The organism is Rhizobium sp. AN68 (assembly GCF_030758035.1).
GTDB classification, from domain to species: domain Bacteria; phylum Pseudomonadota; class Alphaproteobacteria; order Rhizobiales; family Rhizobiaceae; genus Agrobacterium; species Agrobacterium tumefaciens.
The window spans coordinates 1,023,954-1,139,296 of record NZ_JARWMI010000002.1; the positions used below are offsets into that span (position 1 = coordinate 1,023,954).

Annotated in this window: 91 protein-coding genes, 3 tRNA genes and 4 pseudogenes (1 of these 98 only partly in view); 33 read left to right on the forward strand and 65 right to left on the reverse strand. The window is 57.6% G+C overall.

Annotated elements, in window-relative coordinates; genetic code table 11:
- The 5 genes from RBH71_RS08150 to RBH71_RS08170 form a co-directional block, all read right to left on the reverse strand.
- Nucleotides 1-533 carry the 5' portion of a GXGXG domain-containing protein gene (locus RBH71_RS08150; protein WP_003511508.1) on the reverse strand. It extends 154 nt beyond the left edge of the window, so the window shows 533 of its 687 coding nt (coding positions 1-533); its start codon is at nucleotides 531-533; the stop codon falls past the left edge of the window.
- 35 nt (nucleotides 534-568) lie between these two features.
- Nucleotides 569-1,474: a class II glutamine amidotransferase gene (locus RBH71_RS08155; RefSeq protein WP_003511509.1), complete on the reverse strand. Its 906-nt coding sequence runs from the start codon at nucleotides 1,472-1,474 to the stop codon at nucleotides 569-571.
- Between the two features lie 96 nt (nucleotides 1,475-1,570).
- A complete protein-coding gene (locus tag RBH71_RS08160) occupies nucleotides 1,571-2,248 on the reverse strand; it encodes a helix-turn-helix domain-containing protein (RefSeq protein WP_003511510.1) in 678 nt (225 codons plus the stop codon).
- Nucleotides 2,249-2,543: 295 nt separating this feature from the next.
- Nucleotides 2,544-2,906 (reverse strand): hypothetical protein, encoded by a 363-nt coding sequence (locus RBH71_RS08165; protein WP_003511512.1) that lies wholly within the window; start codon nucleotides 2,904-2,906, stop codon nucleotides 2,544-2,546.
- A gap of 318 nt (nucleotides 2,907-3,224) precedes the next feature.
- Nucleotides 3,225-3,314 (reverse strand) — tRNA-Ser (locus RBH71_RS08170).
- A gap of 345 nt (nucleotides 3,315-3,659) precedes the next feature.
- On the opposite strand from RBH71_RS08170, the gene RBH71_RS08175 reads away from it, so the two are divergent.
- Nucleotides 3,660-4,832 carry a DNA methyltransferase gene (locus RBH71_RS08175; RefSeq protein ID WP_269834914.1) on the forward strand — a complete coding sequence of 391 codons (1,173 nt, stop codon included), beginning with the start codon at nucleotides 3,660-3,662 and terminating at the stop codon, nucleotides 4,830-4,832.
- Nucleotides 4,829-6,310, forward strand: a complete 1,482-nt coding sequence (locus RBH71_RS08180; protein ID WP_269834913.1) for a TRM11 family SAM-dependent methyltransferase — start codon at nucleotides 4,829-4,831, stop codon at nucleotides 6,308-6,310. Before RBH71_RS08175 ends, RBH71_RS08180 begins: the two co-directional genes overlap by 4 nt.
- Here the strand turns inward: RBH71_RS08180 and RBH71_RS08185 are convergent.
- Nucleotides 6,296-7,630 (reverse strand): phospholipase D family protein, encoded by a 1,335-nt coding sequence (locus RBH71_RS08185; RefSeq protein WP_323687241.1) that lies wholly within the window; start codon nucleotides 7,628-7,630, stop codon nucleotides 6,296-6,298. The genes RBH71_RS08180 and RBH71_RS08185 overlap by 15 nt on opposite strands.
- 358 nt (nucleotides 7,631-7,988) lie before the next feature.
- Between RBH71_RS08185 and RBH71_RS08190 the strand changes: the two genes are divergently transcribed.
- Entirely contained in the window at nucleotides 7,989-8,477 is a 489-nt protein-coding gene (locus RBH71_RS08190) for a hypothetical protein (protein WP_323687242.1), read from the forward strand.
- A gap of 19 nt (nucleotides 8,478-8,496) precedes the next feature.
- Here RBH71_RS08190 and RBH71_RS08195 read toward each other — a convergent pair whose 3' ends face one another.
- Nucleotides 8,497-8,901, reverse strand: coding sequence for a hypothetical protein (locus tag RBH71_RS08195; protein WP_323687243.1), 405 nt, complete (start codon nucleotides 8,899-8,901; stop codon nucleotides 8,497-8,499).
- 223 nt (nucleotides 8,902-9,124) lie between these two features.
- Between RBH71_RS08195 and RBH71_RS08200 the strand changes: the two genes are divergently transcribed.
- On the forward strand, nucleotides 9,125-9,706 hold the full coding sequence (locus RBH71_RS08200; protein WP_323687244.1) for a recombinase family protein: 582 nt from the start codon (nucleotides 9,125-9,127) through the stop codon (nucleotides 9,704-9,706).
- Between the two features lie 298 nt (nucleotides 9,707-10,004).
- Here the strand turns inward: RBH71_RS08200 and RBH71_RS08205 are convergent, their stop codons facing one another.
- Nucleotides 10,005-11,030, reverse strand: coding sequence for a hypothetical protein (locus RBH71_RS08205; RefSeq protein ID WP_323687245.1), 1,026 nt, complete (start codon nucleotides 11,028-11,030; stop codon nucleotides 10,005-10,007).
- Nucleotides 11,031-11,569: 539 nt separating this feature from the next.
- Complete coding sequence (locus RBH71_RS08210) at nucleotides 11,570-12,562, reverse strand: site-specific integrase (protein WP_323687246.1); 993 nt, start codon at nucleotides 12,560-12,562, stop codon at nucleotides 11,570-11,572.
- A gap of 182 nt (nucleotides 12,563-12,744) precedes the next feature.
- Here RBH71_RS08210 and RBH71_RS08215 point away from each other — a divergent pair, with 182 nt between their 5' ends.
- The 3 genes from RBH71_RS08215 to RBH71_RS08225 all read left to right on the forward strand — a co-directional run bounded on the left by RBH71_RS08215 (nucleotide 12,745) and on the right by RBH71_RS08225 (nucleotide 15,847).
- The gene (locus tag RBH71_RS08215) at nucleotides 12,745-14,016 is read left to right on the forward strand and encodes a PAN domain-containing protein (protein WP_323687247.1); all 1,272 of its coding nucleotides are present in this window, start codon (nucleotides 12,745-12,747) and stop codon (nucleotides 14,014-14,016) included.
- 15 nt (nucleotides 14,017-14,031) lie between these two features.
- Nucleotides 14,032-14,730, forward strand: a complete 699-nt coding sequence (locus tag RBH71_RS08220; RefSeq protein WP_323687248.1) for a DUF6998 domain-containing protein — start codon at nucleotides 14,032-14,034, stop codon at nucleotides 14,728-14,730.
- A 205-nt stretch (nucleotides 14,731-14,935) separates the two neighbouring features.
- Nucleotides 14,936-15,847, forward strand: a complete 912-nt coding sequence (locus RBH71_RS08225; RefSeq protein WP_323687249.1) for an XRE family transcriptional regulator — start codon at nucleotides 14,936-14,938, stop codon at nucleotides 15,845-15,847.
- A 904-nt stretch (nucleotides 15,848-16,751) separates the two neighbouring features.
- Here the strand turns inward: RBH71_RS08225 and RBH71_RS08230 are convergent.
- The 7 genes from RBH71_RS08230 to RBH71_RS08260 all read right to left on the reverse strand — a co-directional run bounded on the left by RBH71_RS08230 (nucleotide 16,752) and on the right by RBH71_RS08260 (nucleotide 23,918).
- Nucleotides 16,752-17,474, reverse strand: coding sequence for a DUF2971 domain-containing protein (locus RBH71_RS08230; RefSeq protein WP_323687250.1), 723 nt, complete (start codon nucleotides 17,472-17,474; stop codon nucleotides 16,752-16,754).
- Nucleotides 17,475-17,686: 212 nt separating this feature from the next.
- Nucleotides 17,687-17,776 (reverse strand) — tRNA-Ser (locus RBH71_RS08235).
- Between the two features lie 196 nt (nucleotides 17,777-17,972).
- Nucleotides 17,973-18,854 (reverse strand): dihydrodipicolinate synthase family protein, encoded by an 882-nt coding sequence (locus tag RBH71_RS08240; protein ID WP_003511514.1) that lies wholly within the window; start codon nucleotides 18,852-18,854, stop codon nucleotides 17,973-17,975.
- Nucleotides 18,851-20,491, reverse strand: a complete 1,641-nt coding sequence (locus RBH71_RS08245) for an ABC transporter ATP-binding protein (RefSeq protein WP_111803060.1) — start codon at nucleotides 20,489-20,491, stop codon at nucleotides 18,851-18,853. The genes RBH71_RS08240 and RBH71_RS08245 overlap by 4 nt, the downstream gene beginning before the upstream one ends.
- On the reverse strand, nucleotides 20,484-21,407 hold the full coding sequence (locus RBH71_RS08250) for an ABC transporter permease (RefSeq protein ID WP_003511516.1): 924 nt from the start codon (nucleotides 21,405-21,407) through the stop codon (nucleotides 20,484-20,486). Before RBH71_RS08250 ends, RBH71_RS08245 begins: the two co-directional genes overlap by 8 nt.
- 14 nt (nucleotides 21,408-21,421) lie before the next feature.
- Nucleotides 21,422-22,336, reverse strand: coding sequence for an ABC transporter permease (locus RBH71_RS08255; protein ID WP_003511517.1), 915 nt, complete (start codon nucleotides 22,334-22,336; stop codon nucleotides 21,422-21,424).
- Nucleotides 22,337-22,409: 73 nt separating this feature from the next.
- Complete coding sequence (locus RBH71_RS08260; RefSeq protein WP_035251527.1) at nucleotides 22,410-23,918, reverse strand: ABC transporter substrate-binding protein; 1,509 nt, start codon at nucleotides 23,916-23,918, stop codon at nucleotides 22,410-22,412.
- A gap of 320 nt (nucleotides 23,919-24,238) precedes the next feature.
- Between RBH71_RS08260 and RBH71_RS08265 the strand changes: the two genes are divergently transcribed.
- Genes RBH71_RS08265 through RBH71_RS08275 form a run of 3 tightly spaced genes read left to right on the forward strand, consistent with a single transcriptional unit; the run spans nucleotide 24,239 to nucleotide 27,512 of the window.
- A complete protein-coding gene (locus RBH71_RS08265) occupies nucleotides 24,239-25,435 on the forward strand; it encodes a sialidase family protein (protein WP_003511519.1) in 1,197 nt (398 codons plus the stop codon).
- Nucleotides 25,432-26,388, forward strand: a complete 957-nt coding sequence (gene pdxA, locus RBH71_RS08270; protein WP_003511520.1) for a 4-hydroxythreonine-4-phosphate dehydrogenase PdxA — start codon at nucleotides 25,432-25,434, stop codon at nucleotides 26,386-26,388. Before RBH71_RS08265 ends, pdxA begins: the two co-directional genes overlap by 4 nt.
- A complete protein-coding gene (locus RBH71_RS08275) occupies nucleotides 26,385-27,512 on the forward strand; it encodes an iron-containing alcohol dehydrogenase (protein WP_003511521.1) in 1,128 nt (375 codons plus the stop codon). The genes pdxA and RBH71_RS08275 overlap by 4 nt, the downstream gene beginning before the upstream one ends.
- Before the next feature lie 48 nt (nucleotides 27,513-27,560).
- Here RBH71_RS08275 and RBH71_RS08280 read toward each other — a convergent pair whose 3' ends face one another.
- The 5 genes from RBH71_RS08280 to RBH71_RS08300 all read right to left on the reverse strand — a co-directional run bounded on the left by RBH71_RS08280 (nucleotide 27,561) and on the right by RBH71_RS08300 (nucleotide 32,272).
- Nucleotides 27,561-28,268, reverse strand: a complete 708-nt coding sequence (locus RBH71_RS08280) for a FadR/GntR family transcriptional regulator (RefSeq protein WP_003511522.1) — start codon at nucleotides 28,266-28,268, stop codon at nucleotides 27,561-27,563.
- A 4-nt stretch (nucleotides 28,269-28,272) separates the two neighbouring features.
- Complete coding sequence (locus RBH71_RS08285) at nucleotides 28,273-29,313, reverse strand: four-carbon acid sugar kinase family protein (protein ID WP_003511523.1); 1,041 nt, start codon at nucleotides 29,311-29,313, stop codon at nucleotides 28,273-28,275.
- A 160-nt stretch (nucleotides 29,314-29,473) separates the two neighbouring features.
- A complete protein-coding gene (locus RBH71_RS08290; protein ID WP_003511524.1) occupies nucleotides 29,474-30,523 on the reverse strand; it encodes a polysaccharide deacetylase family protein in 1,050 nt (349 codons plus the stop codon).
- Nucleotides 30,524-30,529: 6 nt separating this feature from the next.
- On the reverse strand, nucleotides 30,530-31,717 hold the full coding sequence (locus RBH71_RS08295; protein WP_003511525.1) for an ATP-grasp domain-containing protein: 1,188 nt from the start codon (nucleotides 31,715-31,717) through the stop codon (nucleotides 30,530-30,532).
- A gap of 165 nt (nucleotides 31,718-31,882) precedes the next feature.
- Entirely contained in the window at nucleotides 31,883-32,272 is a 390-nt protein-coding gene (locus RBH71_RS08300) for an acyl-CoA thioesterase (RefSeq protein WP_003511527.1), read from the reverse strand.
- A gap of 172 nt (nucleotides 32,273-32,444) precedes the next feature.
- Here RBH71_RS08300 and RBH71_RS08305 point away from each other — a divergent pair, with 172 nt between their 5' ends.
- Nucleotides 32,445-32,639, forward strand: a complete 195-nt coding sequence (locus RBH71_RS08305; protein WP_003511529.1) for a hypothetical protein — start codon at nucleotides 32,445-32,447, stop codon at nucleotides 32,637-32,639.
- A gap of 38 nt (nucleotides 32,640-32,677) precedes the next feature.
- Here RBH71_RS08305 and RBH71_RS08310 read toward each other — a convergent pair whose 3' ends face one another.
- Both RBH71_RS08310 and RBH71_RS08315 read right to left on the reverse strand, forming a co-directional pair.
- Nucleotides 32,678-34,486: an ABC transporter ATP-binding protein/permease gene (locus RBH71_RS08310; RefSeq protein ID WP_003511530.1), complete on the reverse strand. Its 1,809-nt coding sequence runs from the start codon at nucleotides 34,484-34,486 to the stop codon at nucleotides 32,678-32,680.
- Complete coding sequence (locus RBH71_RS08315) at nucleotides 34,471-34,707, reverse strand: hypothetical protein (RefSeq protein WP_003511532.1); 237 nt, start codon at nucleotides 34,705-34,707, stop codon at nucleotides 34,471-34,473. The genes RBH71_RS08310 and RBH71_RS08315 overlap by 16 nt, the downstream gene beginning before the upstream one ends.
- Before the next feature lie 71 nt (nucleotides 34,708-34,778).
- Here RBH71_RS08315 and RBH71_RS08320 point away from each other — a divergent pair.
- From RBH71_RS08320 to RBH71_RS08350, 7 genes and pseudogenes are all read left to right on the forward strand, one after another.
- Nucleotides 34,779-38,109, forward strand: a pseudogene (locus RBH71_RS08320) (DUF2126 domain-containing protein).
- Between the two features lies 1 nt (nucleotide 38,110).
- Nucleotides 38,111-40,516, forward strand: a complete 2,406-nt coding sequence (locus tag RBH71_RS08325) for a circularly permuted type 2 ATP-grasp protein (RefSeq protein ID WP_003511535.1) — start codon at nucleotides 38,111-38,113, stop codon at nucleotides 40,514-40,516.
- A 4-nt stretch (nucleotides 40,517-40,520) separates the two neighbouring features.
- Nucleotides 40,521-41,398, forward strand: a pseudogene (locus tag RBH71_RS08330) (transglutaminase family protein).
- 157 nt (nucleotides 41,399-41,555) lie between these two features.
- Nucleotides 41,556-42,794 carry a vWA domain-containing protein gene (locus RBH71_RS08335; protein WP_003511537.1) on the forward strand — a complete coding sequence of 413 codons (1,239 nt, stop codon included), beginning with the start codon at nucleotides 41,556-41,558 and terminating at the stop codon, nucleotides 42,792-42,794.
- A 162-nt stretch (nucleotides 42,795-42,956) separates the two neighbouring features.
- A complete protein-coding gene (locus RBH71_RS08340; RefSeq protein WP_003511539.1) occupies nucleotides 42,957-44,579 on the forward strand; it encodes an ABC-F family ATP-binding cassette domain-containing protein in 1,623 nt (540 codons plus the stop codon).
- Between the two features lie 86 nt (nucleotides 44,580-44,665).
- Entirely contained in the window at nucleotides 44,666-45,814 is a 1,149-nt protein-coding gene (locus RBH71_RS08345; RefSeq protein ID WP_003511540.1) for an alpha-hydroxy acid oxidase, read from the forward strand.
- Between the two features lie 202 nt (nucleotides 45,815-46,016).
- The gene (locus tag RBH71_RS08350) at nucleotides 46,017-46,985 is read left to right on the forward strand and encodes a MarR family winged helix-turn-helix transcriptional regulator (protein WP_003511541.1); all 969 of its coding nucleotides are present in this window, start codon (nucleotides 46,017-46,019) and stop codon (nucleotides 46,983-46,985) included.
- A gap of 16 nt (nucleotides 46,986-47,001) precedes the next feature.
- Here the strand turns inward: RBH71_RS08350 and RBH71_RS08355 are convergent, their stop codons facing one another.
- The 11 genes from RBH71_RS08355 to cpdR all read right to left on the reverse strand — a co-directional run bounded on the left by RBH71_RS08355 (nucleotide 47,002) and on the right by cpdR (nucleotide 60,376).
- On the reverse strand, nucleotides 47,002-49,206 hold the full coding sequence (locus RBH71_RS08355) for a methyl-accepting chemotaxis protein (protein ID WP_003511542.1): 2,205 nt from the start codon (nucleotides 49,204-49,206) through the stop codon (nucleotides 47,002-47,004).
- A 297-nt stretch (nucleotides 49,207-49,503) separates the two neighbouring features.
- Nucleotides 49,504-51,003: an FGGY-family carbohydrate kinase gene (locus RBH71_RS08360; protein ID WP_003511543.1), complete on the reverse strand. Its 1,500-nt coding sequence runs from the start codon at nucleotides 51,001-51,003 to the stop codon at nucleotides 49,504-49,506.
- Nucleotides 50,996-51,838: a class I fructose-bisphosphate aldolase gene (locus RBH71_RS08365; RefSeq protein ID WP_003511545.1), complete on the reverse strand. Its 843-nt coding sequence runs from the start codon at nucleotides 51,836-51,838 to the stop codon at nucleotides 50,996-50,998. Before RBH71_RS08365 ends, RBH71_RS08360 begins: the two co-directional genes overlap by 8 nt.
- A gap of 2 nt (nucleotides 51,839-51,840) precedes the next feature.
- Nucleotides 51,841-53,565: a glycerol-3-phosphate dehydrogenase/oxidase gene (locus tag RBH71_RS08370; protein WP_003511552.1), complete on the reverse strand. Its 1,725-nt coding sequence runs from the start codon at nucleotides 53,563-53,565 to the stop codon at nucleotides 51,841-51,843.
- A gap of 122 nt (nucleotides 53,566-53,687) precedes the next feature.
- Nucleotides 53,688-54,686, reverse strand: a complete 999-nt coding sequence (locus RBH71_RS08375; protein WP_003511559.1) for an aldo/keto reductase — start codon at nucleotides 54,684-54,686, stop codon at nucleotides 53,688-53,690.
- Nucleotides 54,683-55,657 (reverse strand): sugar-binding transcriptional regulator, encoded by a 975-nt coding sequence (locus RBH71_RS08380; RefSeq protein ID WP_035251584.1) that lies wholly within the window; start codon nucleotides 55,655-55,657, stop codon nucleotides 54,683-54,685. The genes RBH71_RS08375 and RBH71_RS08380 overlap by 4 nt, the downstream gene beginning before the upstream one ends.
- A gap of 29 nt (nucleotides 55,658-55,686) precedes the next feature.
- Nucleotides 55,687-56,688: an ABC transporter permease gene (locus RBH71_RS08385; RefSeq protein WP_003511562.1), complete on the reverse strand. Its 1,002-nt coding sequence runs from the start codon at nucleotides 56,686-56,688 to the stop codon at nucleotides 55,687-55,689.
- 12 nt (nucleotides 56,689-56,700) lie between these two features.
- Entirely contained in the window at nucleotides 56,701-58,221 is a 1,521-nt protein-coding gene (locus RBH71_RS08390) for a sugar ABC transporter ATP-binding protein (RefSeq protein ID WP_003511563.1), read from the reverse strand.
- A 69-nt stretch (nucleotides 58,222-58,290) separates the two neighbouring features.
- Complete coding sequence (locus RBH71_RS08395; protein ID WP_003511565.1) at nucleotides 58,291-59,304, reverse strand: substrate-binding domain-containing protein; 1,014 nt, start codon at nucleotides 59,302-59,304, stop codon at nucleotides 58,291-58,293.
- A 553-nt stretch (nucleotides 59,305-59,857) separates the two neighbouring features.
- Nucleotides 59,858-59,932, reverse strand: a tRNA-Val gene (locus RBH71_RS08400).
- 81 nt (nucleotides 59,933-60,013) lie between these two features.
- A complete protein-coding gene (gene cpdR / locus RBH71_RS08405) occupies nucleotides 60,014-60,376 on the reverse strand; it encodes a cell cycle two-component system response regulator CpdR (RefSeq protein ID WP_003497910.1) in 363 nt (120 codons plus the stop codon).
- A 181-nt stretch (nucleotides 60,377-60,557) separates the two neighbouring features.
- On the opposite strand from cpdR, the pseudogene RBH71_RS08410 reads away from it, so the two are divergent.
- Together RBH71_RS08410 and hisN are read left to right on the forward strand one after the other, a co-directional pair.
- Nucleotides 60,558-61,443: pseudogene (locus tag RBH71_RS08410) on the forward strand (N-formylglutamate amidohydrolase).
- Between the two features lie 320 nt (nucleotides 61,444-61,763).
- Complete coding sequence (hisN, locus tag RBH71_RS08415) at nucleotides 61,764-62,540, forward strand: histidinol-phosphatase (RefSeq protein ID WP_003511569.1); 777 nt, start codon at nucleotides 61,764-61,766, stop codon at nucleotides 62,538-62,540.
- Between the two features lie 53 nt (nucleotides 62,541-62,593).
- Here the strand turns inward: hisN and RBH71_RS08420 are convergent, their stop codons facing one another.
- Complete coding sequence (locus RBH71_RS08420; protein ID WP_003511570.1) at nucleotides 62,594-63,535, reverse strand: alpha/beta fold hydrolase; 942 nt, start codon at nucleotides 63,533-63,535, stop codon at nucleotides 62,594-62,596.
- Between the two features lie 385 nt (nucleotides 63,536-63,920).
- Here RBH71_RS08420 and hspL point away from each other — a divergent pair, with 385 nt between their 5' ends.
- Entirely contained in the window at nucleotides 63,921-64,403 is a 483-nt protein-coding gene (hspL, locus tag RBH71_RS08425) for a heat shock protein HspL (protein WP_003511572.1), read from the forward strand.
- A gap of 66 nt (nucleotides 64,404-64,469) precedes the next feature.
- Here hspL and RBH71_RS08430 read toward each other — a convergent pair whose 3' ends face one another.
- Complete coding sequence (locus RBH71_RS08430; RefSeq protein ID WP_003511574.1) at nucleotides 64,470-65,489, reverse strand: bile acid:sodium symporter family protein; 1,020 nt, start codon at nucleotides 65,487-65,489, stop codon at nucleotides 64,470-64,472.
- Between the two features lie 99 nt (nucleotides 65,490-65,588).
- On the opposite strand from RBH71_RS08430, the gene RBH71_RS08435 reads away from it, so the two are divergent.
- On the forward strand, nucleotides 65,589-66,449 hold the full coding sequence (locus RBH71_RS08435; RefSeq protein WP_003511576.1) for a LysR substrate-binding domain-containing protein: 861 nt from the start codon (nucleotides 65,589-65,591) through the stop codon (nucleotides 66,447-66,449).
- Nucleotides 66,450-66,467: 18 nt separating this feature from the next.
- On the opposite strand, the gene glpK is transcribed toward RBH71_RS08435, so the two are convergent.
- From glpK to RBH71_RS08530, 19 genes and pseudogenes are all read right to left on the reverse strand, one after another.
- A complete protein-coding gene (glpK, locus tag RBH71_RS08440; RefSeq protein ID WP_003511578.1) occupies nucleotides 66,468-67,967 on the reverse strand; it encodes a glycerol kinase GlpK in 1,500 nt (499 codons plus the stop codon).
- 69 nt (nucleotides 67,968-68,036) lie between these two features.
- On the reverse strand, nucleotides 68,037-69,758 hold the full coding sequence (locus RBH71_RS08445; RefSeq protein ID WP_003511579.1) for an extracellular solute-binding protein: 1,722 nt from the start codon (nucleotides 69,756-69,758) through the stop codon (nucleotides 68,037-68,039).
- Between the two features lie 76 nt (nucleotides 69,759-69,834).
- Nucleotides 69,835-70,128 carry a DUF2160 domain-containing protein gene (locus RBH71_RS08450; protein ID WP_003511580.1) on the reverse strand — a complete coding sequence of 98 codons (294 nt, stop codon included), beginning with the start codon at nucleotides 70,126-70,128 and terminating at the stop codon, nucleotides 69,835-69,837.
- Nucleotide 70,129: 1 nt separating this feature from the next.
- Nucleotides 70,130-71,053 carry a carbohydrate ABC transporter permease gene (locus RBH71_RS08455; protein ID WP_003511581.1) on the reverse strand — a complete coding sequence of 308 codons (924 nt, stop codon included), beginning with the start codon at nucleotides 71,051-71,053 and terminating at the stop codon, nucleotides 70,130-70,132.
- A 3-nt stretch (nucleotides 71,054-71,056) separates the two neighbouring features.
- Nucleotides 71,057-71,923: a carbohydrate ABC transporter permease gene (locus RBH71_RS08460; protein WP_003511582.1), complete on the reverse strand. Its 867-nt coding sequence runs from the start codon at nucleotides 71,921-71,923 to the stop codon at nucleotides 71,057-71,059.
- 2 nt (nucleotides 71,924-71,925) lie between these two features.
- Entirely contained in the window at nucleotides 71,926-72,996 is a 1,071-nt protein-coding gene (locus RBH71_RS08465; protein WP_013761936.1) for an ABC transporter ATP-binding protein, read from the reverse strand.
- 13 nt (nucleotides 72,997-73,009) lie between these two features.
- Entirely contained in the window at nucleotides 73,010-74,080 is a 1,071-nt protein-coding gene (locus RBH71_RS08470) for an ABC transporter ATP-binding protein (protein ID WP_003511585.1), read from the reverse strand.
- A 37-nt stretch (nucleotides 74,081-74,117) separates the two neighbouring features.
- The gene (locus RBH71_RS08475) at nucleotides 74,118-75,641 is read right to left on the reverse strand and encodes a glycerol-3-phosphate dehydrogenase (protein WP_003511586.1); all 1,524 of its coding nucleotides are present in this window, start codon (nucleotides 75,639-75,641) and stop codon (nucleotides 74,118-74,120) included.
- 108 nt (nucleotides 75,642-75,749) lie between these two features.
- A pseudogene (locus RBH71_RS08480) lies at nucleotides 75,750-76,524 on the reverse strand (DeoR/GlpR family DNA-binding transcription regulator).
- 141 nt (nucleotides 76,525-76,665) lie between these two features.
- Nucleotides 76,666-78,144: a siroheme synthase CysG gene (cysG, locus tag RBH71_RS08485; RefSeq protein WP_003511589.1), complete on the reverse strand. Its 1,479-nt coding sequence runs from the start codon at nucleotides 78,142-78,144 to the stop codon at nucleotides 76,666-76,668.
- Nucleotides 78,116-80,764 carry a nitrate reductase gene (locus RBH71_RS08490; RefSeq protein WP_003511590.1) on the reverse strand — a complete coding sequence of 883 codons (2,649 nt, stop codon included), beginning with the start codon at nucleotides 80,762-80,764 and terminating at the stop codon, nucleotides 78,116-78,118. The genes cysG and RBH71_RS08490 overlap by 29 nt, the downstream gene beginning before the upstream one ends.
- A gap of 214 nt (nucleotides 80,765-80,978) precedes the next feature.
- A complete protein-coding gene (nirD, locus tag RBH71_RS08495; protein WP_003511593.1) occupies nucleotides 80,979-81,314 on the reverse strand; it encodes a nitrite reductase small subunit NirD in 336 nt (111 codons plus the stop codon).
- A 5-nt stretch (nucleotides 81,315-81,319) separates the two neighbouring features.
- Complete coding sequence (gene nirB / locus RBH71_RS08500) at nucleotides 81,320-83,767, reverse strand: nitrite reductase large subunit NirB (RefSeq protein WP_003511594.1); 2,448 nt, start codon at nucleotides 83,765-83,767, stop codon at nucleotides 81,320-81,322.
- Nucleotides 83,768-83,772: 5 nt separating this feature from the next.
- Nucleotides 83,773-84,570 carry an ABC transporter ATP-binding protein gene (locus RBH71_RS08505; RefSeq protein WP_003511595.1) on the reverse strand — a complete coding sequence of 266 codons (798 nt, stop codon included), beginning with the start codon at nucleotides 84,568-84,570 and terminating at the stop codon, nucleotides 83,773-83,775.
- A gap of 13 nt (nucleotides 84,571-84,583) precedes the next feature.
- On the reverse strand, nucleotides 84,584-85,477 hold the full coding sequence (gene ntrB / locus RBH71_RS08510) for a nitrate ABC transporter permease (protein ID WP_003511597.1): 894 nt from the start codon (nucleotides 85,475-85,477) through the stop codon (nucleotides 84,584-84,586).
- Nucleotides 85,478-85,589: 112 nt separating this feature from the next.
- Nucleotides 85,590-86,882, reverse strand: coding sequence for a CmpA/NrtA family ABC transporter substrate-binding protein (locus RBH71_RS08515; protein WP_111801017.1), 1,293 nt, complete (start codon nucleotides 86,880-86,882; stop codon nucleotides 85,590-85,592).
- A 377-nt stretch (nucleotides 86,883-87,259) separates the two neighbouring features.
- Nucleotides 87,260-88,537, reverse strand: coding sequence for a CmpA/NrtA family ABC transporter substrate-binding protein (locus RBH71_RS08520; protein ID WP_003511608.1), 1,278 nt, complete (start codon nucleotides 88,535-88,537; stop codon nucleotides 87,260-87,262).
- A 36-nt stretch (nucleotides 88,538-88,573) separates the two neighbouring features.
- Nucleotides 88,574-89,161 carry an ANTAR domain-containing response regulator gene (locus RBH71_RS08525; protein WP_003511609.1) on the reverse strand — a complete coding sequence of 196 codons (588 nt, stop codon included), beginning with the start codon at nucleotides 89,159-89,161 and terminating at the stop codon, nucleotides 88,574-88,576.
- Between the two features lie 102 nt (nucleotides 89,162-89,263).
- Entirely contained in the window at nucleotides 89,264-89,917 is a 654-nt protein-coding gene (locus RBH71_RS08530; protein ID WP_003511611.1) for a GntR family transcriptional regulator, read from the reverse strand.
- A 263-nt stretch (nucleotides 89,918-90,180) separates the two neighbouring features.
- Here RBH71_RS08530 and RBH71_RS08535 point away from each other — a divergent pair, with 263 nt between their 5' ends.
- The 6 genes from RBH71_RS08535 to amyA all read left to right on the forward strand — a co-directional run bounded on the left by RBH71_RS08535 (nucleotide 90,181) and on the right by amyA (nucleotide 98,102).
- Entirely contained in the window at nucleotides 90,181-91,422 is a 1,242-nt protein-coding gene (locus RBH71_RS08535) for an NRAMP family divalent metal transporter (RefSeq protein WP_003511614.1), read from the forward strand.
- 123 nt (nucleotides 91,423-91,545) lie between these two features.
- On the forward strand, nucleotides 91,546-92,313 hold the full coding sequence (locus RBH71_RS08540; RefSeq protein WP_003511617.1) for a LamB/YcsF family protein: 768 nt from the start codon (nucleotides 91,546-91,548) through the stop codon (nucleotides 92,311-92,313).
- Between the two features lie 11 nt (nucleotides 92,314-92,324).
- Nucleotides 92,325-93,134, forward strand: coding sequence for a putative hydro-lyase (locus RBH71_RS08545; RefSeq protein WP_003511619.1), 810 nt, complete (start codon nucleotides 92,325-92,327; stop codon nucleotides 93,132-93,134).
- A gap of 7 nt (nucleotides 93,135-93,141) precedes the next feature.
- Nucleotides 93,142-94,740 (forward strand): 5-oxoprolinase/urea amidolyase family protein, encoded by a 1,599-nt coding sequence (locus RBH71_RS08550; RefSeq protein WP_003511620.1) that lies wholly within the window; start codon nucleotides 93,142-93,144, stop codon nucleotides 94,738-94,740.
- A gap of 11 nt (nucleotides 94,741-94,751) precedes the next feature.
- Nucleotides 94,752-96,482, forward strand: coding sequence for an acetyl/propionyl/methylcrotonyl-CoA carboxylase subunit alpha (locus tag RBH71_RS08555; protein WP_003511621.1), 1,731 nt, complete (start codon nucleotides 94,752-94,754; stop codon nucleotides 96,480-96,482).
- 132 nt (nucleotides 96,483-96,614) lie between these two features.
- Nucleotides 96,615-98,102 carry an alpha-amylase gene (amyA, locus tag RBH71_RS08560; RefSeq protein WP_003511622.1) on the forward strand — a complete coding sequence of 496 codons (1,488 nt, stop codon included), beginning with the start codon at nucleotides 96,615-96,617 and terminating at the stop codon, nucleotides 98,100-98,102.
- Nucleotides 98,103-98,140: 38 nt separating this feature from the next.
- Here amyA and soxR read toward each other — a convergent pair whose 3' ends face one another.
- Nucleotides 98,141-98,596 carry a redox-sensitive transcriptional activator SoxR gene (gene soxR / locus RBH71_RS08565; RefSeq protein WP_003511623.1) on the reverse strand — a complete coding sequence of 152 codons (456 nt, stop codon included), beginning with the start codon at nucleotides 98,594-98,596 and terminating at the stop codon, nucleotides 98,141-98,143.
- Between the two features lie 154 nt (nucleotides 98,597-98,750).
- Nucleotides 98,751-100,856, reverse strand: a complete 2,106-nt coding sequence (locus RBH71_RS08570) for a TonB-dependent receptor plug domain-containing protein (protein ID WP_003511624.1) — start codon at nucleotides 100,854-100,856, stop codon at nucleotides 98,751-98,753.
- A 147-nt stretch (nucleotides 100,857-101,003) separates the two neighbouring features.
- Here RBH71_RS08570 and RBH71_RS08575 point away from each other — a divergent pair, with 147 nt between their 5' ends.
- Nucleotides 101,004-102,473 carry a glycosyl transferase family protein gene (locus tag RBH71_RS08575; protein WP_003511625.1) on the forward strand — a complete coding sequence of 490 codons (1,470 nt, stop codon included), beginning with the start codon at nucleotides 101,004-101,006 and terminating at the stop codon, nucleotides 102,471-102,473.
- Here the strand turns inward: RBH71_RS08575 and RBH71_RS08580 are convergent.
- From RBH71_RS08580 to repA, 6 genes are all read right to left on the reverse strand, one after another.
- On the reverse strand, nucleotides 102,470-103,669 hold the full coding sequence (locus RBH71_RS08580; protein WP_003511626.1) for a low temperature requirement protein A: 1,200 nt from the start codon (nucleotides 103,667-103,669) through the stop codon (nucleotides 102,470-102,472). The two genes, RBH71_RS08575 and RBH71_RS08580, sit on opposite strands and share 4 nt — an antisense overlap.
- 38 nt (nucleotides 103,670-103,707) lie before the next feature.
- Nucleotides 103,708-103,980 (reverse strand): hypothetical protein, encoded by a 273-nt coding sequence (locus RBH71_RS08585; RefSeq protein WP_003511627.1) that lies wholly within the window; start codon nucleotides 103,978-103,980, stop codon nucleotides 103,708-103,710.
- Nucleotides 103,981-104,046: 66 nt separating this feature from the next.
- Nucleotides 104,047-104,259, reverse strand: a complete 213-nt coding sequence (locus RBH71_RS08590; RefSeq protein ID WP_003511629.1) for a hypothetical protein — start codon at nucleotides 104,257-104,259, stop codon at nucleotides 104,047-104,049.
- A 399-nt stretch (nucleotides 104,260-104,658) separates the two neighbouring features.
- Complete coding sequence (gene repC, locus RBH71_RS08595) at nucleotides 104,659-105,936, reverse strand: plasmid replication protein RepC (RefSeq protein WP_323687251.1); 1,278 nt, start codon at nucleotides 105,934-105,936, stop codon at nucleotides 104,659-104,661.
- A gap of 185 nt (nucleotides 105,937-106,121) precedes the next feature.
- Nucleotides 106,122-107,132 (reverse strand): plasmid partitioning protein RepB, encoded by a 1,011-nt coding sequence (repB, locus tag RBH71_RS08600; RefSeq protein ID WP_003511631.1) that lies wholly within the window; start codon nucleotides 107,130-107,132, stop codon nucleotides 106,122-106,124.
- Entirely contained in the window at nucleotides 107,129-108,343 is a 1,215-nt protein-coding gene (gene repA / locus RBH71_RS08605) for a plasmid partitioning protein RepA (protein ID WP_026330729.1), read from the reverse strand. Before repA ends, repB begins: the two co-directional genes overlap by 4 nt.
- A 439-nt stretch (nucleotides 108,344-108,782) precedes the next feature.
- Between repA and RBH71_RS08610 the strand changes: the two genes are divergently transcribed.
- From RBH71_RS08610 to RBH71_RS08625, 4 genes are all read left to right on the forward strand, one after another.
- Nucleotides 108,783-110,168 carry an FAD/NAD(P)-binding protein gene (locus tag RBH71_RS08610; RefSeq protein WP_003511634.1) on the forward strand — a complete coding sequence of 462 codons (1,386 nt, stop codon included), beginning with the start codon at nucleotides 108,783-108,785 and terminating at the stop codon, nucleotides 110,166-110,168.
- Nucleotides 110,169-110,584: 416 nt separating this feature from the next.
- On the forward strand, nucleotides 110,585-110,980 hold the full coding sequence (locus RBH71_RS08615; protein WP_003511636.1) for a RidA family protein: 396 nt from the start codon (nucleotides 110,585-110,587) through the stop codon (nucleotides 110,978-110,980).
- Nucleotides 110,981-111,012: 32 nt separating this feature from the next.
- Nucleotides 111,013-112,101 (forward strand): D-TA family PLP-dependent enzyme, encoded by a 1,089-nt coding sequence (locus tag RBH71_RS08620; RefSeq protein WP_003511637.1) that lies wholly within the window; start codon nucleotides 111,013-111,015, stop codon nucleotides 112,099-112,101.
- Between the two features lie 70 nt (nucleotides 112,102-112,171).
- Nucleotides 112,172-113,650 carry a M81 family metallopeptidase gene (locus RBH71_RS08625; RefSeq protein ID WP_003511638.1) on the forward strand — a complete coding sequence of 493 codons (1,479 nt, stop codon included), beginning with the start codon at nucleotides 112,172-112,174 and terminating at the stop codon, nucleotides 113,648-113,650.
- 12 nt (nucleotides 113,651-113,662) lie between these two features.
- On the opposite strand, the gene RBH71_RS08630 is transcribed toward RBH71_RS08625, so the two are convergent.
- Together RBH71_RS08630 and RBH71_RS08635 are read right to left on the reverse strand one after the other, a co-directional pair.
- Entirely contained in the window at nucleotides 113,663-114,232 is a 570-nt protein-coding gene (locus RBH71_RS08630; RefSeq protein ID WP_025595293.1) for a HutD family protein, read from the reverse strand.
- A 43-nt stretch (nucleotides 114,233-114,275) separates the two neighbouring features.
- The gene (locus tag RBH71_RS08635; protein WP_003511641.1) at nucleotides 114,276-115,283 is read right to left on the reverse strand and encodes an alpha/beta fold hydrolase; all 1,008 of its coding nucleotides are present in this window, start codon (nucleotides 115,281-115,283) and stop codon (nucleotides 114,276-114,278) included.
- Nucleotides 115,284-115,343: the final 60 nt, after the last annotated feature.

Genomic DNA, 115,343 nt, shown 5'->3' on the forward strand with positions numbered 1-115,343 from the left:
CAATCGGCACCCAGGCTCTTGACCGAGCCGCGCACGAAAAGCTTCGCTTCATAAAGGGAGTCACCCAACGCATCGCCCGCATCGCCGCAGACAACGAGGTGGCCGGACTGGCCCATGAAGGCGGACATGTGGCCGATATTGCCCTTCACGACGATATCGATGCCCTTCATGGAAATGCCGCAGCGGGAGGCGGCATTGCCCTTGATGACCAGAAGCCCGCCGCGACCGGTGGCACCTGCGTATTGCGAAGCGTCGCCCTCGATGACGACGGTGCCCGACATCATGTTTTCGGCAACGCCCGGCCCGGCCGAGCCGTAAACGGTGACGGTGCCGCCATCATTCATGCCGGCGCAATAATAACCGACCGAGCCGCGAACATCGACGATGACGGGGCTGTCTATGCCAACAGCGACGGCATGGTGGCCGCGCGGATTGACAACTTCGAATTCGGTGTCGTTTGCGCCCGAGGAAAGCCCATGGAGCGCGCTGTTGAGTTCACGCAAAGGCGTGTGGGAGAGATCGAAAACTGGCATGGATATGACTTTCGCAATATGCGCCGATGACGGTTTCACGCGGCCTTTTCATGGTCCCAGAAATAGACGGTCGCCGGCTCCGGCTCCCAGACGCGGGCATTTTCGATGCCGGGCAGATTGACCAGCGCGCGGTATTCAGAGCCGAAAGCGACATATTGATCGGTCTCGGCCATCACCGCTGGCTTGCAGGCGATGGGATCGCGCACCACGCCGAAACCGGATTTGGTGCCGACGACGAAGGTAAAGAACCCGTCGAGATCATCGAGCGCGCCGGTCAGCGCTTCGCCCAGATCCTTGCCCTTGGCCATTTCAGCCGTGAGATAGGCGGCGGCCACTTCCGAGTCGTTCTGGGTTTCGAAGGTCATGCCCTCGCGTACCAGTTCCCGACGCAGATTATTGTGGTTGGAGAGCGAACCGTTATGCACCAGGCACTGGTCGGCACCGGTGGAGAAGGGGTGTGCGCCAAGCGTCGTCACAGCTGATTCCGTTGCCATGCGGGTGTGGCCGATGCCATGGCTGCCCGCCATGGAGCGCACGCCAAAACGGGCGACAACATCTTTCGGCAGGCCGGTTTCCTTGTAGATTTCCACGCTGTCGCCGGAGCCCATCACCCGCACATTCGGGCGGATGGCGGCCAGGACCGAGCGAATTTCCGTGAGCTTTGCCGATGGAATATCCAGGACCGCGTGGGTGCTTTTCACCGCAATCGAAGCTTCAACGCCATTTTCCTTCAGCGCTTCGGCAAGGCCCGAAAAATCGGTGACGGGATCGGCCGACTGGATGGTTACTTTTGCCCGGCCATCGGCAGCGCTTCCATAGATCGCGATGCCGGCGGAATCCGGTCCACGATCCGTCATGGTCACGAGCATGTCCGAAAGCAGCTCACCCAGCTGCGGTTCAAGGCTTTTGTCTTTCAGGAATAGTCCAACAATGCCGCACATCGACAGGCACCTCCATTCGTTTCTGAATGAAGAGCTAGCATATGGAATTCCATCTCGTCAACTATCAGGAATATTTTTTTCTTCTAAGGCAACTTTTCAATCATTTGTCAGCCGCCTTTGCGGATAGGAAATGATCGACAGATAGCGAGCGGGAAGCTTCACCAGCTCCTCCGGTCCGTGCGGCGCATCAGCATCAAAAAACAGGCTGTCACCCGCCTGCATGGTGAAAAGCTGCTCGCCGTGGCGATAAACCACCTCTCCCTCCAGCATGTAGAGGAACTCCATGCCCTCATGCTGGAAGGTCGGAAATACATCCGAGTCCGTCGTCAGCGTGATGAGATAGGGCTCGACGGTGACGCCGCTGGTATTGTTGTCGATATGGCCAAGCAGGCTGTACTGATGGCCGGCGCGGGTGCCTCTACGCTCGATGTTCACCCCTTGGCCCGCCTTGACGAAGGTGGCGCTGCGCGGCTCCTCGAAGCCACGGAAGAACGCCGTGATCGGCACGCCGAGCGCCTTTGAAAGCGTCTGCAGCGTGGTGAGGGACGGCGAAATATTACCGTTTTCGATCTTTGAGAGCATTCCCACCGATACACCGGTGGCCGATGCGAGATCGGTGACCGTGATGCCCAGCTTCTTGCGATAGGCACGCACCTCATGGCCGATCGCCATTTCGAGATTATTGACCCTCGGCTCGCGAACCGCATGCGGGTTCTGCGACAAAAGCGCAGGCTCGGTCTTTGTGCTGTCCTTTGCCATGTGATCCTCCGGCATAACGTGTTTTCCTTCTTTAAAGGAAAACTATTTTAATTCGGAGGAAATTTTTACATCGCAGCAGCGGTAAAGCCTGCGAAAGGTCAGTACGTCACCCTGCCATCGGAGAGGTCAAAGACGGCACCAGTATAGAGGCATTTCAGTGGACTACGGACACGCGCTGTCCATCGTAGTCTTACGCAGATATTGAAGCTCACCTCTAACACGCCGCCAAGCGGTGCCAAGAATTACCCGGCACCGCTGGATTTCGAAAGGCCCTTCGACCAGTCAATGGCAAGAACCGTTCCTGCGGAGTTCAGGCTTCGACCAGCTCGCGAACATCATCAACGAGAAAATGCACGATCACATAGCGCGTCGTGTATTTCTGACCGCTATCGGACACGCTCTCGACGCTGCCGCCGTCGGAGGGATGCCATTTCTGATAGTGAGGATTGTTGGCGATCAGCGTAATCGCCTTGCCCGAAAACCTGCCGGTCAGCCGATAGCGAGCCTCTGCAAGATGCCAAATCTTTTCAAAATCCTGCTGGCTGATGCGGGCTTTCAAAGCCTTCTTGGATATCGTTTCTTCGGGCGAACTGTCGTCGTGTGCCCCCGATGGAATATGCAGGTCAACCTCTTCCGCGCCGTCCAGCAGAAAGGCAAATTCGTCTGGCCACATCCGTCTCACCTATCGCTCCTCCCAAAGCTTATCGTCCTACAACACAATTATGATAGCGCCTCTGCCGTAAGAGGCAATGGCGGATATCAACGAGCACTTGCCGGCATCCCAATTTTTCGGGAGCGTGGCCATGTGGGCCTCCAACAGGTGCTGAAGATCGCGGGTGGGACGCAACGAAATGGAAGCCAACGGCTATCTCAACCAGTCTGCCTCCGCTGGCGCAAAGCGGCACCGGCTTCGCTAGCGGACTGCAGCATCAAAGCGACCAACGAATGAATCAGGCTATCTCGGAAAAATCTTACGGCTCAGCGTAAATTATGGCGGAGAGGGTGGGATTCGAACCCACGATACCCTTGCAGGTATGCCGCATTTCGAGTGCGGTGCATTCGACCACTCTGCCACCTCTCCGCATGCGCGAACGCTTGCGTTGCGCGCTCCTCATAAACATCAATGGCAGAGCTGGGTAGCGGTAAGTCGAAAGTCGGCAGCTGGACGTAAGATAACTGTGGCCGCGATGTGCCGGATACGGACGTAAACCTCAAAAGGTTGACGGCATCACCGTCGAGCTATTCCTAGCTAACAGGCAAAGCGGCGGATTAGCATCAGTGTTTATTCAAAATGGTATTTTCCCCAACATATACTGGATTGGTTGGCGACTTTTGATAAACGCACCTCTAGAATCGTGAATCTTTCGACGGCATCGCGGGCCTTCCCGGAGGTGTATCCGCAATCGAAATGGCATATGGAGACAAGATGCTGGAAACTGCATTGGAAAGCGGTCGCGAATCTCGCGAGCATTTTGAGCAAGAAAACGCGGGTGTCGCCAAATTCCTCACGAAAGTTGATTGGGACTTCAAGGTCCGTGTCGTGACTAACGAGATTGAAGGTGTCCATCCCTATCCTGCAAAGTTCATTTCCGATCTTCCTGCAGCCATTCTTGATGCTTTGCCACTTCGCAAAGGAAGCATCGTCTTAGACCCGTTCTGCGGCAGCGGAACGACGGTGGCGGAAGCTCAACGCAGAGGCCTCGAAAGCGTTGGAGTGGATCTTAATCCAATTGCGTGCCTAATGGCCCGGGTGAAGACGAGTCCAATTCCGGACGGGATAGAGGTGTCCGTTGCACATTTAGTTGGTGCAGTTGATAGCGGCTTCGCGCCTGTGCCAGCTATTCCGAATTTGAGCCATTGGTTTAAGTCGCCTATCCAGGCAGCGCTTGCACGTCTCACAGCTGCGGTTGAAACGATTCCAGAGATCCACCAAGACTTCGTGCGCCTTGCGATATCGAGTATTATTGTGCGTGTATCAAACCAAGAAAGCGACACGCGCTATGCTGCGGTTGAAAAGCCATTGAAGCCTGATGATGTAAAAATCGCGTTTCAACGATCGTGTGACAGGCTACTCAGCGCCTTGAGGAGCCGGAACTATGACTTGGTTTCAGCGACAATAATTAATAGCGACCTGCTGCAAGTTGACACGGTAGCCTTGCGTGGAAAGATCGGCGCCATAATCACCTCTCCTCCGTATCCAAATGCATATGAATACTGGCTTTATCATAAATATCGGATGTGGTGGCTCGGATACGACCCATTGAAGGTTAAAGAGAAAGAGATCGGCGCGCGGGCGCACTTTTTCAAGAAAAATCGGCACACGTCGCAAACGTTCGTAGATCAGATGACTTCGGCGTTTAGAAAATTTTCGGAGATGTTAACGCTCGACGGCTGGGTCTGCTTTGTCGTTGGAAGGTCGATTATCCATGGAGAGACAATAGATAACGCTGCTATAATTCGGAAGGTTGGGGAAGACAGCGGTTTCGAACTTGTTTACGAGGGAACTCGAAACGTGTTGAGCACCCGGAAGTCCTTCAATTTGGCGCACGCCAATATCAAGCAAGAAAATATTGTAGTTATGCGAAGGTCATTCCTATGAAGCTGGAATGGAGCTCCTATAAGCACTTCCCCTACGAGAGGGAACTGGCATTCCGCGAGGCCCGTTCGCTAGTCGGCAGCAACCTAACGCTGGCTGACGATGGCAGCGTTATTGCAAATGGTGGAAGCGTCTCAAGTGCTCAGCTTCTTACTTACTTTTCTTGCGTCTCCGATGGCTCTGAGAGCTATGACACGGTGCAGAAGAGATTGGAGAAATCAGCTTCATTCAAGGAGCGGAGGCAATCAACTCGGTATTCGGTTCACGGATTACACGAGTATCGGGGCAAGTTTAACCCCCAAGTTTGCCGAGCCCTTATGAACATTTTGGGGGTTAGTCCGGGCAGCCTGCTTCTCGATCCGTTCTGCGGCAGCGGGACAACACTGGTTGAGGCAGCCCATCGCGGCGTTCGCGCGGTAGGAACCGATCTGAATCCACTCGCTGTCTACATCGCTAACGCCAAGCTGGCGGCTCTGACAACTCCCGCCAAACGTCTGTTGGAGGGCCTCGAACGCATTGTCACGCGTAGTCATCAAGTAAGTCCGGCACATGACGCCAGTGGCCGTATGGAATATCTGCGATCGTGGTTTGAGCCAGAACACCTTGCAGAAATTGAAAAAACGAAGATATCAATTGAGGACGAGGCCGAAAATAAAAGCTTCTACTTAGTTATCGCCAGCAATCTTATTAGAGAGTTCTCTCTACAAGATCCTGCAGACCTCAGAATTCGAAGAAGACCAAGTGCCAATACAGCTGAAAAGTTCATAACGATCTTCCAAAAGTCAGCTATCGAAGCAATTCGTAAGCTAGAAGCTGCGCAGGGCGTAGTTGGAACCGACTTGTCCGTGGGACAAGCTCTTTACAAAGACAATCGCAATCTTAGTGAGGCAGAAATAGGCGGTGCCGCCGACATAGCTATCACGAGCCCACCTTACGCCACCGCTTTACCCTACATCGACACGCAGCGCCTGTCGTTGGTTTGGCTAGGTTTACTCGATCCGAAACAGATTGGAGTCGTAGAGTCGGACCTGACTGGAAGTCGGGAGATGCGGTCCCAAGAAAAAAAGTGCGCCATTGAAGCTCTTGAAAACAACAGCGACAGCCTTCCGGGCAACGAATGGGAATTTTGTTTATCGTTAAAAAACGCGCTGACGAGCAAGGATGGATTTCGCCGACAAGCTGTTCCTTCGCTGCTCTATCGATATTTCCTTCAAATGAGGAAAATGTTCGAATCGACTTCGAAATGTCTTAAGGCTGGGGCCCCTTTTGCCCTGATTGTGGGCCACAATCACACAGTGCTGGGCGGAAAGCGATTTGATATAGACACCCCCGCTCATCTTGTCTCCTTAGCAAACAGCGTCGGCTGGACTACGTCCGAGGTAACTCCTCTTCAGGCCTACCAGCGTTTCGGCTTACATGCATCGAACGCGGTTCAAGCTGAAACGCTCATTGTGGTTCGAAATGGCTTACCACTTAGGTGAGAAGTCTGAAGGTAACCAGCATGCGCCACGGCTTGCCAATTGCTCGTTAGCAGCAGCCTGATTCCATATCTGTCGCGTTGCCTGTCCCAAAGCTGATTGCTGATCTATGAATGTCATTTTGAAAGTAGGCGTCGTAGGCGTTGGCCATTCAAGCAAAGCAAGGTCTTCGGCCTTTGGAATTGGTCTTTGCTGCGTTTGTAGTGTTTGCTGCATTGTCCGAATGGGCGCGGCAGGGATCACTAGCCGAAGGTCTCCATGACCAACATCGCCGGGGGTGAAGCCGAACGACATCAGCCCTGTTTTACTTGGCTGCCCAGAGATGGTGAGGCCATCAGTAGCATAGCGAATGAAAAAATCGAACTCGGCGCGGGGTCTATTTCTATCTCCAAAGACACCGAAACGAATTGTCGCGGCAGTGGATACGGGAATGCTTACGTTGGCTGTTCCTTTCGCTCCGCGCCAGTGCCGATCATTGTCACGGTTCAACTTGACGATGAGTCCGGCAGCATCGCCCAGACCGTTATTGGTTAGAGCGCTTGGACCAACCGTTGGCCCTTCCGCATCCGGGGCGAAGAAAATGTATGGTGGATAAGGCGGCGTCCTTAGTTCGGTCGGCAAGGCTTGCCACTGCACCTGCGCCCCAACAGCTGGAGGCGGGACCTGATTATTAAACGTCACGAGTTGGTTCAGCCTTGGGCGCTGCGGCGGTTGTCCACCCGCTCCAGATGGGCGTGGAGGACGCGGCAAAGGAGTGGCTCGAATTATTCCCGCATCAAGAAGGTGCCCAACGTCCGCCATACTCGCGACTCGCTCAAATCCAGCAGCTGAGTTCTCAAACCATTGATCTGTCGCTTGAGCGATCTGGTCCAAAACCTCCAGCGCGTCCCCATTTCTACTATCCAAGATAATGCCAGCTTCTACATGTCGCGCTGTTACTCCCGGTAGTGTGAAGTTCGCTGATCCGACATAGGCAGTTTGAGAGCCGTCGGCCCTCAGAAAGTGATAGGTTTTTGGATGATAGTAAGCGTTCTGGTAGTAAACTACGCCTAAGCTCGCGTTGGGTCTGGGAAGTTGAAGTTCAGTCACCAGCTCCCGTAGATGAGAAGCTAGGGTCTCGCCATCGTTTGATCCCAAAACGATTCGCACGGGGTGTCCGTTGTCTGAAAGGCTCGCGAAACTCTGCCGAAAGGGCGCGAACGCCTCACCACTGTAGAATCCAGACTGAATACGGAGCCCAATGATGTTCCCACTTAGTTCTGCATTGAGCCAATGACCGAGCGCGTGGTGCGGGTCGCGGGTCCCACTATCGATGTAACGCATTGTTTCCCTCGAATTGTAACATGGTGACGCTACCAGCGAAGGAGAAAAGAGCCAGCGGAAATTACGTAGATACACAACCTAAAGTGTGGAGATGTCGTAAGTCAGTCATTCGAACGACGTCCTACCTAACTTTTAGTTTTCAAGATGACACCAGATGAAGACAAATGGCTGAACAAGGATCGAGCCCCGTTGGAAGGAAGACCCTTCAGAAACTCAACATGATCGGTGATGCACAGGAAGCTCTACGCAACGTGCTTGATGTCGAGCAGAAACTCAATGGGCAAGCTGCCATAACGCTCTATGGCTTTTTCCAGTGTTTGCCGTTACCGACGAATGCGTTTGATACGGATGTTTTGAAATGCCTAAGAAGCAGAAACGCGACAAAGCATATTACGAGGTGCGACTGAAAAACGAGTTCCCCTCGATTTACGTTGACCTGAAAGCTGGGAAACACAGAACGACTACAGATGCGGCGATTGCTGCTGGACTGAAAACACCCAGAACACGGCTGCACGAGCTAAAGAACGCATGGGAAAAAGCCAGTGCCCAGGAACGCGATGAATTTGAAAAGTGGCTGCTGGCTCAATCCGGCATAAAGACGCCGCACCCTAGCTCTGCTAGTGCGAAAGTTCCAGTCGCGATCGATCGTCGCCTCCAAGCGTGGGCGAAGGCGCGTATCAAAGCGATAATGGCCAGACGTAATTTGCAGATGGGCGATGTCATGGCTGAGTTGGGCGAAAAGCGCCTCAACCCCTCCTTAGGGCAAGCTCTTCACAATGGCAGCCGTTTACGACCAACACTGGTGGCCGCATTGGAAGGATGGCTTGAAAAGAACAAGCACATCTAGAACGGTAGATCGATCTGTTTTACGGATATGCACGAACCTGCTCGGCAAGATATTGCAGAGCCCTCTCTGCGTCAGTGTCGAGAGCGTTCTGATACCGCTGAAGAAGTGCATCGGAGCACTCCACGTAGTTCGTCCTTGGCGCTTCCCGCTCAAACGCCCGTTCGATTTCTCTATCGACCGCTATCAAATCGATACTTGGAACACGACCGAGGATGCCAAGCAGCCGGGTCTTATAGGAGATGTGCTCTCCGGCGGGTTTTCCACATTCAACGGAGCCGCGTTTCAGCACGACGTAAGGCACCATCGCATTCGCGTAAGCGGTGTCCAGCGGGCCCGCAACCACCGGAGTGCTCAGTAAGCCGATCAACGTAGTGAGCGTCACTCCGGTTCGAGCGAGCATTTTCGCCATTTTCTTGCTGAGCATATGACCCTCCGGCAAATTCGTGATGGAAGTGCCGCACGAAAGGGAAGGGTTCCGTCATAACGAACCGACGATATGGCGCACGAAGATAACGTATTGAAAACCTTCGGAGACGCTTTCTCGGTCAACAGAAATGCCGTGCTGCACGAAAAGGTTCCTTTTAATCAAGGGCTTGCCGGGTATCATGAACGGATGAATTGCACCAAAAATTTAGGCGGCAGGCAGAATGAACACCTTGGGATATGCCCGTGTCAGCACCGTTGAACAAAGCCTCGACTTACAAATGTCGGCGCTGAGGGCGGCGGGATGCACCGATGTCCTTACCGATGAAGGGTATTCCGGTGCAGACTTTACAAGACCCGGTCTGACGCGCCTGCTTCGAAAGCTTAGGCGCGGAGATACCATCGTTGTCTGGCGTCTCGACCGTTTGGGTCGATCTCTCTTCGAACTTCTCAAACTCATTCGCGACCTTAACGAGCGTGGGGTGGAGTTCCGATCTTTGAGTGAAAGCTTAGACACTGGCACGCCAGCCGGTCGGCTCTTGCTGCACGTTCTCGCGTCGATGGCCGAGTTCGAGCGATCGCTGATAAGCGAACGGACGCGGGCTGGTATGGCTGCCGCTCGTGCTCGTGGGAGCCGCATCGGTCGTCGCCCTGCAATGACAGACGATCAGCGCCGGGACGCTCGGCAAGCTCTGGCCAATGGCTCAGCGACCGCCGAATCCATCGCGAAACAGCATGGAATTCACCCCCGGACATTGCTTCGAACTCTCAAGGTCGACGCGCAGCGTCTGGATGCTTCATATTGACTCAGGGAAGCTCGCTGGCTGGCTTTCAAGGGCGGGACGAGGAAATGTTTGGCCGAAAGCTTGAGCTCGCTGGTGACTCTCTGTGAGGTTCTTTCATCTTCTTCCGAGTTCCCTTTCTAACCACCGGCGAAGTTGTTGTATGCTCGAAGTTGGCTGCTAGCTTACGGGCCGGAGAGTGGTTTTAGATCTGGAATGTCACGCTACCAATTTTCTTCTTTTTATCTCTAAGAGAATATTGATACATATTGGTAGCGTGACACGTCTTTCTCTCCAAAATCTGCTCCGGTTAGGAAAAAACCTAATCATGAATATGAGGGAGCGTAATCGAACCGCTGTCATCTGTTTGAGCGCGCCTATTGGCTCTACACCGTTGTTGGCGCTTCCGGTCCATCCGCCTATTATAATCGCCAGCCGGGTCATCCACTCCGCACTGTTTAGAAGCTTCGCTCAGAACGGCATCGCCAAGCTTTTTGCAGCCCTGTCTCTGCGGGCACGATGAGCATTCCTTTGAGGAAGGGTCATGAGTGTAGTGCATCCCGAAGCAGGTTGGCCAACGTTCCGTGGAACCCCATGAAGTGGAAACCACCTCTGCAATCGGACCATCACTGAGATAGCTATCTGCGATCGCCAGCGCTCGTTCGAAAACTTCCTCGTTAGCGATAGACCTGAAGATTTCAGCCGGAACCTGCTTTCTATCATAGCTGAAAATCTGGATTGCACGGTGAAGAGGCATGCTAACCTCCTGCACATGTTTGAGGATGAAGCGCCGGAAGTCATCCTGCGCCTGTATTTTTCGATAGTTTTCGATGAGGTAGGAGGGATGTTCGACGCGGGCCAGACCAGCCATCACATGTTCTCTCCACCTGCCAGTTACATATTTCGCAAAAAGGTCTGCGGATGCGTCGTTGCCATGAAGCTGATTTGGGCGGGGAAATTTCTTCCGCTTATTGCCTCGGCGCAGCGCGAAGTCAAAAGCCGCTTCGATATAGACCGGATACGCAATCCCAAATTCATCTGCCCTCTGGCGGGCGGCAACGAGATGACTTCTCTCGCGGGCATTAGTGGCAATCGTGCGGAGATGAATGCCGCTGACGTTTTCGACAGATTGGGAATCAACCTCTGCCGCGAATTTCCGACGGAAGATTTCCTGATAGGTTCGAGCAAAGAGCATGTTGGCATCATGCGGGGACATGAACCGGTAATCAAACCACTTCATGCCATAGAGCTGTCGCTCAGCCTGGAGCACCTCGGTCGGATGTTGCTGGATCGTCTCGATTAGAGAGCGAAGGCGTAGTTGTTCGGGGGATTTCGATGTTTCAGTCATAGCTCATCCTTCACGCCATTATGGCGAGTTAAGCGGGTTTCGTTTTCGGATGAGCAGCCGGCAGCTCATTTCAGCATATAGCGGAATCGCCGGCGAATTCTCAAAAATGTTCAAAAAAAATTCAGAGGTGGTCAGCTGGAGCTTTTTCGCCTTACGCGCAAACCAAAAAAAGCGTTCTCACGCGTCGCTCAATAGTTTGAGTAACTTGGGATGCCGAAATTGACCAAAAAACGTGAAATTACTGGTTTCGCGTCAACTTAGCGCAAAGATAGAGGAAACGAGTTTCTTATTGCCCCTAAGAAACCCGTTGCCAGCCCCGCCTCCAATTCCGGTCGATCTCTGGCGGTTCTGCCGCGTCTGAAGCCGCGTATTTGTCAAAAGGTAAATCTCGGCTGCTAGCAGGAGCGGTGGTTTGGGTTTCAAAACTCGGCGGCGGCCCGAGCCATCCCCTTCAATCGAGAGGATTTTTTCTAGGACTTCAATGTCCTTCCGGCGCACTACACGCAGAGCAACAGCTCAAAAGCAGACCGTAGATTAATCTATCCAAGACGTGCCACGAGATCGTCAGCGGCGAGGTGCGTGTATCTTCTTAGCATCCGTAGCTCTTTGTGCCCGCTTACGCTGCTGACCTCGATCACGTTCAGACCACGTTCGAACAAGCGGCTGACACCTTCATGGCGTAGATCATGGAAGCGCAACCCCTTTATGCCAGCACGCACAAGCAACCTTCGCCATGCCTGTTCCAGCGTCCCGGCACGCATTGGAAATATAGTAGATTGATCTACCGCTGAGTGTTCCCTCCACGCTATCAGCATATCGAATGCACGCTGTGACAGAGGAACGTCACGACCGGAACCGTTCTTGGTAAGAGCGAGCGAAAGCACTCGACGATTGTGAGAGAAGTCACTCCATTTCAATCCGAGAAGCTCACCACGGCGCATCCCGGTCTCGACGGCAACGACCAACAGCGTCCGGAGAAAAGGTATTTTTCCGACATCGCAAGCGTCAAGCAGCCGTTGCTCCTCATCGCCGATTAAACGACGGCTGCGTTCATTGCGGATCATAGGACGGCGAACCAGCTTCACTACGTTCTTTGCGAGCGGAAGCCCCCAATCGCGGATCGCGACCTCAAGGACGTGGCTCAGGATCGCAAGTTCACGGACAGCGGTAGATGGAGCTACAATCTGAAGCCGCTCGTCACGGAACGACGCAATGTCCTGTTGGCTTAAGCCGATCATGGTCCTGTATGCGAGTTCGTGGCGGCGAAGCACATCAATGCGCTGTATCTCTTGGACCGAACCGCGCTTCAGAGGCGAGACTTCGTGCTGATATCGTTCAAGAAGCTGCCCGAGCGTCGTGCTTTCAAGGATTTTCGTGTCAGGGGCAGCGCCGAATCTATCGACCTGTGCTTCGAGGTCGCGTGCCCACTTTTCAGCTTCGAGCTTGGTGTCGAAGCTCTTGCAACGCGGCTTCATACCGCGCCGTCTCACCTGTGCTTGCCAGCGCCCTCTGAGTTTTCTGATTGTCGCCATCGTGATCTCCAATAGATATTGGAGACCACGCGTAGGATGCCCCCGGAGAGGTGCCAAGGATTATCCCGGCGCAGCAATCACACGCTTTAACTGCAATCAAAAATCATAGGCGATTTATGATTGAGCGCCTTGCACGCGCGGCTTCAGTATAGTTTGATATGCATGGGTAAAGGGTATTGCGTATGCGTGGATTACTTAGCTTTGTTAGCGCCAGCGTTATTTTGGCAGCAACTTTTTCCGGAGCATTTGCCGGAGAGAGAACATTCGGCCCTTTCACTGTAAGTGACGCAAATCCGGACGTGATTGCCTTAAATGGCGATATCGACGTCAACTCAGGTCTAAATTTTCGCCGCGCGCTCCAAGCAGCGCCAAATGCGAAGCTCGTCACCCTCAATAGTCCCGGCGGCAATGTCCAAATGGGCTTGCTCATTGCAGACGATATCCATCAACGCAAGCTTGCGACCTACATTCCAAAAGAAAGCAAATGCCTATCCGCCTGTTCATTTGTCTTTCTCGCCGGTAATGAGCGGAAGGTCGATGGAGCCTTAGGTGTTCATCAGATTTCGTCCGACTCGCCAGACCTTGTAGGCGCACAACTCGCGATCTCGGACATTATCGAAGTCCTCAATCGCTTTGGGACGCCAGTAGACGTCATGCACGTCATGTTTAAGACGCCCCCTGATGACATGCATATATTCAGCCAAGACGAGGTGGATAAATACAAGCTCAATCGAACGGCGCAGCAATCAACGACGCCCACGACTATCGATGTTTCCGTTGTAGTCGCTGGCCAAGATAGCGACCAGAAGTCGAGTGAGGCTGATCTTCTGGGAGGCGGTAGCACATCGCCGCCTGCGCCAGACTCAAAACAACAACAAGCGAAACTGTCGACTCTGGATGAGTTCACCCGGCGACCCAATCGTATTGCCATCTACACCGGGCTAGACCTCTTCGGTGACGACATCTCATCGCAGCGGGTCGCCGACGCCAGCGAATGTGCTCAACGCTGCCTGATTTTGAACGGCCAGTGCAAGGCTTTTACATACAACGCCAATCCTAAAATCAAGAGAGGACCGAACTGCTTTCTGAAATCCAGTGCGGGGCGCGCCGATGGAAATAGCGTTGCCTTCTCAGGTCGTTTTCTGAGTGGGGCAGAAGCAGATCCATCTGCCGTCACGCTTGGAACAATTGATCCGCAGTCAGCGCTGTTTGATGAGGTAGATTTACCCGGTGGCGATTTATCCCGGCGGCCAGAACGTTCGGCGAAGACTCCTCTGGAATGTCGTCTAGCGTGCATCGACGAGAAGCAGTGCGTGGCCTTTACCTATATCAAGCCGAAGAAAGAATGTTGGCTGAAAGGTGCGGTGGGAACCCCCATGCCGGGCAAAGGAATGGTATCCGGATTGAAAAAGCTGGAACGGTTTGCACCCGCCAAGATCATCAGCTTGGACTGAAACGGAAACAAGAGCATGCTTGCTGTAACCGACCGACCAACACTCACCCAAGTCCAGATAATCCAGTCGCTTGCCGAAGCGCTATCTTGGTTCGAGAAGGAAATTAGCTGGGGTGTTGGCCCCGGCGAGCTCAATCACCTGACCGGGCGCATTGGCGAACTTTACGCCGCGATGATTACTCGTGGTCAGATGGCCCTTGATACCAATCAGCGGGGCTATGACGTAGTGTCGGCTTCGAATGAACGAATATCGGTGAAAACCATTACCAGCTCCACTCACGTCGATTTCAATCTGAACACGTTTCATCATGTGGATCGCGTGATGGTCCTCCGGGTCAACATCGATGAGGACAAAGGGGTCTCGGTGGAAGAGCTTTTGGACGAGCCAGTAGACGCCGCTCGTCAACTTATGCGGGAACAGGGTGGCAAGCTCGTCTATCCCATCAAACGTGCAGCCCGCGAAGAGCGCCCCCTTGACTCGCTCGAAATAGCTGCAAGAGCCTCTTATTCCGACTTTGAGATTGTAAAATATGAAAACGGTGTGATCCGAATCCTTCGCAACGGAGAACCGCAGCACGTAGTCGTCAAAGAGATACTACGTTCAGTCGCGGCAGAAATCGGTGTTGATTTGTTCAATTCGAAAGGTGGGTTGAAGAATACCCAACAGCTTGGTGCCGATGTCATTCGTGCAGTGAAGGCCACATCTAGATTTTAAGCGTTTGCACGACTTTGATTAACCGTCTGCTTACTCCCCCGCTAAGCGTGTGCATGGGCCGCACTGCCCTCCGCCTGAAGAATTAATAGGCAACGCTTTATTCCCTCAGAAAAATGAACCGAACGCCGATATTTTTCTTCCATATAGGTTGATTTTTCTTTGTGGATGGTTTCTTCTCACTGATAGAGATTGTTAGGAGAATCGCATGGCAAAGCTCACCCCATTTGGTGTCGAGCTCCGGAAACTCCGGCTCGATAAAGACATGAGACTTTTGGATTTAGCTGCGAAACTTGACCAAAGCACAGCATTTGTTTCGGCCATTGAGACCGGCCGCAAACAGATTCCCGACGGTTATGTCCGTAAAATCGCTCAGGCGATGGAACTGTCAGCTGACGAGATAAGACGTCTGCGTGGTGCTGCCGAAAAGACCCGTAAGGAAGTCAGGGTCGACAATTTGCGCGGAGAGCAGCGAGAGTTAGTCGCAGCATTTGCTCGTCAGCTTGATGATGTTCCAAATGATCTTTTGGAGGCTCTGAAGAAAATAGTTTTAAAGTCGATGGGCGAAGAACTACCATTTTTCAGGAAGCGTCGCGGAATTGTGGTGCCGCCGATGTCCACGAACAAGCTCCGCAACTTCGCGGAAAAAATTCGTGACGTTTTCGTTCCCGACGATCAGCTTGAATTTCCCATCATGGATGTTCTGGAGTTCAGGTTAAACAAAATACTGCCAGATTTTTTCCTCGACGTTGAGACTGCTGAGGTGATGGGCGCCGACGAAGGGCGGGTGCTAGCTGGCTCGAATTCAATAATTTTGAGAGAGGATGTTTACGAAGGAGCGTGTAGGGGTATCAGGCGCGATCGGTTTACTGCGTGCCACGAGTTTGCGCACTTCTTGATGCATCGAGAAGTTAAATTTGCGAGAGCGCGTGAGGACACTGACAAGATTTACACCGATAGCGAATGGCAAGCTGATGAGTTTGCGGGAACGTTGATGCTTTCGTCACGGCACCTTCACTTATTTGCTGATTCTGACGCTGCAGCAGAGGCATGCAAGATGAATCCAGTTGCTGCCCGCGTCATGTGGTCAAAATATCTGAAGGAAGGACGAATTAAATGAGCTAATTTCGGAGGACTGCAAACCGATAAGCCGACTTCACAATCCTCCGAAAAGCATCAGTTTCCATGTGAAAACTGCTTCCTGATTTAACAGGGTCTGATCACCCGGTTATTTCAGCAGTCGCCACGAGGGCGGCAATGCCACGGCGCAAGCGCCTTGGCTTGAAACTGGCCTGAAAATGGTTTCAGGTCAGAACATCGCCGCGTAACGGACATCCTTGCAATCTGACCATGATTCATTTCAGGAATCTCGTCAACCGTTATTCGGTCACAGCCTTTCTAGAAAGGAAAGGTAATGCACGACCGTAGAGTAACCCCGGACATGGTTCCGGTCATTAAACTCGCCCGGATCAAAAATATCCCTTACTCGTGGATCTCGGGTTATTACAGAGGCTTGAATTTTGGCCGTATCGCGGATGTTATGAAGGGACGCATGTTCCCGGATATCCCCCCTGCAAAACATCTACCTCCCGATTTCCCGGCGTCTTAGTCCAGCCTAAGGGTCGTTTTTTCGTGTGTCTATTAAAGTTACGACAGCTTCGGAAGGAGGTGATTTCAGCATGGCAAAGTCGACAAAAATTGGTCGCAGCGCGATAACCGGCCGCTTCACTAAGGTCTCCACGGCCAAATCGAAGCCTCGCACGCATATCGTCGAGACTATGAAAAAGAAATAATCTCGCGTTGGGCCGCTGTTTATCCTAGGCACGGCCCAACGTCTTTCGATCCAAAGTGATATTTCTTGTGCCTACGTCGGGGCAGTAATCGGCTTTCGATATCCTGCAAGTCGAAATCTCGCTTACTCGTCTTCAGACATCAGCTCCGCCGGACTTAATCTGCAACGGGAGAATATTCCATAATTTATGGGCGGCAACCAACGGAGCAGAACGGCCAAAGAAGTCGCAACTCTATTTGAGTGTTAGTTGTTTGGGTGGATCATACAGGGTTGAGCGTTTTATTTCGCCATTAAATCCGAGAGCTTTGACCGCTAAGGTATACGATTTCCTCAAATCCTCGTTCATTCGCGGATCGAAAAGGACTCTGTCAAAGGTGGTTGAAATATCAAGTGAGAACTCAAAGATGTCGCTTGTGCATTTTCCATCATCGCCGGAATAGATTAGGCGAACTTCTCTCTCATGCGAAAATTCCGTTCTCTTATACAGCAGCGACTCGGCAATTCCGGATCCATCCGTTTTGAAGATATCGATTTTTTTAAACGAACTTTCGAGTCGCTTTTTTGGGACGTAATTAACTGCCCCAATGAAGCAGCGGACATCCGAATAGTCCACGCACCCATTCTTCAAAGCTGTGAGAAGCTTTCGAGGTGTCGACCTTAACCTTACTCCGTCTTTGTTTGGAGAGTAGATCCTCCACATCGCATCTGTCTCACGGTGCCACGTCCAGCATTGACCGTAGACGGAATCCCTCGCAGAAATCTCCGCGATTTCTTCACCAATCGCAAATCTCGATGAAAGCAGGATATTTTCGAACGGGTCATCCCATTTTTTTGGCTTCACGAGTGTCAATTTTTTAGTCGTTAGCAGTTGAAAAAACCGAGCGATCGGAAATATCCGGTATATCGGCTTATCTTTTTCTTCGTCGTTGAGATTAATGTAGTTTCTATAAACCATGTGCAATACCTGCTGATCTTCAGGCCACGACCAATTTCCAAGTCGCATGAGTATCACAGCAATTTAGGTTGTCGAGTAGCACGAAACCGCAACGCAAAGTTTGGCAAACCTGCACTGAGCCTTGGGTGTGGCCCCTTTGATCTGGCGATCCAAAATTAATTCAGTTGAAGCAGCAGAGATCGGCAAAAAACCTTGTCACCCAAGGCAATTTATGGCGGAGAGGGTGGGATTCGAACCCACGATACCCTTGCAGGTATGCCGCATTTCGAGTGCGGTGCATTCGACCACTCTGCCACCTCTCCGCATGCGCGAACGCTTGCGTTGCGCGCTCCTCATAAACATCAATGGCGGGACTGACAAGGGAAATTTCGTGTTTGTGTCACAAATTATTCGTCACGGACAAGGCTGTATAAATGCTTCGGCTTCTGGCCGTTTTGTGGATATTTTCGCGTGGCGCCACACGGCTTCACTCCTGCACGTCACATTCGGGCGGTGGCGTTACAGCTGTTGATAACGACGTAATATTTCCACGATCCGATCGTCCTGTTCCTGATCCGGCAGAAGGGCGGGTTGCCGGCTGGCGCCGACGGATGGGTCCTGAAGGTAAAGCGAGCGCTTGACCATGGCGGGCGCAAAACCGAGCGCATAGAGATCGGTGCGAAAATCCGTATAGATCGCCTGCTGGCGTTCGGCCTCGGCGATATCGCTGGCGTTGAAAGCATTGAGAATGCCGGCAAGTACATCCGGGAGCGCGTTGCCGAGGCCGGAGATGCAGCCGGCGGCACCGTTCTGCAACGACCAGAGAACGAGATGATCCGGGCCGGAATAGACTTCGAAACCGGGCATCTCCTTTGCTACCTGTAGATAGGCTTCCAGCGTCTGCTGCGCACCGCCCGAATCCTTGATGCCGGCAATGTTGCCATGGGCGGCAAGTTTGCGGGCGGTTTCCGGCTCTATGTGGTTCTGGGTTCGGGCGGGAATATCGTAAAGATAGACCGGTGTTTCGACGGCGTCGGCCACAGTCGAGAAATGGCGGATCAGCCCATCCTGGGTGCAGGCGATGAAGAAGGGTGTGATGACGGCAATACCGTCTACGCCGATGCGGTCGAAGGCTTTGGCGAGTTGCAGCGTTTCGAAAGTGGCGGGCATGCCGGCGTTGACGATGACCTTCGCACGGCCCGCAACTTCGTCCACCACCTCTTCCGTCAGCCGGATTTTTTCTTCATGCGTCAGTGCGGTGAAATCGCCGTTAGTTCCGGCGCACATGATGTTGTTGCCGGCCGCCACCTGACGGCGCACCTGCGCACGGGTCGCTTCATAATTGATGGTTTCGTCCTCGTTGAAACAGGTCACGAGCGCGACGAAGGCTTGTTTGGTCATGAAAGAACTCCGCTTGGATTTCCAATAGTGTGATCGGCATCGATCGGACGCACAGACTGCATATCGGGGTCGGGATCGAGGCTGGCGGAAAGAAGGGCGCGCGTATAGGCCTCGCGCGGCGCTTCGAAAACCTGCCGGACAGTCCCGAATTCCACAACCTCTCCCCGCTGCATGACCATGACGTGATCGGCAAAATCGCGGACCACCGGCAGGTCATGCGCGATGAAGATGAAGGAGAGGCCCATTTCACGGCGCAGCTTGTCAAGAAGTGCAACAACCTGCGCCTGGACAGACACGTCGAGCGCCGAGACCGCTTCATCGCAGATGATGAGCTTCGGCTCCAGCGCCAGCGCGCGGGCAATCGCGATCCTCTGCCGCTGCCCACCGGAAAACTGATGCGGATAACGGCGCATATGTTCCGGCGAGAGGCCGACCTGATGCAGCAATTCAGCGACCCGTTCGCGCCATTTCGCTTTGGGTAGTATGTCCGGATGGATCACCCAGGCTTCGGAAACCAGCTGGAACACGGTCATGCGGGGGTTCAGCGACTGGGTTGGATCCTGAAACACCATCTGTAAATCACGCCTGAGGGCAAAGAGTTCGGCAGGCGAAAGCTTGAAGAGATCACGCCCCTTCCACTCGGCGCTGCCGGCATCCGGCTCGTCGAGCCGGAGCAGAATGCGCGCGAGTGTCGATTTGCCGGAACCGCTTTCGCCAACGACAGCTATGGTTTCTCCCGCCATAAGGTCGAAGGAAACACCCTTCAGTGCCTCGAAAGCCCCATAACGTTTGCGCACATCGCGCACACGGAGGAGCGGTTCGCCGGTCGCATTCGGCTCGTGCATTTCGCCCCTGCCGGGGGCGGCGCTGATGAGCTTGCGGGTATAGGGATGCTTTGGGTTGCGATAGACCTCGCGAACCGTGCCTGCCTCCACCAGCACGCCTTTTTCCATCACGACCACCCGGTCGGCGATTTCGGCGACGACGCCAAGATCATGGGTGATGATGAGAACGGCCATACCGGTTTCCCGCTGCAATTCCTTGAGCAGGGCAAGAACTTCAGCCTGAACCGTCACATCGAGTGCCGTGGTCGGCTCGTCGGCGATCAGGAGATCGGGCCGGAGCGCAAGCGCCATGGCGATCATCACACGCTGGCGCTGGCCGCCAGAAAATTCATGCGGATATTTCTTCAAGGCTCCGTCCGGATCAGGAATTCCAACGCGCGCGACAAGCCGCCTCGCCTCCGCTTCGGCTTTCACCCTGTCCATTCCATGGGTGGTCATCGCCTCGCGGATCTGCCAGCCGACGGTATAGACCGGATTGAGATGGCTGAGCGGGTCCTGAAAGATCATGGTGATGCGCCGGCCATTGATCTCGCGGCGGGCCTCAGCCGGCATTGTCAGAAGGTCTTTGCCATCAAGAAATATCTGGCCGCCGCTGATACGTCCGGGCGGCATGTCGATGAGGTTCATGATGGCCGAGGACGATACCGATTTGCCCGAGCCGCTTTCACCGAGGATCGCAAGCGTTTCACCACGGTCGATATGATAGGAAACATCCTTCACCGCATGCACGACACCGCCTGCGGTGTGAAACTCCACGGAAAGGTTGCGCACATCGAGAAGATGGTCAGCCATGTTTGCGGCCTTTCATTTCCAGCCGCCAGCGCTGCACGGGGTCGAGCGCAATGCGCAGCCAGTTGGACAGCAGGTTGAGCGACAGGGTGGTGAGTATGATGGCAAGGCCCGGCCAGAAAGACAGCCACCAGGCATTGGTGAGGTACTGCCGCCCCTGCGAGATCATCAGGCCCCAGGTGATTTCCGGCGGCTGAATGCCGATACCAAGGAAAGACAGCGCGCTTTCCGCCAGCATCACATAGGCGAAATCGAGCGTCGCAAGCGTTGTCAGCGTCGGCAGGACCACGGGTAGAATATGGCGGAACAGGATACGTTTGCCCGATGCGCCCATCACGCGCGCCGCCTGTACGAACATGCGTTCACGCACCTCCAGCACTTCGGCCCTTGTGGTGCGGATGTAAACGGGGATGCGGGTTATCGCCAGAACCAGCATCAGGTTGAGGATGGATGAGCCGAGCAGATAAAGCACGATGACCGCGATCAACAGTGACGGAAACGACATGATCACGTCCGCCAGCCTCATGATGATCTGGCCAACACGGTTGGAGGAAAAACCGGCGATCAGGCCAAGCACGGTGCCGGTGACGGCGGAAAGGAAAACGGCACCGGCGGCGATCATCAGCGTATTTTGCGTGGCGGCAACGATGCGCGCCAGCAGCGGGCGACCGAGCGCATCCGCCCCCAGCCAGAAATACCATTCGCGTTGCCATTCGAACGGGGCAAGGTTGCGTCCACGCAGGTTCTGCTTCGTCGCCAGCTCGCCAAGCCACGCCGGGCCGACAAAGGCGAGAATGATGACGACGATGAGGAAGATCGCGGCGCAGAGGGCGAATTTATCGGCCCACAACATGCGCAGCATGCGCGTTGCAAAGGATGGCTCATCGATAATCTCTGTATCGGCGTTTGAAAGGCTCATGGCTGAACGTCTCCTCAGTGCCGGATACGCGGATCGAGCAACGCATAGGCGATATCGATCAGAAGATTCATCAGGAAGATCGCAAGCGCGGTCACAAGAATTGCTGCCAGCACGACGTTGAAATCGCGCTGAAGAATGGAATCGATCATCAGCTTGCCAACCCCTGGGAAACCAAAGATGGTTTCGACGATGACTGCGCCGTTGAGAAGGCTTGCTGCCTGATCGCCGATGACGGTGATGACCGGTAGCATGGCGTTTCGCAAGGCGTGGATGAAGATGATCGGACCCGATTTCACACCCTTGGCGCGCGCCGTTTTGACATAGGCAGAGGACAACGCACCGATCATCGAGCCGCGCACCACCTGAACGATGATGCCGAAGGGGCGCACGAACAGAACCGAGATCGGCAATATCCAGTGCAGCACCGAGCCGGTGCCGGAGGTGGGCAGCCAGGCGAGATTGACGGAAAACACCACGATCGCCACGATCGCGAGCCAGAAATCCGGCACGGAAGCGCCGATGAGCGAAATGGTGGAGGCCATGCGATCGAAGAAGCCACCGGAGCGGAAAGCGGCAAGCGAACCGACGACGATTGCTGCGGTGGTGACGAGGGACATGGTGATGACCGCAAGCCACAGCGTCCAGACGAAAGCCTCCAGCACCACATCCAGCGCAGGGCGGGCTTTCCTGAGCGATTCACCCAGATCCCCCGTCATCACGTCGCCCGCGTAGCGCAGGAACTGCACCATCAGCGGATCGTTCAGCCCATGCAGCGCACGAAACTGCTGCTTCAATTCCTCCGAAGCCTCCACCGGCAAAAACAGCGCGGCCGGGTCGCCCGTCAGACGGGAGAGGAAGAAAACCATTACGATGAGGCCGATCAGGGAGATCAGGCTCGCAACGGAACGTTTTCGGATGAAGCTCAGCATGGTTACCTCCGGTGTTCAGCACGACGGCGAAGCTAAAGCTCCGCCGCCGCTCTTTGGCAGATGAAATACCGGCTTACTTGATGCCGATTTCCGAAAGCTGCAGCATCGAATTGGTGGCGATGGTGGGCTTGAAGTCCAGCCGTTCGGAGACGCGTGAGAAGCCAACCATGTGGAACAGCAGCACATCCGCCACGACATCGTCATGCAGGTAGGCGATGAGCTCGGACCAGAGCTTGGCGCGTTCATCGCCGACGGCTGCAGATGCTCGTTCGATCAAGTCATCCACCTTGGGGTCCGAGAAGCCGGATTGCGTGCCCTTGGTGGCATATTTGAAGAACATGGTGAAGGACGGATCACCCTTGGAATTGTCGTGCATGGCAGCGACGATCTGCGGTCCCCGTCCTTCCTTGAAGGGCTTGGAATAATAGCTTTCGTGCTCGGCCACTTCCACGAATTTGAGGTCTATCTTGAAGCCGACTTCCTGCAATTGCTGCTGGATCGCCTCCATGATCTCGGTGACATTAGGGAAGTTCGCAGTGCGCGCGATGATGGTGATCGGCGTATCCACCTTCACACCAGCAGCTTTTGCCTCCTCCAGCAACTTCTTCGCGCCATCAGGGTCGTAGGGGAAAACCTTGACATCAGGGTTCCAGCCGAGGGTGGTCGGCGGAACGAGTGCGGTGGCTAGCACAGCACCTTCGGGAACCAGCGTGCCGAGGAAAGCCTGCCGGTCGATGGCGAGGTTGAGTGCACGGCGCACCCGCACGTCATTCAGCGGCGCGATGTTGTGGTCGAGGCGCATGTAGACCGTCTCGCTGTCGAGATAGGAAAAGTCGGTCTTCGGGTTTGTCGCGTCGAGCTGCGAAATGGAGGGTGAAAGATCGGCTTCGCCGGTCTGCACCATGGCGGCGCGAACCGAGGGATCAGCGCGGAAAAGATAGGTCGCTTCCGTCACCTGCGGCTTGGCGCCCCAATAGTCGTCACGTGCAGTCAAAACAATCTGCTGGCCCGGTGTCCAGTTGGTCAGCTTGTAAGGTCCGGTGCCAACAGGCTCGCGGATAAATTCCATCTTGGTTTCTTCGGGCACGATGGTGACGAGCGACATCAGGAGCGGCAGAATGGGCTGGGCCGGCTCTGTCTTGAAGTCGATCGTATGGTCATCGACAATCGTGGGGGTGACGGTCATACCGCCGAAGTAACGACGGGATTCGCATGCATTCTTGTCGCTCATGATGCGTTCGAAGCTATGCTTGACATCCTTGGCATCGAAACCCGTTCCGTCGGAAAACTTCACGCCTTCACGCAGGTGGAAACGCCAGCTGCCATCCGCGTTCTGCTCCCATTTTTCAGCGAGGCGCGGCTGCACGCCGTTCTTGCCGCGCACATCAAGCTCGGTCAGCGTCTCGTTGACATTTTCCATGATGATACGGCCAATATTGGAGCGGGTCGCCATGCAGGGCTCCAGCAGGTCAGCCTCTTCCGCCAGCACGATCTTGATCGGCCCCGACGCCGCAAGCGCCGGCGAAACCGCGGCGCTAAGGCAACCCATAACAAGGGCGCCCGCAATCAATGACTTCTTCATTCCGTTCTCCTCCCAGATCAGAAATTCAGCAACATGGCGGCGTGCCGCAAGAGGCATTCAAAAGCCCCGTCTCCTGCATTGAGGAGCATGGCGTGCGGATGATCGTCTCCTCCACCCGTTATCAAAGCATCGACGCTATCACATTTTTTGTCAAATTATTTTTCATAAGGATTTTTTATTGAGGCCTAGTTCATAAATTTTATCATTATAAAACATATAGTTATTCTAATTCATCAAAAATTTTAGGACCTCCTTTTGTCTTAAATAAACTTGACAACTTTTTGAATATGTCATTTTCATCAGACCAAGAGGAGACCACGATGACCCCTGATGACATTGCTCACGCCATGACCGGAGCCATCCATGCTGTTTCGGAAAACCGGCACGAAGCGTTCCTGCCGTCGCCGACGATCCAGAACCATGCGAGCTTCCTGCACCTTCTGCAGGACGGCACACTGCTGTGCGCCTGGTTTGGCGGAACGCTGGAGGGAAAATCGGATATTTCGATCTTCGCGTCCGCGCTCACACCCGGCGCGAGCCGGTGGGGAGCGCCGCAGCGCCTGAGCAACGATCCCGCCCATTCCGAACAGAACCCGGTTATTTTCACCGCACCTGATGGCACTCTCTGGCTGTTTCACACCGCCCAGCCCTCCGGTAATCAGGACGAATGCCGCATCCGCATGGCGCGGGTCGTACGCGATCCGGCAACGCCGGAAAAGCTGTCCGCCGAAGATGGCCGTTTTCTCGATCTTCCGAAAGGCTGCTTCGTCCGTGCGCCGCTTCGCATCCGCGATGACGGCGCATGGCTTCTGCCGATCTTCCGCTGCGTCCAACGCCCCGGCCAGAAATGGAACGGCAGCCACGATACCGCAGCACTCGGCATATCGAAAGATAACGGCCTCACATGGCAATTGCAGGAGCTGGCGGGCTCGACCGGCTGCGTTCATATGAGCCCGGTTGCGGGCGCGAATGGGCGCTACTCCGCTTTTTTTCGCCGCCGTCAGGCCGATTTCGTTTACCGCACGGAAAGCACAGATGGCGGTCGCTCATGGACAGAACCGCTGCCGACCGACGTACCGAACAATAATTCCTCCATCGCCGCGATCAGGCTCGCACACGGCAGGCTGGCGATGATCTGCAACCCCGTCAACGCCGCGCAATCCAGCGACCGTCGCGCCTCGCTTTATGATGAACTGGGCGAGGAAGACGACAGACCGGATGCCGATCCGAGCGGTGGATGTGTGCCCATATGGGGCGTGCCGCGCGCGCCGGTTTCCATCTGCCTGTCCGATGACGACGGCCGCAGCTTTCCTACCCGGATTTTGATCGAGGACGGGCCGGGCACCTGTCTGTCCAACGATTCGACCGACGGCCGCAATCTGGAAATGTCCTATCCATGGCTTCTGGAGGCAGCGGACGGTACCCTTCACGCAAGCTACACCTATCATCGCCGCGCAATCAAATATGTCCGGTTGGCGCCCGGCTGGGCAGACGCCAAGGACGGGAGAATCGGATGAGCAACATCATTGGTATCACCATGGGTGACCCCTGCGGCGTCGGCCCGGAAATCACCGTCCGCGCGCTTGCGGAAATGTCCGCCCCGGATAGGGAAGCAACGCGGATTTATGGCAACCTTGCCACGCTGGAAGCGGCGCGGGGTGCGCTTGGCATCGACATCGATCTTACTCGGAATGTGGTCGATCTGCCGGTGGAGGGTGCGCCGCTGCCATGGGGCACGCTGTCGCCGGTTGCCGGAGACGCCGCTTTCCGTTTCATTGAAAAAGCGGTGCGGGATGCCGAAGCGGGCGCAATCGGCTGCATCGTCACTGCTCCGATTAACAAGGAAGCCCTCAATCTTGCGGGCCACCATTATGACGGCCACACCGGCATGCTGCGCAGCCTGACCGGTTCTTCAGCCGCCTACATGTTGCTTGCCTCCGAGCGGCTGAAGGTCATTCACGTCTCTACCCATGTGTCCCTGCAGGAAGCCATTCGCCGGGCAACGACGGAGCGGGTGCTGGCGACCATCCGCGCCGGCAATGCTCATTTAAAGCGCATCGGTTACGAGCGGCCGCGCATCGCGGTTGCCGGTATCAATCCGCATTGCGGCGAAAACGGTCTGTTTGGCACCGAGGATGATGACCAGATTGCGCCAGCGGTTGCCGCCGCGCGCGCTGAAGGCATCGAGGTACACGGGCCGATCTCCGCCGATACCGTGTTCCACCGCGCCTATTCGGGCACTTTCGATCTGGTCGTCGCGCAATATCACGATCAGGGCCATATCCCGATCAAGCTCGTCGCCTTCGATACCGCCGTCAATGTCTCGGTCGATCTGCCGATTGATCGCACTTCGGTCGATCATGGAACGGCCTTCGACATCGCCGGCAAAGGCATCGCCAATCACGGCAACATGAATGAGGCCATAGCCTATGCGCGCAAGCTCGTGGCGGGCAAGGGCGCAAGAGGATGAACACCATGTCCACAGCCTCCATTCTCATCCATCAGCCGCGCAGGCTTGCCGTTGGCGCCGGCACCATTTCACAGGTCGGCGCCTGGGCCGGCAAAACCGTTTCCACCCTGGTGATCGCCACGCCGCTGACAGCGAAATTTGCCGACCGGCTGCAATTGCAGGGTCCTTTCACTGTCTTCGACGCCATTCCCGGCGAACCGGACACAGGGACGCTCGATGCAGCACTGGCCGCAGCGCGCGCCGCCAAACCCGATCTCGTCATCGGCCTCGGCGGTGGCTCGGTGATGGATGTGGCGAAACTCGTCGCTGCACTCTGGAATTCCAGCCAGACGCTTGAGGATGTGGCAGGACCCAACAGGGTCGCAGGGCGCGACACCAGGCTCGTCCAGATCGCCACCACCGCCGGAACCGGCTCGGAAGCCGGGATTCGCTCGCTCATCACCGATCCCGTCAAGGGCAGCAAGGTCGCGGTCGAAAGCCCTCATCTGATTGCCGATTTCGCGGTGCTCGATCCGGAACTCACCTATTCCGTGCCATCAGCCGTTACAGCGGCGACGGGGGTGGATGCCATGGCGCATTGCGTGGAGGCTTTCACCAATCGCAAGGCGCATCCGATGATCGACGGTTTTGCCCGCATGGGCTTTTCGCTGGTGGGCAAATATCTGGCGCGCGCCGTTCGCGACGGCGCTGATACCGAAGCCCGCGAAGGAATGATGCTCGCCTCCTACTATGGCGGCATCTGCCTTGGCCCGGTCAATACGGCGGCGGGTCACGCCATCGCCTATCCGCTCGGCACGCTTCTCAACCTGCCGCACGGGCTGGCAAACGCTATCGTCTTCCCGCATGTTCTGGCTTTCAACCAGCACGCGGTTTCGGCAAAGACGGCGGAGGTGGCCGGAGCGCTTGGGCTTCGCGAGCATCTTTCATCCGATGATCTTCGCAAGGCAGCGACAGATTTCTGCGCCGGCCTCGGCATTGAAATGTCCCTTGCGCGGCACGGGGCAAGCGAAACCGACCTTCCCCGTTATGCGCAAGACGCTCACGCAATCCGCCGGCTGATGGACAACAATCCCGTCGATATGAGCCTTGATGACGTGCTCGGCATTTACCGCCGCGCTTTCTAATCGAAAGTCCGGTGCGCTATCGCGCGCACCGGCTCGCCGTCACTTCCCTCAATCCGTATGCGAAGACTCGAAGAGGCGGTCACGTGATCCCGTCAGATGGTCGTGCATCAGCCGCCGCGCGGCCTCGGCATCTCCTTCGGCAATCGCCACCGCAATCGCCTCGTGCTCGGCAAACACGCGGGTAAGGCCGGATGCCTCGCGCTTCACCGACATGCCGTGAAACTTCATTCCCACCGCAATGTGGTCCTTGAGAGCCTCCATCGCAGTCGAGAAATAGCTATTCCGTGCCGCCCGTGCGATGGCAAGGTGGAACTGATAATCGGCATCCTCACGGTGGGACTGGCGATTGGTCGCGTCCCGCATCAGCTCGAGCGCCTTTTTGATTGCGACGAGCCTCTCGCCATCATGCCGCAAGGCCGCCGCCGCAGCAGCTGCCGGCTCCAGAGTCAGCCTGAATTCATAACAGTTCAGCAGGTCAGCGACATTTTCGAGCTGGCCGAAGCCCAGCGGCTCGCGCAGGCCGAATGCCCGCACATAGCTGCCGGAACCCCTTCGCGAATAGATGAACCCCTGTTCGCGCAGCCGCCGAAGCGCCTCGCGGACCACCGGTCGCGACACTTCGAATTCCATGGCGAGTTCATGTTCGGTCGGAAGCCGTTCATCCGGCTTGTAGGCGCCGGATTTGATCGCCCGGTGCATTCTCTCGAAAATAATGTCCGGAAGTGCCTTGCGCGCCGTTTCTTTCATCAGCCCCATCTGGTCAGCTTTCTCCAGCGTCATTTTCGCCGAGCATCATTTTCGCAATCCGTTTCAACGTGTCAGCTTGCCCAAAACCACCTGACTTCGCAATGATACATTGGTCGCCGGACCAGCCGACACCAAGACCGGGCAGGCACTCGCCGGCAAGGCGCAGACGCGATACCCCCATGGCAAGCAGCACCGCTTCGGCCGTGGCGCCGCCGGACAAAAGCAACGTGTCGGTCCCGGTGGTGAAAAGCGGCACGACGCCATACGCCAGCTGGTCTGAAACCTCGAGCGGGGAAAGATCTTCCGCCCCTTGCGTCGCGTAAACGAGCGTCAGGCTGGAACGAGCATGCGCGTGAAAGGGCACGACGCCATTGGGTGCATCGGTGACCGATACCAACCCCGTTCCTTTAAGGATTTCAATTTGTTCAACGGTGATCGGGTCGCGCGAACCTATGACGAAAAGCCCCTTACCCGCGGGAATAGATGCCGCTTCGGGCACTGCCTGCGCTGTCATCATTTCGGCCAGCGCCTCGGCCAGCCCTCGCGCGCCCACCAGAAAATCAACCCCGTTTGCGCGCCCGGCAAGCAAAGCCTCCCTGATGTCCGCATGCGATCGGGTGTCTGGGATTGCGCAGCGGCTGGCGTGACCGCCCAGTCTTTCATGAACCGAAATCGTGCCGTCAACGCCAAAGCCGGACACGGAACCGTCTACGACGATGCGTCCAAAATCCGGAATGGCTGGCGCTACAAGCGCATGCCGATAGGAAACAGCATCCATTTCCGCGGCGATATGTCCTTTCAGGCGGGAATCGATCTTCTTGAACAGAACTGTATCGGCCGGAACCAGTGCCATCAGTTCCTGCGTGCGGCGGCGGGCTTCATCCGCCTTGCCATCCCGACAACCCAGATTGACGCTGAGGACGGCCGGCGCATCGGCCACCGCTGCAGGGACGCCCTCAAGACCGATCGCAACTTCAGTCGAAAGCCCACGCCCGGCGAAGGGGGCGGCCGCATCAAGCGCACCGGTCAGGTCATCGGAAAAAATCAACAGCACGGGCGAAACCTTAAGAAAAGTTGTAATGTTTTCCTTCGATAAATTTATTTATAATCAATAGATAAATGGATGTGAATAACAAAAACAACACGACAGCTCGATTAGCCGCACCGACACACGTCGTCGTCATCGGCGAAAGATGGCAGGGAGAGGTTGATCCCTAGACGAACCGGAAAGGCAGGCCTGAGATGAGCGCTTTGACAAAGCGCTTTTTCTGAAAGCGGCCGTTCAGCGAAACGCGCGGCAACAGCATCGGCTTTTCAAGGCTATGGGCCCCAAGAACACCGGCCTGCGTGGTAACAGCTACGGGAAATCCCGCATCAAACACCGCTTTCGCCTCGCGTTCTCCCACGGCCTTTATCCAGCCATAGGGATAGGAAAAGGACCTCGGCCGACGGCCGACATAGGTCTCCACCCGTCTTGTCGATTCCTCGATTTCGTAGGCCAGACGCGCCGCATCGATCTTGCGCATGTTCACATGCATCATGGTATGCGCGCCGAGATGGACCAGGGGATCGCTCGACAGCGCCTTGAGTTCGGCCGCATCCATGACGAGTTTTTCCACGATCGCGATAGGATCGATACCATGTTGCCCCGCGACACGGTCGATCCTCTCCACCGCCTCGTCCTCCGCGAATATCTGAACGAAGTTTTCCAGACGCGCAAAGGCTTCCGCTTTTTGTGGAAGGCTGCCGGATTTAATCTGCTCCGGCCCTGTCCCGAAATCGAATTCAAAGGACGTGGCTTTCTGCGTCAGCGCGGCAGTGGTTTCCCACCACACGCTACGCGTCCGCTCCACAAAACCCGGCGTGATGAAAATCGTATAGGGAACAGCATATTTCCGGAAAATCGGTGCAGCATATTCGGCATTGTTGCGATAGCCGTCATCAAGCGTGAAAGCGCAGAACGACCGTTTCTCGGAATTATCGGCGAGCAGGCCCGGCAGATCGTGCAGATGAACGGGAACGAGACCACATTCGAGCGCCGCCTCTATCGCCTCTTCCAGAAATTGTGGCGTGATCGACAAGTGTGCATTCGGCGCAAAAGCTGACGCTTCCTCGTCCGGACGAACATGGTGCAGCGTGAAGATCACGCCACGCCCGGCAAGAGCCGGAAAAGCCGCGCGAACCGCCGGCAGGGAAGCTACCTCCAGCCCCGCCCTTATGACCCCATATTTCAGAGAGCGTTTTACCGACCGCAAAAACACCATTACCGATTACCGCAACTTCAAACCGGGCAGAACCCGTTTTTTGATGACTCTCCAGACCGTGAGCGGCAGGTCGATAAGGCCCGGCAAAGGATCGTTCGCCGCAAAAGCCGCCCAGCTGCGGATTGTGCGCAGAGAGGCGACATAGTCCTCAATTCCCGCCTGTCCCCGTCGATTCAACGTCAATGCGGCAATGGCATCACGGACAAGATAGGACCATGACACACCTTGCCGCGCATCGAGCATCTGGCCGCGCGGCATGTCGTTGGCAACCTGCCACAGCAGCGCGCCGAGATCGATGCCGGCCGCTGAACACAGGCCGAACCACGACCATGGGCGCGGATTGACATCGAGAAGTTTCAGCGATCCATCCCTGCCATCCCGCTTGAACTCCACCTCGACCAGCCCGCTGTGACCGGCCGATTTCAATATTTTCCTTGCCGCATCGATCGCTTGGGGGTTGTCGACAACCTCGACACAGGTGCTGGTGTAACCAAAATCGACGGGATACTGACGCAGGCGTCGAGCGGTGAATTCTGCAACAGGCTCGCCATTGCGCCAGAGCGCCGCATAGGAAAACTGGCTTTCTCCCCCGCCGGGAATGAGCTCCTGCACGACGACATTGCCCGCGCCGATCTCGCCGCTCGCAGCGGCAAAAGCGGCTTTCAGGGCCTGCCTGTCATCGGCGCGGATAACCTTCGCCCGGGAAATCGCGGTATCGCCCCCGCCCATATTCGGCTTCAGGATAACGGGAAACGTCACGTCCAGCGCATCGGCGTCATCGGACGAGGCCATGGCATAGGTCCGGGGGAAGCTGACACCGAGTTCCGCCGCGCGTTTGTAGAGCAGCGGTTTCTCGCACAACCATTGAAGGGAGGACCAATCAGGCAGGACGATTTTGTAAAGGGCGGAAAGCTCGTCGCGATGTTGTGAAACGAGCTGAACCTCGCCATCCCCTGATGGCACCAGAAGACACCCTTTCAGATGATGCTTGTCTGCCATATCGCGTAAAAACGCCATCGCCCCTGCATCAAGAGGACCGGACCAGCGGATCGTGTTCTTCACGAAACGCGACCAGCCCGGCAGCGGTGAATCATGGGTGATATAGTGCACAGGCACATCAAGGGCGCCAAGGCTGCGGGCAAGGGCAAGCGTGCCGTGAGCGCCACCAACAATAACAACACCTGGAATGGTCACAGCCTGATCCCCGCCCTATTCCATACCTTGATCGCAAAAATTGATAAATAAATTGGATATTTCTAAAGTATTGCGCGTTCGGAGATCGAATTGGCGGAGCCGAAGAGCCTCATGCTCTTTCGGCTGCCTGCGAACGGTCGGAAGTTTGCTTCGAAGGCAAGCGCCTTACGCCTCTTTGCGCACAGGGCGCGGCTCGCCTTTGTCATCCACCGCTACCATGATGAAGACGGCCTCCGTAACCTTTTCCCGGGAATCTTGATAGTGCCTGCGGGTCCAGGCCTCGATCTTGAGCGTGACGGAGGTGCGCCCAACCTTTTCGATCCTGGTATAGACACACAATGTATCGCCGATCTTGACCGGTTTCTTGAAGACGATTTCATGAACCGCCACTGTGACGGTACGCCCGCCTGCCACATCATTGGCGCGGACGAAGGCGGCAAGGTCCATCTGCGACATCACCCAACCGCCGAAAATGTCGCCGGCCGGATTGGCGTCAGCCGGCATGGCAAGCGTTCTGAGCGTGAGTTCCATATCGGCGGGCGGTTGCTGTTCCATATCAAATTCCTTTCAAGAACCTCCCGCCGCCGGATTTAAACAACCGCGCCCGCTCAGCCAATAGCCGATTTTTCGCGGCAGCCCTTCCAAAACAGCAAGGAATCACGAAGCCATCGTAAGCTTCGGTTAACCATGATGCGGCACGATTCCAAAAAACCGCGAGGGCGTGCGAATGGCCTATGACTGGAGTGGAAACAATAAGATACAGCAGCGCTACGACCGTATCATTCTCGCGGTTGCCAGCGTCATCGCCATCAGCCTGGCGACCGGCACCTTTGTGCTGCGTTCGCAGATGGAGGCGGACGGCACCATAAGCCTTGCCAAACAGCAACGGCTGGACCTCGAAAAATGGCATTTGCGGCTTTGATCCGCACGATGAGGTCAACAGAAGCATAGCCCTGCGGCTTATTTCGGAGCGATATCCGGCTTTACGGTATTTTCCTTCATGGGGGCATGGTCCAGATGGGCCAAAGCCGGGGTAAGAACCGACAGAAATGTCTCTGATCTGCCGATATAGATAATCGCTACGCCGTCGATCCCATTCAGAACCTCCGCCAGCCTATCCTGTGTCTGTTTTTCCAGCCCTTCCAGCAAATCGTCGATGACGATGAATTTCGGCTTCAACAACAGGGCATTGGCGATCCTGATGCTGGCCTGTTCATCCGAATCCAGCTTCTTATCCCAGCGAATGTGTTCATCAAGCCGGGGCGCCATTTCACCGAGACCGCACGCGGTCAGCGCCGCGACATAGTCTGCCTCCGCAAACCGCTGGGGCGCGCGCGGATAGGCCAGAATTTCGCGCAGCGTACCTGTTGGCAAATAGCCGTGCTGGGCAATGAAAAGCGTGTCGGACTGTTCGGGCATTTCGATCCTGCCCTGCCCCCATGGCCACAGGCCGGCCATGGCGGCAAACAGCAGCCGCCGGTTCACGCCCTGTTCGCCATTGATCATCAGACGATCACCCCGCCCGATTTCAACCTCGGCCTCGCGCAGCCGGAAACCACGCTCCAGATCCTGCCCGCCCGCATCACGGCAGATAGTCACCGACCGAAGGCGGATTTTTTCGTTGTCGGCACTCCGTTGAAGATCGATTGCGAGGCCGTGCTGTTCAACGCTATCCATCTGGATCAGAGCGTTGCGGAACACCGAAACACGCTGCAACGTCGCCTTCCAGCTGGCAATCGGCCCGAAATTGTCGATATACCAGCGAAGTGCGGTATTGACCTGGTTGAAGGCGCCGACGGCCATCATCAGCCCGCCGAAGGTGAGGTTACCGGAAAAATAGACCGGCGCTGCGATAAGAATGGGCGCCACAACCGCCAACCAGCCGTAGCCCGACGACACCCAGGTCAGATGCGTCATTGCTAAAGCGAGCCCGCGGATTACGCCGAGCACGGCATCGATATCGACGCCGATCCGCCGCCGCTCGTTTTTTTCACCACGCGCAAGCGCAATCGCCGCCAGATTTTCGCTGGCCCGCATCAGGGAAAAGCGTAGTTCGGCCTCTTTTGAATAACGTTCAGCATTCAGGCCGACCAGACGATAGCCGACAAGGTTGCTGAGCAGGGACGCCGAGCCCGCATAAAGGATCGCCGCCCAGACCATGTATCCGGGAATCGCGACCGGATCACCGTTGATCGTGATGGAAAAGCCTGCCGACAATGTCCACAGAACGCCGATGAAGCTGATGAGCAGGATCGTCGCATTCACAAGGCCGATGGAAAGCGCCGTGCTGCTTTCCGCAAGGTTGCGGACATCGTCGTGCAAACGCTGGTCCGGATTGATCGCAATCGTGCCGAAACCGGCAAGGCGGGCGGCGCGCCCCGGTTTCAGCCACTGGTCCACCATATCCTTGGCCAGACCCTCGCGCATGTTCAGCGCCGTCATCTGGTTAAGCCAGGTCTGAATGACATTGAGAAGCAACAACAGCCCGGCAATGATCGCGAAGACTTCGAGCTGGTGGAGGAAGGCGTCAAGATCGCGCCGCTCCAGCGCATTGTAAAACGGCGCGTTCCACTCATTGAGCCTGATCTGCCCGTAAGCGGTGAGCAATATCACCGTGAGCAGGGCAATCGACAGCAATATCAGCCGGTTGCGAACCGGCGACGTCCAGAAGGCATTGCCCATCATGCGCAGTTGCGAACGAAAATCGAGATCGAAGCCCGAAAGGTTCGCCGCACTCTTGCGCTGATCGTCGGTCACCGTTGTTGCCATTCATTCCATTCCGAAACGTCAGTCGGCAAAGAAAGCGGTTTGCGATCCTGCACCTTGCGATGCCCAGCAATAACACGCCGTTCGACCTTGTCCACAACCGCGGAGAAATCCCCAGGGAGACAATTAAAAAGCCGCGGCAATTCTTCGCGCCGGCAAACATCGGCGCCTCGGCCAACAATGCGGTTGCCTCCGGAAATGATCCTTGCTTTCTTTTCCTGCATTGCACAAAATCCAAATAATTTCAGAGGGGCGGACAAACCGCATAAACCGGAAAACCGGGCAAGGCAGATTAATGGCGATCAAAGCGAGCATCTATCATCTGACGCATTATAAATACGACAATCCGGTTCGCCTTGGACCGCAAATCATAAGATTGAAGCCCGCCTCGCACTCCAGAACCCATGTTATCAGCCATTCTCTCAAGGTTTCGCCGTCAAATCATTTCGTGAACCTTCAACAGGACCCATACGGCAATTATCTCGCCCGTTTCGTTTTTCCCGAGCCGGCGACGGAATTCAAGATCGAGGTCGATCTTGTCGCCGATATGACGGTTTACAATCCGTTCGATTTCTTCGTTGAGGAAGAGGCGACCAAGTGGCCGTTCGATTATCCGCAGGAGCTGCGGGAAGATCTGTCCATCTACATGAAACCGGAACCGACCGGCCCCCTGCTTTCCGCCTTCATGGCCACCGTGGACCACACACCCGGACAGCCGACGGTGGATATGGTCGTTGGCCTCAATGCCCGTCTGCAGCAGGAAATCGGTTACGTCATCCGCATGGAACCGGGTGTTCAGACGCCGGAAGAAACGCTGGCTTCCGGCAAGGGTTCATGCCGCGACACCAGCTGGCTGTTCGTCCAGATCTTGAGACATCTCGGCCTTGCCGCACGTTTCGTGTCGGGCTACCTCATCCAGCTGACACCGGATCTCAAGGCATTGGATGGCCCGTCAGGGACAGAGGTCGATTTCACCGATCTGCATGCTTGGGCCGAGGTCTATATGCCGGGCGCCGGCTGGGTCGGTCTCGACCCCACTTCGGGGCTTTTGACCGGCGAGAGCCATATTCCGCTGGCGGCAACGCCGCATTTCCGCAATGCCGCGCCGATTTCCGGCGGTTATTTCGGCGAGGCCAATACGGAATTCGCTTTCGACATGCAGGTTCGGCGCGTTGCCGAGACCCCGCGCATCACCAAACCCTTCTCCGATGAGAGCTGGGAGAGCCTCAATGCACTCGGCGAAAAGGTCGATCAGGTTCTGAACGCCCATGACGTCAGGCTGACCATGGGCGGCGAGCCGACCTTCGTTTCCATCGACGATTTCAGATCCGAGGAATGGAACACCGGCGCGGTTGGACCGACGAAACGCGAAAAAGCGGACGTGTTGATCCGCCGCCTGCGCGAACGTTTCGCGCCCGGCGGCTTCCTGCACTACGGGCAGGGAAAATGGTATCCGGGCGAAAGCCTGCCGCGTTGGACATTTTCGCTCTACTGGCGAAAGGACGGTCTGCCGATCTGGCAGAACCCTGCGCTGATTGCCGAAGAAGGCGCAAATACCGGTGTTGCGGCCGACGACGCGCAAAAGCTACTGAGCGGTATCGCCACTCATCTCGGTGTGGAGCCGGATCTGGTGCTTCCGGCCTATGAGGATCCGGCCGAATGGATCATCAAGGAAGGTAGTCTTCCCGAAAATGTCGATCCGTCCAACTCGAAACTGAAAGACCCGGAAGAACGCAATCGCCTTGCCCGCGTGTTCGAACGCGGGCTGACGACACCGACGGGTTATATTCTTCCGGTGCAGGCGTGGAACGCCAAGCCTACCACAGACAAACGCTGGGTCAGCGAGAAATGGAAAACACGGCGCGGGAAGATTTTCCTCGTTCCGGGTGATAGCCCGGTAGGTTACCGCCTGCCGCTTGGCACCCTGCCCCATGTGCCGCCATCCGCTTATCCTTATATCCATGAAGCTGACCCTTCGATCCCGCGAGGGCCGCTTCCCGAGAAATTCCAGCCCTCCGGACGCACCATGCCGGAAGCGTCTTTCCATGCGGATGAGGCATCCGGCCAGGAACGCATCGAGCAGACGCTTGGTGAAATCGGCGGCGCGGTGCGCACAGCCATGTCGGTGGAACCGCGCGATGGACGGCTCTGCGTCTTCATGCCGCCTGTCGAACGCATCGAGGATTATCTGGAACTGGTCGCAGCGGCAGAAGCGGCAGCGGCCGAGCTCGGGCTGCCCGTGCATATCGAAGGTTATGCTCCACCGCATGACGAGCGTATCAATGTCATCCGTGTAGCGCCCGATCCCGGCGTCATCGAGGTCAACATCCACCCGGCCGCAAGCTGGAAGGATTGTGTCGACATCACCACGGCGGTCTATGAAGAGGCGCGACAGACTCGTCTGGGCGCTGACAAATTCATGATCGATGGTCGTCACACCGGCACCGGTGGTGGCAACCATGTGGTCGTGGGCGGGGCCAACCCGAATGACAGCCCTTTCCTGCGCCGTCCCGACCTTCTGAAAAGCCTTGTCTTGCACTGGCAGCGGCACCCGTCGCTTTCCTACCTGTTCTCCGGCCTGTTCATCGGACCGACGAGTCAGGCGCCCCGCATCGACGAAGCCCGCCACGACAGTCTTTACGAACTGGAGATCGCGCTGGCGCAGGTGCCTGCCCCTGGCCAGGGTGCGCCGCCGCTGCCATGGCTGGTCGACCGCCTGTTCCGCAACCTCCTGACGGATGTGACGGGCAACACCCACCGCGCCGAAATCTGCATCGACAAGCTGTTTTCTCCGGATGGGCCGACCGGCCGCCTTGGCCTTGTGGAGTTCCGCGGCTTCGAAATGCCGCCCAATGCCCGCATGTCGCTCGCCCAGCAATTGCTGGTGCGCGCCCTCATCGCCCGTTTCTGGAAAAACCCCGCCGCCGGCAAATTCGTGCGCTGGGGCACGGCACTTGCAGACCGATTCATGCTGCCGCACTACATCTGGGCGGACTTTATGGACGTGCTCGGAGACCTGAGGGAAAATGGCTTCGACCTGAAGCCGGAATGGTTCACAGCCCAGCAGGAGTTCCGTTTCCCCTTCTTCGGTGAGGTGGAATACGAAGGCGCGAAGCTGGAATTGCGCCAGGCTCTGGAGCCCTGGCATGTTATGGGCGAACAGGGTGCCATCGGGGGGAACCGTGCGTTTTGTCGACAGCTCCGTCGAGCGTATGCAGGTCCGCCTCGAAACCTCCAACCCTGCGCGCTATACCGTGGCGTGCAACGGTCGTGCCGTTCCGCTAACTCCGACGGAAAACCGAAGCGTTGCGGTCGCCGGTGTTCGTTTCAAGGCGTGGCAGCCCTCTTCCGGCCTGCATCCCGTTCTGCCGGTCAATTCGCCCTTGACCTTTGACATTTATGATACATGGTCGGGACGATCGATCGGCGGATGCATCTACCATGTTGCTCATCCGGGTGGTCGCAATTACGAGACCTTTCCCGTCAACGGCAACGAGGCCGAGGCACGCCGCCTTGCCCGTTTCGAACCATGGGGACATACGGCCGGGCAATATCCGTTGATGGCGGAAACCGTGTCGCCAGAATTTCCGCTGACGCTCGATCTGCGCCGGCCATACGGAGTGTAAATTGTCCAAAGCCCCGGCCACGGAACGCAAGACGGAAACGAGCGCGCAATCGCGCGGGCTTGACTACTCCACCTTGCCCGGCGTGGCCGATGAGATGCTCGATACCAACGGCAAGGTCAGACCGGTCTGGAAAACCCTGCTCGGTGCCCTGTCGCGAATGTCGGAACGCGAACTGCATGAGCGCTTTGCCCGCACCGACCGCTATCTGCGCGATGCGGGCGTGTTTTACCGCGATTACAGCAAGGGCAGCAGCGAAAGAAACTGGCCGATCTCCCATATTCCGGTGCTGATCGACGACAAGGAATGGACGGTTCTTTCCGAAGGGCTTAAACAGCGCGCCAATCTTCTGGAAGCCATGGTCGCCGATTTTTACGGCGAAAACCGGCTGGTGAAGGAAGGTTACGTACCGCCGGCACTGATCGCCTCCAATCCGGAATATCTGCGGCCGATGGTCGGCGTAAAACCTGCAAGCGGCCATTATCTGCATTTCTGCTCGTTCGAGATTGGACGCGGACCTGATGGCAACTGGTGGGTACTGGCCGACAGGACACAGGCGCCTTCCGGCGCAGGGTTTGCGCTGGAAAACCGGGTGGCGACCACGCGCGCGCTTTCCGACATCTATGCCGAAACGCATGTTCACCGTCTCGCTTCATTTTTCGGCGCTTTCCGCGACACTTTGCAGTCGCACAGAAAACATCCGGATGACCGCATCGCGGTGCTGACGCCCGGCCCCGCAAACGAGACCTATTTCGAACACGCCTATATCGCCCGCTATCTCGGCTTCATGCTGCTAGAGGGTGAGGATCTGACCGTGGTCAACGGCCGCGTGATGGTAAGAACCGTGGCCGGACTGAAACCGATCGGCGTGCTTTGGCGGCGCCTCGATGCCTCCTATTCCGATCCGCTGGAACTGAACCAGCAATCCCACATCGGCACGCCCGGCATGGTCCAGGCGCTGCGCAATGAAGCACTGACAATCGTCAACGCGCTCGGCACCGGCATTCTCGAAACACGGGCCCTGCTGTCTTTCATGCCGCGCGTCTGTCGCCACCTGCTTGGCGAAGACCTGAAACTGCCGTCCATCGCGACCTGGTGGTGCGGACAGGAATCCGAGCGCCGCCACGTTGCCGGCAATATCGAAGGCATGGTCATCGGCCCGGCCTATTCCCGGCTGCCCTTCTTCGAAGACAACGGTCAGTCCGTGCTCGGCTCGTCCTTACGCGAAACGGCGAAGGAATCGATCAGCGACTGGCTCGCTTCCGATGGCCACAGGCTTGTCGGCCAAGAGGTGGTGACGCTTTCCACCACGCCGGCCTATATCGACAACAAGCTCGTGCCGCGCCCGATGAGCCTTCGCGTTTTTGCCGCCCGCACCCAGGATGGCTGGCAGATCATGCCGGGCGGCTTTGCGCGGATCGGCAGCAGCAACGATGTATCCGCCATCGCCATGCAATCAGGCGGCAGTGCCGCGGATGTCTGGATCGTCAGCGACAAGCCGGTGGAACGCACTACGCTTTTACCGGCGGAAGAAAGCTTCACCCGCAACATGCCGGGTAGCCTGCCGAGCCGTGCGGCGGACAATCTCTTCTGGCTCGGCCGCTATATCGAACGTTCGGAAGGCGCATTGCGCATCTTGCGCGCCTGGCACGGACGTTATGCCGAATCCGCCGACCCACGTCAGCCCTTGCTTGCGCATGTTACGCGTTATCTCGAAGCGCTGGATGTGGAGATGAACGATGCCGTGCCGGAAAGCCTGCTGAACAACATCAACAGCGCGCTTTATTCCGCCAGCAACATCCGAGACCGTTTTTCGCCGGACGGATGGCTTGCGCTGAATGACCTTGCCAAGACTGCCCGTCGGTTCCACGCAAAGGTTTCGCCGGGCGACGACGCGACCCATGCCATGACGATCCTCCTTCGCAAGCTTGCAGGCTTCGCCGGTCTCGTGCACGAAAACATGTATCGTTTCACCGGCTGGCGTTTCCTGTCGATCGGCCGCTATCTCGAACGTGGCCTGCATATGACAAGGCTTCTCGGCCACATGACCGGACCGGATGCGCCAGATGGATCCTATGACATGCTGCTCGAAATCGGTGACAGCGTCATGACCCATCGCCGCCGCTACAATGTCAGCACGGCGGGTCTGACCGTCACCGATCTTCTGGCGCTCGATCCGCTCAATCCACGGTCCATCCTGTTTCAGCTGAACGAGATTCGTACCGAGGTGGAGCAGCTGCCGAACGCCTTTACGAACGGCCAGATGTCGCCCTTTTACCGCGAGGCAATGCGGCTGCATTCCGGCCTTGCCGTCATGACGCCGGAAAACATGAACGGCGCGATCTACCGACAGCTCGAAACGGACATGGAACATCTCTCCGATGTTCTGGCCCAGACATATCTCGGATAACCCGATGCTTTATGACCTTTCCCTGCATATGGGTTACACCTACGACACGCCGGCCCATGGCGCGCGTCACATCATCCGCGTGCTACCCCTTTCGATCCCGGGCCGTCAGCGCTTCATCGCCGGCACCATCGATGTTTCGCCGGTGCCGGAAGAACGGGCGGTCTTTGAAGATTTCTTTCATCAATCGGCCACCTCAGTGCATCTGCGCGCACCGCACGAAAAGCTGGATATCCGCATGCAGGCGCGTGTGATGGTGGAGGCACCTGCGCTGACGGCAGATTTTTCACCCGAGCTTTCACGCCTGCCGCAAGACCTTGCCGACGTCTGGTCGGTCGACTTCCAGTCACCGCATCACTTCATCGGCGCCAGCCCGCGGCTAGGGACGGATACGGCGATATCGGCCTATGCGCGGGAATTGCTGAAGCCCGGAATGACCATTCGCGAAATCGCACTCTCGATGTGCAAACGCATACACAAGGACTTCACCTATGACGGTGAGGCGACGACTGTCGATACGACACCGTCGGAAGCCTTCAAGCTGAAACGCGGCGTATGCCAGGACTTTTCGCATATCATGATAATGGCGCTGCGTAGCCTCGGCATTCCCGCCGGTTACGTCAGCGGCTTCCTGCGCACCATCCCCCGCCGGGCAAGGAACGTCTGGAAGGTGCCGATGCGATGCATGCCTGGGTTCGCGTATGGTGCGGCGAGGCCGCCGGTTATCTGGAGCTCGACCCCACCAACGATATCGTTGCCGGCAGCGACCATATCGTCGTTGGCTATGGCCGGGACTATTCCGATGTCGCGCCGGTGATCGGCGTATTGAAGAGCTACGGCAACCAGCAGATCAAACAGGCCGTCGACGTCATTCCCGTCCAGTAATGATACATTACGTGTTATTATGAGCATACTCGAATTAATACTTGAAAAACTGCACCAATTTGAACGACGTATAAAATTTAACCGTCTACATTAGTGGATTCTACATCGTTTGCGGGTTTCCTGCGCTCAGTCTAATGTTCTAATTAGTGAGCCCGTTATGATCTCCTCCGCATATCAAAAAATGACGCGCCGTTTCCTTGCCGATACGGGCGGCAATTTTGGCATGATGACGGCAATATTGCTGCCGGTGCTGCTTGGTTTTGCCGGCGCCGGCATGGAGCTGGCGAATGTGATGCAGGTGAAAGCGGACCTGCAGAACACGGCGGATTCGGCGGCTCTCGCGGCCGCGACCGAGGCCCGCTTGAAAGAAGGCGCTCTGACGGACGAACAAATCAAGGAAATCGCCAAGGCCTTCATCGCCAGCCAGATGGAAAAGACCCTGACCGAGGAGGAGAAGAAGGCGCTCGAGAAAAACTCTCCAGTCAATATTGGCACAACGGACGATGCGCGCGGCAAGACCTACACCATCCAGACCACGATAAACTACCAGATGCAGCTTAATCCGCTCTTGGGGTTCTTCGGGGCGAAAACACTCGATCTTGCCGCGACAGGCACCGCGGTAAGCACTGTCAACAAGGGCGCGCCGATCTCCATGTATCTGGTGCTCGACCGCTCGGGTTCGATGTCCTTCAAGACCGATACGCTCAACACCAAGAAAACGTCGTGCCAGAACTACACGGTCGATAACTGGGGGAGTTATCCCAATCTCAAAAATACATCGCCTTGCTACGTCAACAAGGCTACTTCGCTAAAAACCGCGGTCGGCTATCTCGTCGCGACGTTGAACAAGGCCGATCCCACTTATACCGCCAACGGCGGTTCCGAACTGGTTCGAACAGGAGCCTCGGTCTATACGCATGAGACCTACGCGGCCCAGCCTATCACCTGGGGTACTAGCAGCGTTGCCACCTATGTCGACAAACAGATCCCGGAGTTTCCGTCTGGCGGTACGGATGCCCGCAGCAGTCTGAATGCCGCATACAACGCCCTTAAAAAAGCGAATATCGTTGAAGCGAAAGAACACAAGGACAAGAAAAGCGAATCCTTCGAGCGATACATCGTTCTCATGACGGATGGCGAAATGACGGGGAACAGCTCCTCCTGGAGTTCCAGCATCGACCAGACTGTGCGCAATACCTGCGATACGGCCAAGAAAGACGGTATCAAGATTTTCAGCGTCGCGTTCATGGCGCCGGACAAGGGCAAGTCGCTGCTGCAACATTGTGCGTCCAGTCTCGACAATTATTACGCGCCTGAAAACATGGAGCAGATCGTTACCGCCTTCGGCGAAATTGCCCGCAAGGCTGCCGGCAGTTTGGCAACGCTGACCAATTAAGGGAAAATCAAGCCAGCATCCCCCGGAAACGACCCCGCTTCCGGGGAGCGATGTTCCCGGGACGACCTTGCCGGGTTGCATGGCTGGCACGGCGTGCGCGGCAGGTGACAGCGCCGGCGACACATGGCATAGGAGAGCCGCTCCCATTCACAGGCCCCTGTCATGATCCGCATCGAAAATATCAGCAAGTCGAACAGTCACCGCATTCTCTACATCGAGGCCTCCGCTGCGCTCAATCGCGGCGAGAAGATCGGCCTTGTCGGCCCCAACGGTTCTGGCAAGACCACGCTGTTCCGAATGATGACCGGCGAGGAACAGCCCGACGAGGGACAGGTCGTCGTCGAAAAGGGCATGACGGTCGGTTATTTCAACCAGGACGTCGGCGAAATGTCCGGCCGTTCCGCCGTGGCCGAAGTCATGGAAGGCGCCGGCCCGGTCAGCGAAGTCGCAGCCGAACTTCGGCAGCTGGAAGCCGCCATGTCCGATCCCGACCGGATGGACGAAATGGACGCCATCATCGAGCGTTATGGCGAAGTGCAGGCGCGGTATGAAGAACTGGACGGCTACGCGCTGGAGGGCCGCGCGCGCGAGGTTCTGGACGGGCTGAGCTTCAGTCAGGAAATGATGGATGGCGATGTCGCCAAACTTTCCGGCGGCTGGAAGATGCGCGTAGCGCTCGCCCGCATCCTTCTGATGCGCCCGGACGTGATGCTGCTCGACGAACCATCGAACCATCTCGATCTCGAAAGCCTGATCTGGCTCGAAGATTTTCTGAAGAACTACGACGGCGCGCTTTTGATGACCTCGCACGACCGCGAATTCATGAACCGCATCGTTACCAAGATCATCGAAATTGACGCTGGCAACCTCACCACCTATTCCGGCGACTACGGCTTTTACGAACAGCAGCGTGCGCAGAACGAAAAGCAGCAGCAGGCGCAGTTCGAACGCCAGCAGGCGATGCTCGCCAAGGAAATCAAGTTCATCGAGCGCTTCAAGGCGCGTGCCTCGCATGCCTCACAGGTGCAGAGCCGCGTCAAGAAACTCGAAAAGATTGACCGCGTCGAGCCGCCCAAGCGGCGCCAGACGGTCGCTTTCGAATTTGCGCCGGCGCCGAGATCTGGCGAAGATGTCGTCGCGCTGAAGAAAGTGAACAAAGCCTACGGCAGCCGCACGATCTATGGCGAACTGGACTTCATGGTGCGGCGCAAGGAGCGCTGGTGCATCATGGGCGTCAATGGTGCCGGAAAATCCACCTTGCTGAAACTCGTGACTGGCACGACCACGCCGGATTCCGGCAATGTCACTCTCGGCGCCAGCGTCAAGCTTGGTTATTTCGCCCAGCACGCCATGGATGTTCTGGACGGCGACAGCACCATTCTGGAATGGCTGGAGGAACGTTTCCCGAAAGCCGGGCAGGCACCGCTGCGCGCCCTTGCCGGCTGCTTCGGTTTTTCCGGTGACGATGTGGAGAAGCGCTGCCGCGTTTTGTCCGGCGGTGAGAAGGCCCGTCTGGTCATGGCTGCCATGCTGTTCGACCCGCCGAATTTCCTCGTGCTGGACGAGCCGACGAACCATCTCGACCTCGACACCAAGGAAATGCTGATCAAGGCCCTGTCGGAATATGAAGGCACGATGCTTTTCGTTTCGCATGACCGCCATTTCCTGGCCGCCCTTTCCAACCGGGTGCTGGAACTGACGCCTGACGGTATCCACCAATTTGGCGGCGGATATACGGAATATGTCGAAAGCACCGGACAGGAAGCGCCGGGCCTGCGCAGCTGAGGCAGCTTGACGGACGTATGAGACGCAGAATTCCCGGGACAGGTTTCATCTTTTAACGTTTGCAGAGCGGATCGGTGGACTAACAAATGCAACTTAAAGACTGCTACAATTTCCACGATTTTCGCCGAATGGCTAAACAGCGTCTTCCCGGACCGATCTTCAACTACATCGACGGTGCTGCCGACGATGAGGTGACGTACCGGAGAAACACGACCGCCTTCGACAATTGCGATCTCGTTCCCGACGTGTTGCGGGGCGTGGCCGATGTGGACATGTCTGTCACCGTCATGGGGCAGAAGCTGGCGATGCCGGTCTATTGTTCCCCGACGGCGCTTCAGCGTCTCTTCCACCATCAGGGGGAGCGGGCGGTTGCGGCCGCAGCCGGAAAATTCGGCACGATGTTCGGCGTTTCTTCACTCGGCACCACCAGCCTCGAGGAAGCGCGCCGGATCAGCGGCGGCCCACAGGTCTATCAGTTTTATTTCCACAAGGACCGTGGTCTCAACCGCGATATGATGGCGCGCGCCAAGACTGCGGGTGTGCAGACGATGATGCTGACGGTGGACAGCATCACGGGTGGGAACCGTGAGCGCGACAAGCGCACCGGTTTTGCCATTCCGTTCAAGCTCAATCTTTCCGGCATTGCGCAATTCGCCATCAAGCCGGCCTGGGGGATCAATTATCTGACGCATGAGCGCTTCAGCCTGCCACAGCTCGACGGCCACATCAAAATGGACGGCGGCGCGCTCTCCATCAGTCGCTATTTCACCGAAATGCTCGACCCATCCATGACATGGGACGACGTCGCACAGATGGTGCGTGAATGGGGCGGCCCTTTTTGTCTGAAGGGTGTCATGTCCGTGGAGGACGCCAGACGCGCCGTCGATATCGGTTGCAGCGGCATCGTGCTTTCCAATCACGGCGGTCGCCAGCTCGATGGCTCGCGTAGCGCCTTCGACCAACTGGCCGAGATTGTCGACGCAGTCGGTGACCGTATCGATGTCATGATGGATGGCGGGGTTCAGCGCGGAACGCACGTCCTCAAAGCCCTGTCTCTGGGGGCGAAGGCCGTGGGGCTTGGCCGCTATTACCTTTTCCCGCTTGCCGCCGCCGGACAGCCGGGTGTCGAGCGTGCGCTTGAGCTGATGCGCATCGAAATCGAGCGCGGCATGAAGCTGATGGGCTGCACCACCGTCGACCAACTGACACGCCGGAACCTGCGGTTTCGTAACTAGAGCGGTGTCAGCGCGAGGAAATCGAGGCCTGTCGAGCCTATCGACAATATAGTCGGATAATCACCCGTACCGAATGACCCCTTTGAAACCACCATAGCGGTTTCGAGAGGTTTTCATGTTATCGGCGCTGCGCAGTGGCGACCTTGGCAAGACCGATCGAATATGATTATGGTTGCATGATGCAACCATAATGGATTTTGGCATGTCCGAAAGACCCTTTCCCATAAACGATATCCGCTCCACCTCGCGTCGGCTCGTGCGCGAACTCGGCTTCATGGGTGGAGACTTTGCCGGCACCGATCTGCCGCCCTCCGCCGTGCACGCCCTGATCGAGATCGAGGCATGCCCACGCATTACCGCACGCGATCTGGGAAAGATGCTTCGGCTTGAAAAGTCGAGCATCAGCCGCATGCTTCGCAAACTGGTTCTTTCGGGCGATGTTCTGGAAGAAACGGACGAAGAGGATAGTCGCATCAAGCGGTTGCGTCTCGCCGGGCGAGGACAGAAGCGGGTCGAAGCCATCCACACTTTTGCCAACCGACAGGTATCAAACGCACTGTCGCGGCTCGCGCCTGCGGATGGCCAAAAAATCCTTGCCGGGCTTCGCCTTTATGCCGACGCGCTGGGAGACCGGGCCGACGCCGCGGCTCCCCCGATCGAAATCGTCAGGGGCTACATGCCCGGCCTTATTGCCCGTATCACGCAAATGCATGCGCTTTATTATGCCCGGACATCAGGCTTCGGCCAGCGCTTCGAATCCGTTGTTGCCGAAGGACTCGCCTCCTTTTGCAACCGGCTCGAAAGCCCGCAAAATACGATCTGGGTCGCAATGCGTGGAGACGATATCATCGGCTCCGTCGCAATCGACGGTGAAGATCTGGGACCGGGAACCGCGCATCTGCGCTGGTTCATCGTCGATGATGGCGTGCGTGGCGGCGGCGTCGGGCGAAGGTTGTTGGCAACTGCCCTTGCGTTCACGGACGAAAAAGCGTTCGCCGAAACCCATCTGTGGACTTTCAACGGACTTTTGGCGGCACGGCATCTTTACGAGGCCCAGGGTTTTACCTGTGTAGAGGAACGTCCCGGCAGCCAGTGGGGAAGAGAGGTTCTGGAACAGCGCTTCGTCAGGCCGCTTCCTGTGGTTGGCGACGCTGAACGTGAAGCGAACTAAACCCCGTGGCGGCCGATCAAGCCGCCTTGAGAGCCCCCCGATGAGCAAGTGCGCCTGAACCCAGCTCGAACTGGCCGAGCAACCGGTTCAGCGCATCGACCTCGCCTGCAAGATTGTGGCTTGCGGCGGTCATTTCTTCCACCATCGCGGCATTTTTCTGCGTGTCCTGATCCATCTGATTCACGGCGGTATTGATCTGCTGAAGGCCGGACGACTGCTCTTGCGCGGATTCGACGATCGCGGCGACGTGCTGGTTGATCTCCTGCACTTCGGCGACAATCGCGTCGAGTGCCTTGCCGGTGTCGCCGACAAGATGCACGCCCTCTTCGACCTGCTGGTTCGATTTTGTGATCAGCGACTTTATTTCCTTCGCCGCGCCGGCAGAACGCTGTGCAAGTTCGCGCACCTCCTGCGCCACCACGGCAAAACCCTTGCCCGCCTCGCCGGCTCGCGCCGCTTCCACGCCGGCATTGAGCGCCAACAAGTTGGTCTGGAAGGCAATCTCGTCGATCACACCGATGATACTGGAAATCTCGTTCGAGGATTTTTCGATCCGCTCCATCGCGATTACGGCCTGACGCACGACTTCGCCCGATCGTTCCGCACCGATGCGCGTGCGGGAAACCAGACGGCCCGCCTCATGCGCACGGTTCGCGGCATCTTTCACGGTTATTGTGATCTCTTCAAGAGCTGCGGCGGTTTCCTCCACGGCAGCAGCCTGCTGCTCCGTCCGCCTTGCCAGATCATCGGAGGCTGCCTTGATTTCATTAGCGCCGGCATCAATACCGGCGGCATTATCCGATACCCGCAGAAGCGCGTTCTGCAACTTCCCGGCAGAACCGTTAAAATCGTTGCGCACGGCATCGAACCGCTCGACAAAGGGATCGTTGATACGACAGGACACGTCGCCATCTGCGAGCCTGGCCAACGCCTGAGCCAGACTGTCAACTGCGAAACGGATGCCGCTCGCCTCATCGGCCGCCTTGTGTTCGCGGGCCACCCGCTCCTGTTCGCCAAGAGTTCGGTTGGCTTCCGCTTCCTGCTCCAGCAAGGCTTTTTCACGATTGTTTTCGCGCAAAACGTCAAGCGAGCGGGCAAGATCGCCGATCTCGTCCCTGGTCTCGATATCCTTCAATGTCAGCTGGAGATTTCCCCGAGCGATCTGGGCGGTCTCATCGATGACATTCGTGATGCGATTGATGAACCGCCGTGCAATAAACCAGCCGGCCATCGCCAGCAGCACCGCCGCCGTTACGATCGTCAGGACGGCGTCACGCATCATTGCATGCAACTGCGCAAAGACCGTGTCTTCCGGAACCGAGACGATTGCGTACCATTTCATGTCGCCGGTGAGCATGACCGGCAAGGCGACGGCAAGGGAAACCGTGCCGTCCTGTGCCGTCATTTCCAGCTCTTTTCCGGGATTGGTGATCAGTTTATCCCAGCCTTCAGTTTGTGCGCCGCCATCTGCGAGGTTCTTACCCATTATCGTCGCATCGGGATGGCTGATGATCTTGCCGCCGCCACTCACAAGGCTCATGAAGCCCGTTCCCATCGGCCGGACGGCTGACAACGCCTTGTTCGTTTCCTCCAACGACAGATCGAGGCCAGCGACGCCCAGAGTTTTACCGTCGACGATGACAGGTTTGGCGACCGAGGTAATCAGAACCTCCTTGCCATCGATTGCGTAAGAATAGGGTTCGATGACGACTGTTTTCTTCAATGTGAAGGGCAACTGATAATAATCGCCTGGACCCGCGGTGGTATAATCCGTCAATGCGGTGTTGCTTATTTTGCCTCCGCTCCGCACCCAATAGGGTACATAACGACCAGTCGCATCATATCCCTCCTTGTTGACGAAGTCCGCATCCTTGCCATCGAAGGCATTGGGCTCCCATCCGGTCCAGAGACCAAGCAAATCGGGATTGTTCGCCAGCATGTGCCGGATAAGCTGATCGGCCTTGCCCCGATCGGCATCGCCCGACTGCTTCATCGATTCCAGAACCGAGCCGAGGCTATTGACGATGTGAATCATGCCGCCGATATTTTTCTCGGTCGTCAAAGCTTCGGCTTGCGCGATCTGCTGCATACGCTCCATACTGTTGGCCCTCGTATCCTCAAAGGACCGATAAAACAGCACGGCCGAAGCCGCGATCGTTGCAACGACGCCGCATGCGGCGACTGCGAAGATATTACGGCCCGTTGTCGATTTAAACAGCATGTCACATCCCCACAAAAAATCCCGGCCGCGACGGCTGAGGTCGCTGCGCGCAAGCCCAAAATGTCAGCAACCAGACCAGACGATAATATTAGAAAACTATGCTTAAAAATTACTTTAATTCATATTTTTAGCGCAATTAAGAAAACAGAAATAAATTATAAAACCGTAATATTACAGTACAAACAAAATATTACGCGATATCCGAACCTTCCGAAACGCCAGCATATATTGCAAGCTACGAGCAAGCTCATGCGGCACGCATCATTGCGTGCCGCTGATCAGGAAAACCGGGAGCCTTTAGTCCTGCAAACGCAGATCACTCCAGAAGCCGCGCAACTGGTCGGTCAATTGTGTGTAGAGGCCGTAGCGCCGCCTATAATGCGGGAGTTGCCCCGCATCCGGCCGGTAGGCACTGGCCACGCGGGTCATCGCTGCGACCGCCGCTTCATAGCCGGGATAGAGACCGACCGCCACGGCCGCGCCGATGGCCGCACCAAGCGCGCCGGTCTCGCGGGCCTCCGCGACACGCAGCGGGATTTCAAGAACGTCCGCCATGATCTGCGGCCAATGCTGGCTGCGGGAACCGCCGCCGGACATGACGGCACTGTCGACCGGCAGCCCCGCTTCCCTGAGAACGCCGATATGGCGGCGGTGTTCGAAACACACACCCTCGAACAGGGCTCTCAGCATGTGGCCTTCGCCATGCCATCCCGCCAGACCATAAAATCCGCCCCGAAATTCGGCGCCCAGTCGCGAGCCGAAGATGAACGGGTGGAAGAACGGATCGTCGGCGCGTTGCGAAACGGAACCGACCAGATCGTTGCAGCGCTCGAAGGCATGGTCACCATGGTCACCGCGAACACGGTGCACGTACCATTCAAGATTGGCCGCAGAGGTGGCGCTGGACTCGATATTGACATAGCGGTCACGTCCGAAGGTCGTGACCATGAAGACACCGGGGCTGATGACCGGTTTATCCGCGAAAACCTGATTAATGCTCCAGGTGCCGGCGATGATAGAAGCCTCCCCGGCGTTGATGACGCCCGACCCCATGGCGCTGGAGACGACATCGAAAAAACCGCCGATAACAGGTGTGCCCTCGGAAAGCCCCGTCAGAGCCGAAGCCTCAGCTGTCACATGGCCGACGATATCCGCCGATTCTACGAGGCGCGGAAAAAAGGCGACGGCATCCTCAAGCCCGTAGAGCGACAGGAGTTCCCGGTCGAGCTTCGCTTCGGGGAAGGCAAGCAACCCCGCACCACTGAGATCGGAAATATCATTAGCAAGACAGCCGGTCAGGCGGAAGTTCAGGAAATCCTTGCAGAACAGCACCGTTCCGATCTGGGCATATGTATCGGGCGCATGCCTTTTCACCCAGGCCAGCAGGCTGGGCGTTTGCGCGGGCCAAGGCCGTTGCAGACAACGGTTCTGTAGTTGCGCGCCGCTTTTCCGGTCAAGCTCTACCGCCACATCGGAGGCTCGGCTGTCAAGCGACTGGATACCGATCAGGGGCTGCTGATCCTTGTCCAACAGGTAGAGACCGTTGCCGTGGCCGGCGCAACCGACGGCGAGGATGCTCCGGGGATCGACGGACGATTTCGCCAGAAGCTGGCGGATCGCCTCGCATCCGTTGCGCCACAACTCCTCCAGATCGCGCTCGACGTAACCGGGCTGCGGAAATGTCGAATGGCCGTCGATGGCGTGTTGCGCAACCTGCCGGCCGGCCGTGTCGAACAGCACCGCCTTGATCACCGTGTTGCCGACATCCAGACCCAATATATGATTTTTATCAGCCACGATTATAGATGTCCCATGCTTCTTCGCTGCCCGCACCCTGATGGATGATAGCCATCAAGGCCGCAACGACGGCCTTGGGGTTGTCATGCTGGTAGATATTGCGTCCATAGACCATCCCGTTCGCACCTTCGGCCACCAGTGCCGCTGATTTCGCCAGCACGTTGCGCAAGTCCTCACGCCCCCCGCCCCGCACCAGAACCGGGCACCGCGCTGCCTCGATGACCTTGTGAAAATCCAGCGGATTGCTGGTGGGATCGGCCTTGATGATATCGGCTCCCATTTCCGAGGCAAGACGCACCAGCGTGACGATCTTTTCAGCGTCGCCATCCACTTGGTAGCCGCCGCGCACGTCATTGGGCAACATCACCAGCGGTTCGATCATCAGCGGCATGCCGTAACGATGGCAATCGGCGCGCACGCGGCTGATATTCTCGACGCATTGGCGGAACAGTTCCGGCTCGTCCGGCAACATGAACAGGTTCACGACGACGCAGGCGGCGTCCATCTCCAGCGCGCCAATGATCGGATCGTGATAGTTCTGGAGCTGCGACCACATGGTTCTGTGGCGCGTTGAATTATAGGGGTTGCCCATGTCGATGCGCATGACGAGCGCCGGCTTGTCGCGCTGCGGCCTTTGCTGCAATAGGTCCGCCTGTCCGTAGGTCATCTGGATGGCATCGGGAGCTGCTTCCACCAGCCTGTCCACAGTTTGAGCCATATCCTCCAGCCCGACGAGGAAGCTCGGCTCGTTGCAAACCCCGTGATCAATGGCAACGTCCAAACATCCACCATTGCGGAACAGCCGGTTCATGCGCGCCTTTTTCGAAATCCGCATCATCATGCATTCTCCTTGCATCTGTGTTTAAGCATTGCCGTCGTGACCCCGTAAAAGGTCTCCAGTTCATCAACGAGCCGCTGCCGTTCGTCCGCCGCCTGCTGTGGCGCCCATCCCAGCTCGCGCGCTGCGACGCCAAGGATCGCATCGATCAGATCGGCATCGATGACGCCGGTAATGGCAAGCGTCGTGCGGCGCAGGATGAGATCCGTCAGATGGCGGACATGTTCGCAGCGGATCAGCCAGACCACCTCTGCCGCCGTGATCGGCGGTTTTTCGCAAAGCGGACTGTCATCCGGACGGCCCCGACAAAAACCCATCAACTCGAAGGCACGTGAACCGTAGGCCGATGCCAGATACTCGGCCCGGTCCCGGTCGATCGAAAATTCCTCCGACAGCAGGGCCGGCAGGCGCCCGGCACCGCTGGGGAAGTTCCTGCCGCCGCCGATCGGGTGGTTCATTGTGCGAGTCAGCCGCTTGCGTCCGAGAAAGGCCAGGGCCTCGTCGGTCACCTGTTCGCCAAAGGCTCTGAACGTCGTCCACTTGCCGCCGATCATGCAGAGCTGCGGCGGATCGCCCTCCACGCGGTGGATGAAATGGCTGCGGGATATTCTTCCGGTAAAAGCTGCGTCGCTGCGCGGCAGCGGGCGTATGCCGCTGAAACTGTAGACGATGTCGGAATGGTCGATGGAAATATGCGGAAAGACCTGACGGACCGCATCGAGAATATAATCACGCTCTTCCGGTTCGCATCGCACCCGTTCGGGACGATCCACCTTGATATCTGTCGAACCAGCGAGAACCCGGCCAAGAAAGGGAAAGAGGATACAGACACGGTTGTCGGCATTCTCGAAAAAAATCATATGGCCGTTCAGGGCCTTGAGGAGCGCCTCGTTGGCGAGGATCAGATGCGATCCCTTGGTGCCGGAAACGATCGGTTTCGCCCTCCCCGCAGCCTGTGTGGTCGTTAGCGCTCCAATCGTCTCATCGATCCAGGCGCCCGTCGCATTGACGATGATGCGTGGCCGGACGGGCAAGGTTTCGTCCGTGCCCTCCACCTTAAGACGATAATCACCGCCAGCACGGACAAACTCGGCATAGTTCAGCGCAATGCTTTGCGGCGCATCGGCCCGGGTGTCGATCAGAAGCTCCAGCGCAAGCCGTTCGGGCTGGCTGATCCACGCATCGTAATAGGTGGCCGAATATCTGATGCCTGGCGTCAGGCCCGGCCAGCGTTGCAACGTCTTGCGTGCGTTGCGGAAGGTGTGTCGGGGAAGAATGCGATTTTTGCGGGTGACGAAGTCATACAGCATGAGGCCCGCCTTGATCGCCAGTGCCCCCCGGCTGGCGGGTTTTCCGCCAGAACCCACAAAGGTCGCAGCCGCATTGAACAGGCCGCTGAAGGTTGAGAATATCGGTATCGTCGTCGGCAGCGGATGAACCATATGCGGTGCCAGCGTCAGAAGCGCATCACGCTCCCGCAGCGATTCCGCCACAAGGCCGAATTCACCATTTTCGAGATACCGCAGGCCGCCGTGGATCATGCGCGAGGGTGCGGCACTGCAACCGGACGAGAAGTCGTTGCGCTCTACCAGAAGCACCCGCAGTCCCTGTAAAGCGAGATCGCGATAGGCGGCGATACCATTGATACCGCCACCGATGACGACGGCGTCGAAATCACCGTCTTGCCGGATGCGGCGTAGAGCGTCCTCGCGAAAACTGGGCATAGGAATACCGTTCGCTGGCTAACAACCAGCGTCCCAATGTTGTTAAACGTTTAAAGCGACGAGAGAGAGGGGTAGCGAAAATTATGCGATATTCGCCTGAAGCCCCGTCTCAGCTACATGATTTACGCATCGAGCCCCACGAGATGCTCGGCAACGCCGGCGCTGATGAGAGCCAGTTCATTTTCCGCGAGGCGCAGGCGGGCCGCAGCAGCGTTTTCAACCGCCTGAGCAGGATCGCGCGCGCCGCACAGCGAGAATGTTATGCCGGGCTGGGCAATCGTCCAGGCAATCACGACCTGCGCAATCGACGCCCCATGCGCTTCGGCCACCGGCTCCAGACCCCGCGTCAGCCGCGCGATCTTCTCGCGGTTTGCCTGGCTGAAACGCGGATTGCCCTTGCGCTGGTCGTCCCCTGCAAAAACCCGTTCAGGTCCGACCTTGCCCGAGAGGAGACCGAGCGCCAGCGACGAGTAGCTCAGGACCGAAACAGCACTCGTGCGGCAAAGCGGCAGAAGTGTCGTCTCGATGTCGCGCCGCACCATTGAATATTCTTCCTGGATGGCATCCAGCGCGCCGGTGGCGATATAGGCTACCAAATCCTCCGGCGAGACGTTGCTCGCGCCGATCGAACGGATCTTGCCCTCATCCTTCAGGCGCACAAGCGTTTCCACCGTCTCGGCAATCGGCGTCGTCGCATCCTGCCAGTGGGTGACATAGTGGTCGATATAGTCGGTTCCAAGCCGCTTCAGGCTCTCTTCGACCTCATAGCGGATCGAAGCGGCGCCGAGATAACGGTGAACTGGCTTGCCATCCTGGTGGAAGAAATAGGCGCCCTCGTTCACATGCCAGACCAGCCCGCATTTGGTGACCAACACCACCTTGTCGCGCCGGCCGGCAATCGCCTTGCCGACGATGGTTTCCGCAAGACCCATGCCATAGGCCGGCGCGGTATCGATCAGGGAAATGCCCGCATCGATGGAGGCCTGGATAGCGGCGATGGATTGCCGATCATCGGTGCCGCCCCACATCCAGCCACCGATGGCCCAGGTGCCTAGCCCCACGGCTGATGCGCTGATACCGCTGCCGCCAATCCTCCGGGTCAATATTGAATTGTCCGTCACGAAGTTTCCCCCTCTTCCTGATCCAGTAAATAGCCGGCGATCGACTCGTCCACGACGAGCGAGGTCAGATAGCGACCGGCAAGCGTGGCTGCCACCGGTCCGGCCTTGATGGCCCCGGCCGCCACGCCGATGATGTTCGGGCACCGGGCAAGCTGCCCGGGGTCCAGCGCCACCACGCGCGAGTTGAGATCGATCCGCGCCAGCTGCCCATCCGCCATGGTGAGATGGGCAAGGAATTCCCCGGCAATGCCCGCATCCACCAGCGCCTGCCCGCCACGGGCCGCATCCGGCAGCAGATCGTAATAACCGGAACCGGGCGCCTCCACGGAACCGATGCCAACCAGTGCCACCTGCGCCTGTCGCGCTAAGTCGAACACTTCGCGGATCGAAGCGACATTCATCAGGAGATCACGCTGTTCCTCATCCTCGGCAAATAGCGGCGCATGAATGAGCGACGCGCTGCCGCCGAGCTTTTCCGCCAGTTGCGTAGCCAGATGATTGACATCCGTATAGTGCTTGCCCTGGACACCGCCGGTCAGCGGCACTACCCGCACATCGAAACGGCGCTCGGCCTCCAGATTATCGACGACGGCACTCACCGCCTTGCCGCCGGTAATCGCAATCACGTCGCCGTCGCGGATAGTCTCCAGCAAGTGGTTGGCGGCCACGCGTCCGACCATCTGCAGCGCGGTTTCCGGATTGTCGGACACCGTCGGTGTCACCACCGACTGTCTGAGGCCGAAGCGGCGTGTGATCTCGTTTTCGAGGTCCACCAGCCTCTGATAGGGACTGGCGATAGTGATCTTTACCATGCCTGCCTTGCGGCCCGCCGCTATCATACGGTTCACCTTGGTGTGGGAAAGATTGAGCCGCTCGGCAATTTCCGACTGCTTCACGCCCTCGATGAAATGCAGCACCAGGACGGAGTACATCTGCCTCTGTTGATCGAAATCGTCCTTGGTATCCAGCATGATCATATCTCTCCAATTACCACAGGCGCTCAGCGGCGACGCTTGACAAGATAGTGGTCGAACAGGACCGCCGTCAGCAATATGCTTCCCCTGATGATGTCCTGCCAGTAGACAGACACATTGAGCAATGCAAGCGAACTGGAAACGACCGACAGAAGGATCGCCCCGAGGATTGCGCCGAGAATGGTGCCCGAGCCGCCCGAAAGGCTGGCGCCACCGATGACCGCGGCTGCAATCACGTTAAGTTCCATGCCTACTCCGAAGCTCGGCTGTGCTGACCCGAAGCGGGCCATGTAGATCACGCCTGCGACACCGCACAGCATCGAACAAAGCGTGGTGGTGGCAAACACCACCCGGCCGACGCGGATGCCGGAATAAGCCGCCGCTTTCGGATTGCTGCCGGTATAGAACACCTTACGGAATGCCGTCGTGCGCCGCAGCAAGAGATCGAAGCAGACGACCACCACCGCGAATATGATCAGCACCAGCGGAATGCCGCCAAGCGCGCCCTGGCCGATGAATTTGAATTCCGGCGGCAGCGAGTAGAGACCGAGCGGCCGGCCGCCCGTTGCGAGCAGGCAGACGCCGCGCGCAATCACCATGACGCCGAGCGATACGATGAAGTGATGCAGGCCGATGACCGTTGTCAGAAATCCCATGGCCATACCGACCAATGTGGTGAGGCAGATTGCCAGCCCGGCCGCGACCCAGGGATCGACACCGTTGAGGAATAGCCAGCCAGCCGCAACCATCGCAAGCGCCGTGACGGAACCGACGGATAGATCAATGCCGCCCGAGATTAACAGGATCGTCATGCCGACCACGACGATGCTTTCGATGGCGAAAACCATCGCCATGGCCCGCAGATTGTCGACCGTCAGGAAATACGGGGATATAAAAGACATCACCGCGAAAAGGGCGAGGATGATGACGATAAGTCCGGTCTCCCGTGCCTTGAGCGCCGGTTCCCACCAGCCTGTGCGGCGAACCGCCACTTCTGCAATGCCCGAAGGTGTTTCCGATGTTGCCATTTTCCCGCTCCCTCAGGCCCCTGCCGGGCTCTCTGCAATATTGATCGATGCAAGCTGCATGATCTTTTCTTCCGTCATGTTCTCACCCTCAACCTCGCCGGCAATGCGCCCCTCGCGCACGACTAGCACGCGGTCGCTGACACCGATGAGTTCCGGCAATTCAGAGGATATGACGATCACGCCCACACCCTCGCGTGCCAGTTCCCGGATCTGGCGGTGGATTTCGGCCTTTGCGCCCACATCCACCCCGCGTGTCGGCTCGTCGAGAAAGACGACCTGTGGCTCCACCGACAGCATCTTTGCCAGTGCCACCTTCTGCTGGTTGCCGCCGCTCAAGGTAGAGACAGCGTCACCGACGCTGTTTGCCCGCAATTTCAGCCGGCGTCCCAACTCGTCGGCGCGCTTCATTTCCTTGCGCCGTTCGATAAAGCCCATGCCGTTTGATATCCTGCCGACATCGAGCGCCGAGACATTCGCGGCAATAGACATGTTGAGAAACAGCCCGTCGCCCTTGCGGTCCTCCGACAGATAGACCAGCCCCTCGCGGATGCTGTCGCGATAGTCATTGAGCCTCAGCGGCCGGCCGCGCAACGTGACCTCGCCTTTTGGTTTTCCCTCCAGCCGGCAGACCGCACGGACAATTTCGCTTCGCCCTGCGCCGATCAGGCCGGCGAGCCCGAGGATTTCGCCCCGGCGCAGATCGAAATCGACATCGAAAACGCGCTTTCCCTCGTTCAGTCCCCGAACAGAGAGAATGACGTCACTCGATTTCTCTTCTTCTGCAAGTTTCGGTGGGTAGAGCTTATCGAGCACCCGTCCCACCATGCTGTTGACGACTTGCTCCGGGGAAATCTCCGAGATATTCTCCGTCCTGATGTGGCAACCGTCGCGCATCACCGTGATGCGGTCGCAATGCTCAAAAATCTCCGCCATCCGGTGCGAGATATAGATGATCGCAATCCCGCGTTCCGCCAACCGGTGCATGATCCGGAAAAGGGTCTGGGCCTCGGTTTCGGTCAAAGCCGCCGTCGGCTCATCGAGGATCAGGATACGGCAGTCCAGCGTCAGCGCCTTTGCAATCTCGACGATCTGCTGTTGCGAAATCGACAGATCACCGGCACGGCTGGCGGGATCGATATCGCCGATTTCCTTGAGGATGGTTGCCGCCCGCTTGCCAAGATCGCGATAATTCATGAACCAGGATTTGCTTTGGCCGGTCTCCGACATGAACATGTTTTCGGCAACCGAAATTTCCGGGCAAAGCGCAATCTCCTGATGCACGAAACCTATACCGAGCCGGTTCGCCGCATTGGGCGAGGATATTTTGACCGGTTTGCAGTCCAGCAGGATTTCGCCGCCATCGGGCTGCAAAATGCCATCGATAATATGCATCAGCGTCGATTTACCGGCGCCGTTTTCACCCGCGAGCGCATGGATTTCTCCCCGCCGCAGCTCAAAGGCAGCACTGCGTAACGCCCGCACGGGCCCGAACGCCTTGTGAATATTCGTCATGTTGAGGATGACCTCGCCCATAACGCCCCTCCCGAACGTGGCTCCCCTTTGCCGGCGAGGCGTAAACCTCGCCGGTTTCAGGGCGGCGCGTCAGCGCCCCTTCATATAGTCATTGAGATCAAAGGAAGCGGCGTTCGCCTTGGTAATCACGGCGAAACCATTGTCCATCGAAGGAACCTGCATCGGGTTGAAGCCCGATACCTTGTAGTCGTTGAAGGGGTCGATCAGATCCGAATGGGCACCCAGAAAGGTGTTCATGAAACCCATGAAGCCCTGAACGCCCTGATTGGGATTGATGGACATGTAGATGTTGCCCTGCTTGATGTGCTCCAGCGTCGCCGGAGTAATATCCGCATGCAGGATCAGGACCTTCTTCTTGGCCTCGAGAACAGCGGTCGTTGCGCCTTCAGCCGAGCCGGCTTCAGGAATCCACAATGCGCCGAGATTGGGGTTGGCCTGCAACAGGGCACCCACCGCCTGATAGGCGACGTTTGCATCCTGGTTGGTCGCCTGGCGGCCGACGAGCTTCATTTCCGGATAAGTGCGCCCCATGTAATCGATCAGTGCGGTGACGCGCAGATCATGGTTGCTTTGGCCCGGATTTTCGAGAACGGCATATTCGCCCTTCTTGCCCAGCTTCTTGACGATCTCGTCAGCCGCAAATTTCGCCTCGGCAACATTGTCCGAGGTGATATAGGCGGTGCGTTTCGACTTCGGCGAATCCGCCGCAAAAGTCGTCACCGAAACACCGGAGTCGATCGCCTTGTTGATAGGCTCGATAAAGGGATCGGCCTGCATCGGATGCAGCAATATACCCTTCGGCTTCTTCACCAGTTCCTGCTCGAAGGACGCGATCTGCTTGGTGATGTCGTATTCGGGCGTGCCGGTGAAAACGGCCTCGCAGCCCAAGGCCTTCGCGGCCTGCTTGAAACCTTCAAAGACCGGCACCCAATAGGGGTGGCTGGAAACCATGACGTTCATCACATAGGTCTCGCCCGGTTCACAGGCGAATTTGCCCGCAGCAGCGGCCTGAGAGCCGGCGCCTGCGGAAATCGCCACGGCTAAAACACCCGCGGCAACGGTCGATTTCAGAAAAGCCAACATATTCCCCTCCCAAGGACAATGACCAATCCGCAATAAATTTTAAGTCGTGTAATTTATTGCATGACCTTTGAGATATCGGGAAACCGGGCAAGCGTCAATCCGGTTTGCATTTTATTTTTTCTAGTGAAATTTATTGCGGAGCGCATGGATAGTTTGGAGGCTGCCTCAGGATAGCCCGTCGCTCGAGCGAACTCAGTGGATCGAATAGGTAGTCAATAAACGTGCCTATACCAATCAGCTGGCGGCAGTCAGATGTCTTAAGACCAAGGGATGGCTAGGCGCGATGTACTCAGGACGCCAAATGGCGGGTAGCGCGTAAACGCTTCGGTTCATCACGCCCTCCTCCATGTCCATGCCGCATGGAAGGCCGCAAAGTCCTCCTGCCGATCCTCTTTGCCCTAGTTGGAGTGGTATTTATGACGGTGTCGCAGCGGGTTCCTGTGATGGGACCGTTGACGCGTACTCCATAGGGGACAGGTTCAATTGACACTGAGGCCACTATGCAAAAAGGCCCTGCGATTTCTCGCAAGGCCTTGATATTTAAGAATTCGGATGGTGGGCGTGACAGGGATTGAACCTGTGACCCCTACGATGTCAACGTAGTGCTCTCCCGCTGAGCTACACGCCCTCCGTGGCGGCGGATAGACCACAAAACCGGTTCATGCGTCAACTGCTTTTTTTCGGTTTTGTGAAGGTTTTTTGAGACCCCTTACGCCACAAGGAGTTTGTTGACCTCATCCACCAGATCGCGAAGATGGAACGGCTTGGAAAGCACCTTGGCATCCTTTGGAGCCTTCGAATCGGCGTTCAGCGCGACGGCCGCAAAGCCGGTGATGAACATGACTTTCAGGTCGGGGTCGAGTTCAGTCGCGCGCCGGGCCAACTCGATGCCATCCATTTCGGGCATGACGATATCTGTCAGCAACAGCGAGAAAGGCTCTTCGCGAAGCCGGTCGTAAGCGCTTGCGCCATTGTCGAAGGAAGAAACCTTGTAACCGGCTTTTTCCAGCGCCTTGACGAGAAAGCGGCGCATATCGTTATCATCTTCAGCGAGAAGAATTTTCTGATTCATCATAAGTGACCGTAACTGCTCAATGTTTGAGATACCCTAGCCCGATTATAGGATTTTCACGGTAAATATCATGTGAACACAAGAATCGGTATAGCGCTGCATGGTCGATAGTATGGACTTGCCGCACCGTAACTGGCAACATGAACATCCTGATAGTTTACGACATGGTAAATGGCACTGAATGGACTGGATAACGGGTGAATACGAGCTGTTCGAAGTAACGGAACCTGCCGTTCAAACCCTGCCATTCGTCTATAATTCACCCCATAGCGGTCGCTGTTACCCCATCTCCTTTCTGGAATCGGCACGGCTTGATTCTGCACGAGATCCGGCGCTCGGAAGATCATTTCGTTGACGAGCTGTTCGCCGCTGCGCCCGACATCGGTGCGCCGCTGCTGAAAGCCAATTTTCCCCGCGCGTATCTCGACGTCAATCGCGAGCCCTACGAGCTTGATCCGCGCATGTTCGAAGGCACTCTGCCTCCCTACGCCAATATCGGCTCCATGCGGGTTGCCGGCGGCCTGGGAACGGTACCCCGTATCGTCGCCGAGAATATGGACATCTATGCCCACCGCCTGCCGGTGGACGAGGCGCTGTCACGGATCGAGACGATTTACAAACCCTACCACGCCTGCCTGCGCCGGCTGCTGTCACGCACCCACGCCAATTTCGGCATGGCGGTACTGATCGATTGCCATTCGATGCCGGGCAATATCCGCGTTGCCGGCTCGAACCTGCGGCCGGATGTCATTATAGGCGATCGCTACGGCACCAGTGCTTCCCAGGAGGTCTCCCGCGCCGCTCTGCATTTTCTTGAAGAACTGGGTTTCGTTGCGGTCTGCAACAAGCCCTATGCCGGCGGCTTCATCACGGAACATTACGGCCGACCGATCCGCTCTCTTCACGCGCTCCAGATCGAGGTCAATCGGGCGCTGTACGTCGATGAAAAAACGCTTTCGAAGAAAGCAGATTTTCCCGCCATTCAGGCATCGCTTGAAATATTCATGCGCCAGCTCGGCGCTTTTGTTTCGGAATACGCGATCGAAACCTCGCTCGCCGCCGAATAACACATCAAATTCCAGGATATTTCAGACCTCTGTTCCAGACAGCCTGGCCACGCGCCGGACAAAAAAAACCGCGCCTTGGCGCGGTCAAGTCTAGGGAGGAAACACCCAAGGAGGGTATTTACAGTCAAAGACTGCAGGGTCACGCTACGCATTATATGCACAATTGTCAATCATTTTATTTTATGCACTTTTTTTAGGCTTATGCTGAAAATTTGGAATCGGCCGTGCCTGCATCCGTACGTGTGGACGGCGGGTGCAATTCCGGTCTATGCATTTCGCCATACAATTCAGGCCCAATAATTCAGGCAATGAGGTTTCGCATGCTGCCCGACCGGGATTTCTTCTTCAAACTTGCCGAAGCCGCCAGCGCTGAAACGCTTCCCCGCTTCCGCACAGGCATTGCCGTCACCAACAAGGAGGACGGCGGCTATGACCCGGTGACGGAAGGCGATCAGGCAGCAGAAAGCGCCATTCGCGCCCTCATCGAGGCACGTTTCCCGCAACACGGCATTCTTGGTGAAGAACACGGCAATGTCGGTCTCGATCGCGAACATATCTGGGTTATCGATCCGATTGACGGCACACGCGCCTTCATTTCCGGCGTGCCGGTCTGGGGCACGCTGATCGGCTTCCAGTCGGCCGGCCGCGCTTCGATGGGCATCATGGACCAGCCCTTCACGAAAGAGCGTTATTTCGCCGACGGCGAGGCCGCATGGTATTTCGGGCCGGATGGTGAGCGCAAGATCCGCACGCGCGAATGCGCTTCGCTGTCGGATGCTGTACTGTTCACCACGACACCCCATATCTTCACGGCGGAAGAAAAGCCCCTTTACGACAAGGTGCAGGATCAGGTTCGCCTTTTCCGTTATGGCGTGGATTGTTACGCCTATTGCCTGCTTGCCGCCGGCCATGTCGATCTTGTGATCGAATCGGGCCTGAAGCCCTATGATGTCGGCGCGCTCATTCCGGTGATTGAACAGGCGGGTGGCATCATCACCACCTGGGATGGGGGTCGTCCGGAAAATGGCGGCCGCATTCTGGCAGCCGGTTCCAAAGCCGTGCACGAACAGGCGCTCGCCATTCTTTCAAAACTGTAGATGGTGCGACTGACGGGGATGGCGCAAACCGCGCCATCGCCGTCATCGCCGCGTCATTCCGGCGCGAAAAAGGCGTCGATGGCCGCCAGCGCCTGTTTGCGGAAAACGTCGCGCTCATGCAGCAATTCATGGCGCGCGCCGGTTATGGGAAGAAGCTGCGCCGCGCGGAAGTTGCGCGAGAGTTCCTCCTGCGCCTTATAGGGCGTGATCGTATCCAGCATCGGCGCAAGAATGAGGGTAGGAATGGTTATGTCCGTCAGATGGTCCTGACGGGTCACCCGACCCATCGTTTTCAGCGCTTCATAAACCCATCGCGCTGTCGGTGCGCCGATGAAGAGTTCCGGAAATTGCCGATGCAGCGCAAGATTTCTGGCAAAACGTCTGGCGTCAGAGGTCAGCGGGTTGCCATCGAAATCCCGTTCGCGCTGATCCCTGCCGAGCTGAAGCTTTCCAAGACCCAACAGGCTTAAAGCGGTCGCGACCAGCCGGATGACGGACGAAGGAACGGATTGCTGGCTGTCCAGCTCGATAAAGGGCGAACAAAGCGCCAGACGGTCGATCCTGTTCGACAGGCCGGGTGCTGCGGCCAGTGCTGCAAGTGCGCCGGTTGAATGCGCGATCATGAAGAATGGCAGCCGGGTATCCGGCAGCACCACCTGTTCGAGAAACAAACTTATATCGCGCTTGTAGTCGGAAAAACGTCGTACATGCCCGGCGCCTGGCTTCTTCAGCAGCCGTTCGGAACCGCCCTGCCCGCGCGTATCGAAGGTCGCGACCCAGAATCCCATGGCCGTCAGATCGCTGACGGTCTCGAAATATTTCTCGATACATTCGTTGCGACCATGCAGCAGAACCACAGTTCCGCGCGCAATGTGTCGGCTGGCGCGGAAGATCGCGTATCGAAGCTGTTTGCCGCCGTGGCCGGTGAAATAACCGACGGTATGGTTGCCGGGAACCGGGTTGTCTTCGCTCTCGCGCAATGTGGCTTCGATCATCGGTCTTTTCCGGCTTCTCTGCCTTTTCGGGATAGGTCGGCGACGGCGGAAGGTCAAAGAAAAAATTGCCGGAACCGTCGGTTAAAGCAGTCGCGGTTCCGGCGAATAGGACAGAAGAAGAAGGGACGTTATTGCTTCTGCCACGGAGCATGTCTCCGATGACGGATATTTATGGCTCTCAAACTGAACGTTGCTGGAACCGGATGTTCAGCGATGGTTCATCTTGTTGTCGCCCTTTCCGCTTTAAAGCGCCCCCTTGACGGAGCGCCAAGCCATTCCCATCTCATTCATGCGGCCGCCAGAACGGGGCCGCGCCATATGTCCGGCCGTCGCCAGAACGGGACGCCGGATCAACCGCAAACAGTCGCTTCATAAGGAGGACACCATGCGTCACGTCGATTTTTCCCCCCTCTATCGCTCCACCGTCGGTTTCGACCGTCTTTTTTCGATGCTCGACGGCCTCGGCCAGCCCGAACAGGCCCAGTCCTATCCGCCCTATAACATCGAGCGGACGGGTGAAAACGCCTATCGTATAACCATGGCGGTTGCCGGTTTCGATGAAACGGAACTAAGCATAGAATCCCGTGCCAATACGCTGACGGTGAAAGCCGAGAAGGCTGCAGATGAGAAGTCGTCTGAAGGCGAGTTCCTGTATCGCGGCATTGCCACGCGCGCTTTCGAACGCCGCTTCCAGATGGCTGATCATGTCGAAGTCCAGACCGCTTCCCTGAAGAATGGCCTGCTTCACATCGATCTCGTCCGCAATATTCCGGAAGCCATGAAACCGCGCCGTATCGCGATCTCCTCCGACAGCGCAGATGCGCCGAAGACGATCGAAGCACAGGTCACGCCGGCCCAGGTCAACTAAGCCGATCCGGATGTCAAACGAACGGCCCCGTTAAGGGGCCGTTTTTGTTTGCCTAAAATTCAGCCCTCAGCGGGTGGATACTGCCGCGCCTTCCGCAGCGACAGTTTCCGTTATCGCTGCTTTTTCATGGGCCTTGCGGGCATAACGCTGGGCCAGCACTGCGCAGACCATCAGCTGAACCTGATGGAAGAGCATGATTGGCAATACGATTGCGCCGATGCTCTGGCCGGCGAAGATCGCTCCTGCCATGGGCACGCCGCTGGCAAGGCTCTTCTTCGACCCGCAGAAGGTGATGGTGATTTCATCCGCCTTGTCGAAACCAAGCGCCCGGCTGCCGAACATCGTCACGCAGAGAACAAGCGCCAGAAGAACGATATTGATGCCGATGACAACGCCGATATCGCGCACGGAAAACGTCTGCCATATGCCTTCGATAACTGCTTCGGAGAAGGCAAGATAGACCACCATCAGGATGGAACCGCGATCGACCGGCGACAGCAATTTCTTGCGTGCCCTGATCCAGTCACCGATCCACGGCTGCAGCACCTGGCCGGCGATGAAGGGCAAGAGCAGTTGCAGGAAGATTTGCAGGAACGCATCCAGCGAAAATCCACCACCATGGCCACCGACCGTGAACAGCAGCCCGACCAGCAGCGGTGTCAGCACCATGCCGAAAATATTCGAGGCGGAGGCTGAACAGATCGCGGCAGGCACGTTTCCGCCTGCCATGGATGTGAAGGCGATGGACGATTGCACCGTCGACGGCAGGACGCAGAGAAACAGCACACCCATATAAAGCGGTGCCGGCAGAATGCTCTCGGGAATGAAACCGATCGCCACGCCCAGCAACGGGAAAAGGCCGAAGGTGACGAGAAGGATCGCCATGTGCAGGCGCCAGTGCAAGATACCCGCAATCACCACATCCCGCGACAGCCGCGCGCCGTGGAGAAAAAACAGCAATGCGATTGCCAGTTTCGTGGCAAGCCCGAAATACACCGCCGGCTGTCCGCTGATCGGCAAAAGGGAAGCCAGGATCACGGTGGCCACCAGCATCATGGTGAAACGGTCAGGCAGGAAGCGGGTCATGGGAGGTCTTTCCGACATCGGTTTTGCTTGAAATATCCCATACTATCGCTCATCATGAATTCGGATGCAAAGACTAACAGTTATCACGATATGAGATAAATGCTGAACCTTCAACATCTTGCCAGCTTCGTGATGCTTCAGCAAACCGGCAGCTTCACGCTGGCTGCCGAGCGGCTGGGCATCGGCCAATCCACCGTCAGCCAGCATATTCAGCGGCTTGAGGCGGCACTTGGCCGTCGGTTGATTGCGCGCAGCACCCATCAGGTGAAGCTGACGGGCGAAGGCGAGGCGCTGCTCGGTTATGCCCGCAATATGCTGGAGATCGACAGCAGAGTTTCATCGCTATTCAGCGAAAACCGCCTGCGCGGGCGCTTAAGGCTTGGCGTTTCCGAGGATTTCGTCGCTAGCCGGCTCACCGCCATTCTGGAAGAATTCATCCGCCTCTATCCCTTGGTCGATCTGGAGCTGACGGTGTCGCTGAGCGGCGTGCTTTACCAGATGCAGGATAATGGCGAGTTGGACGTCGTGCTCGCGAAACGTCGACTCGGTGATAAGCTCGGCCACTTCCTGTACCGCGAACCTCTGGTATGGCTCGCGCGTGACCCGGAGCGAATGCTGAGCCAACCGGACGCCCTGCCGTTGATCGCCTTTCCGCCGCCAAGCATTACTCGAAAGGCGGCACAGGAAGCGCTGGATCGGGCAGGTCTCGCGTGGCGGATCGTCTGCACCTGTGGCAGCCTTAGCGGACTGACCGCTGCCGCAAGGGCGGGCATGGGCATCCTCGTGCAACCGCGCAGCATGGCGCCAGCCGGCCTCAGGGAGATTGCGGCTGATGTCCTGCCGGCGCTCGAAGACGTGGAATTCGTGCTTCAGCCAAGTAAGGGCGCGGACACAAAACTGGTGCGCGCCCTTTCCGATCTGGTATCCAGCAAGAGCATCGCACCGGGCAGTTTTGCGTAAAAAAGACGCTTGCTCGAGTCAATCTTCCCGTTTCGAGAGGCAGCGGCCAACACTATCACGCCACCCCGCGATGGCGCTCTTACGCTCCGTCTCATCCATATCTGGCAGAAAACGGCGATCCCGTTTCCAATGGGCGGCAAAGGCCTCCCGGTCCGGCCAGATGCCGGCGCGCGATGCTGCGAGCCATGCCGCACCGAGAATGGTGGTTTCCAGGAATACCGGCCGGTCGACCGGTGCAGCGAGAATGTCCGCCAGCCGCTGCATGGTCCAATCCGAGGCAACCATGCCGCCATCGACCCGGAGCACCGTCTTGCCATTGTCGCCCGCCCAGTCGTTGCGCATGGCATCCAGAAGATCGAAAGTCTGATAGGCGACGCTTTCGAGTGCCGCGCGGGCGAACTCCGCAGGGCCGGTGCCACGCGTCAGGCCGAAAATCGCGCCCCGCGCTTCGGCATCCCAATAGGGCGCGCCAAGGCCGGTGAAGGCCGGCACGAGGTAAACCCGCTGCTTGGGATCAGCCTTTTCGGCAAGCGCGCTGACTTCAGACGCGACCGATATGAAACCGAGCTCGTCACGCAGCCATTGCACGGCAGCGCCGGCAATAAAGATCGAGCCTTCAAGCGCATAGGTCGTAACGCCATCGAGACGATAGGCAATTGTCGTCAGCAACCGGTTTGTCGAGGCGACCCGGTCGGTGCCGGTATTGAGAAGCGCAAAGCAGCCGGTGCCATAGGTCGATTTCATCATGCCGGGTTCGAAGCAGGCGTTACCGATAACGGCAGCCTGCTGATCACCGGCGACGCCGAGGATCGGAATTTCCGCACCCAGAAGCGCCTTGTCCGTTACGCCGAAATCGGCAGCGCAATCAAGCACCTCCGGCAGCATGGCGCGGGGAATGTCGAGGATGGACAGCAATTCGTCATCCCAGGCATTGTCCTCGATATTGTAGATCAGCGTTCGCGAGGCATTGGTAGCGTCGGTCACATGGCGGCGACCGCCGGTGAGGCGATAGATCAGGAAACTGTCAACCGTGCCGAAGCAGATTTCGCCCTTCACGGCTTTTTCGCGAAGGCCGCTGACGCTGTCGAGAAGCCATTTCAGCTTCGTGCCGGAAAAGTAGGGGTCGAGCAGCAGACCGGTCTTTTTCGAAAAGAGCGGCTCCAGCCCCCTTCGTTTCAGATCCTCGCAAATTGGTGCAGCACGGCGATCCTGCCAGACAACGGCCCGATGCACGGCCTCACCCGTATTACGGTCCCACAGCACGGTCGTTTCGCGCTGGTTGGTGATGCCGATCGCCTCGATATCGGAAGCGGAGATACCGGCATCGGCAAGCGCCAGCCGGATTGTTTCAAGCACGCTTTTCCAGATATCCTCGGCATCGTGTTCGACCCAGCCGGAGGCCGGGAAATGCTGCGGAAATTCTCGCTGGCCGACACCGATGACCCGCATGTCGCGATCAAAGACCATCGACCTTGTCGATGTCGTCCCCTGATCGATCGCCAGAATATAACCGCCCATTATGTCACTCCCTTTCAAACGCAATGACGGGGCGGCAAAGCCGCCCCGGTTTAAGATTTCACGCAGACATTACTTCTGCCAGCTTTTGACCAGCTCGTCGTAATTGACGGTGACCGGCTTTTCCTTTTCGTTGGCAATCTTCAGCTGCGGTGCCAGATTGCCCTTCGAAACGGCGTCCTTGTTCCAGTAGTCGATATCGTGTTCTTCCGCCAGTTTTGGGCCGATATCGCCCTGCACACCGGCGCGCTCGATACGGGCCATGACTTTTTCCTGCTCGGCGCAGAGCGAGTCCATTGCGGCTTGAGCGGTTTTGGCACCCGAAGATGCATCGCCAATTGCCTGCCACCAGAGCTGCGCCAGCTTCGGATAGTCAGGCACGTTGGTGCCGGTTGGCGACCATTGCACGCGAGCGGGCGAGCGGTAGAACTCGATCAGACCACCAAGCTTGGCGGCCCGGTCCGTGAAGCTCTTGTGATGGATGGTGGTATCGCGAATGAAGGTCAGACCAACATGGCTCTTCTTCACATCCACGGTCTTGGAAGTTACGAACTGCGCATAAAGCCATGCGGCCTTGGCGCGATCGTCAGGAGTGGATTTCATCAGCGTCCACGAACCCACGTCCTGATAACCGAGCTTCATGCCGTCCTTCCAGTAGACGCCATGCGGGGAAGGTGCGACGCGCCATTTCGGCGAACCGTCCTCGTTCACGACAGGCAGGCCGGGCTTGGCCATATCGGCAGTGAAGGCCGTGTACCAAAAGATCTGCTGGGCAATGTTACCCTGCGCCGGCACCGGACCGGATTCGGAGAAGGTCATGCCCTGCGCTTCTGGCGGCGCAAATTTCTTCAGCCATTCGAGATATTTCTCGATGGAATAGACCGACGCCGGACCGTTGGTATCGCCGCCGCGTGCCACGCACGAGCCGACCGGCTGCGACTTGTCGTTGACCTTGATGCCCCATTCATCGACAGGCAGGCCGTTTGGCAGGCCCTTGTCGCCGTTGCCGGCCATGGAAAGCCAGGCATCGGTGAAGCGCCAGCCAAGCGACGGGTCCTTCTTGCCATAGTCCATATGGCCGAAGACCTTCTTGCCGCCGACATCACGGCCGGTGAAGAATTCGGCAATATCCTCATAGGCGGACCAGTTTACGGGCACACCAAGGTCGTAGCCGTATTTGGCCTTGAAATCGGCCTTGTTCTTGTCGTCATTGAACCAGTCGTAGCGGAACCAGTACAGGTTCGCGAATTGCTGGTCGGGAAGTTGGTAGAGCTTCTTGTCCGGTGCCGTCGTAAAGGCGCTGCCGATGAAGTCCTTGAGATCTAGGCCGGGATTGGTGACGTCCTTGCCCTCATTTGCCATGAAATCCGTGAGGTTGCGGACCTGCTGGTAACGCCAATGCGTGCCGATGAGGTCGCTGTCATTCACCCAGCCGTCATAGAGGTTCTGGCCGGTCTGCATCTGGGTCTGAATCTTTTCGACGACGTCACCTTCCTGGATGATGTCGTGCGTGACCTTGATGCCGGTAATAGCGGTAAACGCAGGTGCCAGGACCTTCGATTCATATTCATGTGTTGTCAGGGATTCGGAAACGACCTTGATGTCCATGCCAGCAAAAGGTTTCGCGGCATCGATAAACCATTGCAGTTCCTTTTCCTGATCTGCACGCGAAAGCGACGACATATCGCCGATTTCCTTGTCCAGAAATTGCTTTGCCTCCTCCATTCCGGCGAAAGCGGAACCTGTCATTGCCAGCAGCATGGCTGCCGTCGTCGTCATCAGATGCCGTCGCATATCAGTCCTCCCAAGGGTTGCGATTGCACGAAGTCTGCCGGGTGCGGTTTTCCTCCGCCGCACCGTTCTTCCTGCTCTAGACGAAACGGAAAACGCCAATTGCGTAAACCGCCGACAGAGCGAGAGCCCACCAAAGGTTCGGGCCGACCAGCCCGAGCCATGCAAGATGAATGAAAGCGCTGCCGAGCAGCGAAATGAACAACCTGTCGCCACGCGTTGTCTCGAAACGCAGCAGGCCGAAGCGGGGGTTGCCGCCGGGCGAGAGCTGTTCCCAGAACCACATCCCAACCAGCAACACGGCGATGGCACCGAAAAACGCGGCCGTCTGCCAGGTCCATGCCATCCAGGTGAAATCGGGCATCTTCGTCATGTCAAACCCTCCCCAGCGCAAAGCCCTTGGCGATGTAATTGCGAACAAACCAGATCACCAGCGCACCGGGTATGAGCGTCAGCACGCCGGCGGCGGCGAGCAGGCCCCAGTCCATGCCAGCGGCAGAAACGGTTCTCGTCATGGTCGCGGCGATTGGCTTGGCGTCGGTCGTCGTCAGCGTGCGGGCGATCAGAAGCTCGACCCACGAGAACATGAAACTGAAGAAACAGGCGACACCGATGCCGGAGGCAATGAGCGGCATGAAAATCTTCACGAAGAATTTCGGGAAGGAATAGCCGTCAATATAGGCGGTCTCGTCGATTTCCTTCGGTACACCCGACATGAAACCTTCGAGAATCCACACCGCCAGTGGCACGTTGAACAGGCAATGCGCCAGCGCCACGGCAATATGCGTGTCGATCAGCCCGAAAGCGGAATAGAGCTGGAAGAAGGGCAGCGCGAAGACGGCAGGTGGCGCCATGCGGTTGGTCAAAAGCCAGAAGAACAGGTGCTTGTCGCCCAGGAAGCGATAACGCGAGAAGGCATAGGCCGCCGGGAGGGCCGCCGAGACCGAGATCACCATATTCATGACGACGTAGATGATCGAGTTGATGTAACCCGAATACCAGGATGAATCCGTGAAGATCGTCCGGTAATTCTGCAACGTCGGCTGGTGTGGATAAAGCGTCATCGACGAGACAATTTCCGTGTTCGTCTTGAAGCTCATATTGATAAGCCAGTAGATCGGCACGAGCAGCAGGATGATGTAGATCGTCGGCACCAGCCAGGAAAAGCGCGATGGCCCATGGCGGCGGCGCGATCGTGAATTCGCAGCAAGGCCTGATATTCTCGCCGAACTGGCTCTTACCGGTGGATTGCCGATACCGTTGAGTTCCACGCTTGTGGTGACATCAGAGGCGCTCATGTCTCAAGTCTCCGCGTCGTGGCTGGTCATCACGGTGTAGAACACCCAGGACAACAGCAGGATGATGAGGAAGTAGATCAGCGACATGGCCGCCGCGGGACCCAGATCGAACTGGCCGAGCGCTACCTTGACGAGATCGATGGACAGGAAGGTGGTGGAATTTCCGGGGCCGCCGCCGGTGACGACGAAAGGCTCGGTGTAGATCATGAAGCTGTCCATGAAGCGCAGCAGGAATGCGATCAGCAGCACCCGCTTCATCTTCGGCAACTGAATGAACCGGAAAACCGCAAAACGCGATGCGCCATCGATCCTTGCTGCCTGATAATAGGCATCCGGAATGGAGACGAGGCTGGCGTAGCACAGGAGGACGACGAGGCTTGTCCAGTGCCACACATCCATGATGACGACGGTGATCCATGCGTCGACGGGATCGTTGACGTAGTTGTAATCAAGCCCAAGCTGATTGGCGTAATAACCCAGCAACCCGATATCGCTGCGACCGAACACCTGCCAGATCGTGCCTACCACATTCCATGGCACCAAAAGCGGCAGCGCCATGGTGACGAGGCAGACCGGCACGCCGATGCCGGATTTGGGCATCTTGAGCGCGATGAATATGCCGAGCGGAATTTCAATCGCCAATATGATGCCGGAAAATACCAGATTGCGTCCGAGCGCGTTCCAGAAACGGTCGGAGCCAAGAATTTCCTGAAACCATTGGGTTCCCGCCCAGAAGAACTGGTTGTTGCCGAAGGTATCCTGCACCGAATAGTTCACGACCGTCATCAGCGGGATGACGGCGGAAAAGGCGACCAGCACCAGAACCGGCAGCACCATGAACCACGCTTTGTTGTTCCAGGTCTTTTCCATGGTCAGGCCCCCATCTTCACACGCCAGGAATCGGCAAAGACACCGATAGCGGCCGGATCGAAGCGAACACCCGCTTCTGCCGGAATGTCCTCCTCCTCCGGAACGACAATCGCAAGCTTTTGGCCGGCGAACCGGGCGCGAACGATCTTTTGCCGGCCGATATCCTCGACCTTGTCGACGGTGATGGGCATGCCACCCCGCTCCAGCCGAACGAATTCCGGGCGGATGCCGATTTCGATCCGCTTCGATCCATCCACCACCGGCACGCCGGCAAGCGGAACGCCAAGGCCGCCGACAACCGCCGTTGCGCCATCGATGCTGGCAGGCATCACATTCATGCCGGGCGAACCGATGAAGTAACCGACGAACGTATGTCCCGGGCGTTCGAAAAGCTCGGCGGGTGTGCCGATCTGGACGATCTGTCCGTCATACATGACCACCACCTTGTCGGCGAAAGTCAGCGCTTCGGTCTGGTCGTGCGTGACGTAGACCATGGTGAAACCGGACTGGCGGTGGAGGCGCTTCAACTGCGAGCGCAGCACCCATTTCATATGCGGATCGATCACCGTCAGCGGCTCGTCGAAGAGGATGGCATTGACGTCGGATCGCACCAACCCGCGCGCCAGCGAAATTTTCTGCTTCTGGTCCGCCGTAAGTCCGCGCGCGTGGCGTTTGGCCATGCCGGAAAGATCGGTCATCTCGAGAATTTCCCGCACACGGCGGTCGACTTCGGCTTCCGGCACTTGCCGGTTGCGCAGCGGAAAAGCCAGATTGTCATAGACTGTCATCGTGTCGTAAACGACCGGGAACTGGAATACCTGGGCGATGTTGCGATCTTCGGTGGAAAGATCGGTGACATCCGTTCCGTCAAAGGCGATGCGGCCTTCCGAGGGGCGCAGCAAGCCGGAAATGATGTTGAGCAACGTGGTCTTGCCGCAGCCGGAAGGGCCAAGCAGCGCATAGGCACCGCCATCCTCCCATTCGTGATGAACTTCCTTCAGGGCATAATCACCTGCCGCCTGCGCCTTGGCGTTGTAAGCGTGGCGAATATGATCGAGCGTGATGCGTGCCATGATCGATCTCCCCTTAAGCCGCTTCGCCGATGGCGTGGCCGTGCGTATCGAAAGCCATCAGGTGCCGCGTATCGAGAAACAGTTCGATCTCCGTGTCCGGCTCGATGTCGTGAATGCCCTGCGCCAGCATCACCCAACGCTGGCCTGAAAATTCCACATGTACGAAGCTTTCCGATCCGGCGATCTCCGAGATCAGTGTCCGCGCCCGGATGGATTGCGCCGCCTGCCCCTTTTGCTGTGGGAAAAGATGATGTGGCTGGAAGGCAATGGTCACTGGACCGTCAGGCATGGCGGCAAGATGCGCCGGCACCGGCACAACCGCATGGTCGGCGCGCGTGAAGGCGTCGCCCGTCTTGATGACCTCGATGGTGTTCAGTGGCGGATCGGCAAAGATTTTCGCGGTTACGATATCCACCGGACGCCTGTAAACCTCGATCGTGCGGCTGAATTGTGTTACCTTGCCCTCGTTCAGCGTCGCGGTATTGCCACCAAGCAGCAGAGCTTCGGAGGGTTCCGTCGTGGCGTAAACGAAGATCGCACCGGATTCGGCAAAGATGCGCGGCAATTCCTCACGCAACTCCTCACGCAGCTTGTAATCGAGATTTGCGAGCGGCTCGTCGAGGAGCACCAGATTGGCGTTTTTGACGATGGCGCGGGCAAGTGCCGTGCGTTGTTGCTGGCCACCGGAGAGGTTGAGAGGCGTACGATCTAGATAGGGCGTCAGCCTCAGAAGCTCGGCGGCCTTCCTCACCTCCTTGTCGATCGTTGCCTTGTCCTTGCCGGCAACGCGCATCGGCGAGGCGATGTTTTCATAAACGCTGAGCGCCGGATAATTGATGAACTGCTGATAGACCATGGCGACGTTGCGCTTCTGAACCGGCCAGCCCGTCACGTCCTCCCCATTGAAGAGAATCGTACCGCCACTTGGCTTGTCCAGCCCGGCCATCAGCCGCATGAGTGTCGTCTTGCCCGAAAGTGTCGGTCCAAGCAGGACGTTCAGGCTTCCGCGCTGCAACGTCAGATCGGTCGGGTGAATATGATATTCACCGCCGGCCATCTTCGAGACGTTTCGCAATTCAAGCATGGTGATCCAAAGCCTCCTCCGCTTTTTGATCGGATCGTCAGATTGCCTTCAAGCGTCCACCTGCAATGTCATCGATATAATCCTCCAGCCCGCGCACCTCTTCTTGAGTAAAGAAAAGCCCCTGCTTGGTGCGGCGCCACAGAATATCCTCCGCCGTCAGCGCCCATTCCCGGGCCATCAGCCAGCGCACCTCAGCCTCATAAAGCGTGCCGCCGAAATGCCGTCCCAGCCCTGCCATGTCCCCGGCATTGCCAATAATCGACACGGCGTCCGTTCCATAGCAGCGGATGAGCCGCTTCGCATGCCGCTCATCGAGGAAAGGATAACGCGACCGCAGGGCCGTGACCTCTCCCGCATAAGCCTCGGCACCGAAATTTCCGCCCGGCAAATGTGAACCGGCCGTCCACGGCGAGCCCTTTTCACCCAGCGCATCACCGATTTTTTCAAGAGCATGTTCGGCAAGCCGCCGATAGGTGGTGAGCTTGCCACCGAAGATATTGAGAAGCGGCGCTTCGCCTTCAGCTCCTTCGGTTTTCAGCACATAATCGCGGGTTGCCTCCTGCGCTTTCGATGCGCCGTCGTCAAACAGCGGCCGCACGCCGGAATAGGTCCAGACGATATCGGCCGACGTCACCGGTTCAGCGAAATACTCGCTCGCCGCGTTGCAAAGATAGCTGATCTCCTCGTCGCTGATCTTAACAGCCCGGGGGTCGGCGGTATAGTCGCGATCCGTCGTGCCGATCAGGGTAAAATCCTGCTCATAGGGGATGGCGAAGATGATGCGCCCGTCCGGGTTCTGGAAAAAATAGGCGCGCGGATCGGAAAACTTCTTGCGCACGATGATGTGGCTACCCTGCACGAGGCGGACATTGTGGACATTGTTTTTACCGAATGTCGCAGCCAGAACCTTGTCCACCCAGGGGCCGGCCGCATTTACCAGCATGCGCGCCCGGTAGGTCGCGGTTTCTCCGGCACCATTTTTAGTTTCGACCCGCCAGAAGGCGCCTTCGCGGCGTGCCGAAACGACCTGCGTGCGGTTGAGGATCAAGGCGCCGCGATCGGCGGCATCGCGGGCATTCAGCACCACAAGACGGGCATCGTCCACCCAGCCGTCAGAATATTCGAAAGCGCGGGAAAAAATCGGCTTCAGCGGTTTCCCTGCGGGATCACGGCGCAGATCAAGCGAGCGGGTGGCGGGCAAAAGCTTGCGGCCGCCGAGATGGTCATAAAGAAAAAGCCCGAGACGCACGAGCCAGGCCGGGCGCACGCCGCCCTTCTGGAATGGCAGAACAAAGCGCATAGGCCAGATGATGTGCGGCGCCATGGCCCACAACACCTCGCGCTCCATCAGCGCTTCTCGCACCAGACGAAATTCGTAATGTTCGAGATAACGCAAACCGCCATGAATGAGCTTTGTGGCGGCCGACGAGGTGCCGGAGGCAAAATCGTTCATTTCCGCAAGCGCAACGGAATAACCCCTGCCGACAGCGTCACGCGCGATGCCGCAGCCGTTGATGCCGCCGCCGATCACGAAAACATCGTGGATTGCCTCGTCAGACATGGACCCTCCCGCGCTTTCATCGACGCTCTCCTCATCGATATATTGAAAGCACGGACATCTAATTTGAAGACAAAACGAATGTCAAACGAAATTCCAGGGCGGTTCGGATCAAGGCTCCCCAACCTCGGTTTCAATCAACCTGACGTCATGATCGGCACAGATGGATCGGATCGAGATCGACCGGACAATGATCGGTAATGAAGGTGTGCACCTGTGAAAGATGGCCGATGCGCACCGGCGCCGTCCGCTCGAATTTCAGTGAATCCGATACAAGAATGACGTGGCGAGCGTTGGACATGATCGCCTGGGCAACCTTGACCTCGCGAAAGTCGAAATCCAGCAAAGCGCCGTCTTCATCAATCGCAGAAACGCCGATGACGGCGAAATCGACCTTGAACTGGCGGATAAAATCCACTGCGGCTTCACCAACGATGCCGCCATCGGAACCGCGCACGACGCCGCCAGCGATCACCACCTCGATGCCCGGAAAAACCCGTAACCTGTTGGCAACATTAATATTGTTGGTGATGACCATCAGCTCGTGATGATCCGCCAGCGCTTCGCCCACCGCCTCGGTCGTCGTACCTATATTGATGAAAAGCGAGGAGTTGTTGGGGATGAGGGCAGCGGCAGCGGCGCCGATCGCCTGCTTTTCGGAGGAGGCGATCGCACGGCGTGCCTCGTATTTGACGTTTTCGTTGCCGCTCGGAAAAAGTGCGCCGCCATGGATGCGCGTCAGCACCCGCGTATCGCAGAGATCGTTGAGGTCCTTGCGGATCGTCTGTGGCGTTACCGAAAACCGCGTGGCCAGCTCGTCCACCAGCACACGCCCGCTTGCTTTCGCCAGCGCAACGATTTCATCCTGACGCGGTGTGAGCATCATTTCACCCTCCCTCCTCTTTCAATTTTTTCGTTTTATTGAAGAGCGAACGAAAAACCAATGTCAAGGGACGGTTTTGTGGCGCCGATCAGGTCCACTTGCGGAGGTATGCGAAAAACGTATCCGCACGGACCAGCAAGATTATTAGCCGGCTTTCTGAATTGACATCGGGACCGGCTCCGGCAGGCCGATCTCGGAAAACGCAGAGATTGCAGCACCAAACGCATCACCGATGCCGATCAATATAGGCTCGTTCACGCCCAGGCGCTCAACCGCCGCAGCCAGTTGCACAAGCGAACCGCACCAGCGCCGCTCATTTTCGCGGCTGACGGAAATCATGATGGCGACGGGCGTCGAGGCCGGCATGCCATGCGCCAGAAGGGCTTCCTCGATGCTGGCAGCGGTTCGCCCGCCCATGTAAAAAACCGTGGTCACGGAAGGGTTCGACAGGGACTGCCAGTCTATATTCTCCGGCAGCTTGCCCTGTCTGGAGTGCCCGGTGACGAAGCGGACCGACTGGGCGTGATCGCGGTGGGTGAGGGAAACGCCGAGCCGCGAAGCCATGGCGCTTGCCGCGGTGATGCCGGGTACGATTTCGACCGGGATGTTTTCAGCCTCCAGCGCTGCGATCTCCTCGCCGGCGCGTCCGAAAATCATCGGATCGCCGGATTTCAGCCGCACTACCCTTTTGCCGGCCTTGGCAAGGCGGATCATCATGTCGTTAATATCTTCCTGCTTGCAGCTTTCCCGGCCGCCGCGCTTGCCAACCAGCATGCGCTTCGCTTCCCGCCGCGCCAGTTCCAGCACCTCGGATGAAACGAGATCGTCAAACAGAATGACATCCGCCGCCTGCAGGGCGCGTACCGCTTTCAGCGTCAGCAGCTCGGCATCGCCCGGTCCGGCACCGACCAGCGTCACAAGGCCGCGTGCCGATCCTTTCCGACCTGCCTGCGCGCCGATGTCTGTCAGCAGCCTTTCTTCGCTGCCCTCATCCAGCCTTTCGGTAAACGCCCGGTCGACAAATTTCTCCCAGAATGAACGCCGCGCCGGGCCGGGCGCGAGGCGTATATTGACCCGCTCTCGGATGGTCTGGGCAAGCGCGCCCCAATCCTTGAGAGCGAGCGGCAGCAAAGTCTCGATGCGCCGGCGAATGGCCTGCGCCAGAATGGGTGCGGCGCCATCGGTGGAGATCGACACCACCACCGGCGAACGATTGACGATGGAGCCAAACTGGAACTGGCAGAATTCCGGCTTGTCGATGACATTGACAGGCACGCCGGCTGAGCGCGCGGCATTGTAAAATCGTCCCGCCTCTTCGTCGGTTTCACAATCCGCCAGCGCCAGTTCCGCGCCTTTGAAACTATCCGGACCCCAGGAACGGTCATGCCATGTCAGCATCTGGCTTGTCGAGACGAGCGCCTTAAAGCATTCCGAAAGCTCGCTTTCCTCGCAATAGAGGTGAAGTTCCGCCCCGCAGGCAAGCAGTAGCTCCGCTTTCCATGCGGCCCCATCCGATCCGCCCGCCAGCACCACGCGCTTGCCCTCAAGCCCCCAGAAGACCGGCAACTTGGCGAGCTTCTCCATGCGGTTCGGTTCATTCCGCTGCGGTTTTAAGGCATCCATCGATGATCCCCCTGATCTCGGCGCGGCAGGAGCCGCAATTGGTTCCGGCATTCAACGCAGCACCTATGGCTTCGACGCTGTGGCAGCCATTGCGGATGGCGGCCGTGATCTGGTTGACCCCGACATTGAAGCAGGAGCAGACCGTCGCCCCCGGATCGGCGCGGCCGGCGCCGGGACGCCCGGCGACTAGCGCAAAACGCATGCGCAAATCCTCATGGCGTTCGTTCAGCTGTGAAATCGCCCAGTTGCGGGCAACGGCCACCGGCTCTCTGGCGACGAACAGCGCTGCCAGCAGGGTATCACCGTCGAAGAAAGCAAGCCGCAGATTGCCCGTCTGCCGGTCACTGTAACCCAGAGGCTCAACCCTGATATCGATGCCGAAAACCTGTCGCGCCCAGAGCGTCCAGTCCTGCGGCTGTTCCTCGAAGGCAAGCTCCATGCGGTAGCCGCCATCCGCCTTCGCAACTGCCCAATAGGCGCAGCCCGGCGCATCAGGCCGGGTGCGGGCAATCGCAAATCCATAGGCTTTCGCTACAAAACGTCGTGCACTCACGCCGACATTCTTCGAAGCGGGCTGGCCGGAATGTGGGTCCGTGACCGCTGGCACGAGCATATCGATGCGGGCCTGCGAGGCGAACTGGTCGTTCCAGTGCATCGGCGCAAACACAGCTCCCCGTGCCTGCCTCTCGCTGACCAGAGCCCGCAGCAGGACCTTGCCGTGCGGGCTTTCAATCTCCACCAGATCGGCGCTTTCGATTCCCAGCAACTGTGCATCGCGCGGGTGAAGTTCGGCAAAGGGTTCAGCGATATGGGCAGCGAGCCGCGCGCTTTTGCCGGTACGGGTCATGGTGTGCCATTGGTCGCGGATGCGGCCGGTGTTCAGCGTCAGCGGGTAGTCCGCCGATGTCCTGCCGGTCTCCGGCAGTGCCGTGGCGATGAAGCGGGCCTTGCTATCCGCATGGAAAAAGCGGCCATCCGCGAAAAAGCGGGTCGTGGCGGCTTCACCGGGTTCGGCTTTTGGCCATTGAAACGGTGTCATCGTATCGTAGGAATCACGGTCGATCCCGCCGATATCGAAATCGCGGCTTCCGGCGTTCTCGAAGCCGGAGAGAGCGGCATGCTCGGCGAAAACCTCAGAAGGTTGCCGGTAGCCGAAGGCGGCGTCAAAACCCATGCGCCGTCCAACTTCGGCGAATTGCCACCAGTCGGCCTTTGCTTCGCCGGGCGCGTCAAGAAAACCGCGCTGGCGGGAAATACGTCGTTCGGAATTGGTGACCGTGCCGTCCTTTTCACCCCAGCCGAGCGATGGCAACAGCACATGAGCGTGGCGGGCGGTATCGGTATTGGCGATGACATCGGACACCACGACAAAGGGACAGGCCTTGATCGCCGCCTCGACGGCACCGGCATCCGGCATGGAAACGACGGGGTTGGTTGCCATGATCCACAGCGCCTTGATGCGGCCATCGGCAACTGCCCGGAACATATCCACGGCCTTGAGGCCAGGCTTCTGCGCAATCGCCGGCGAGGCCCAGAAGCGCTGCACGCGGTCGCGGTCTTCAGCGTTCTCGATGGCCATATGGGCCGCCAGCATATTGGCAAGCCCGCCCACCTCGCGTCCGCCCATGGCGTTGGGCTGGCCGGTCAGCGAAAACGGCCCCATGCCCGGCCGGCCGATGCGGCCTGTGGCGAGGTGGCAATTGATGATGGCGTTGACCTTGTCGGTGCCGCTTTGCGACTGGTTGACGCCCTGACTGTAGCAGGTGACGGTTTTTTGCGTGCGTTCGAACAATTCGTAAAAGGAAATCAGTTCCGCGATTGTCAGACCGGTCTTGTCGGCAATCTCCGGCAGGCTGTGCCCGGTCGCTGCCTGCATCGCGGCATCGAGGCCGACAGTGTGGTTTCCAACATAAGCACTATCGAACGCGGAACTGCCGGAAAGATGGGCCAGAAGACCGGTAAACAGCGCCACATCTCCATCCGGGCGGATGGCGAGGTGCATATCGGCAATATCTGCGCTCATCGTCCGGCGCGGATCGATGACCACCACCTTCATGTCCGGCCGCGCCGCCTTTGCGGCAGCAAGCCGTTGATAGAGGACGGGATGACACCAGGCGAGATTGGATCCGGTGAGGATTACCAGATCGGCAAGCTCCATATCCTCATAGGTGCCGGGCACCGTATCGGCCCCGAAGGCGCGGCGATGGCCGGCGACCGAAGACGACATGCAAAGCCGTGAATTCGTATCGATATTCGCAGATCCGATGAAACCCTTCATCAGCTTGTTGGCGAGGTAATAATCCTCCGTCAGCAATTGGCCGGAAACGTAAAAGGCAACCGAATCCGGGCCGTGCTCGGAAATGGCCTCGGAAAATCTTGAAGCAACGAGTTGAAGCGCTTCGTCCCATGCCACACGCTTTCCGTGGATTTCGGGATGGAGCAGCCGTCCGTCGAGGTCGATGGTTTCGGCCAGAGCCGAACCCTTGGAACACAGCCGGCCGAAATTGGCGGGGTGGTCCGGATCGCCTTTGACGGAAACGATGCCGTCATCGGCAACGGTGGCGATGACACCGCAGCCGACACCGCAATAGGGACAGGTGGTTTTCGTTTCAACGGGCATGGGTTTGCCCTCTTGGTGAGTGGCATTTACCCCCCTCTGTCCTGCCGAACATCTCCCCCTCAAAGGGGTAGATCAATTGCGACACCGGCTCTATTTCACAGCTTGCGTCTCCGACAACAGAGATGACGCGGGAAGCGTGCCACTTGTCGATCTTGCCCCTCGAGGGGGAGATGTCCGGCAGGACAGAGGGGAGTATCGTCGCCAACATCTGATATCACTCCGCCGCAATCATCAAAGTTTCGAGCGCAATCGAAAGCCGCCCGTCGAGATTGCGGAGAGGAATGGTCCTCACCTCACCCTCATCCGCCCCCAACGCCTTGCCGGTCTCCAGCGAAATGACCCAATTGTGCAAGGGACATGTCACCGAAGCCCCGTGCACGATGCCCTGAGACAGCGGGCCGCCTTTGTGCGGGCAATGATCCTCGATGGCGAAGACCTGATTTTCAGCCGTGCGAAACACGGCGATCTTGCCCATAGGCGTTTTCACGCAGCGCGCGCCGCGCAGCGGGATGTCGGAAATGTCGCCAATATCGATCCAGTTGCTGTCCATCGTTCTCACTCCGCTGCCTCGTTGAAACCGATTGCCGCCATCGGCCTGAATTCGTGCTTGTCGTGGCCGGACACACGTTCCGACCAAGGATCGACCTGCGCGAATTTCTGGCTGAAGACGAAGCGGTCAAAATAGGCCCGGCGCTTGTCGGCATCGTCCATGATCTGGCGGCGGACTTCGTCGTAACCGATGCGCTTGGCCCATTTATAGATGCGCTCGAGGTAGCGCGCCTGCTCGCGGTACATCTGGGTCAACGCCACGATATGCTCCAGCGCCTCATCCTCGGTATGGACGAGGCCCAGCACTTCCGTACCCTTGATATCGAGACCAGCGGCACCGGCGAAGTGGATTTCGAAACCGGAATCGACGCAGATGACGCCGATATCCTTGCATGTCGCCTCAGCGCAGTTTCGCGGACAGCCGGAAACCGCAAGCTTCAGCTTGGCGGGCGTCCATGATCCCCACATGAATTTTTCGATGCGGATGCCGAGGCCGGTGGAATCCTGCGTGCCGAAGCGGCACCATTGTTCTCCAACGCAGGTCTTCACGGTGCGAAGCCCCTTGGCATAGGCCTGGCCGGAAATGAAACCGGCCTTGCCGAGATCGGCCCAGACCGCCGGCAAATCCTCCTTCTCGATGCCGAGAAGATCGATGCGTTGCCCGCCTGTCACCTTCACCATCGGGATTTCGAACTTGTCGACCACATCCGCAATCGCCCGCAGTTCGGAGGAAGATGTGACACCGCCCCACATGCGCGGAACGACGGAATAGGTGCCGTCCTTCTGGATATTGGCATGGACTCGCTCATTGATATAACGCGACTGGTAGTCGTCGGCATATTCGTCGGGAAAATCGCAGACGAGATAGTAGTTGAGCGCAGGTCTGCATTTGGCGCAGCCGCAGGAGGTCTTCCATTCCAGTTCCTGCATCACGGCGGGAATGGTCTTCAGGCCCTTGGCCTTGATGAGACGGCGCACATCATCGTGGCCTAGATCGGTGCATTTGCACATGGGCTGCACGGCAGCGGGATTGTAGCTGTCGCCAAGCGTCAGCGTCATCAGCTGTTCGACAAGGCCGGTGCAATTGCCGCAGGAGGCGGACGCCTTGGTATGGGCGCGCACATCATCCAGCGAGGTCAGCCCCTTCGAGGTGATGACCGAGGTGATCTTGCCCTTGCAGACGCCGTTGCAGCCGCAGATTTCCGCATCATCCGGCAAGGCTGCAACGGCCGCCATAGGGTCCAGCGGGGACCCTCCCTGATAGGCCTGGCCGAAGATCAGGGTTTCGCGCATGGCGGAAATGTCGGTCGATTTCTTCATCAGGTCGAAGAACCACGAACCATCCGCCGTCTCGCCGTAAAGAACCGCGCCGATGATGCGATTTTCCTTGAGGATCAGGCGCTTGTAGACACCGGCGGTGGCATCGCGCAGCACGATTTCCTCGCGGTCGTCGCCCTCGGCAAAATCGCCGGCGGAAAACAGGTTGATGCCGGTGACCTTCAGTTTGGTATTGGTGACCGAACCATGATACTCGGCTGAACCGCCGCAAAGCCGGTCCGCCAGCACCCGCGCAGATTCATAGAGCGGCGCGACCAGCCCGTAGCACATGCCGCGATGCTCGGCGCATTCGCCAAGCGCATATATCGAGGCATCCGACGTCATCATGCCATCATCCACGACGATACCGCGATTGACGGCAATGCCGGCTTCCTTGGCGAGACCCGAGGCGGGACGGATGCCGACCGCCATCACCACCATGTCGCCTTTAATGACGCGACCGTCTTCCAGCTCGATGCCTTCAACCTTCTCCGCGCCGAGAATGCATTTGGTATTGGCCTTGGTGATGATGTCGATGCCGCGCTCGTTCAGCGCCTTTTCCAGAAGATAGGCCGCTGCCGGATCGAGCTGCCGCTCCATGATCGTCGGCATCAGATGGATGACGGTGACGTCCATTCCCTGGCGCTTCAGCCCGTAAGCTGCTTCCAGACCCAGAAGGCCGGCGCCGATGACGATGGCGCGGCCCTTGCCCTCGGCGATCTCAAGCATCTTCGTGACATCGTCGAGATCGCGATAGGCGAGAACGCCCGGCAATTGATGGCCAGGGACGGGAATGATGAAGGGCAGGGAACCGGTGGCGATCACCAGCCTGTCGTAGGAAACAGTGATGCCGTTTTCGCTGGTTACGGTCTTGTTGTCGCGGTCGATGCCGGTGACCTTGGCGCCCTTGTGCAGCGTCACATTGTTGGCCGCGTACCATTCGTCATTGTGGATGACGATATCTTCATAGCTCTTTTCGCCTGAGAGTACTGGCGAGAGCATGATGCGGTCGTAATTGACGCGCGGCTCGGCGTTGAAAATGGTGACGTCGTATAGGCCGTGGGCGGTTTCGAAAAGGTTTTCCAGCATGCGCCCCGGCGCCATGCCATTGCCGATGATGACGAGTTTTTGCGCCATAGTGGTTACTCCGCAGCTTCGACGAAGCGGTGACGTTCGTAAAGGAACTTCAGCACGGCCTCGCGGCATTTGAGGTAGGTCTTGTCGGATGCAAGCTCGATGCGGTTGCGCGGGCGCGGCAGCGGCACGTCAAGCACTTCGCCGATATGGGCGGCGGGACCGTTGGTCATCATTACGATACGGTCGGACAGCAGCACCGCCTCATCCACATCGTGGGTGATCATGACCATGGTGTTGCCAAGCCGGGCGTGGATTTCCATCACGGCGTCCTGAAGGTGGGCGCGAGTCAGCGCATCCAGTGCGCCGAAAGGCTCGTCCAGCAGCAGGATTTTCGGCTCCATGGCGAGCGCCCGGGCAATGCCGACGCGCTGTTTCATGCCACCGGAAATTTCAGACGGTTTCTTGTCCTTGGCGTGGGCCATCTGCACGAGATCCAGATTGCGCATGACCCAGTCGTGGCGTTCCGCTTTGGTCTTGGTACTGCTGAAGACCTTCGCGACGGCCAGGTTGACGTTTTCATAAACCGAAAGCCAGGGGAGCAGGCTGTGGTTCTGGAAGACGACGGCGCGTTCCGGGCCAGGTTCGTTGACCTCGCGGTTTTCCAGAAGCACGACGCCTGCTGAGACTTTGGTCAGCCCGGCGATGAGGTTGAGCATGGTGGACTTGCCGCAGCCGGAATGCCCGATGACCGAGACGAATTCGCCCTTGCCGATGGTCAGGTTGATGCCTTTCAGCACCTCGGCGCGCGAACCGCCCTTGTCGAAATATTTGTCGATATGATCGAGTTTCAGATAAGCGTTCATGATGGTCGCCCTTTTAGTTGGCCGCAGCGCCGCGGGTGATGACCTTGCCGAGCGCCGCTACCAGCTTGTCGAGCATGAAGCCGACAACGCCGATGTAAGCGAGTGCCACGATGATGTCGGGCAGGCGCGAGGAGTTCCACGCATCCCAGATGAAGAAGCCGATACCGACCCCGCCGGTCAGCATTTCCGCCGCCACGATGGCGAGCCAGGAGAGGCCGATGCCTATGCGCAGGCCGGTGAAGATGTAGGGGGCGGCCGACGGCAGCATGATCTTGAAGAAGAATTCGATCTGGTTGAGCCGCAGCACCTTCGCAACGTTGCGATAATCCTGCGGAATGTTGCGCACGCCGACCGCCGTATTGATGATGACGGGCCAGATGGAGGTGATGAAGATCACGAAGATGGCCGACGGATTGCTGTCCTGAAAGGCGGCAAGTGAAAGCGGCAGCCAGGCGAGCGGCGGCACGGTGCGCAGGACCTGAAAAATCGGGTCGAGGCCGCGCATGGCCCAGACCGACTGGCCGATAACCGCACCGAGAATGATGCCGGCGATGGCCGCAAGGCCGAAACCGTATGCCACGCGCTCCAGCGAGACCAGCACGCGCAAGCCGAGGCCGATATCCTGCGAACCATTATGGAAGAATGGCGATACGATGAGATCGTAGCTTTCCTCGAATACCTGGCTTGGCGGCGGCAGGGACGAGCCGGGGGCGGAACAGAGCATTTGCCAGACGCCCAGCAGAACGGCGAGGACGACAAATGGCGGTATGATATTGCGGGCCGCCGCAGCACCCAGTTTACGCAGATTGAACCGCGAGGGATGTTTGGGCGGAAGGGTCACGACGTTTGCCTTTTGTACCACCGGTTGCTGCGGCTGTTCCTTGAAATTTCGAGCCAATGCGGACATGGCGTTTCCTTTGGATTTCGGTTGCGGTCAGGGTCTCGCCCCTCATCCGGCCTTTGGTGTCCATCTTTAAATGGCAACCCGGCGGAGGAGGGGCGACACCCGTGTCTCCTCCTCAGGAGGCTGCCTTGATGGAAAGACTTTCGAGATAGGCCGACGGGTTTTCGGGGTCGAAGACCTTGCCGTCGAAGAAGGTTTCCTTGCCGCGCGACGTGGAGGCGGGAATATCGGCAACACCGAGATCCTTTGCAGCGTCGCGCCAGATGTCCTCGCGGTTGACCTTGGCAACCAGCGCCTTCACGTCCGTATCGGGTGCAAATTTACCCCAGCGGATGTTTTCCGTGATGAACCAGCTGTCGTGGCTGCGGAAGGGATAGGACGCGTGATCCTGCCAGAACTTCATCTGCAGACCGGTATTTTCCAGCACGCGGCCGTTGCCGTAATTGATATTGCCCTTGAGGCGGCCAAGAACGTCCTTCGGTGGCACGTTGAACCATTGGCGCTTGCCGAGGATCGTGGACATCTCCTCCTTGTTCGCCATCTCATCGCACCATTGCTGGGCCTCCATCACGGCCATCAGCAATGCCTTGGTGGCGTTGGGGTTCTTTTCCACCCAGTCGGCGCGCATGCCGAGCGCCTTCTCGGGATGCCCTTTCCAGAGTTCCCCGGTGGTACAGGCAGTGAAGCCGATGCCCTGATTGACGAGTTGCTCGTTCCAGGGTTCGCCCACACAGAAGACGTCCATATTGCCGACCTTCATGTTGGCGACCATCTGCGGCGGCGGAACGACGATGGTGGAGACGTCCTTGTCCGGGTCGATGCCGCCGGCGGCCAGCCAATAGCGGATCCACAGATCATGCGTGCCGCCGGGAAATGTCATGGCAGCCTTGATTTCCTTGCCATCTGCCTTCTTCTTCTCGAAAGCTGCCTTCAGCTTGGACGCGTCGAGCTGAACGCCGGTTTCAGCATATTCCTTGGCGACGGAAATACCCTGGCTGTCGAGATTGAGGCGGGCGATAAGCGCCATCGGCACAGGCACGTTGTTCTGCGTCACCTTGCCGGTATGCATGAGATAGGGCATCGGGGTCAGGATATGCGCGCCATCAATGCCGTTCGATGCGCCGCCGAGCACGAGATTGTCACGTGTCGCACCCCAGGATGCCTGTTTGAGAACCTCGACATCCGGCATGCCATGCTTGGCGAACAGTCCCTTTTCCGCCGCGATGATAAGCGGGGCGGCGTCGGTCAGCGCGATGAAGCCGATTTTCGCGCCCTTCACTTCCGGCTCAGCCGTAGCTGCGAAAGCGCCTGACGGAAAAGCGGTGCGCACGGCGGTAACAAGGGCTGCGGTGGCTGTCGTCTTCAGTATGGTGCGGCGGCTGACATCGCCCGAGAATATCTTTTTCATTCGCATCTTCCCCTTATTGGACCACCGCATGGGTGGCGCGTTCGCTTGCGAAAAAACCTGAAAATAAAAAAAACGCCGCTCGGTGTTTGCGCCTTCGGAACGGGAGGTGTTCCGGGCAGCAAAACCTTGCGACGTCTATGTCTGTGAAAGCGCTTATGCCGCGCCCTGCTCGCCCCGATCGCCGTTGACCAGTGCAAAGACTAAGAGGCAAGAGGCGTGCCAGTTTTACTTGTGGAAGCTATCGCCTTGGAAAAAAACGGAATTTCCGAGATTGAATTGGACGATTAAATTTTAATCAGTAGAAATTTTGTCTATGGTTTGCGCAAATGGATAAATTCCGCGCTTGAAATTTGCGCAGCTTGCCCGGCCGACGGCTGTCAGGCCTCGCCTTGGGAGAGGGAAAACGGGGCAGAACTGCGCACGGAAAAGCCATTCACATAGCCAGCAATGTCTGCGGGATCGAAAACAAAACCGTCTACGAACCGGTCACCCGCCTCCTGCCCTTCGACTCGAATATCGGCATCGTCGGGCGCATTGGCATCGCCCAGTGCCGCCCGATAAATATCTGGACGGTAAGCGGACAGGGTGGCCTCCACACCACCTTGCGAAAACTCCGTCTGCCCCCAGCGGATCATCTGGCTGTAAATCCACAGTGCCTGGCTCTGGCGCGGATAATTGGCATGGCCGCCGTGGAAGAGGAAATATTTGTCGATGACCCGGCGGTTGCCCTGGCTGTCGATGTTGAATTCACCGGCAAGCACATGGCGGATGATGCTTTGCGGCGCACCGATATAACGCGGATCGGCAAGTGTCCTGCTCAGATCATCGTGATTTTCCGCAAGGTCGCACCAACGTGCGGCGGCATCGAGCGCCGTCAGCAGCCGGCTGACCGTTTCCTGCTGGCTTTCGGCCCATTCAGGCCGCATCCCGATCACTTTTTCCGGCGCAGACGGCCACAAATCCTGCTTGGCAGCGACGATCCTGCCCACACCGCGCTCGGCGGCAACGATGTTCCACGGCGCACCGACACAGAAACCATCTATGGCGCCCGCCGCCAATGCGTCCGACGTCAATGGCGGTGGTACGACCACCAGTTTGACGTCGTGATCGGGATGAATGCCACCAGCGGCGAGCCAATAGCGAAATTCGTAATTGTGCGAGGAAAACGGGTAGGTCATGCCGAGCGTCGGTGTAGCTTCGCCCCGCGCTCGCATGTCATCCAGCACCTGCTTTAAGGCCTTCGCATTTTCCAGCGACCCCGCCGTTTCGGAAAGCCCCGTCAACGCCTTCATCCGGGCAAAAAGCCGCGTCGAAAGCGTTATAGCATTGCCGCCGCGCCCAAGTGAAAACGGCGTGATCGTAGGCGAAGGGTTCGAGCCGAGTCCGAGCATGGAGGCAACCGGCATCGGCGACAGCATATGGGCAATGTCGAATTGCCGGAATGCCAGCCGGTCGCGCACATTCGCCCAGGACACATCCTTGACGAGATCGAGCGTCAGGCCTTCGCGCTCGGCAAAGCCGAATTCCGCCGCAGCAATGAGGACGGACGCATCGACAAGAGGAATAAAACCTGCCCGCAGGATTTTTTGCCGGTCGCTGCCAACGATTGCCGGCGCGCCCGCTTTTGAACCGGCCGATTTTTCCTGTGCCGCCATATCATACACTCCTCGACTGTCCTGCCGGCGGGTTCGTTACATCAACAGACCGGCCGCGGTGACCACGCTTTGCGCGATCTCGGATATTTTCTTTTTCTCGTTCATCGCCGTTTGCCGCAGAAGCGCAAAAGCCTCCTCTTCGGACAGGCCACGCATTTTCATCAAAATGCCTTTGGCGCGCTCGATGACCTTGCGCTCCTCAAGCGCCGATTTTGCTTCGGCAAGTTCCTGTCGCAGACGGCTGAAAGCGTTGAAGCGGCTGACTGCCATATCGAGGATGGGTTTGACGCGTTCTTTCTTCAGCCCGTCAACGACATAGGCGGAAACACCGGCCTCAACGGCCGCCTCGATGGACGCGGTATCGGAGCGGTCGACAAACATGGCGATCGGCCGGCCGACCGTGCGTGTCAACTGAAACAGATGCTCCATCATGTCGCGGTTGGGATTCTCAAGATCGATGAAGATGACATCGGGCTGCAGCGTCTCGATGGTCCGCGCCACGCCGTGCACCTCATGGATGAGCGTCACGCGATTATACCCGGCCTCGCGCAGCCCCTCCTCGATGATCGAGGCGCGGATCGCGTTTTCGTCTATAACGAGAATGGTGAGGTCGCGAAGCGTCATGTCGGCATTGATGACGCACCGCAACAAACTTGGCAATCAGGCGCCGATATAAAAATGGAGCGGACGTGAAAGGGACGTTTTCATCCCGCTCCGCCTGATTTCTCAGGACGCCCGTTCGAGCGCCTTCAAAACCGTCCGCTCGGAAAGATTGAGATAGATTTCCATCTCGTCACCGGCCTCAGCCGCCTTGCCCTCTTCCATCAGCGACAGGATTTTGCTGTTCATGTCCACAAAGGGGGAATGGAGCTGTTCCGGGTCTTTCAGCAGGCCGAAACAAAGCCTGAGCTCAGCGGCGATTCGCTCGTAAAAATCGCTGAGACGAGCGCTGTCGAGAAGGTCGACCACGGCGGCGTGGAACTTCATGTTGGCGCTGCCCACGCCTAACCAGTCTGCCTGGTCGCGCTTTATCCTGGCATCATCGACCGCCGTGCGCATTGTCCGGATGGCCGGGTGCTTGTGCCAGGCCTGACGCAGCGCCCCGCATTCCACCATGCGCCGCACCCTGTAAATATCAATCACCGAAGCCAGGGTGGGAACGGCGACAAAAACGCCGCGATTGGCTTCGTGACGCAGCAGACCATCCTTGGTCAGGAGACGAAAGGCTTCACGCAGCGAATTGCGGGAGACCTCGAAACGTTCGCTGAAGGCTGCTTCCGAAAGACGCTGGCCCGGCATCAGTTCACCGGAGATCAGCAGGGTGCGAATACCCTTTGCCAATCGATCCGCAAGCGGCAGACCCTCTATCGTTTCCGTCATGGCGCTTTCCTTAAGAGCAATGCAACGTTGGGAATTCCGTGACAGGCATGTTCGGACACGGCATGATTGCCCATAGCACAAAGCTTCAGCAAAGCGCCAAAAAAACGTGATGAATTCATACTCATAACGTCCAACAAATAGACAAAATAAAAGAACGATTATCATTTATTGTTGAACAATATTGACAATCTCACGGAACAAGACAAGATCGGTGGCATAAAGCATCCGCGAGGGGCGGATTGCGACAGGAGCGGAGAAAATCCATGGAGCAGAAAAAGCTCACCCCGACTGCCGATCTCAAAATGTCAAAACGTGCATCTCTTCTGGGAGCAATCTTCCTGATGGCAACATCTGCCATCGGTCCCGGCTTCATCACGCAGACGGCGACATTCACCATGCAGCTTGGTGCCGCATTCGCCTTCGGCATTCTTGCTTCCATCCTCATAGACTTCGTCGTTCAGCTCAACATCTGGCGCATCGTAACGCTGACGCGCATGCGTGCGTCCGACATCGCCAATGCTGCCATTCCGGGCTCCGGCTATCTTCTCGCCATTCTCGTCATCATCGGCGGCCTTTTCTTTAATATCGGCAATATTGGCGGCACCGGCCTCGGCCTGAACGCCATCTTCGGGCTCGATCCGAAAATCGGCGGCGCCATCAGCGCAATCTTTTCCATCGCCATCTTCGTTTCCAAACGGGCTGGCCTCGCCGTCGACCGGTTCATCATTTTCGCCGGTATCCTGATGATCGTGCTGACGCTCTACGTTGCATTCGTATCCGCGCCGCCGGTCGGTGATGCCTTCCGCCAGACCTTCCTGCCGGACACGATCAATTTCGCGACCATCACCACCATCGTCGGCGGCACCGTTGGCGGCTACATCACCTATTCCGGCGCGCACCGCCTGCTGGACCGGGGAATGGTCGGCATTGAAAACCTGCCCGCCGTCAACCGCGCCGCTCTGACCGGCATCGCTGTCACCGGCATCATGCGTTACGTGCTGTTCCTCGCCATTCTCGGCGTTGTCGCCAGCGGCGTCGTCATCGATACATCGGGCCAGGCCGCCAATCCCGCCGCACAGGCTTTCCGGTCGGCCGCGGGCGATCTCGGCTTCCGCCTATTCGGCATCATCTTCTGGGCTGCGGCCATCACAAGCGTCATCGGCGCGGCGTATACCTCCGTCTCGTTCCTGCCCGTGTTCAAGCAGGATATGACGGAACGCGCCCGCAACATGGCGACGGTCATCTTCATCGCTGTCTCGCTCGTCTGCTACCTGCTCATCACGACGCCGCCCGCCGCCATGCTGGTCTTCGTCGGCGGCCTGAACGGTCTTATCCTGCCCATCGGCCTCAGCATCTTCCTGTTTGCCGCATGGAAGCGCGAAGACCTGATGGGCGGCCATCGCTACTCGCGCATTCTGCTCGGGCTTGGCGTTCTGACATGCGCATTGACGTGGTACATGGGCTACAAGTCCGCCGGCACCATTTTTGGCCTGCTCGGCCTGTAATAAACTAGAGCGTTTCCGCATTTCGGAGAAAAGCGGAAACGCTCTATATATTTGTTATTACGCATTTTCCCGACGCAAAACCGCTACGCACTTTTGCTGGAAATGCTCTAAAGGGAGGCAAACATGGCCGCTATCGATCTCAACAGCGATCTTGGCGAAAGTTACGGCGCGTGGCGCATGGGAGACGACGAGGCGATGCTTGCCATCGTTTCCAGCGCTAACATCGCCTGCGGATTTCACGCAGGTGACCCGGCCGGCATCTACCGGACCGTTAAGGCCGCTGCCGAAAAAGGCGTGGTCGTCGGCGCCCATGTTTCCTACCCGGACCGCGTCGGCTTTGGCCGCCGCGATCTGGATGTGACCTCCGAAGAGCTGATCGCCGATGTCATCTACCAGATCGGTGCACTGAAGGGTGTCGCCGCCGCTGCCGGAACCACCGTGCGTTACGTGAAGCCGCATGGCGCGCTTTACAACCGCATCGCCAATGACGCGAAACAGGGACAAGCGGTCATCGACGGTATAAAGGCCGTCGATGCCTCGCTGGTGCTGATGGGTCTTGCCAATGCGCCCATCCTCGATCTCGCCCGCAAGGCAGGCCTTGCTGTCGTCGCGGAAGCCTTCGCTGACCGCGCCTATACGCCAGAAGGCCAACTCGTCTCGCGCCGCGAGGCGGGCGCCGTACTGCACGACGCTGCCAAAATCGCCGACCGGATGGTGCAGCTTGCCCGCGAAGGAACACTCGAAGCCATCGACGGCAGCAGCATCAAGATCGAAGCACAATCCATCTGCGTGCATGGCGACAGCCCCGGCGCAGTGGCGATCGCCCAGGAAATCCGCCGCCGTTTCGAAGCCGAGGGCATCGAAATCCGCTCTTTTGCATCCATTCTCTAAAAGGGCGACCAATGACGATACCCTTATCCTTTCTGAGCCACACCAATGCGGATGCCGCCCGGACGGCCCGCGCCGATTATCGTGGCGGCCTCGTTGCACCGACCTCCGGCATCGCTCCCGGTTTCACGCAGGCCAACATGATCGTGCTGCCGCGCGACTGGGCCTTCGATTTCCTGCTTTATGCGCAGCGTAATCCCAAGCCCTGCCCGGTGCTCGATGTTTCAGATCCCGGCTCACCAACCACGCTTCTTGCCCCCGGTGCCGATCTCAGGACCGACCTGCCGCTTTACCGTATCTGGCGGGACGGCAAACTTGCCGAGGAAACGGCGGATGCGACCGCCGCCTGGGCAGAGCGTGACGATCTCGTCGCTTTCCTGATAGGTTGCAGTTTTACCTTTGAAACGCCGATGGTCGAAGCGGGTATCGAAATCCGTCACATGACCGACAAAAGCAACGTTCCGATGTATCTGACCAACCGCCCCTGCCGGCCGGCCGGCCGATTTAAGGGCAACATGGTCGTTTCCATGCGACCGATCCCGGCTTCGCGCGTGGCCGATGCCGCGACAATTTCAGGACGTTTTCCGGCGGTTCACGGTGCGCCCGTGCATGTCGGCGCGCCGGAAGAAATCGGCATATCGGATCTCGCGAAGCCGGATTTCGGTGATGCAGTGCGGATCGAACCCGGCGAGGTTCCAGTTTTCTGGGCCTGCGGCGTGACGCCTCAGGCTGCAGTCATGGCATCCGGCGTGCCGTTCGCGATTACCCATGCGCCCGGGCACATGTTCATCACCGACATTCCCGATTCTGCCTATCACGCGTGAGGATATGATGCGTTTTCTCCCCGTCAGCCTCACCACCATTCTCGTCGAACTTGCCGATCTCGATGAAACGCTGGCGCTGTTCGCCTCGCTTCAGAACGATCCGATCGAGGGCATCGACGAAACGGTTCCGGCTGCCCGCACCCTGATGATCCGTTTCCGCCCCGAAAAGATTGGCGCAGAGGCGCTGGTTGCACGGCTTTCCAGCCGCGATCTCTCCGCAAAAATCGCGCCCTCGGACAATCTGGTGGAAATCCCCGTCCATTATAACGGCGAAGATCTGGCCGACGTTGCCGAACTGACCGGCATGAGCATCGACGAAGTCATCCGCCGCCATACCGAAAGCGAATTCACCGTGGCCTTCTGCGGTTTCGCGCCCGGCTTCGGTTATCTGGTTGGCGGCGATACAGCTCTTCACGTGCCGCGCCGGCAAAGCCCGCGTACCCGCATTCCGGCGGGTTCGGTGGCGCTGGCTGGCGCCTTCAGCGGCGTCTATCCGCAAAACAGCCCCGGCGGCTGGCAGATCATCGGCACCACACCGGTGAAGATGTGGGATATAGACCGTGATCCCGGCGCGCTTTTCCAGCCGGGTTATCGCGTGCGCTTCTTCGATATGGACAAGGCCGGAAGAACGGTTGATGTTCCCACCTCATCGCCGCGCACCGCCCGGCCTGAGATGACGAGAGAAGGCCCGCATTTCGAGGTGCTCGCGGCCCCCATGCCCGCCATTTTTCAGGATCTTGGCCGCTTCGGGCAAACCGGACAGGGCGTCTCCGCCTCCGGCGCACTGGATCGTGGCGCGTTTAACGCCGCCAACCGTATCGTCGGCAATCCCGTTAACTCGCCGTGTCTCGAGCTGACGCTCGGCGGCTTTTCCTTCAAAAGCACGAGCCGCGCTGTCATCGGCATTGCGGGCGCGCCCTGCCCCATCACCGTCAAGACCGCAGATCGCAGTTTCACCGCACAAACCCATGTTCCCGTGTCTCTCGAACCCGGCGATATCGTAACCTTGGGTCAGCCGCCGAAGGGCATGCGCTGTTATCTTGCTGTGCGTGGCGGGTTCGATGTCGAGCCCGTGCTGGGCAGCTATGCGACGGATACGCTCGCCGTAGTCGGTCCACAAAGCGTGACTGCGGGCACTACTCTGCCGCTGAAGGGCGAAAAGACAGGACTTTCCAGCGTGTCTGTCGACGAGGCTCCGGCCTTCGATCCGCCGGCAACCGGCGATATTGTGACGCTCGACGTGGTTCTCGGACCGCGTACCGACTGGTTCACGCAAAAGGGCCTCGATACGCTGACCGGCCAGCTCTGGCAGGTCACGCCGCAATCCAACCGCGTCGGCATCCGCCTTGCCGGCGAAGTGCCGATGGAGCGCAGGGACAGTGCCGAATTGCCGAGCGAAGGCACGGCCACCGGAGCAATCCAGATTCCCCATAGCGGCCAGCCCGTTCTTTTCCTTGCCGACCACCCGTTGACCGGCGGCTATCCCGTCATCGGCGCGGTCGCGGAATACCATCTCGATCTTGCGGGGCAAATCCCCGTCAATGCCAAAATCAAGTTCCGCCCGATCGGCCCTTTTGCCGAAATCGCGGCGGCTAAAAGCCTGTAGGGAGGATAGCGATGAAAAAAGTGCTGATTGCCAATCGCGGCGAGATCGCGGTGCGGATCATCCGCGCATGCCGTGATTACGGCCTGCAATCGGTTGCCGTTTATGCCGATCCCGATCAGGATGCGCTATTCGTTCGGTTGGCGGATGAGGCCTATGCGCTGGAAGGCGTCCGCCCCGCCGAAACCTATCTCGATATCGCCAAGCTGATCGCGATTGCCAAACGCGCCGGCGCGGATGCCGTGCATCCCGGTTACGGCTTTTTGTCCGAACGCGCCGAATTTGCGCAGGCGGTTATCGATGCCGGCCTTAGCTGGATCGGCCCCGACCCACATGTCATTGAAGCGCTGGGCGACAAGGTGGAAGCGCGGCGCATCGCCACCAGCGTCGGCGCACCGCTGGTGGCCGGCAGTGACGGCCCCGTCTCTACCGCCGCCGAAGTCACCGCTTTTGCCGAAGAATACGGCCTGCCCGTCGCCATCAAGGCAGCGCATGGCGGTGGTGGGCGCGGCCTGAAGGTCGCATGGAAGATGGAAGAGATCGCCGATCTCTACGAATCCGCCGTTCGCGAAGCGACCGCCGCTTTCGGTCGCGGCGAGTGCTTTCTCGAACGCTTCCTCGACCGGCCCCGCCATATCGAGGCGCAGGTTTTGGCCGACAAGCACGGCAATGTGCTGGTGCTGGGCACCCGCGATTGCTCGCTGCAACGTCGAAACCAGAAGCTGATAGAGGAGGCTCCGGCCCCGTTCCTGTCTGCCGAACAGCGACAAAAAATCCACGACGCGGCAAAGGCGATCTGTGCCGCCGCGGGCTATTCCGGTGCCGGCACCGTCGAATTCCTGCTCGGCGTTGATGGCACGATTTCTTTCCTGGAGGTCAATACGCGCCTGCAGGTGGAACATCCCGTCACCGAGGAAACCACCGGTATCGATCTCGTCATCGAGCAGTTCCGCATCGCCGAGGGCCACACCCTGCGGGTGGTTGAAACGCCGGAACCGCGCGGCCACTCTATGGAATTCCGCATCAATGCCGAAGATCCCGGCCGAGGATTCCTGCCAACACCCGGCACGATCTCGATTTTCGATGCTCCTTCCGGCCCCGGCATCCGTATGGATAGCGGCGTCGTCAGCGGCTCCAGCGTGCCTGGCGTATTCGACTCGCTGATGGCGAAGCTCATCGTTACGGGTACCGACCGAGATCAGGTTCTGCGCCGCGCGCGCCGCGCGCTGAAAGAATTCCGTATCGAAGGCATTGCCACGGTTCTGCCGTTCCATCGCGCCGCAATCGAGACGGACGACTTCATCGGCACCGACGGTTTCAAGGTTCATACCCGCTGGATCGAGACCGATTTCGCCGCCATGCCTGACGCCGTGGAACGTCCTGCACCGGCTGAAGACCCTTCCATCACGCGCACCTTTCTGGAAATCGACGGCAAGCGTGTTTCTGTCGGCCTGCCGAACCTGCTGCTCTCCGGCCTCGGCGCTGTCAGCGGCGGCAATGCCGCTTCCTCCGGCGCGTCGGTCAAGGAGAAGGAAGGTGAAATTATCGCTCCCGTTTCCGGCACCTTGCAATCGTTCAAGGTGACCGATGGCGAAACTGTTTCCAAAGGCGATCTTCTGGCCGTCATGGAAGCCATGAAAATGGAAACGCAAATCGTGGCGACGAAGGCCGGCAAGGTCCGCCTGATCGTCAAGGAAGGCGACTATCTTCAGGCGGGCGCGGCACTTCTCGAAATTGCGGAATAACGCCTAGACCAGGCCACCGGACCCATCAGGGAAGGTGGTCCCCTCACAATCGAAGTTTGGTCAATACGGCGGCGGAACCCTTTCGCCGCCGGGCCGTTTATGGCGCGACCTGCTAACCATCATGAGGAAAATATGGCCGGACGCACCTTGCTTCAATTCTTCCATTGGTACTATCCGGACGGAGGGAAATTATGGAGCGAGGTGGCCGAAAAGGCGGAAAGCCTTGCCCGAATGGGTATTACCGACGTCTGGCTACCGCCGGCCTACAAGGGTTCTGCCGGCGGTTTTTCGGTAGGTTACGATACCTATGATCTCTTCGACCTTGGCGAATTCGACCAGAAGGGAACAGTCGCGACCAAATACGGTGATCGCGCTGCCCTCGAACAGGCCGGTCGGACGCTGAAGGAAAACGGCATCCGCGTCATTCACGACGTGGTTCTTAATCACAAGATGGGCGCGGATGAACGGGAGAAGGTGCGGGTTCGTCGCGTCAATCCCGATGACCGCACCGAAATAGAGGACGAGGATTTCGAGGCGCACGCCTATACGCGCTTCACGTTTCCCGGCCGAAACGGCACACATTCCAAATTCATCTGGGACCTGAAGTGCTTCAGCGGCGTCGACCACATCGAAGAGCCTGATGAGGACGGCATTTTCCGTCTCGTCAACGAATATGGCGACGGCGAATGGAATGAGGAGGTCGACGAGGAAAACGGCAACTTCGATTATCTCATGGGCGCGGATGTCGAATTCCGAAACAGGGCTGTCTACGAGGAACTGAAATATTGGGGCCGGTGGCTTGCCGAACAGGTGCAGGTGGATGGTTTCCGTCTGGATGCGGCCAAACATATTCCGGCATGGTTCTTCCGCGACTGGGTAGGCCATATGCGCGACACGATTAATCCCGACCTCTTCGTCGTGGCGGAATACTGGCACCCCGATATAGACGCGCTGAAAAGCTATCTCGATCTGGTGGACAAGCAGCTGATGCTCTTCGATGTCGCCCTTCACCACCGCTTCCATGACGCGTCCAAGCAGGGCGGCGATTTCGACATGCGCACTATCTTCGATGGTTCGCTGCTTTCCGCTGTTCCAGATCACGCCGTCACGCTTGTCGACAACCACGACACGCAGCCGCTGCAATCTCTGGAAGCGCCGGTAGAACCCTGGTTCAAGCCTCTGGCCTATGCGATCATTCTGCTGCGCGAAGAAGGTGTGCCCTGCGTCTTTTATCCCGATCTTTTCGGTACGACGTATATAGACACCGGCAATGACGGCAACGACCATGAGATCGTCATGCCGGCTATCGAATGCCTTCCGAAGCTTATCGAGGCACGCAGCCGCTTTTCCAACGGTGCCCAGACGGATATTTTCGACGACCCGAGCTGCATTGCGTTTATTCGCCACGGTACCGCCGATGAGCCGGGCTGCGTTGTGGTGATGTCGAACGGCGAGGCGGCGGAAAAACAGATAGATCTCGGCCCTGAGCAGGCGGGAGCTGTATGGCGCGATTTCCTTGGTCACCGTCACGAACAGATCACCCTTGACGAGCATGGCAAGGGTCTGTTTTCCACCAATGGCGGCAGCGTCAGTGTCTGGGTTCCGGCCGACGTCGAGTAGGAACAATTGCTTTTAAAGCGGCCAGCCGGAAACCTTGCTCATTTGACGGATACGAGACGGCGCGGGCCCGCGCCGGCATCGGCCAGAACATCGTTTGGATTGCGTAAGGGACAATCATCGAGTGAGAGGCAACCGCAACCGATACAGCCGGTAAGCTGGTCGCGCAGCATAATCAGGCTGTTGATACGAAGCTGCAGCATTTCCCGCCAGGACTGCGAGAACACGCGCCAGTCAGCCGTCGTCGCCACCCTGTCCTGCGGCAAATCCGCCAAGGCGTCCCTGATGATGCTGAGCTGGATACCTGCTCGCTGCGCAATGCGGATAATGGCAATGCGCCGCAAGACCGCGCGATGATAACGACGCTGGTTCCCGCTGGTGCGCCAGCCTTCGATCAATCCCTTCGCCTCGTAAAAATGGATGGTGGAAACGGCGACGCCACTACGACGCGCAACCTCCCCAACCGTCAGGCTGTGTTTAAAGATGGTATTTTCCATGCCGGCTCCGTTTTCTGAACGGCCTCCGCTCTGAAAAACGCGGAAACACACTAGAGAGCAGCCGGTATAATTCCTCAACCATAGTTGAGGTCAATAGGATGGATGGCAAAAAGAGGCGCCAATCGGGCGCCTCTGAATTCTTAAATATCGCGGATCAGAATTTGGCGGTCATGCTGATCCAGAAGCGGCGGCCTTCCATGACCGTGTTGAAATCGTCAGCGCCGACTTCCTTGTCGAATACATTGTAAACCGCCGCGTTGAGATCGACATTTTCGGCCACCGCATATTTCGCCCCGATGTCGAGGGTGGTGTAAGCGTCATATTTACGCCCGGCCTTGCCGTTGATCGTAACCGGTTTGCCGTTCGTACCAATGCGCGGACCCGCATTGATTTCCGATCCGTGGTAGTTCACCGAAGCCCAGGCTTCCAGCCCGTCCACCGGGGTGACCCATTCGCCTCTCAGATTGGCCATGTGCTCCGGCGTCCGCGCTAGCGGAAAACCCTCGTAATCGCCCGTCTTCTGTTCGGAATGCGTATAGGTATAGTTGCCGCGCAATGTCAGTTCCGGCGTCGCATACCATGCTGCCGTCAGTTCTATGCCCTGAATGACCGCATCGTCGATATTGTAATTGTACCAGAGGCGATAATTGCTATCTTCGCTCCAGCGGGCAGGCGTACCATCCGGATTGAGCACGAGCGCGTTGGAAATCTTGTCCTTGAAATCTGTGTAGAAATAAGTGGCACCGAGGGCAACATCACCATTGTCCCAGAGTGCTGCCAATTCATAACTCGTGCTTTTTTCCGCCTCCAGACCCGGATCGCCGATGATCACGCCGCAGGTACCGTTCGAGGCATAGGTGCACCCACCGCCGCCAGTCGTATAGGCGTAACCCGGTGCGATCTGGCGGATTTCCGGTGCGCGGAAACCTGTTGAAATGCCGCCCTTGATCGTAAGATCGTCGGTTGCGCTCCAGACGCCGTAAAGGCGCGGGCTGAAATGATTGCCATATTTTTCATGGTTATCCAGACGAAGGCCGCCCGTCAGCGCAAAGCTATCGACGATGCGCCATTCATCCTCGACGAAGAGCGCCCATTGCGTCGCCGAGAAAGTTTCGTCGCGACCGGTACGGCGTCCCGGATTCTGGTCCTTCAGCTGTGCCTCGAAATATTGACCGCCGGTGACGAGCGTATGGTTGCCGAACAGTTCGAACGGCGTGGTGAACTTGCCGTCGAGAACGCTATTGCGAACCTCCGGCGAGCGCGGATTTTCAGTGACGCGTCCCGTGCGAAAGTTTCTGGTGAAGTTGGTGCGCTCGGCCCATTCCTGCTGGAAGGAGAATTCAGACGTGGTCGGTCCCCACCGGCCGGTATGCGACAATGACCAATGGTCGCGCGTATTGGTGTTGTAGGTGCCGTCTGCATTGGCTGCCAGCGTCTCGCCGGACTCGGCATCGCGGCGCAGCCGTGCTTTGCCAGCCTCGAGATAGATGTCGTGATCCTCATTCGGCGTGAAGGTCAAACGTCCATTGAAATCATATTCCTTCGCGCCCGTCGTACCATTCAATATGCGGTCTTCGCCGCGCGTGAAGCCCCTGCCCCAGATCTGCAGCCCCAGCCGGTCCTTTAGGATCGGCCCATTGGCATACCAGGACACCTGACCGCTATTGCCGAATTTTGAATGTTGCTGAACCGTACCCTCGCTGGTGACGGAGCCAGACCAGACATCGCCAACCTTGCGGGTGATGATGTTGATGACGCCGCCCATGGCATCGGACCCGTAAAGAGAGGACATCGGGCCGCGCACGACCTCGATGCGTTCGATCGCCGAAACCGGCGGCACGAAACTCTGTTCGAAGCCGGAATTACCATTGGTACGGGCATCGCGCGTGCTCTGCCTCTTACCGTCAACCAGGATCAACGTGTAAGCGCCGGGCAATCCGCGAATGAAAATATCCTTCTCATTGGCAATGCCGGTGACAGACACGCCCTGAACTTCGCGCAAGGCGTCTGTCAGATCGCGGTAAGACCCCTTTTCCAGATCTTCTCGCGTCACAACCGTGATGCTGGCCGGAGCATCCTTTACATTCTGCTCGAAGCCGGACGCGGTCACCACGATCTGCTGAAGAACGGTGGTTCCGTCGGTCGCCTGCTGCGCGACAGCAGGCAAGGCAACGCTGAGCGCCGTTCCCGCCATAGCGACGGAAATGCCAGCCTTTATTATCGTCGCGGCCATATCCTGCCCGCGGTACTTCAATTCCATGTTACGCCCCCGCATTTAACTTGAGAATTTACCCCCACTTATTTAGGAGGGAGGTCTGGCGCAACGCGTTTGTTTTCGAACAGTTCTAAATTCCAGAAATTGCAAAAAGGCCCCCTCTAATCGGGGGCGGGGTAAAAAAATAGCAAGATGACAACCGGCAAGAGAAAAGAAGAACCAGCTTCCCCGACAAAGCCCGACAGGCTTGGTCAGCTGAAACTACTTGTCGCGTTCGATGCGTTGTTGCGGGAAGGAAGCGTCAGCCGCGCAGCGGCAGGCATGGGACTGCCGACATCATCGATGAGTCGGATATTACAGCAGCTGCGCGAGAAATACGGCGACCAGCTGTTCTTACGCACCGGCCAGGGTTTGCGACCCACCCCCTTTGCCGAGACCATGCGGCTGCGCATTCGTTCGCTGGCGGCGGAGGCGGAAAACCTGATCGATTATTCACAGGAAAAAGCGGCAGCTCCCGCCGCCGCCAATGTTAGCGGCTGGGAACGGCCGGTGCTGATGAAGGCGCCGCCTCTTTCGCTGCGCCCCAGCGTTCTTCTGGAAGGTCAGCCGACACCGGAAAATATAGCGGACCGCCTTGCCCGCATCGGCCACAACGCCGATCCGCAGCACAGGCTCGCCAAATATATAGCGACCTCGGCGATGGGCATCGGCAACAGCCGCCCGCTCAGCCAGCAAGAGGCGATGGACGCGCTTTCGATCATTCTCGAAGGCGATGCAGATCCCATACAGATAGGAGCGCTGCTTGCGACCATGCAATATCGCGGTGTGACCGCGGCAGAGCTTGCCGGTTTTATCGAAGCCATGTGGGGCCATATAAAAAGAGACCAGCAAGCGCCCGCATCGGTCGATCTCGACTGGCCGGCCTATATGTCGCCCAAACATCGCGATGCACCCTGGTTCCTGCATTCCGCGCGTCTCGTTTCCATGGCGGGATATAGCGTCTTGTTACACGGCCATGTGGGCCAGGGAGAAAATGGCGGTAAGCTCGAACTCGCCGCTGAAGCCTGCGGCATACCGCTCTGCCATTCACTTTCGCAGGCGGCCAAGGCCACTGCCTCGCAAGGGATCGCCTATCTGCCGATCGGTGGACTATCGTTACAGTTTCAGAGCCTGCTTGGCCTGCACGGCATTCTGGAAATGCGCCTGCCGCTCAATACGGTCGTGCATCTTCTCAATCCGCTTCGCGCCAGAAGCACCATTATCGGCGTCGCCCGCCCCTCCTATCAGGAGCTTCATCGCGATACGGCGCGGCTGCTTTCCGTCGAGAGCCTTGCCATTCTCGGCAATACGCGGGATTTCGCGCAATTTACTCCCTTCCGCAGCACCCGGATCTTCGGTCTTTCCAAGGGCGAGGATGTCGAGTTCGTCATTCCGGCCCGCGAAACCCCACCGGCCGAAATGCCGACCATGTTCACCACCTTCGAATATTGGCGCGCCGTCTGGACGGGGGCGGCCAGAGACGAGAGAGCGGAAACCATCATCGTCTCCACCGCTGCCATCGCCCTGATGCTGGTCAATGATATGGTTCTGCCTTTTGAAGAGGCCTATGCCCGCAGCCTGCGGCTGTGGAACGACAGGGCACGCGATTTCGCCACTGCTTAGGCGTTGGCGACTGATTTTTTCAGCGCCAGATATTCCCACAGCGCCACCAGCAGCAAAATCCCCGTGCTTGCCAGTTGCAGCGCAAAAAGCGGCACGCCCGGCACCGGCAGAAGCAGGCAGAGCGCCGCTACTCCGGCAAAATGCGAGATCGGCCGCTGATAGGTGGCAGCAATCTTGACGCCAATATTACCGGCTAGAAACAGGATCGGGCCGCCAAGAATGGCGAGTGACTCCCTCATCGTCGTCCCTTCATGGGCATGGGACAGGCTGAAATCCTCTCCAACTGCCGTGAGAATGATGCCGGCCACGATAGGCAGATGTCCATAGTTGAAAAGATTTTGGGCGATCTTCGCTTTCTCGTCGGCATGTTCGGCCTTTCTGGAGGCCTCTTCCTGCCCGTGATGGAAATAGATCCACCACATTGTGACGGTGCTGACGAAGGCCGAACAAAAGACGATGAATGTGAGGCCGGAATTCATATATTCCGTGGCCGTGCGGCCGGTGGTTAGGATCGTTTCCCCGAGACAGATGATGACGAAAAGCGCACAGCGCTCCGCAAGGTGCTCGCCGGAAAGATGCAGCTTATCCGCATCGCTTGCTTTCAATCCCGGGACGACATAACGACAAGCGGGTCCGGCATATTCTATCGCGAGCGCTATACCCCACAGGAGGATTCGATCCGTCAGATCGACAAGCCCACCAGCCAGCCAGAACAGGCTCGATATGACTAGCCAGATCGTCACGCGCACAAAAACCAGAAAAGACTGCCTGTCCTCTCCCTTGAAGGCATAAAGTGCAAACAGGCTCCGTCCCACCTGCATGGCACTGTAGATAAGGGCAAACACGAAACCCTGTTCCGCAAAAGCCTCCGGCAGCGCGATGGCCAAAAGAACCCCGCCGAACATCAGGACGAAAAGCAGAAGCCGGACAGGCTCTTTTTCCGTATTCAGCAGGTTGGTGATCCAGGTGGTGTGTATCCACAGCCACCAAAGTGATAATATCAGGATGCCCGCTTCAAGCGCCGCTGTCGGTCCGAAGTCCTTTGCAAGCGCATGGGAAAGCTGAATGAGCGCGAAAACGAAAACCAGATCGAAGAACAGTTCAGGAAAGGTCGCCTTTTCTGCTTCGTGCCCGTCCTGTTTGATCCAGGTTTGCGCATCCGGTTTCTGCCCGGATGTTTCGCTTTCGGTTCCCATTCTGCCCCTGTTCGTCAATGTGAATTATTGCGATCGCGTTAGCGTTGCGCTTCAGCCGAAGAATTAACATTCGAGTCCCGGCCGGGAAACTGCAGCGCCCGCGCATTGTCGGGATAAAAACGCGGTCCTACCAGACGCACTGTCTTGCCGGAGACATCGGTAATATAATTCGATGCGGTCGCCCCAGGCGAGAATTCGGCGCTACGGGTCTTGGTCGGTTCCAATATGCTGACCTCTAGAGGCTGAGCAAATATCGGGTGGCTCGTCGCGGAGATGACAATTGTCGCGATAAAGAGGGACTTGGAGAACATCGGCACATCCTGTCAAAATTGACTGCGCCATAAACAGCCCTCGCCCGGTTTGGTTCCAGCGGTCTTTCAGCTGTCCTCATCCAGATAGGTGCGATATTGCACATAGTCCGAACTTGGTTGCCCGTCGACAATTTCCGGCGGTCGCCCCTTACGTCCGGTTAAATAACCGGCTTCTTCAAGTCCCGCCTTCAAGAGCTTTTCGATGGCGGTATGTCGAGGCAAGGCAATGTCCGCCATGTAAACAGCGACAGCCAGCTCCATATCGTCTTGAAAAACCATAGGCTCACCGCCCCCTTCCAACATAGACACGGAAACGCACGATCTTAGGGAAGGTTCAGTTCCAACATCGTGCCATATCGAGATATCTGCATTACCCCGGTCTAGTCAGGCAAGAAACGCGTAAAAATCGCGCTTTTCCTGCCCATATCATCGCACTACCGCTAAAAGATACCCGGACTCAAGCGATTGAAACCAATCATGGAATAACTCAAACGAAAGTCAATCGAGGCTTAACTTTCATTACTTTGCATTAACCATAGGAACCCCTGCCAGCACAGTGTGTTCGTAAACACTGGCAGCCTCACAGCGAATCTTCGGAGTCTTGCAGAAACAGCGTCAATGTAGCTGCAGACTGGGAATTCGGCAAGCCGGCGCCATTTTCTGTCCGTCCTCAAGAACTCATACAGCCATGCTTCTCTCCATCCCGTCAGTTCGACCCCGCAGTTGCGCCAGAAGCATGGCCTGAAGATCAAACCCGCCCTCGTGGGCCTTACGGGTGAGATTGCGCAGATATCCGCCCAGCGAGCTGATCTGGTCCGCCTTTTGCAGCAGGCAGGCAAGAATCGCCGCTGTTCCCTGTCGACCGAAAGTGGTGAGGGCGTCCTGGTAGGCCGACTGGCTAACGTTGAACATGGTTTTGATGACTGATGTCGCCACTTCCAGATCACGCCATCCAGTCACTGCTCCTCCGGGTGCATAGAGGGAAATGTCCGGGCAAGCCTTCACAACCAAAACAATATCAGGAACAAAAAATTGCTTATGAAGAACAGGCTTTGGCTGTTGCGATGACGGCTTTGCACTGACGGGTACGGCGTATTCTGGCTGTACGACTATCGTGTCGGCAGGTGCGACGATTACCGGTTCACGCAAATTTTGCGGTTTAGATATAGATTCGGATTCTGAATTCTTTATGAGGCGCTCATTTTGGCAGTCATTGCCGCCCGATTTCTCCGAATTTTCAATATTTTCCAGATAGTTGGTCACTTCTGCACGCAGGGAGACCAAAAATCCGGCGATTTCCTTGAGTTCGACAGGCTTTGAATTACGGCCGAGGGACCGGGCAATGGCATTGTAGCGCGCCTGGAATCCTTCTGACGTTACGACTTCACCGCTGGCGGCTATCATTTCGCAAAGCTTCTGGATATCGCGGCGGCACAGGCTGATGTTTTCACGAAGCCGCTGAAGGTCGAGCCGCTCGCGAACGATGCGTTCGGCGAGTTCCTCGATTTCCGATTTGCGGGCGAGAAGCGGTGCCAGCGAAAAACCATAGGCTTCGCTGATTTCCCCGCCCCTGTGCTTACGGGCGTAGCGTTTTCCGTTCGGACTATCCTTGCGGATGATGAGACCGGCCTCGACGAGAGCCGAGAGATGGCGGCGCAATGTCTGTTCTGCCATTCCATGTGCTCGCAATGACAATTGCGTATTCGACGGAAAGACGACCAATCCGGCTTCGCTGGAGAGTTCATTTTTCGGATAAAAACTCAGAAGGGCGTTCAAGACCGCGAGAGAACGATCGGTCACGCCGAGCAATGGTCTGGCTTCACAGACCGAACGGTAGAGTTTCCATTTATCGACCGCCTCGGTCTTTTTGTTTTTCTGCGCGGCAAACTGAGTTGCGAGGACGCCAAACGACATCGCTCGCCGCCCAAAGGGCGTCGTTACACATGTGCTGTCCATGTCTTTCACCTTTCACAAGGCAAAAGAAAATCGCTCACCGAAAAATTCGATGCCAAGACTCTTGACTATGATTCGCGGAAATGAGATTCTTTGGTTGCTTAGATCAAAGAAAGGCTTCCGTGCGGCAACGTTCGGGGGCTTTTTTCTTTTGTAATGCGTCTCCTGTTAGTCGTTGGTATTAACAATCACTGCTTGGACCGGTATTCGGCAAACAGCGCCTGAAGATGTTCCAGAACGAAATCGGCAAATTCCGGCGCCTCGTTCTTGTCGATGGATATATCCAGCTTGCGGTCGCTTTCGACCACCTTTGCCAGTCTGCTGCCAGTTTCCGAAGACCAAACACCGGCTTTCTTTGCCTGTGCCTTGGGTTTCAGAAAATCCAGAAGCGACTTGAAGCGTTCTTCGGACGGAAGAGCGGCAACGGATGGCTCCCTTACATAAGCGCGCGCAGCTTCCTTGACCTGTGACGAGGAGAGCTGATCTGCGAGATCCATCCAGTTACGGCGACCGACGGTGGGTGCCGGACCAATAAGATCGACCAGATCCTCGGGAATGCGACCGACAACCGATAGCATGTTGGAAAGATCGCCCTTGTGCAGGGACATCGCCGCCATGATCGTATCACGCGGAAACCGCATCTGCAGTTTCTGGGCGAAGCGCGCCTTTTCGATATAGGTTAGGTCACGGCGCTCGTTGTTCTCCTGTCCCTGGGCGACGACCAGCTGTTCGTCGCTGAGATCGCGAACCACGGCCTTGACCGGAATACCCAGGTTGGAAACGGCGCGCAGACGGCGATGGCCAAATGCGACCTGATAACGTCCGGGAAATTCGGGATGAGGGCGCACCAGAATGGGAACCTGCTGGCCCTGCTCTCGAATAGCCTCCACCAGGCCTGCATCCGCCTCTTCTGAGGCTGGCATGCGGTCAGGTATGAAGGATGGGTCGATATCAGCAGGATTGAGCGAAACGATCGTAAGGCCCTCTGCGAGCCGTTTTTCGATCTCTTCAGCACGTTTGGAGCGCTCCGACACTTCGTTCAGAGACTGGCCGATCATGCCGACCGGCGAGTTCAACACATCCGTCACCAGTTCGGGAGAACCGAGGATGGGTCTGACACGCGGACGGGACCGCTCGGGAGTGGTATCGTTGTCTGTGCCTGGCGTGCCAAGATTGGCGAAAATCTGTTTTCTGCTCATGCTGCCCTACCCCACGCTTTTTTAATCAATCCCTCGATTTCAGCGTTCACGTTGTTCATGGCTTCCAGTGCGCGGTCATAGGTGGAGCGCGTGAACTGGGTTCTTTCCACCTCGAAAAGCGTCTGGTTGGTCAATCCGGCATCCGAAACGGCCGTGCTCTTCAGCATCGGGTGAATGAGGACGTTTTCACCGAAGATCGAGCGCAGGAAAGCCACCATCTGGTTCTGCGGCCCATCGCTCGGTTCGAAACGCGTGATGAGGTAACGCATCCAGTTATAATCGGAGCGTGCGCCGGCCCTGCCGATTTCAGCGAGAAGATCGCCAGTCATGGCAAGGAACTGGTTCATGGACATGACATCAAGCATTTGCGGATGAACGGTCACGAGAACCGATGTTGCTGCCGTCAGCGCCGAAAGCGTCAGGTAACCGAGTTGCGGTGGGCAATCGATGACCACGACGTCGTAGAAATTCTGGGCCTGGGCGATTGCCTGGCCGATGCGAGCGAAGAACAGCGTGTCGCCTGGTGCGCGACGCATCAGTGCACGCGGGGTATCATGTTCGAACTCCATAAGTTCCAGATTGCCCGGAACGATATGAAGGTTGGGAATATAGGTGCCGCGAACGATTTCGGCGATCGGCCGGCGTTCGTCATCGTAGCGGATCGCGCCGTAGAGCGTTTCATTCGGGCCGACATCCATTTCGGGCTGGTGACCGAAGAGAGCGGAGAGACTGGCCTGCGGATCGAGATCGATTGCCAGAACCCGGTAACCACGCAGCGCCAGATATTGCGCCAGATGCGCGGAAGTCGTGGTCTTACCCGAACCACCTTTGAAATTCATGACGGCGATGACCTGCAATTCCTCGCCGTCGCGACGGTGGGGCAGATAGCGACGCGCGCCGCGCGCGCCCTGATCGAGAAACTTTCTGATCTCGTCCATATCCTCTACCGAATAGGAACGACGACCGGATGCCTGCGCTGCATCGAGCTCCGGACGCTCAGCGGCGATCTGACGAAGATAGGCTTCACCGATGCCGATCAGCCGTGCGGTTTCTGCCGGCGAAAAATGGCGCATACTCTTTTCGGTATGCGGTGAAAACGTATTCGCATTATGCGCCTGCAATTGGGCTGACAATGCAGCCGAATGCTGTTGTATAAGGCTCGTGAGGTCGGGTGCCCCTGCAGCAAATCTTGAGTCGGCACTCTGTGTCATGGATCTACTTTCGCTCGATATTGCAGTTGCGGTTTTTTTCGAAAAAGACGGTTTTTTCCGCAACTGAGATATAAGCGCCGATTCTCTTTTTGGCGCAATAGGCTTTTTTCCCGGATGCAGAAGTACCGCTAAGGCATTGTGGAAGAATCAGTTTTGCTTTTTGTGACAGTTTTTCGGTTAGCCGCGGCTAACTTCGTCTCCGTTCTGGCTGAGACGCGTTTTTTGGCTTCCTTTAAAATTGACATGGAGCGATCAGAGCGAAAGTTTGCCGCGGCTAACTTTGAGAATCCTGCGCACCAAATGTGCAATGAGCGATCCCGCCGGCGGAAAGTGAAGGGTAGACATTGGCAGGTGTTTAATCTCTACTCATCGACTAGAGTATCAACGGGTCCGGCGCCCACGGCCTGACCTTTCGTGCTGTCGCAGATTGGAGGAATAAATGTCCTATGATGTCGCTATCGTCGGTTCGGGTTTCTCGGCCATCTGTACCGCCGCTCATCTCTTATCATCCCTGCCCGGGGACGCGTCGATCGCCATTGTCGGCGACGAGTCGGATTTCGGGCGCGGTACGGCCTATCGTACCGAGTTGCCCTATCACCGGCTCAATGTGCCCGCAGGGCGGATGAGCGTATTCCCCGACAGGCCGGATGACTTTCTCGATTGGCTGACGGAGAATGGGCTCGGCAATGATCCATTGGCTTTTGCCTCACGTGGCGATTACGGCCTCTATCTCAGGGACAGGCTCGCCAGTCTACTGAGAAGCCGGGATCAGCGGGCGAGGGTGGACTTCATCCGTGCCAAGGCTTCAGCCTGTCGCTCGGATGGCAATGGCGGTTTCTCTTTTGCACTGGAGAATGGTGAGAAGCTACGGGCGAAAAATGTTGTCTTATGTCTTGGTGTCGGCGCGGCAAGTTTGCCGGTGCAAACTCTGACGAAAGATGACGACGCGCCGCATCGCATCATCGGGCATTGCTGGCAGTCTGGATGGCTGTCGAAAGTAAAGGCGGGGGACCGCATCTGTATTCTGGGTTCTGGCCTGACGATGATAGATCAGGTCCTGACGCTTCGAGGAAAGGGACACCGTGGCCCAATCCACGTATTGTCCCGCCGCGGACTTGTGCCGCATCCACATATCAGCCCGCCACGGTCGCCAGCTGATCCGCGCTTACCAGAAGGTTCGACCGAGATCAGCCGGTTAGTGCAGGCTCTGCGTAAGCAGGTGAAAGATGGTGCGCCGTGGCGTACTGTCATGGATGGTCTACGGCCGAAGACCCAGCTGCTTTGGCAGAGCCTGACATCTGAGCAGCGAAGCCGGTTTCTTCGGCATGCCTTGCCCTGGTGGAACATTCACCGGCACCGAATCGCGCCCGAAGTGCATAAGGCTTTTGAAAAGCTATTATCTGACGGCGTTCTAGAGATTCACGCCGGTTATCTCCGCTCTCTCGACGAGCAGGACGAGGGGATCGCCGTACTCTATCGCCGTCGGCATACGGAGACGCTTAGAGAGTTTCAGGTCGATTGGGTCGTTAATTGTACCGGAATGGAGAGGGCGGGGATCGGTCATTCACGACTTCTGGAAACCATGCGGGACGATGGCGTGCTTTTGCTCGACGCCTTTGGTCTTGGGGTCGAGGTCGATGGCCAGTCGCGCTTGTCAAGCGCGGACGGGCAGGTCTGGCCTGGCCTGTTTGCCGCCGGGGCGCTGACGGCGGGCCGCTTTTGGGAGATAACCGCCGTGCCGGATATCCGCGTGCAGGCGCAAAAGATCGCGCAAGCTGTCACGGACAGAGTGGTATCGGACCGGCGGGCTTCGGCACACGGTTGATGTGAAGGAAAGAGCACTCGCGCAGTGCCAGGTCTTAAAGAGTTTGCGCTTGAGACTGTTCCTCTAACTTTTCAGATACTGAGGTTTGCCGCGGCTAACCTCTCTATTTCTCTCATCAGGCAACCATCCGAATGTACCGGGCTTCCTCATTACGTGATAGAGCTAAGGGTTAGTAAGAGCCTTGGCTCAGCCAATAACCGCTTCCATAGATCGCGACAGACAATAGGTTTTGAGTCTCATCATTCGGTTCGACAACGTGCGGCGATACGAATATCTCAACGTGACGTCCATCCGTCCGCGAGTTGATGATTTACATAATTGCTAAATTATTTACATCACTTGTGGAATATTGATGCAAAAAGAGCTATTAAACCCTTAAAAATACGATTTCCATGAAAATTATTTGCGAGGCATCTATGGAAAAGCAGAAACTGGTACGATTCGAGACGGCTGACGCTCAGGCTGGCGGACAGCGCAGGCCTTTTGCCAAGGCCGTGCGGGCCGGTGATTTCGTCTATGTGTCTGGACAGGTGCCAACCGTCGATGGTGAAGTAGTAACTGGCGGCATTGTGGCTCAGACCGAGCAGGTTGTGGCCAATATCATGGATGTTCTGGCGCTTGCGGATTGTACACTTGCCGATGTCGTCAAGGTCAATGTCTGGCTGGATGATGCTCGGGATTTTTCGAGCTTCAACGCGGTCTTCCAGAAATATTTCATCGATCATCCACCGGCACGTTCAACCGTGCAGTCGCCCCTGATGGTCGATGCGAAGGTTGAAATGGATGTTATCGCCTATAAGCCACTGGTTTGATTGCCAATTTCCGATTCTGAGAGCGTTTGACAATGACCTACCCCTGGCCTGACGAAGGCACCCCACTCGATGCGATCTCGACGCCGATGCCCGTGATCGACGAGGACCGACTTGCCGCCAATATTGCGCGGGCGCAGTCCTATCTTGATGGACATGGCATGGCTTTTCGCCCCCATATCAAGACACATAAGATACCAGCCATTGCGAAGCAGCAGCTTCAGGCGGGCGCCATCGGCATCAATTGCCAGAAGGTCAGCGAGGCGGAAGTTTTCGCGGATGCCGGTTTCGACGACATCCTCATTACCTACAATATCCTCGGCGTGGCGAAACTCTCGCGGCTGAGGGCATTGAATGCGCGTTTAGGGCAGCTGAGCGTCGTTGCCGACAGTGCCGTGACGATTGCCGGCCTTGCCGGCACATTCGATGCGGAAAGACCGCTTTCCGTTCTTGTCGAATGCGATACCGGCGGAAAACGCTGCGGTGTGCAGACCCCGGAAGCCGTGTTGCAGCTTGCAGAAAAGATCGTCGCGGCACCGGGCCTCAATTTCAAGGGCATTTTGACCTATCCGGCACCCGGTGGCGCTGAAAAGGTGGAGAACTTCATTCGGAAAACCATGGCGTTGCTTGCGGAAAAGGGCATTGACTGCCCGGTTCGCTCCAGTGGCGGCTCACCGGATTTTTTCTCTGCTCACCTCGTTCCCTCCGCAACCGAATATCGGGCGGGCACCTATGTATATAATGATCGTTCGATGCTGCGCGCCGGACATTGCACCGCTGGCGACCTGGCAATGCATGTTCTTGCCACCGTGGTGTCGCGACCGACACCTGATCGCGCTGTGCTCGATTGTGGCTCCAAGGCTTTGACCTCCGATCTCCTTGGGTTCAGCGATTACGGGCTGATTGAAGGGTATGAAGGCGCGAAAATCATGTCGCTTTCGGAAGAACATGCGGTGGTCGATTTGTCGGGCTGCACATCGGGGCGGCCGGAAATCGGTGAGCTGGTCAAGGTTGTGCCGAACCACACCTGCGTCATTACTAATCTTTTCGACAGGATGGTTTTCCATCGAAACGGTATCGTGACGCGGGTGGAAGACGTCACAGCACGAGGCACCGTCTGGTAACATTACCCGGCTAATTAAATTGCAAAAAAATGCTGCTGAAAAGCGGGCATCGGCAACGAGAATGACAGTCATGCGCATATTCACGGCATCGCTTGCCACCGAAACCAACACGTTTTCACCCGTCCCGACGGACATGGACGCCTTTCGCGCGGCTTTTTACGCTGGGCCCGGCGAACATCCGGAAACGCCGACACTATGCTCCTCACCGGTACCAATTCTACGCCGGCGCGGCAAAGCGGAACGGTTTACGGTAATCGAGGGTACCTCCTGCTGGGCGGAACCGGCGGGGCTGATACAGCGCCAGACCTATGAAACGCTGCGCGATACGATTCTCGCCGAGCTTGCCGCCGCACTGCCGGTCGACGCGGTAATTCTTGGTCTCCATGGCGCCATGGTCGCGCAGGGTTATGACGATCCGGAAGGTGATTTCCTGTCACATGTCCGCACGCTTGTTGGTCCCGACGTACTGATCGCGGCGGAATTCGATCCCCACAGCCATTTGACCCCTTTAAGGGTCCAAAATCTCGATATAATGGCGACGTTTCTGGAATTCCCGCATACGGATTTTGAGGAACGTGGTGAGCACGTCGTTGAATTGGCACTTCGCACCCTGCGCGGAGAAATCAGGCCGGTTATTTCCACTTTCAATTGCCGCATGATCACCATTTACCCCTCCAGCCGCGAACCGATGCGTTCTTATGTTGACCGTTTGAAGGCTTTGGAGGGTAAGGACGGCGTGCTGTCTATTTCCGTCATTCACGGTTTCATGGCAGGCGATGTACCAGATATGGGCACGCGTATCGTCGTCGTGACAGATAATGACAGGGCAAAAGGCGACGCACTGGCCGAAAAACTCGGCCATGAGCTTTATGCCATGCGCAAGTTGACTGCCATGCCGATGCTCGACACGGAATCGGGTCTCGACAGGGCTCTCGCCATTCGTAGTGAGCATCCGGATATGCCGGTCGTGGTGTCGGATATATGGGATAATCCCGGTGGCGGCGTTGCGGGTGATGCCACCCATATTCTGCGGCGCATGGTGGAGCGCGGCATGGACAATATCGGTGTGGCAACGATCTGGGATCCGATTGCTGTGTCTTTCTGTCACGCGGCAGGCGAGGGGGCGGAGATTGATCTGCGTATTGGCGGCAAATCCAGTCCCGAAGGTGGCGAGCCGCTCGATTTCCGGATCAGGGTCATGCGCACTGCAGAAGCAGGGTGGCAGAGTTTCCGAAATAGCCGCGTCACGCTCGGCCGCGCCGCCGTCGTTCGACCGGTCGGAACGGAAATCGATATCATTCTCATTACCAGCCGCACGCAAACTTATGAGCCGGATATCTTTTCCAATCTCGGCATTGATTTTGCCAGGAAAGACGTGCTGCTGGTGAAGTCCACCAACCACTTCCATGCGGGTTTTGCGCCGGTCGCTTCCGAGATCGTTTATATCGCCGCGCCCACTTCCTATCCGACCGATCCGGCCACAACCGCCTATCGCAAGGCAAGCCTCCAGCTATGGCCACGGGTGGCCGATCCGCTGGGGTTGGACTGAGGCTGCGGCGCTTCAGATATCTTGTAGCGTGATCAGAAAGAATATGCCTTCACCATGATCTGCCTCGATGGTGAACGGCACGCTTTCCGTGATGAAAACGCTATCCAGCTTCTCCAGCCGGGCTGTGTCGTTGTTGACGGCGACCGTCAGAGGATCGAGCGCGAGGATCAGCCTTGTTCCCGTTGCCGCTTGCATCGAGCGGCTGCCGGATAGTCTTTGCACGCCGTGGGCGAAGGATGAGCGGCGCGTCATGATGTTCAGGTCGACTATCGCGCCGTCCATCAGGGTCGCATCCACGGGAACATCGGCGGCAAAGGGCAGGGGGGTACTCTTCGTCGTCAGCGCCACCGGCTCATGACCGGAAATAGCGAGTGCAAGGCCGTTTCCCTCGATAATCGCAAGCGTGCGGTCTATGCCGGGGAAGCTGGAAAATGGTCCGTCCTGAGCAACGGTGGCCATGCTGACGCGCCAGTCGAATGCATCCACGGAAGCACCCGGCGGATGGATGGCGATTTCCACCGTAACGCCGCCGCCATTTTTCCACGGCATGGTTTTGTATTCGGAAGCGCGTAATATTCTCATGTGATGTCCAGAATCGGGTCGTTAAGGGGACGGGGGCGGAAGTTTATGATCCGCGATCATTCTCGATGCGTCGCTCAATCGTTTTTTGGACCGCCTTTAAATCGGATGGCCGGCCGGCAACCTTTTCGATCGCGGCAATGGCAAGGTCACTGGCGACATAGTCAGATTTATGCCCGAGATTGTGCACGACGATCAAAGTGGAGCCGCGAATATCTCTGGCGAGATGACGGGAATGCACCTCTGGCGAGACGACCGTGTCCGTATCACCGGTTATGATGACGGTTGGTGCCGTGATGCGCCGATACTCCGAGGAAGCTCCACGCGCCCATTCATTGAGAGCCGCGACCTCCTGCGCATTGTGCCGAAAGGCCCTGGGCCGCAGGGCCGCCACGGAATGCGTTGCTTCCACATAACCGGCGGGTCTGGAATTGGGTGCAAAAACACCGCGCGTTGCCTGATCCAATGCCAGGAGGCCGGCGGGCGGAGCAATGAAGGTGCTGAACAGCGGACCGGTAAAGGGCGCATTTGCCGCTGTGTAATACCAGGCGATGCCACCCTCCCATGGATAGACAGCGGGAGAAAGGAATACGAGGCCCGCGACCATCTCCGGATGACGGACCGCAAGCGATGCCGCGATGGCGCCGCCAAAGGAATGTCCGACGATAATCGCTCTCGGGACGCCTCGCTTTTTCATAAGCTGGGCAATGGCGTCCGCCTGTCCATCCGGGAGAATATTTGCCTTGCCGCCGATATCCGAATTGCCGTGCCCTGGCCTGTCGACAAATAGCAGTTTTGCACGGCCTCTCAGCTTTTCGAGAAACGAAAACATCGGATCATAGAGACTGGCGCTTGCGCCGTGAATGAAGAGGATCGGCGGAAGCTCGGCGCTTTTTCCCGGCTCGACCAAGATGCTGTTCAGCTTGTAGCCGCCCACATCGATCCGCACGGGAACATTTTGCTGCTTTTCGGACGCCACGGCATTCGTAGCGGAAACCGGAAGAAGTGCCCCGAGCAGGAGGGTAAAGGCAAGCGGAAGGAACCTGTGCGCCATTCTTTGATCTACCATGTCCTTCATGCCTGCCTAACGGTTAGCGCGGCTTTCAAACGAGCA

Bases quoted from the DNA above. Each gene is read 5' to 3' on its own strand.
- RBH71_RS08590 (WP_003511629.1), bottom strand. From the start codon at position 104,259: ATGGTTTTTCAAGACGATATGGAGCTGGCTGTCGCTGTTTACATGGCG.
- RBH71_RS08490 (WP_003511590.1), bottom strand. From the start codon at position 80,764: ATGCCCGTTGAAACGAAAACCACCTGTCCCTATTGCGGTGTCGGCTGC.
- RBH71_RS08260 (WP_035251527.1), bottom strand. From the start codon at position 23,918: ATGAAGAAGTCATTGATTGCGGGCGCCCTTGTTATGGGTTGCCTTAGC.
- pdxA (WP_003511520.1), top strand. From the start codon at position 25,432: ATGAGCAACATCATTGGTATCACCATGGGTGACCCCTGCGGCGTCGGC.
- RBH71_RS08505 (WP_003511595.1), bottom strand. From the start codon at position 84,570: ATGAACGCTTATCTGAAACTCGATCATATCGACAAATATTTCGACAAG.
- RBH71_RS08385 (WP_003511562.1), bottom strand. From the start codon at position 56,688: ATGGCAACATCGGAAACACCTTCGGGCATTGCAGAAGTGGCGGTTCGC.
- RBH71_RS08345 (WP_003511540.1), top strand. From the start codon at position 44,666: ATGCAACTTAAAGACTGCTACAATTTCCACGATTTTCGCCGAATGGCT.
- RBH71_RS08540 (WP_003511617.1), top strand. From the start codon at position 91,546: ATGGCCGCTATCGATCTCAACAGCGATCTTGGCGAAAGTTACGGCGCG.
- nirB (WP_003511594.1), bottom strand. From the start codon at position 83,767: ATGGCGCAAAAACTCGTCATCATCGGCAATGGCATGGCGCCGGGGCGC.
- RBH71_RS08570 (WP_003511624.1), bottom strand. From the start codon at position 100,856: ATGGAATTGAAGTACCGCGGGCAGGATATGGCCGCGACGATAATAAAG.
- hspL (WP_003511572.1), top strand. From the start codon at position 63,921: ATGCGTCACGTCGATTTTTCCCCCCTCTATCGCTCCACCGTCGGTTTC.
- RBH71_RS08625 (WP_003511638.1), top strand. From the start codon at position 112,172: ATGCGCATATTCACGGCATCGCTTGCCACCGAAACCAACACGTTTTCA.
- RBH71_RS08470 (WP_003511585.1), bottom strand. From the start codon at position 74,080: ATGCTTGAATTGCGAAACGTCTCGAAGATGGCCGGCGGTGAATATCAT.
- RBH71_RS08290 (WP_003511524.1), bottom strand. From the start codon at position 30,523: ATGGTGTTTTTGCGGTCGGTAAAACGCTCTCTGAAATATGGGGTCATA.
- hisN (WP_003511569.1), top strand. From the start codon at position 61,764: ATGCTGCCCGACCGGGATTTCTTCTTCAAACTTGCCGAAGCCGCCAGC.
- RBH71_RS08310 (WP_003511530.1), bottom strand. From the start codon at position 34,486: ATGGCAACAACGGTGACCGACGATCAGCGCAAGAGTGCGGCGAACCTT.
- RBH71_RS08525 (WP_003511609.1), bottom strand. From the start codon at position 89,161: ATGACGCTTCGCGACCTCACCATTCTCGTTATAGACGAAAACGCGATC.
- RBH71_RS08395 (WP_003511565.1), bottom strand. From the start codon at position 59,304: ATGTTGGCTTTTCTGAAATCGACCGTTGCCGCGGGTGTTTTAGCCGTG.
- RBH71_RS08275 (WP_003511521.1), top strand. From the start codon at position 26,385: ATGAACACCATGTCCACAGCCTCCATTCTCATCCATCAGCCGCGCAGG.
- RBH71_RS08520 (WP_003511608.1), bottom strand. From the start codon at position 88,537: ATGGCGGCACAGGAAAAATCGGCCGGTTCAAAAGCGGGCGCGCCGGCA.
- RBH71_RS08545 (WP_003511619.1), top strand. From the start codon at position 92,325: ATGACGATACCCTTATCCTTTCTGAGCCACACCAATGCGGATGCCGCC.
- RBH71_RS08615 (WP_003511636.1), top strand. From the start codon at position 110,585: ATGGAAAAGCAGAAACTGGTACGATTCGAGACGGCTGACGCTCAGGCT.
- RBH71_RS08515 (WP_111801017.1), bottom strand. From the start codon at position 86,882: ATGAAAAAGATATTCTCGGGCGATGTCAGCCGCCGCACCATACTGAAG.
- RBH71_RS08530 (WP_003511611.1), bottom strand. From the start codon at position 89,917: ATGACGGAAACGATAGAGGGTCTGCCGCTTGCGGATCGATTGGCAAAG.
- RBH71_RS08370 (WP_003511552.1), bottom strand. From the start codon at position 53,565: ATGCCCAGTTTTCGCGAGGACGCTCTACGCCGCATCCGGCAAGACGGT.
- RBH71_RS08535 (WP_003511614.1), top strand. From the start codon at position 90,181: ATGGAGCAGAAAAAGCTCACCCCGACTGCCGATCTCAAAATGTCAAAA.
- RBH71_RS08175 (WP_269834914.1), top strand. From the start codon at position 3,660: ATGCTGGAAACTGCATTGGAAAGCGGTCGCGAATCTCGCGAGCATTTT.
- RBH71_RS08245 (WP_111803060.1), bottom strand. From the start codon at position 20,491: ATGGCTGACCATCTTCTCGATGTGCGCAACCTTTCCGTGGAGTTTCAC.
- RBH71_RS08180 (WP_269834913.1), top strand. From the start codon at position 4,829: ATGAAGCTGGAATGGAGCTCCTATAAGCACTTCCCCTACGAGAGGGAA.
- RBH71_RS08445 (WP_003511579.1), bottom strand. From the start codon at position 69,758: ATGCGACGGCATCTGATGACGACGACGGCAGCCATGCTGCTGGCAATG.
- RBH71_RS08580 (WP_003511626.1), bottom strand. From the start codon at position 103,669: ATGGGAACCGAAAGCGAAACATCCGGGCAGAAACCGGATGCGCAAACC.
- RBH71_RS08250 (WP_003511516.1), bottom strand. From the start codon at position 21,407: ATGAGCCTTTCAAACGCCGATACAGAGATTATCGATGAGCCATCCTTT.
- RBH71_RS08255 (WP_003511517.1), bottom strand. From the start codon at position 22,336: ATGCTGAGCTTCATCCGAAAACGTTCCGTTGCGAGCCTGATCTCCCTG.
- RBH71_RS08585 (WP_003511627.1), bottom strand. From the start codon at position 103,980: ATGTTCTCCAAGTCCCTCTTTATCGCGACAATTGTCATCTCCGCGACG.
- RBH71_RS08315 (WP_003511532.1), bottom strand. From the start codon at position 34,707: ATGCAGGAAAAGAAAGCAAGGATCATTTCCGGAGGCAACCGCATTGTT.
- RBH71_RS08160 (WP_003511510.1), bottom strand. From the start codon at position 2,248: ATGCCGGAGGATCACATGGCAAAGGACAGCACAAAGACCGAGCCTGCG.
- repA (WP_026330729.1), bottom strand. From the start codon at position 108,343: ATGACACAGAGTGCCGACTCAAGATTTGCTGCAGGGGCACCCGACCTC.
- RBH71_RS08575 (WP_003511625.1), top strand. From the start codon at position 101,004: ATGACAACCGGCAAGAGAAAAGAAGAACCAGCTTCCCCGACAAAGCCC.
- RBH71_RS08435 (WP_003511576.1), top strand. From the start codon at position 65,589: ATGCTGAACCTTCAACATCTTGCCAGCTTCGTGATGCTTCAGCAAACC.
- RBH71_RS08460 (WP_003511582.1), bottom strand. From the start codon at position 71,923: ATGGAAAAGACCTGGAACAACAAAGCGTGGTTCATGGTGCTGCCGGTT.
- RBH71_RS08635 (WP_003511641.1), bottom strand. From the start codon at position 115,283: ATGGCGCACAGGTTCCTTCCGCTTGCCTTTACCCTCCTGCTCGGGGCA.
- amyA (WP_003511622.1), top strand. From the start codon at position 96,615: ATGGCCGGACGCACCTTGCTTCAATTCTTCCATTGGTACTATCCGGAC.
- RBH71_RS08390 (WP_003511563.1), bottom strand. From the start codon at position 58,221: ATGGGCGAGGTCATCCTCAACATGACGAATATTCACAAGGCGTTCGGG.
- RBH71_RS08630 (WP_025595293.1), bottom strand. From the start codon at position 114,232: ATGAGAATATTACGCGCTTCCGAATACAAAACCATGCCGTGGAAAAAT.
- RBH71_RS08340 (WP_003511539.1), top strand. From the start codon at position 42,957: ATGATCCGCATCGAAAATATCAGCAAGTCGAACAGTCACCGCATTCTC.
- RBH71_RS08620 (WP_003511637.1), top strand. From the start codon at position 111,013: ATGACCTACCCCTGGCCTGACGAAGGCACCCCACTCGATGCGATCTCG.
- repB (WP_003511631.1), bottom strand. From the start codon at position 107,132: ATGAGCAGAAAACAGATTTTCGCCAATCTTGGCACGCCAGGCACAGAC.
- RBH71_RS08305 (WP_003511529.1), top strand. From the start codon at position 32,445: ATGGCCTATGACTGGAGTGGAAACAATAAGATACAGCAGCGCTACGAC.
- RBH71_RS08475 (WP_003511586.1), bottom strand. From the start codon at position 75,641: ATGTCTGACGAGGCAATCCACGATGTTTTCGTGATCGGCGGCGGCATC.
- RBH71_RS08350 (WP_003511541.1), top strand. From the start codon at position 46,017: ATGTCCGAAAGACCCTTTCCCATAAACGATATCCGCTCCACCTCGCGT.
- soxR (WP_003511623.1), bottom strand. From the start codon at position 98,596: ATGGAAAATACCATCTTTAAACACAGCCTGACGGTTGGGGAGGTTGCG.
- RBH71_RS08555 (WP_003511621.1), top strand. From the start codon at position 94,752: ATGAAAAAAGTGCTGATTGCCAATCGCGGCGAGATCGCGGTGCGGATC.
- RBH71_RS08365 (WP_003511545.1), bottom strand. From the start codon at position 51,838: ATGCGGATTTCGAAAAAGGCGCGCATGAACCGGCTGTTCCGCAATGGT.
- RBH71_RS08225 (WP_323687249.1), top strand. From the start codon at position 14,936: ATGGCAAAGCTCACCCCATTTGGTGTCGAGCTCCGGAAACTCCGGCTC.
- RBH71_RS08455 (WP_003511581.1), bottom strand. From the start codon at position 71,053: ATGAGCGCCTCTGATGTCACCACAAGCGTGGAACTCAACGGTATCGGC.
- RBH71_RS08335 (WP_003511537.1), top strand. From the start codon at position 41,556: ATGATCTCCTCCGCATATCAAAAAATGACGCGCCGTTTCCTTGCCGAT.
- RBH71_RS08550 (WP_003511620.1), top strand. From the start codon at position 93,142: ATGCGTTTTCTCCCCGTCAGCCTCACCACCATTCTCGTCGAACTTGCC.
- cpdR (WP_003497910.1), bottom strand. From the start codon at position 60,376: ATGAATCAGAAAATTCTTCTCGCTGAAGATGATAACGATATGCGCCGC.
- RBH71_RS08195 (WP_323687243.1), bottom strand. From the start codon at position 8,901: ATGCTCAGCAAGAAAATGGCGAAAATGCTCGCTCGAACCGGAGTGACG.
- RBH71_RS08210 (WP_323687246.1), bottom strand. From the start codon at position 12,562: ATGGCGACAATCAGAAAACTCAGAGGGCGCTGGCAAGCACAGGTGAGA.
- RBH71_RS08430 (WP_003511574.1), bottom strand. From the start codon at position 65,489: ATGACCCGCTTCCTGCCTGACCGTTTCACCATGATGCTGGTGGCCACC.
- RBH71_RS08165 (WP_003511512.1), bottom strand. From the start codon at position 2,906: ATGTGGCCAGACGAATTTGCCTTTCTGCTGGACGGCGCGGAAGAGGTT.
- ntrB (WP_003511597.1), bottom strand. From the start codon at position 85,477: ATGTCCGCATTGGCTCGAAATTTCAAGGAACAGCCGCAGCAACCGGTG.
- RBH71_RS08240 (WP_003511514.1), bottom strand. From the start codon at position 18,854: ATGACCAAACAAGCCTTCGTCGCGCTCGTGACCTGTTTCAACGAGGAC.
- RBH71_RS08300 (WP_003511527.1), bottom strand. From the start codon at position 32,272: ATGGAACAGCAACCGCCCGCCGATATGGAACTCACGCTCAGAACGCTT.
- RBH71_RS08280 (WP_003511522.1), bottom strand. From the start codon at position 28,268: ATGGGGCTGATGAAAGAAACGGCGCGCAAGGCACTTCCGGACATTATT.
- RBH71_RS08220 (WP_323687248.1), top strand. From the start codon at position 14,032: ATGCTTGCTGTAACCGACCGACCAACACTCACCCAAGTCCAGATAATC.
- RBH71_RS08200 (WP_323687244.1), top strand. From the start codon at position 9,125: ATGAACACCTTGGGATATGCCCGTGTCAGCACCGTTGAACAAAGCCTC.
- RBH71_RS08465 (WP_013761936.1), bottom strand. From the start codon at position 72,996: ATGGCACGCATCACGCTCGATCATATTCGCCACGCTTACAACGCCAAG.
- RBH71_RS08190 (WP_323687242.1), top strand. From the start codon at position 7,989: ATGCCTAAGAAGCAGAAACGCGACAAAGCATATTACGAGGTGCGACTG.
- nirD (WP_003511593.1), bottom strand. From the start codon at position 81,314: ATGGACAGCAACTGGATCGATATTGGCGACATTTCCGACATCCCGCTG.
- RBH71_RS08355 (WP_003511542.1), bottom strand. From the start codon at position 49,206: ATGCTGTTTAAATCGACAACGGGCCGTAATATCTTCGCAGTCGCCGCA.
- RBH71_RS08230 (WP_323687250.1), bottom strand. From the start codon at position 17,474: ATGGTTTATAGAAACTACATTAATCTCAACGACGAAGAAAAAGATAAG.
- repC (WP_323687251.1), bottom strand. From the start codon at position 105,936: ATGGACAGCACATGTGTAACGACGCCCTTTGGGCGGCGAGCGATGTCG.
- RBH71_RS08265 (WP_003511519.1), top strand. From the start codon at position 24,239: ATGACCCCTGATGACATTGCTCACGCCATGACCGGAGCCATCCATGCT.
- cysG (WP_003511589.1), bottom strand. From the start codon at position 78,144: ATGGATGCCTTAAAACCGCAGCGGAATGAACCGAACCGCATGGAGAAG.
- RBH71_RS08205 (WP_323687245.1), bottom strand. From the start codon at position 11,030: ATGACTGAAACATCGAAATCCCCCGAACAACTACGCCTTCGCTCTCTA.
- RBH71_RS08420 (WP_003511570.1), bottom strand. From the start codon at position 63,535: ATGATCGAAGCCACATTGCGCGAGAGCGAAGACAACCCGGTTCCCGGC.
- RBH71_RS08450 (WP_003511580.1), bottom strand. From the start codon at position 70,128: ATGACGAAGATGCCCGATTTCACCTGGATGGCATGGACCTGGCAGACG.
- glpK (WP_003511578.1), bottom strand. From the start codon at position 67,967: ATGGGCGGTTATATTCTGGCGATCGATCAGGGGACGACATCGACAAGG.
- RBH71_RS08380 (WP_035251584.1), bottom strand. From the start codon at position 55,657: ATGCTGGATACCAAGGACGATTTCGATCAACAGAGGCAGATGTACTCC.
- RBH71_RS08215 (WP_323687247.1), top strand. From the start codon at position 12,745: ATGCGTGGATTACTTAGCTTTGTTAGCGCCAGCGTTATTTTGGCAGCA.
- RBH71_RS08185 (WP_323687241.1), bottom strand. From the start codon at position 7,630: ATGCGTTACATCGATAGTGGGACCCGCGACCCGCACCACGCGCTCGGT.
- RBH71_RS08610 (WP_003511634.1), top strand. From the start codon at position 108,783: ATGTCCTATGATGTCGCTATCGTCGGTTCGGGTTTCTCGGCCATCTGT.
- RBH71_RS08155 (WP_003511509.1), bottom strand. From the start codon at position 1,474: ATGTGCGGCATTGTTGGACTATTCCTGAAAGACAAAAGCCTTGAACCG.